This window comes from Actinoallomurus purpureus, from assembly GCF_024055795.1.
Lineage (GTDB): Bacteria > Actinomycetota > Actinomycetes > Streptosporangiales > Streptosporangiaceae > Actinoallomurus > Actinoallomurus purpureus.
Map to the genome: position 1 here is coordinate 1 of NZ_JAMXMY010000017.1, position 114,228 is coordinate 114,228.

General features: G+C 71.4%; 105 protein-coding genes and 2 pseudogenes (1 of these 107 only partly in view). 50 read left to right on the plus strand and 57 right to left on the minus strand.

The genetic code is table 11. The features are described from left to right. The first annotated feature begins 173 nt into the window (after positions 1-173). From NE236_RS27845 to NE236_RS27880, 8 genes are all read left to right on the plus strand, one after another. The gene (locus tag NE236_RS27845) at positions 174-1,085 is read left to right on the plus strand and encodes an alpha/beta hydrolase (protein ID WP_252845125.1); all 912 of its coding nucleotides are present in this window, start codon (positions 174-176) and stop codon (positions 1,083-1,085) included. Then, positions 1,075-2,412 carry an acyltransferase family protein gene (locus NE236_RS27850; protein WP_252845126.1) on the plus strand — a complete coding sequence of 446 codons (1,338 nt, stop codon included), beginning with the start codon at positions 1,075-1,077 and terminating at the stop codon, positions 2,410-2,412. The genes NE236_RS27845 and NE236_RS27850 overlap by 11 nt, the downstream gene beginning before the upstream one ends. Before the next feature lie 37 nt (positions 2,413-2,449). After that, positions 2,450-3,679, plus strand: coding sequence for a PucR family transcriptional regulator (locus tag NE236_RS27855; RefSeq protein ID WP_372494448.1), 1,230 nt, complete (start codon positions 2,450-2,452; stop codon positions 3,677-3,679). Positions 3,680-3,779: 100 nt separating this feature from the next. Next, positions 3,780-4,715: an ACP S-malonyltransferase gene (locus NE236_RS27860; RefSeq protein ID WP_252845127.1), complete on the plus strand. Its 936-nt coding sequence runs from the start codon at positions 3,780-3,782 to the stop codon at positions 4,713-4,715. Continuing rightward, positions 4,712-5,677: a beta-ketoacyl-ACP synthase III gene (locus NE236_RS27865; protein ID WP_252845128.1), complete on the plus strand. Its 966-nt coding sequence runs from the start codon at positions 4,712-4,714 to the stop codon at positions 5,675-5,677. Before NE236_RS27860 ends, NE236_RS27865 begins: the two co-directional genes overlap by 4 nt. Positions 5,678-5,745: 68 nt before the next feature. Further along, positions 5,746-6,000 carry an acyl carrier protein gene (locus tag NE236_RS27870; protein WP_252845129.1) on the plus strand — a complete coding sequence of 85 codons (255 nt, stop codon included), beginning with the start codon at positions 5,746-5,748 and terminating at the stop codon, positions 5,998-6,000. Between the two features lie 29 nt (positions 6,001-6,029). Further along, a complete protein-coding gene (fabF, locus tag NE236_RS27875; protein ID WP_252845130.1) occupies positions 6,030-7,283 on the plus strand; it encodes a beta-ketoacyl-ACP synthase II in 1,254 nt (417 codons plus the stop codon). Beyond that, positions 7,280-8,719: an acyl-CoA carboxylase subunit beta gene (locus NE236_RS27880; protein ID WP_252845131.1), complete on the plus strand. Its 1,440-nt coding sequence runs from the start codon at positions 7,280-7,282 to the stop codon at positions 8,717-8,719. The genes fabF and NE236_RS27880 overlap by 4 nt, the downstream gene beginning before the upstream one ends. Positions 8,720-8,945: 226 nt before the next feature. Here NE236_RS27880 and NE236_RS27885 read toward each other — a convergent pair whose 3' ends face one another. Then, positions 8,946-9,440: a DUF3145 domain-containing protein gene (locus tag NE236_RS27885; protein ID WP_252845132.1), complete on the minus strand. Its 495-nt coding sequence runs from the start codon at positions 9,438-9,440 to the stop codon at positions 8,946-8,948. Between the two features lie 224 nt (positions 9,441-9,664). Between NE236_RS27885 and NE236_RS27890 the strand changes: the two genes are divergently transcribed. After that, positions 9,665-10,024: an FxLYD domain-containing protein gene (locus tag NE236_RS27890; RefSeq protein WP_252845133.1), complete on the plus strand. Its 360-nt coding sequence runs from the start codon at positions 9,665-9,667 to the stop codon at positions 10,022-10,024. On the opposite strand, the gene lnt is transcribed toward NE236_RS27890, so the two are convergent. Next, positions 9,984-11,492 carry an apolipoprotein N-acyltransferase gene (lnt, locus tag NE236_RS27895; protein ID WP_252845134.1) on the minus strand — a complete coding sequence of 503 codons (1,509 nt, stop codon included), beginning with the start codon at positions 11,490-11,492 and terminating at the stop codon, positions 9,984-9,986. The genes NE236_RS27890 and lnt overlap by 41 nt on opposite strands. 125 nt (positions 11,493-11,617) lie before the next feature. On the opposite strand from lnt, the gene NE236_RS27900 reads away from it, so the two are divergent. The 6 genes from NE236_RS27900 to NE236_RS27925 all read left to right on the plus strand — a co-directional run bounded on the left by NE236_RS27900 (position 11,618) and on the right by NE236_RS27925 (position 17,029). Next, entirely contained in the window at positions 11,618-12,781 is a 1,164-nt protein-coding gene (locus NE236_RS27900; RefSeq protein ID WP_252845135.1) for a S8 family peptidase, read from the plus strand. Positions 12,782-12,900: 119 nt separating this feature from the next. Next, positions 12,901-13,431: an RNA polymerase sigma factor gene (locus NE236_RS27905; RefSeq protein ID WP_252845136.1), complete on the plus strand. Its 531-nt coding sequence runs from the start codon at positions 12,901-12,903 to the stop codon at positions 13,429-13,431. Next, a complete protein-coding gene (locus tag NE236_RS27910; RefSeq protein ID WP_252845137.1) occupies positions 13,428-13,844 on the plus strand; it encodes a hypothetical protein in 417 nt (138 codons plus the stop codon). The genes NE236_RS27905 and NE236_RS27910 overlap by 4 nt, the downstream gene beginning before the upstream one ends. Beyond that, complete coding sequence (locus NE236_RS27915) at positions 13,837-16,332, plus strand: CHAT domain-containing protein (RefSeq protein WP_252845138.1); 2,496 nt, start codon at positions 13,837-13,839, stop codon at positions 16,330-16,332. The genes NE236_RS27910 and NE236_RS27915 overlap by 8 nt, the downstream gene beginning before the upstream one ends. 128 nt (positions 16,333-16,460) lie before the next feature. After that, on the plus strand, positions 16,461-16,667 hold the full coding sequence (locus NE236_RS27920) for a hypothetical protein (protein WP_252845139.1): 207 nt from the start codon (positions 16,461-16,463) through the stop codon (positions 16,665-16,667). Continuing rightward, positions 16,664-17,029 carry a DUF2203 domain-containing protein gene (locus NE236_RS27925; protein ID WP_252845140.1) on the plus strand — a complete coding sequence of 122 codons (366 nt, stop codon included), beginning with the start codon at positions 16,664-16,666 and terminating at the stop codon, positions 17,027-17,029. Before NE236_RS27920 ends, NE236_RS27925 begins: the two co-directional genes overlap by 4 nt. A 119-nt stretch (positions 17,030-17,148) precedes the next feature. Here the strand turns inward: NE236_RS27925 and NE236_RS27930 are convergent, their stop codons facing one another. From NE236_RS27930 to NE236_RS27945, 4 genes are all read right to left on the minus strand, one after another. Continuing rightward, complete coding sequence (locus NE236_RS27930) at positions 17,149-17,982, minus strand: sulfurtransferase (RefSeq protein ID WP_252845141.1); 834 nt, start codon at positions 17,980-17,982, stop codon at positions 17,149-17,151. 50 nt (positions 17,983-18,032) lie between these two features. Continuing rightward, complete coding sequence (locus NE236_RS27935) at positions 18,033-19,205, minus strand: alkaline phosphatase family protein (RefSeq protein ID WP_252845142.1); 1,173 nt, start codon at positions 19,203-19,205, stop codon at positions 18,033-18,035. Then, positions 19,202-19,792, minus strand: coding sequence for a DUF5998 family protein (locus tag NE236_RS27940; RefSeq protein ID WP_252845143.1), 591 nt, complete (start codon positions 19,790-19,792; stop codon positions 19,202-19,204). The genes NE236_RS27935 and NE236_RS27940 overlap by 4 nt, the downstream gene beginning before the upstream one ends. A 370-nt stretch (positions 19,793-20,162) precedes the next feature. After that, the gene (locus NE236_RS27945; RefSeq protein ID WP_252845144.1) at positions 20,163-22,868 is read right to left on the minus strand and encodes a bifunctional acetate--CoA ligase family protein/GNAT family N-acetyltransferase; all 2,706 of its coding nucleotides are present in this window, start codon (positions 22,866-22,868) and stop codon (positions 20,163-20,165) included. A 141-nt stretch (positions 22,869-23,009) separates the two neighbouring features. Between NE236_RS27945 and NE236_RS27950 the strand changes: the two genes are divergently transcribed. Further along, positions 23,010-23,903: a carbohydrate kinase family protein gene (locus NE236_RS27950; RefSeq protein ID WP_252845145.1), complete on the plus strand. Its 894-nt coding sequence runs from the start codon at positions 23,010-23,012 to the stop codon at positions 23,901-23,903. A 133-nt stretch (positions 23,904-24,036) separates the two neighbouring features. After that, a complete protein-coding gene (locus tag NE236_RS27955) occupies positions 24,037-26,196 on the plus strand; it encodes a RecQ family ATP-dependent DNA helicase (RefSeq protein ID WP_252845146.1) in 2,160 nt (719 codons plus the stop codon). 45 nt (positions 26,197-26,241) lie between these two features. On the opposite strand, the gene NE236_RS27960 is transcribed toward NE236_RS27955, so the two are convergent. Beyond that, entirely contained in the window at positions 26,242-26,460 is a 219-nt protein-coding gene (locus NE236_RS27960) for a hypothetical protein (protein ID WP_252845148.1), read from the minus strand. A gap of 279 nt (positions 26,461-26,739) precedes the next feature. Continuing rightward, positions 26,740-27,947, minus strand: a pseudogene (locus NE236_RS27965) (RNA-guided endonuclease InsQ/TnpB family protein). Positions 27,948-28,278: 331 nt separating this feature from the next. On the opposite strand from NE236_RS27965, the gene NE236_RS27970 reads away from it, so the two are divergent. After that, positions 28,279-28,833, plus strand: coding sequence for a hypothetical protein (locus tag NE236_RS27970; RefSeq protein ID WP_252845149.1), 555 nt, complete (start codon positions 28,279-28,281; stop codon positions 28,831-28,833). A 141-nt stretch (positions 28,834-28,974) separates the two neighbouring features. Here the strand turns inward: NE236_RS27970 and NE236_RS27975 are convergent, their stop codons facing one another. The 3 genes from NE236_RS27975 to NE236_RS27985 form a co-directional block, all read right to left on the minus strand. Next, complete coding sequence (locus tag NE236_RS27975; RefSeq protein ID WP_252845150.1) at positions 28,975-29,304, minus strand: ArsR/SmtB family transcription factor; 330 nt, start codon at positions 29,302-29,304, stop codon at positions 28,975-28,977. Positions 29,305-29,438: 134 nt separating this feature from the next. Next, complete coding sequence (locus NE236_RS27980) at positions 29,439-31,373, minus strand: alpha-hydroxy-acid oxidizing protein (RefSeq protein WP_252845332.1); 1,935 nt, start codon at positions 31,371-31,373, stop codon at positions 29,439-29,441. Positions 31,374-31,633: 260 nt separating this feature from the next. After that, positions 31,634-31,909, minus strand: a complete 276-nt coding sequence (locus NE236_RS27985) for a winged helix DNA-binding protein (protein ID WP_252845151.1) — start codon at positions 31,907-31,909, stop codon at positions 31,634-31,636. Positions 31,910-32,264: 355 nt separating this feature from the next. Between NE236_RS27985 and NE236_RS27990 the strand changes: the two genes are divergently transcribed. Next, positions 32,265-34,787, plus strand: a complete 2,523-nt coding sequence (locus NE236_RS27990) for a DNA gyrase/topoisomerase IV subunit A (protein ID WP_252845152.1) — start codon at positions 32,265-32,267, stop codon at positions 34,785-34,787. Between the two features lie 86 nt (positions 34,788-34,873). Here the strand turns inward: NE236_RS27990 and NE236_RS27995 are convergent, their stop codons facing one another. The 8 genes from NE236_RS27995 to NE236_RS28030 all read right to left on the minus strand — a co-directional run bounded on the left by NE236_RS27995 (position 34,874) and on the right by NE236_RS28030 (position 40,993). Beyond that, positions 34,874-36,286, minus strand: a complete 1,413-nt coding sequence (locus NE236_RS27995; RefSeq protein WP_252845153.1) for an MFS transporter — start codon at positions 36,284-36,286, stop codon at positions 34,874-34,876. 66 nt (positions 36,287-36,352) lie between these two features. Further along, entirely contained in the window at positions 36,353-36,928 is a 576-nt protein-coding gene (locus NE236_RS28000) for a TetR/AcrR family transcriptional regulator (protein ID WP_252845154.1), read from the minus strand. Positions 36,929-36,959: 31 nt separating this feature from the next. Then, positions 36,960-37,475 carry a GNAT family N-acetyltransferase gene (locus tag NE236_RS28005; RefSeq protein WP_252845155.1) on the minus strand — a complete coding sequence of 172 codons (516 nt, stop codon included), beginning with the start codon at positions 37,473-37,475 and terminating at the stop codon, positions 36,960-36,962. A 267-nt stretch (positions 37,476-37,742) separates the two neighbouring features. Beyond that, positions 37,743-38,099 carry a hypothetical protein gene (locus tag NE236_RS28010; RefSeq protein ID WP_252845156.1) on the minus strand — a complete coding sequence of 119 codons (357 nt, stop codon included), beginning with the start codon at positions 38,097-38,099 and terminating at the stop codon, positions 37,743-37,745. 153 nt (positions 38,100-38,252) lie between these two features. Further along, on the minus strand, positions 38,253-38,909 hold the full coding sequence (locus NE236_RS28015; protein ID WP_252845157.1) for a response regulator transcription factor: 657 nt from the start codon (positions 38,907-38,909) through the stop codon (positions 38,253-38,255). After that, complete coding sequence (locus tag NE236_RS28020; RefSeq protein ID WP_252845158.1) at positions 38,906-40,069, minus strand: sensor histidine kinase; 1,164 nt, start codon at positions 40,067-40,069, stop codon at positions 38,906-38,908. The genes NE236_RS28015 and NE236_RS28020 overlap by 4 nt, the downstream gene beginning before the upstream one ends. Continuing rightward, entirely contained in the window at positions 40,066-40,542 is a 477-nt protein-coding gene (locus tag NE236_RS28025; protein WP_252845159.1) for a hypothetical protein, read from the minus strand. The genes NE236_RS28020 and NE236_RS28025 overlap by 4 nt, the downstream gene beginning before the upstream one ends. Before the next feature lie 205 nt (positions 40,543-40,747). Beyond that, a complete protein-coding gene (locus tag NE236_RS28030) occupies positions 40,748-40,993 on the minus strand; it encodes an ATP-binding protein (protein WP_252845160.1) in 246 nt (81 codons plus the stop codon). A 633-nt stretch (positions 40,994-41,626) separates the two neighbouring features. On the opposite strand from NE236_RS28030, the gene NE236_RS28035 reads away from it, so the two are divergent. Both NE236_RS28035 and NE236_RS28040 read left to right on the plus strand, forming a co-directional pair. Further along, a complete protein-coding gene (locus NE236_RS28035; protein WP_252845161.1) occupies positions 41,627-41,878 on the plus strand; it encodes a hypothetical protein in 252 nt (83 codons plus the stop codon). 301 nt (positions 41,879-42,179) lie between these two features. Beyond that, positions 42,180-42,584, plus strand: a complete 405-nt coding sequence (locus NE236_RS28040) for a hypothetical protein (protein WP_252845164.1) — start codon at positions 42,180-42,182, stop codon at positions 42,582-42,584. A 57-nt stretch (positions 42,585-42,641) separates the two neighbouring features. Here the strand turns inward: NE236_RS28040 and NE236_RS28045 are convergent, their stop codons facing one another. From NE236_RS28045 to NE236_RS28065, 5 genes are all read right to left on the minus strand, one after another. Beyond that, on the minus strand, positions 42,642-43,358 hold the full coding sequence (locus NE236_RS28045; protein ID WP_252845165.1) for a Type 1 glutamine amidotransferase-like domain-containing protein: 717 nt from the start codon (positions 43,356-43,358) through the stop codon (positions 42,642-42,644). Between the two features lie 210 nt (positions 43,359-43,568). Beyond that, positions 43,569-45,878, minus strand: coding sequence for an MMPL family transporter (locus tag NE236_RS28050; protein ID WP_252845166.1), 2,310 nt, complete (start codon positions 45,876-45,878; stop codon positions 43,569-43,571). 117 nt (positions 45,879-45,995) lie between these two features. Next, positions 45,996-46,265 (minus strand): hypothetical protein, encoded by a 270-nt coding sequence (locus NE236_RS28055; RefSeq protein WP_252845167.1) that lies wholly within the window; start codon positions 46,263-46,265, stop codon positions 45,996-45,998. Then, positions 46,262-46,630: an ArsR/SmtB family transcription factor gene (locus NE236_RS28060; RefSeq protein ID WP_252845168.1), complete on the minus strand. Its 369-nt coding sequence runs from the start codon at positions 46,628-46,630 to the stop codon at positions 46,262-46,264. The genes NE236_RS28055 and NE236_RS28060 overlap by 4 nt, the downstream gene beginning before the upstream one ends. A 181-nt stretch (positions 46,631-46,811) precedes the next feature. Next, positions 46,812-48,905, minus strand: a complete 2,094-nt coding sequence (locus NE236_RS28065; protein WP_252845169.1) for a DNA gyrase/topoisomerase IV subunit B — start codon at positions 48,903-48,905, stop codon at positions 46,812-46,814. Between the two features lie 186 nt (positions 48,906-49,091). Here NE236_RS28065 and NE236_RS28070 point away from each other — a divergent pair, with 186 nt between their 5' ends. The 4 genes from NE236_RS28070 (at position 49,092) to NE236_RS28085 (ending at position 52,253) form a co-directional block, all read left to right on the plus strand. Further along, positions 49,092-49,994: an ABC transporter ATP-binding protein gene (locus tag NE236_RS28070; RefSeq protein WP_252845170.1), complete on the plus strand. Its 903-nt coding sequence runs from the start codon at positions 49,092-49,094 to the stop codon at positions 49,992-49,994. Beyond that, positions 49,991-51,055 carry an ABC transporter permease gene (locus tag NE236_RS28075; RefSeq protein WP_252845171.1) on the plus strand — a complete coding sequence of 355 codons (1,065 nt, stop codon included), beginning with the start codon at positions 49,991-49,993 and terminating at the stop codon, positions 51,053-51,055. The genes NE236_RS28070 and NE236_RS28075 overlap by 4 nt, the downstream gene beginning before the upstream one ends. 132 nt (positions 51,056-51,187) lie before the next feature. Continuing rightward, on the plus strand, positions 51,188-51,418 hold the full coding sequence (locus NE236_RS28080) for a DUF7455 domain-containing protein (RefSeq protein ID WP_252845172.1): 231 nt from the start codon (positions 51,188-51,190) through the stop codon (positions 51,416-51,418). 112 nt (positions 51,419-51,530) lie between these two features. Further along, complete coding sequence (locus tag NE236_RS28085) at positions 51,531-52,253, plus strand: YaaA family protein (RefSeq protein ID WP_252845173.1); 723 nt, start codon at positions 51,531-51,533, stop codon at positions 52,251-52,253. A gap of 67 nt (positions 52,254-52,320) precedes the next feature. Here the strand turns inward: NE236_RS28085 and NE236_RS28090 are convergent, their stop codons facing one another. The 3 genes from NE236_RS28090 to NE236_RS28100 form a co-directional block, all read right to left on the minus strand. Beyond that, entirely contained in the window at positions 52,321-53,958 is a 1,638-nt protein-coding gene (locus NE236_RS28090) for an RNA polymerase sigma factor (protein ID WP_252845174.1), read from the minus strand. A gap of 198 nt (positions 53,959-54,156) precedes the next feature. Continuing rightward, positions 54,157-56,214 (minus strand): SpoIIE family protein phosphatase, encoded by a 2,058-nt coding sequence (locus NE236_RS28095; RefSeq protein ID WP_252845175.1) that lies wholly within the window; start codon positions 56,212-56,214, stop codon positions 54,157-54,159. A 397-nt stretch (positions 56,215-56,611) separates the two neighbouring features. Continuing rightward, positions 56,612-57,184: an HhH-GPD-type base excision DNA repair protein gene (locus NE236_RS28100; protein ID WP_252845177.1), complete on the minus strand. Its 573-nt coding sequence runs from the start codon at positions 57,182-57,184 to the stop codon at positions 56,612-56,614. Between the two features lie 166 nt (positions 57,185-57,350). On the opposite strand from NE236_RS28100, the gene NE236_RS28105 reads away from it, so the two are divergent. From NE236_RS28105 to NE236_RS28145, 9 genes are all read left to right on the plus strand, one after another. Beyond that, positions 57,351-58,037 (plus strand): molybdopterin-dependent oxidoreductase, encoded by a 687-nt coding sequence (locus tag NE236_RS28105; protein WP_252845178.1) that lies wholly within the window; start codon positions 57,351-57,353, stop codon positions 58,035-58,037. Next, a complete protein-coding gene (locus NE236_RS28110) occupies positions 58,004-58,783 on the plus strand; it encodes a cytochrome b/b6 domain-containing protein (RefSeq protein ID WP_252845179.1) in 780 nt (259 codons plus the stop codon). Before NE236_RS28105 ends, NE236_RS28110 begins: the two co-directional genes overlap by 34 nt. 81 nt (positions 58,784-58,864) lie before the next feature. Further along, positions 58,865-59,116 (plus strand): hypothetical protein, encoded by a 252-nt coding sequence (locus tag NE236_RS28115; protein ID WP_252845180.1) that lies wholly within the window; start codon positions 58,865-58,867, stop codon positions 59,114-59,116. 238 nt (positions 59,117-59,354) lie between these two features. Beyond that, on the plus strand, positions 59,355-60,854 hold the full coding sequence (locus NE236_RS28120) for a hypothetical protein (RefSeq protein ID WP_252845181.1): 1,500 nt from the start codon (positions 59,355-59,357) through the stop codon (positions 60,852-60,854). Positions 60,855-61,009: 155 nt separating this feature from the next. Continuing rightward, on the plus strand, positions 61,010-61,795 hold the full coding sequence (locus NE236_RS28125; RefSeq protein ID WP_252845182.1) for a TetR/AcrR family transcriptional regulator: 786 nt from the start codon (positions 61,010-61,012) through the stop codon (positions 61,793-61,795). A gap of 67 nt (positions 61,796-61,862) precedes the next feature. Next, positions 61,863-62,648, plus strand: a complete 786-nt coding sequence (locus NE236_RS28130; RefSeq protein WP_252845183.1) for a putative hydro-lyase — start codon at positions 61,863-61,865, stop codon at positions 62,646-62,648. After that, entirely contained in the window at positions 62,645-63,388 is a 744-nt protein-coding gene (locus NE236_RS28135) for a LamB/YcsF family protein (RefSeq protein WP_252845184.1), read from the plus strand. The genes NE236_RS28130 and NE236_RS28135 overlap by 4 nt, the downstream gene beginning before the upstream one ends. Further along, the gene (gene pxpB, locus NE236_RS28140; RefSeq protein ID WP_252845185.1) at positions 63,385-64,263 is read left to right on the plus strand and encodes a 5-oxoprolinase subunit PxpB; all 879 of its coding nucleotides are present in this window, start codon (positions 63,385-63,387) and stop codon (positions 64,261-64,263) included. The genes NE236_RS28135 and pxpB overlap by 4 nt, the downstream gene beginning before the upstream one ends. A gap of 112 nt (positions 64,264-64,375) precedes the next feature. After that, positions 64,376-65,221 (plus strand): 5-oxoprolinase subunit C family protein, encoded by an 846-nt coding sequence (locus tag NE236_RS28145; RefSeq protein WP_252845186.1) that lies wholly within the window; start codon positions 64,376-64,378, stop codon positions 65,219-65,221. A gap of 110 nt (positions 65,222-65,331) precedes the next feature. On the opposite strand, the gene NE236_RS28150 is transcribed toward NE236_RS28145, so the two are convergent. From NE236_RS28150 to NE236_RS28170, 5 genes are all read right to left on the minus strand, one after another. Then, positions 65,332-67,068 (minus strand): FtsX-like permease family protein, encoded by a 1,737-nt coding sequence (locus NE236_RS28150; RefSeq protein WP_252845187.1) that lies wholly within the window; start codon positions 67,066-67,068, stop codon positions 65,332-65,334. After that, positions 67,068-67,793: an ABC transporter ATP-binding protein gene (locus NE236_RS28155; RefSeq protein ID WP_252845189.1), complete on the minus strand. Its 726-nt coding sequence runs from the start codon at positions 67,791-67,793 to the stop codon at positions 67,068-67,070. The genes NE236_RS28150 and NE236_RS28155 overlap by 1 nt, the downstream gene beginning before the upstream one ends. 2 nt (positions 67,794-67,795) lie before the next feature. Further along, positions 67,796-68,302 (minus strand): PadR family transcriptional regulator, encoded by a 507-nt coding sequence (locus NE236_RS28160; RefSeq protein WP_252845190.1) that lies wholly within the window; start codon positions 68,300-68,302, stop codon positions 67,796-67,798. 104 nt (positions 68,303-68,406) lie between these two features. Continuing rightward, positions 68,407-69,258, minus strand: a complete 852-nt coding sequence (locus NE236_RS28165; protein ID WP_252845191.1) for an EamA family transporter — start codon at positions 69,256-69,258, stop codon at positions 68,407-68,409. A 175-nt stretch (positions 69,259-69,433) separates the two neighbouring features. Further along, complete coding sequence (locus NE236_RS28170) at positions 69,434-70,165, minus strand: hypothetical protein (RefSeq protein ID WP_252845192.1); 732 nt, start codon at positions 70,163-70,165, stop codon at positions 69,434-69,436. A gap of 218 nt (positions 70,166-70,383) precedes the next feature. Here NE236_RS28170 and NE236_RS28175 point away from each other — a divergent pair, with 218 nt between their 5' ends. After that, positions 70,384-72,264 (plus strand): N-6 DNA methylase, encoded by a 1,881-nt coding sequence (locus NE236_RS28175; protein WP_252845193.1) that lies wholly within the window; start codon positions 70,384-70,386, stop codon positions 72,262-72,264. 45 nt (positions 72,265-72,309) lie between these two features. After that, positions 72,310-73,908 carry a serine/threonine-protein kinase gene (locus NE236_RS28180; protein WP_252845194.1) on the plus strand — a complete coding sequence of 533 codons (1,599 nt, stop codon included), beginning with the start codon at positions 72,310-72,312 and terminating at the stop codon, positions 73,906-73,908. 79 nt (positions 73,909-73,987) lie between these two features. Here the strand turns inward: NE236_RS28180 and NE236_RS28185 are convergent, their stop codons facing one another. Beyond that, positions 73,988-74,467, minus strand: a complete 480-nt coding sequence (locus NE236_RS28185; RefSeq protein WP_252845195.1) for a hypothetical protein — start codon at positions 74,465-74,467, stop codon at positions 73,988-73,990. A 24-nt stretch (positions 74,468-74,491) separates the two neighbouring features. Here NE236_RS28185 and NE236_RS28190 point away from each other — a divergent pair, with 24 nt between their 5' ends. Next, positions 74,492-74,653, plus strand: coding sequence for a hypothetical protein (locus tag NE236_RS28190; protein ID WP_252845196.1), 162 nt, complete (start codon positions 74,492-74,494; stop codon positions 74,651-74,653). Positions 74,654-74,712: 59 nt separating this feature from the next. Here the strand turns inward: NE236_RS28190 and NE236_RS28195 are convergent, their stop codons facing one another. After that, the gene (locus tag NE236_RS28195) at positions 74,713-75,096 is read right to left on the minus strand and encodes a hypothetical protein (RefSeq protein WP_252845197.1); all 384 of its coding nucleotides are present in this window, start codon (positions 75,094-75,096) and stop codon (positions 74,713-74,715) included. A 481-nt stretch (positions 75,097-75,577) separates the two neighbouring features. Between NE236_RS28195 and NE236_RS28200 the strand changes: the two genes are divergently transcribed. Further along, entirely contained in the window at positions 75,578-75,793 is a 216-nt protein-coding gene (locus tag NE236_RS28200; protein ID WP_252845198.1) for a hypothetical protein, read from the plus strand. A 96-nt stretch (positions 75,794-75,889) separates the two neighbouring features. After that, a complete protein-coding gene (locus NE236_RS28205; protein WP_252845199.1) occupies positions 75,890-77,077 on the plus strand; it encodes a low temperature requirement protein A in 1,188 nt (395 codons plus the stop codon). Between the two features lie 6 nt (positions 77,078-77,083). On the opposite strand, the gene NE236_RS28210 is transcribed toward NE236_RS28205, so the two are convergent. From NE236_RS28210 to NE236_RS28230, 5 genes are all read right to left on the minus strand, one after another. Next, positions 77,084-78,043, minus strand: a complete 960-nt coding sequence (locus tag NE236_RS28210) for an alpha/beta fold hydrolase (RefSeq protein WP_252845200.1) — start codon at positions 78,041-78,043, stop codon at positions 77,084-77,086. Between the two features lie 384 nt (positions 78,044-78,427). Continuing rightward, positions 78,428-80,656 (minus strand): AAA family ATPase, encoded by a 2,229-nt coding sequence (locus NE236_RS28215; RefSeq protein WP_372494449.1) that lies wholly within the window; start codon positions 80,654-80,656, stop codon positions 78,428-78,430. Positions 80,657-80,958: 302 nt separating this feature from the next. Continuing rightward, on the minus strand, positions 80,959-81,591 hold the full coding sequence (locus tag NE236_RS28220; protein ID WP_252845203.1) for an HhH-GDP family DNA glycosylase: 633 nt from the start codon (positions 81,589-81,591) through the stop codon (positions 80,959-80,961). Between the two features lie 27 nt (positions 81,592-81,618). Beyond that, on the minus strand, positions 81,619-82,317 hold the full coding sequence (locus tag NE236_RS28225; protein WP_252845204.1) for a sugar isomerase domain-containing protein: 699 nt from the start codon (positions 82,315-82,317) through the stop codon (positions 81,619-81,621). 80 nt (positions 82,318-82,397) lie between these two features. After that, positions 82,398-82,814: a hypothetical protein gene (locus NE236_RS28230; RefSeq protein WP_252845205.1), complete on the minus strand. Its 417-nt coding sequence runs from the start codon at positions 82,812-82,814 to the stop codon at positions 82,398-82,400. A gap of 384 nt (positions 82,815-83,198) precedes the next feature. On the opposite strand from NE236_RS28230, the gene NE236_RS28235 reads away from it, so the two are divergent. Further along, positions 83,199-84,437, plus strand: a complete 1,239-nt coding sequence (locus tag NE236_RS28235; RefSeq protein WP_252845207.1) for a sensor histidine kinase — start codon at positions 83,199-83,201, stop codon at positions 84,435-84,437. Then, positions 84,434-85,039 (plus strand): response regulator transcription factor, encoded by a 606-nt coding sequence (locus tag NE236_RS28240; RefSeq protein WP_252845208.1) that lies wholly within the window; start codon positions 84,434-84,436, stop codon positions 85,037-85,039. Before NE236_RS28235 ends, NE236_RS28240 begins: the two co-directional genes overlap by 4 nt. Before the next feature lie 162 nt (positions 85,040-85,201). On the opposite strand, the gene rnhB is transcribed toward NE236_RS28240, so the two are convergent. The 7 genes and pseudogenes from rnhB to NE236_RS28275 form a co-directional block, all read right to left on the minus strand. Continuing rightward, positions 85,202-85,960, minus strand: coding sequence for a ribonuclease HII (gene rnhB, locus NE236_RS28245; protein WP_252845209.1), 759 nt, complete (start codon positions 85,958-85,960; stop codon positions 85,202-85,204). A gap of 41 nt (positions 85,961-86,001) precedes the next feature. Continuing rightward, positions 86,002-87,537, minus strand: coding sequence for a polyamine aminopropyltransferase (locus NE236_RS28250; protein ID WP_252845210.1), 1,536 nt, complete (start codon positions 87,535-87,537; stop codon positions 86,002-86,004). Then, positions 87,537-87,962, minus strand: coding sequence for a DUF350 domain-containing protein (locus NE236_RS28255; protein ID WP_252845212.1), 426 nt, complete (start codon positions 87,960-87,962; stop codon positions 87,537-87,539). The genes NE236_RS28250 and NE236_RS28255 overlap by 1 nt, the downstream gene beginning before the upstream one ends. A gap of 10 nt (positions 87,963-87,972) precedes the next feature. Then, on the minus strand, positions 87,973-88,389 hold the full coding sequence (locus NE236_RS28260; RefSeq protein WP_252845214.1) for a DUF4247 domain-containing protein: 417 nt from the start codon (positions 88,387-88,389) through the stop codon (positions 87,973-87,975). Beyond that, positions 88,386-88,880, minus strand: a complete 495-nt coding sequence (locus NE236_RS28265) for a DUF2617 family protein (RefSeq protein WP_252845216.1) — start codon at positions 88,878-88,880, stop codon at positions 88,386-88,388. Before NE236_RS28265 ends, NE236_RS28260 begins: the two co-directional genes overlap by 4 nt. A 3-nt stretch (positions 88,881-88,883) precedes the next feature. Next, positions 88,884-89,498, minus strand: a complete 615-nt coding sequence (locus NE236_RS28270) for a DUF4178 domain-containing protein (protein WP_252845217.1) — start codon at positions 89,496-89,498, stop codon at positions 88,884-88,886. Positions 89,499-90,014: 516 nt separating this feature from the next. Further along, positions 90,015-91,215, minus strand: a pseudogene (locus NE236_RS28275) (RNA-guided endonuclease InsQ/TnpB family protein); the annotation flags it as partial. Between the two features lie 155 nt (positions 91,216-91,370). Here NE236_RS28275 and NE236_RS28280 point away from each other — a divergent pair. Next, positions 91,371-92,303: a DoxX family protein gene (locus NE236_RS28280; RefSeq protein ID WP_252845218.1), complete on the plus strand. Its 933-nt coding sequence runs from the start codon at positions 91,371-91,373 to the stop codon at positions 92,301-92,303. Positions 92,304-92,412: 109 nt separating this feature from the next. On the opposite strand, the gene pgi is transcribed toward NE236_RS28280, so the two are convergent. Both pgi and lplAB read right to left on the minus strand, forming a co-directional pair. Further along, the gene (gene pgi / locus NE236_RS28285) at positions 92,413-94,056 is read right to left on the minus strand and encodes a glucose-6-phosphate isomerase (protein WP_252845219.1); all 1,644 of its coding nucleotides are present in this window, start codon (positions 94,054-94,056) and stop codon (positions 92,413-92,415) included. 106 nt (positions 94,057-94,162) lie between these two features. Next, complete coding sequence (gene lplAB, locus NE236_RS28290; RefSeq protein WP_252845221.1) at positions 94,163-95,212, minus strand: lipoate-protein ligase LplAB; 1,050 nt, start codon at positions 95,210-95,212, stop codon at positions 94,163-94,165. A 190-nt stretch (positions 95,213-95,402) separates the two neighbouring features. On the opposite strand from lplAB, the gene NE236_RS28295 reads away from it, so the two are divergent. The 5 genes from NE236_RS28295 to NE236_RS28315 all read left to right on the plus strand — a co-directional run bounded on the left by NE236_RS28295 (position 95,403) and on the right by NE236_RS28315 (position 99,754). Then, positions 95,403-95,891: a MarR family winged helix-turn-helix transcriptional regulator gene (locus tag NE236_RS28295; protein WP_252845222.1), complete on the plus strand. Its 489-nt coding sequence runs from the start codon at positions 95,403-95,405 to the stop codon at positions 95,889-95,891. A 75-nt stretch (positions 95,892-95,966) separates the two neighbouring features. Next, complete coding sequence (locus NE236_RS28300; RefSeq protein ID WP_252845223.1) at positions 95,967-97,445, plus strand: DHA2 family efflux MFS transporter permease subunit; 1,479 nt, start codon at positions 95,967-95,969, stop codon at positions 97,443-97,445. 18 nt (positions 97,446-97,463) lie between these two features. Beyond that, entirely contained in the window at positions 97,464-97,952 is a 489-nt protein-coding gene (locus NE236_RS28305) for a PPOX class F420-dependent oxidoreductase (RefSeq protein WP_252845224.1), read from the plus strand. 209 nt (positions 97,953-98,161) lie between these two features. After that, on the plus strand, positions 98,162-99,055 hold the full coding sequence (locus NE236_RS28310) for an esterase/lipase family protein (RefSeq protein ID WP_252845225.1): 894 nt from the start codon (positions 98,162-98,164) through the stop codon (positions 99,053-99,055). 357 nt (positions 99,056-99,412) lie between these two features. Next, positions 99,413-99,754 (plus strand): ArsR/SmtB family transcription factor, encoded by a 342-nt coding sequence (locus tag NE236_RS28315; protein ID WP_252845226.1) that lies wholly within the window; start codon positions 99,413-99,415, stop codon positions 99,752-99,754. 142 nt (positions 99,755-99,896) lie between these two features. Here the strand turns inward: NE236_RS28315 and NE236_RS28320 are convergent, their stop codons facing one another. Beyond that, entirely contained in the window at positions 99,897-100,355 is a 459-nt protein-coding gene (locus tag NE236_RS28320) for a MarR family winged helix-turn-helix transcriptional regulator (RefSeq protein WP_252845227.1), read from the minus strand. Between the two features lie 107 nt (positions 100,356-100,462). Here NE236_RS28320 and NE236_RS28325 point away from each other — a divergent pair, with 107 nt between their 5' ends. Then, positions 100,463-101,434, plus strand: coding sequence for a quinone oxidoreductase family protein (locus tag NE236_RS28325; protein ID WP_252845228.1), 972 nt, complete (start codon positions 100,463-100,465; stop codon positions 101,432-101,434). Between the two features lie 83 nt (positions 101,435-101,517). Here the strand turns inward: NE236_RS28325 and NE236_RS28330 are convergent, their stop codons facing one another. Continuing rightward, entirely contained in the window at positions 101,518-102,468 is a 951-nt protein-coding gene (locus NE236_RS28330) for a helix-turn-helix domain-containing protein (RefSeq protein WP_252845229.1), read from the minus strand. Positions 102,469-102,557: 89 nt separating this feature from the next. Further along, positions 102,558-103,109, minus strand: a complete 552-nt coding sequence (locus NE236_RS28335; protein ID WP_252845230.1) for a TetR/AcrR family transcriptional regulator — start codon at positions 103,107-103,109, stop codon at positions 102,558-102,560. A 94-nt stretch (positions 103,110-103,203) separates the two neighbouring features. On the opposite strand from NE236_RS28335, the gene NE236_RS28340 reads away from it, so the two are divergent. Beyond that, entirely contained in the window at positions 103,204-103,944 is a 741-nt protein-coding gene (locus NE236_RS28340) for an SDR family oxidoreductase (RefSeq protein ID WP_252845231.1), read from the plus strand. Positions 103,945-104,305: 361 nt separating this feature from the next. Here NE236_RS28340 and NE236_RS28345 read toward each other — a convergent pair whose 3' ends face one another. The 3 genes from NE236_RS28345 to nrdR form a co-directional block, all read right to left on the minus strand. Continuing rightward, the gene (locus tag NE236_RS28345; RefSeq protein ID WP_252845232.1) at positions 104,306-104,869 is read right to left on the minus strand and encodes a hypothetical protein; all 564 of its coding nucleotides are present in this window, start codon (positions 104,867-104,869) and stop codon (positions 104,306-104,308) included. A 289-nt stretch (positions 104,870-105,158) separates the two neighbouring features. Beyond that, a complete protein-coding gene (locus NE236_RS28350) occupies positions 105,159-107,978 on the minus strand; it encodes a vitamin B12-dependent ribonucleotide reductase (RefSeq protein ID WP_252845233.1) in 2,820 nt (939 codons plus the stop codon). Positions 107,979-108,052: 74 nt separating this feature from the next. Next, positions 108,053-108,517 (minus strand): transcriptional regulator NrdR, encoded by a 465-nt coding sequence (nrdR, locus tag NE236_RS28355; protein WP_252845234.1) that lies wholly within the window; start codon positions 108,515-108,517, stop codon positions 108,053-108,055. Between the two features lie 801 nt (positions 108,518-109,318). Between nrdR and lexA the strand changes: the two genes are divergently transcribed. Continuing rightward, positions 109,319-110,017, plus strand: a complete 699-nt coding sequence (lexA, locus tag NE236_RS28360; RefSeq protein ID WP_252845235.1) for a transcriptional repressor LexA — start codon at positions 109,319-109,321, stop codon at positions 110,015-110,017. A gap of 46 nt (positions 110,018-110,063) precedes the next feature. Here lexA and leuS read toward each other — a convergent pair whose 3' ends face one another. From leuS to NE236_RS28375, 3 genes are all read right to left on the minus strand, one after another. Continuing rightward, positions 110,064-112,529: a leucine--tRNA ligase gene (gene leuS, locus NE236_RS28365; protein ID WP_252845236.1), complete on the minus strand. Its 2,466-nt coding sequence runs from the start codon at positions 112,527-112,529 to the stop codon at positions 110,064-110,066. Between the two features lie 305 nt (positions 112,530-112,834). After that, on the minus strand, positions 112,835-114,082 hold the full coding sequence (locus NE236_RS28370) for a cytochrome P450 (protein WP_252845237.1): 1,248 nt from the start codon (positions 114,080-114,082) through the stop codon (positions 112,835-112,837). A 78-nt stretch (positions 114,083-114,160) separates the two neighbouring features. Then, positions 114,161-114,228, minus strand: partial view of an alpha/beta fold hydrolase gene (locus NE236_RS28375; RefSeq protein WP_252845238.1) — the end only. The gene runs 802 nt beyond the window's last position; only the last 68 of its 870 coding nucleotides appear in the window; the start codon falls outside the window, past its right edge; it ends in the stop codon at positions 114,161-114,163.

The following is a 114,228-nucleotide window of genomic DNA, read 5'->3' on the forward strand; positions in this document are numbered from 1 at the left end:
CCCCCCCACCCCCCCCCACGGCGGGGACGACGGGCTTCCGTGTACGCGGCTACGGGTGGTGTCACCCGACCCCTACCGGAGACGTACGCGTAAGTGCGGTCGGTGGGGGGACGCGGGTGACAACCGTCGGTTCGTAGCTTCCTGATCACTTGCTGATCAGGAAGGACGCCCCCGTGAACAAGCGCCGGGCAACACTCGCCACCCTCGCCATCGGCGGCATCGTGATCGCGACCGGTGGGGCCGGCGGGCGCCCCGTCGTGTCACCGCCCGAACAGCCGCTCCCTGTACTGACAGGCCGGGCCCTCATCGCCCGGTACGCCGCCGACCGGTCCGCGATCGAGACGTCCGCGCGCCGCGACCCCCGGCTGGCCCCGCTGGCCTCGCCCGGCCGTACGTTCCTGGGGTTCGATCCGCATGGCCGGGCCGTCGAGGTCGTCGGCGACCTGGCCACCGCCCGGCGGGTGGCGATCCTGGTTCCGGGAGCGGACACCACGCTGCGGAGCTTCGACTCCCGTGGGTCCGCCTCGCCCGGCGGCGGGGCGCGGGCCGTGCTGGCCGAGGCCCGGCGGATCGACCCGCGCGCCCGGCTCGCGGTGATCGCCTGGCTGGGCTACGCGACTCCGGCCACGGTGAGCCTCGACATCGCGACCACCGGCCACGCCGACCAGGGCGCCCGCGCCCTGCGGCCGCTGGTGAACGCGCTGGCCGCCCACGGTGTCGCGGTGAGCCTGCTGTGCCACAGCTACGGCTCGGTCGTGTGCGGGCGGGCCGCTCCCCACGTGAACGCGACGGACATCGCCGTGTTCGGCAGCCCCGGGATGGCCGTCTCGTCCGCGGCGGCGCTGCGCACCCCGGCGAGGCTGTGGGCGGGCCGCGCCTCCGGCGACTGGACGGCGTACGTGCCCAAGGTGCGGGTGCTCGGCTTCGGCTTCGGCGCGGATCCGACGGGCCGCGGCTTCGGCGCCCGGGTGTTCGCGGCCGGGGACGGCGGCCACGGCGACTATCTCCGGCCGGGCGGGATCGCGCTGCGCAACCTGGCGCTGATCGCCCTCGGGCGCGGAGCGGAGGTGTCCCGTGACCGCTGACCCCGTGCTCCGCCCGCCCATGACCGCCGACCCCGTGGCCCGCCCGCCCATGACCGCCGGCCCTGTGCTCCGCCCGCCCGTGACCGCTGACCCCGTGCTCCGCCCGCCCTCGCCGTCCCGGCCGGGAGCGTCGGACGAGCGCCCCACGCATGAGCGCCCTGTGCACGAGCGCCCCGCGCGCGAACGCCCTCTGCGCGAACGCCCTCCGTACGAGTGGCGCGGAACGCTCCGCACCCTCGCGAGGCGCGTCGACGCGGCCACCCCGGAGCACCGCGACCGGGCCGTGGACGCCCTGCGGGCGTTCGCGATCCTGGGAGTCGTCCTCGGGCACTGGCTGGTCACCGCACTGGTCCCCGCCGGGTCGGGGGACGGCGGCCGGGCGACCTGGAACGTGCGCAGCCCCCTGTCCTTCATGCCGTGGCTGGCCCCGGTGTCCTGGGTGCTGCAGACGCTCGCACTGTTCTTCTTCGTCGGCGGCTACTCGGCGGCAAGGAGCCTGCGCCGCCCCGCGAACGTCGGCGGGTGGGTCCGTGCCCGCATGGTGCGGCTGTGCCGCCCGGCGGCGGTGCTGGTGGCCGCCTGGGCGCCGATCACGCTCGTCCTGATGGCGGCCGGCGTGGACCCGATGCCGCTGGTCCGTCTCATGCTGAGCCCGCTGTGGTTCCTGTGCGTCTTCGCCGGGCTCACCGCGCTGACGCCGCTGCTCGCCCGCTGCGGACCGTACGCGGCGGCGGTGGCGGCCGCGCTGGTGGCCTGCGTCGATCTCGTCAGGTTCGGCCTGGACGGTCCCGCGTGGGTCGGCTGGCTCAACGTGCCGGCCGCGTGGGCGGTGCCGTACCTGCTCGGCATCGCCTGGGCGAAGGGCCGGCTCGGCTCCCGGCGTACGGCCCTGGCCCTCCTTGTCGGCGGGGCGGCGGCCGCCATCGTCCTCGTGGCGTTCGCCGGATATCCGGCGACCATGGTCGGCCTGCCGGGCGCACGGGTGTCCAACCTGAGCCCGCCGACGACGGTCGCGGTGGCGTTCGGCCTCGCGCAGGTCGGGGCGGCGCTGCTCCTGCGCGACCGGCTGGCGCGCTGGATGCGGCGGCCCTTCGCCTGGGCGCCCGTCGCGCTGGCGAACCTGTCGGCGATGACGGTGTTCTGCTGGCACCAGACGGCGTTCATGCTGGTGACGGTGGCGACCCGGCCCTTCGGTCGGCTGCCCGGACTGCACGACGTCCCCGACCACTGGAGCTGGATCCCGGCCCGGATGGCGTGGCTGCCGGCGTTCGCCCTCGTGCTGGCCGGATGCCGGGCGGCGTTCCGGAGGTTCGAACGGAACAGGTGACAGGCGCGGGGTCGGGGGTTCCCGCGACGGCGGTGACATGGGCACGGAGCCAGTGGCACCGGCGCGGCGAACAGGTGGGAGGCTGTTGGGCGTGAAGAAAGAGCTCGACATCCGCGAACAGACCACTGAGCGGCTCGAACACGCGATGGGGGCCCTGGGCACCGCCGCGACCGCCAGCATGGAGGAGCGCCTGCCGTGGTTCCGCGCGATGTCGGCCGAGTACCGCTCCTGGGTCGGCCTGGTCGCCCAGGCGGGCATCGCCGGGTTCGTCGAGTGGTTCAAGCACGAGGAGAAGATCCGGCCGGCGATCGCCGGTGAGGTGTTCGGCACGGCGCCGCGCGAGCTGATGCGCGCGGTGCGCCTTCAGCAGACGGTCGAGATCGTCCGGGTGGTCATCGACGTCGTCGAGGCGCAGGTGAACGAGCTCGCCGCGCCCGGCGGCGAGACGCAGCTGCGCGAGGCCATCCTGCGCTACACGCGTGAGGTCGCCTTCGGCGCGGCCCAGGTGTACGCGCGGGCGGCGGAGACCCGTGGCGCGTGGGACGCCCGATTGGAGGCGCTCATCGTCGACGCGCTGCTGCGCGGCGAGGTCGACGAGTCGCTGCACTCGTGGGCCGCCGCGCTCGGCTGGGCGTCGACGTCGGTGGCCGTCCTGGCGGGAAACACGCCGGAGGACGAGCCCGAGGCCATCATCGACGACATCCGCATCGCGTCCCGGCGGGCGCGCGTGGACGTGCTCGCCGGGGTGCAGGGCAGCCGCCTCATCGTCATCGTCGGCGGCGTCGAGGACGATCCCCTGACTGCGGCCAAGCCCTTCACCTCGAAGTTCGGCCCGGGCGCGGTGGTGATCGGGCCGCGCGTCGAGGACCTGTACTCCGCGACCATGTCGGCGCGGGCGGCGCTGGCGGGCCTGCGGGCCGTCGCCGCCTGGCCGGACGCGCCGCGGCCGGTGCTGGCCGGTGACCTGCTCGCCGAGCGCGCCCTCGACGGCGATCCGGACGCGCGGGCGTTCCTCGTCGAGGAGGTGTACGAGCCACTGCAAGCCGCCGGGGCCCCGCTACTCGACACGCTGACGACCTATCTGGAGCAGGGCTCGTCACTGGAGGCCACCGCGCGGCTGTTGTTCGTGCACCCCAACACGGTGCGGTACCGCCTGCGCCGGGTCACCGAGCTGACCGGATACGTCCCCGCCGACGGCCGGGCCGCCTTCACTCTGCGCATCGCCCTGGTGCTAGGCCGCTTCGCCGCGCGCCCTGCCTCGTTGTGACGGGGCGGCACCACTTGTAGGACTCTCACAAGGCTCGCCGCCGGAACTTCGTACCTCACCGCATGAACATGGCGGAGTCCTACAGTGCATGGTTGAGTGCGTGCTCGTCATCGCCGCGCCCGGGCAGGGCGCCCAGACCCCGGGATTCCTGAACGCCTGGCTCGAACTGCCGGGCGTCGCCGACCGTCTCGCGTGGTGGTCCGCCGTCACCGGGCTCGACCTGGTCCGCTACGGCACGACCGCCGACGCCGATGAGATCCGCGACACCGCCGTCGCGCAGCCTCTCCTGGTCGGCGCCGCCCTCGCGGCCTACGAGGTGCTGGGCGCGTCGCCGGACGTGACGGCCGGGCACAGCGTGGGCGAGCTCGCCGCCGCCGCGATCGCCGGTGTCATCTCCCCCGAGTCCGCCATGGTGCTCGTACGGGAACGCGGCCGGGCGATGGCCGAGGCCGCCGCCGTCACCGAGACCGGCATGACCGCCGTGCTCGGCGGCGACGCCGAGGAGGTCCTCGCGGCGATCGAGAAGCACGGCCTCACCCCGGCCAACTCCAACGGCGCCGGCCAGGTGGTCGCGGCCGGCACGAAGGAGCAGCTGGCCGCGTTCGCGGACGCGCCGCCCGCAGGCGCGCGGCTGCGGCCGCTGTCGGTGGCCGGGGCGTTCCACACCGTTCACATGGCCCCCGCGGTCGACACGCTGCGGCGGATCACCCCCGGTATGCCGGTGGCGGACCCCGTCACCCGGCTGCTCTCCAACCGCGACGGCGCGGTCGTGGATCACGGCCCCGACTTCGTCGCCCGCCTCGTCGAGCAGGTCAGCGCACCGGTGCGCTGGGACTCCTGCATGGCCACGATGGCGGACCTCGGCGTCACGGCGATCATCGAACTGCCCCCCGCGGGCACCCTCGTCGGCCTCGCCCGGCGCGCGCTGCCCGGCGTCCAGCTGGTCGCGCTGAAGACCCCCGGCGACCTCGACAAGGCGCGCGCCCTCATCGAGCAGGAGACGCGCGCCGGCGACGACACATTGGAGAACGCGTGACGTCCTTCCAGCTTCCCACCGGCGCCCCCGGGGCGCGCATCCTCGCGTTCGGTCACTATCAGCCGTCGAACGTCGTCACCAATGACGACCTCGCCAAGACCGTCGAGACCAACGACGAGTGGATCCAGAGCCGCGTCGGCATCAAGCAGCGCCGCATCGCGGGGCCGGAGGAGTCGGTCGTCGACATGGCCGTCCAGGCGGGCGGCAAGGCCCTCGCGGCCAGCGGCCTGTCCCCGGAGGACATCGACCTGGTCATCGTCGCCACCTGCACCCAGGAGGCGCAGATCCCGAACGCCTCGGCGAGCGTGGCCGACCGGCTCGGCATCGTCGCGCCCGGGGCGTACGACGTCAACGCGGCGTGCGCCGGCTTCTGCTACGCGCTGTCCAGCGCCGCCGACGCGGTCCGCGCCGGCTCGGCCCGCAACGTCCTGGTCGTCGGCTCGGAGAAGCTCTCGCAGTGGGTCGACTGGACCGACCGTTCCACCTGCATCATCTTCGCCGACGGTGCCGGCGCCGCCGTGGTGAGCGGTTCCGATGACGCCGCCATCGGCCCCGTGGTCTGGGGCAGCGCGGGGAACCAGGCCGACCGGATCTTCATCAAGGACCGCACGGGCTTCCTGTACCAGGAGGGGCAGGCCGTCTTCCGGTGGGCCACGACGGCCCTGCACCCCATCGCCAAGGAGGCGTGCGAACGCGCCGGCGTCGCGCCGTCCGACCTCGCCGCCTTCATCCCGCACCAGGCCAACCTGCGCATCGTCGAGGCGATCGCCCGTAAGCTCAAGGCCGAGAACGCCATCGTCGCCGACGACATCGTGAACGCCGGCAACACGTCGGCCGCCTCGATCCCCCTCGCGCTGTCCCGCATGATCGAGCGCGGCGACGTGCCCTCCGGCGCGCCCGCCCTGCTGATCGGCTTCGGCGCCGGCATGACCTACGCCGCCCAGGTGGTCCGGATCCCGTAGGCCGCCGCGGCCCGTTGAACCTCCCCCGAAGAACAGATGTCGCACACAAGGAAATGGAGAAATACCTAATGGCGCTTTCCGAGCAGGAGATCCTCAAGGGCCTCGGCGAGATCATCGAAGAGATCGCGGGTGTCGAGCCGTCCGAGGTGACCCCGGACAAGTCGTTCGTCGACGACCTGGACATCGACTCGCTGTCGATGGTCGAGATCGCCGTCGCCGCCCAGGACAAGTTCGGCGTCGAGATCCCCGACGACGAGCTGAAGAACCTCAAGACGGTCAAGGACGTCATCGTCTACGTGCAGAGCAAGGATGTCTCTGCCTGAAGTCGAGCAGCAAGGGAGAGCGTGACCATATGAGTACCTCCGTCGTCGTGACCGGACTCGGCGCTACTACGCCTCTCGGCGGCGACGTGGCATCGACCTGGTCCGCTCTGCTGGCGGGCCGGTCCGGCGTGAAGCGGCTCGCCGCCGAGTGGGCGGAGAGCCTTCCGGTGAGGATCGCGGCTCCGATCGCGGTGGAGCCCTCGGAGGTCCTGCCGAGGCACCGGCTGCGCCGGCTGGACCGCTGCCAGCAGTTCGCCCTCATCGCCGCGCACGAGGCCTGGCGCGACGCCGGCTTCGCGTTCGGCGACGAGGCGGGCTTCACCGTCGACAGCGACCGGGTCGGCGCCGTCGTCTCGTCCGGGATCGGCGGGATCATCACGACCCTCGACAACTACGACATTTTGAACGAGAAGGGCTGGCAGCGGGTCTCCCCGTTCGCCGTCCCGATGCTGATGCCGAACGGCGCCGCCGGGATCATCAGCATCGAGTTCGGCGCGCGGGCGGGCGCGCACGCGGTGGCGAGCGCCTGCGCCTCCAGCGCGGAGGCCATCGGCTACGGCATCGACATGATCCGGGCCGGGCGGGCCGACATCGTCATCGCGGGCGGCACCGAGGCCGCGATCCACCGTCTGAACCTCGCCGCGTTCGGTTCGATGCGCGCCATGTCGACGCGCAACGACGACCCCGACCACGCCTCGCGCCCGTACGACAAGGCGCGGGACGGCTTCGTGCTCGGTGAGGGCTCCGGGATCGTCATCCTGGAGTCGGAGGAGCACGCGCGGGCGCGCGGCGCCCGCATCTACGGCGTCGCCGCCGGCGTAGGCTACTCCGCCGACGCGGTGGACATCGTCTCCAACGACCCGGACGGCATGGCGAAGGCCATGCGCCGGGCCCTGGCCGACGCGGGCCTGGAGCCGTCGGACATCGTGCACATCAACGCGCACGGCACCTCGACCCCGGTCGGTGACACCGGTGAGATCAAGGCGATCAAACTGGCGCTCGGCGAGGCGGCCGGTCAGATCGCCATCACCAGCACCAAGTCGATGACCGGGCACCTGCTCGGCGGCACGGGCGCGGTGGAGTCGATCGCCACCATCCTCGCCCTGCGCGAGAGCCTGGTCCCGCCGACCATCAACATCGAAGAACTCGACGACGAGGTCGACCTGGACATCGTCCGGGACGAGCCCCGGAAGCTGCCCGGCGGTCCCGCCGCCGCCCTGAACAACTCGTTCGGATTCGGCGGCCACAACGTGACCGTCGCCCTGAGGAGGCATGAGTCGTGACCGTTGTCGATAGCAGGTCGGCCACCCGCGCGCCCGAAGCCCCCGAACCCGCCGGGCCCGACCCGCGCGACCCGCGGGTACGGCTGGAGGCGCTGTTCGACGAGGGGTCGCTGCGGCTCCTCACCGAGGAGGACACCAGCGGCGCCCTGGCGGGCGTCGGCCGGGTCGAGGGCATGCCGGTCGTGGCGTTCGCCAGCGACCCGCGCGTCCAGGGCGGCGCGATGGGCGCGGTCGGCTGCGAGGCCATCGTCCACGCCTACGACCACGCGGTACGGGAGCGGCTGCCGATCATCGGCCTGTGGCACTCCGGCGGGGCGCGCCTCGCCGAGGGCGTCGAGTCGCTGCACGGGGTCGGGCGCATCTTCGCGGCCATGACCAAGGCGTCCGGCGTGGTGCCGCAGATCTCGGTCGTGCTCGGTGCCGCCGCCGGCGGGGCCGCGTACGGCCCGGCGCTGACCGACATCGTGATCCTGTCCGAGGGCGGCCGCATCTTCGTGACCGGCCCGGACGTCGTTCGTTCGGTCACCGGCGAGGACGTCGACATGGCGGCGCTCGGCGGCCCCGAGCCGCACAGCAAGCGCAGCGGCGTCGTGCACGTGGTGGCCAAGGACGACACCGAGGCCCTGGTGAAGGCGAGGCGGGTCGCGACCCTCCTCGGCCACCAGGGGCGGATGCGGCCGGAGGAGGTCGAGGAGATCGACCTCGGCGGCATCCTGCCCGACAACCCCCGCCGCGCGTACGATGTGCACCCGATCATCAACAGGCTGCTCGACGACCCGGCGGAGGCCATCGAGCTGCACCCCAAGTGGGCGCCGAACATCACCACGACGCTCGGCCGCCTCGGCGGCCGCACCGTCGGCGTCATCGCCAACAACCCGATGCGCCTCGGCGGCTGCCTGGACTCGACCTCGGCCGAGAAGGCCGCCCGGTTCGTGCGCATGTGCGACGCGTTCGGGGTGCCCCTGGTCGTCATCGTGGACGTCCCCGGCTACCTGCCGGGCGTCGGCCAGGAGCACGACGGCGTCGTCCGGCGTGGCGCGAAGCTACTGCACGCGTTCGCCGAGGCGGTCGTGCCGCGCGTGACGCTCGTGACCCGCAAGTCGTACGGCGGCGCGTACATCGCGATGAACTCCCGGGCGCTGGGCGCCACGCGCGTGTTCGCGTGGCCGACGGCCCAGATCGCCGTGATGGGCGCGGTCGCCGCCGTGCGCATCCTGCACCGCCGCAAGCTGGCCGCCGTCCCGGAGGAGGAGCGGCACGCGCTGGAGGAGCAGCTCGCCGCCGAGCACGAGAAGATCGCCGGTGGCGTGCAGCGCGCGCAGGACCTCGGCGTCATCGACGAGATCATCGAGCCGGCCAAGACCCGGCGCGCGATCGCGCAGGCCATCGCCGAGGCGACCCCCGCCCGGGGCGCCCACGGCAACATCCCCCTGTAGCGCCGAAGACCCGAGCGCCCCGTCCAGGATCACCTGGGCGGGGCGTTCGTCATCTGCGCACGGCGTGACCTCGGCGGTTCGATCAGGAGCGGCGCGTCCTTTACATCGCCGAAGTGTCAAGGACGCTTTCCATGTCGTTGGTTCCGCCTGGGCGGTGCACGTGCAGCGACCGAGGGGGAGAGCCCTTTCGTTCCAGGGCTTCCCGTGAGGTGAAAAGATTCTCGCCTCAGCCCGCGGCGTGCAGCCAGCGGACCGGCGCGCCGTCGCCGGCCCGGCGGAAGGGCTCGAGCTCGTCGTCCCAGGGCTTGCCTAGGAGGCGGTCGACCTCGTGCTCGAACGCGGCCTTGCCGGCGAGCGCGTTGGCCATGGCGGCGCGGAGGCGGTCCTCGGGCACGTGGATGTCGCCGTTGGCGCCGATCACCGCGGTGAACACGCCCAGGGACGGCGTGAAGCTGTAGCGGACGCCGTCGCAGCCGGGACTCGCGTCCTCGGTCGCTTCAAAGCGCAGCAACCGCCACTCGCGCAGCGCGGAGACGATGCCGGCGGCCACGCCCGGCTGGCCCTCCCAGCACAGCTCTGCGCGCATGGTGCCAGGCGCCGCGGGTTGATCACTCCACGGCAGTGACACGGGCACGCCAAGGACACCTGCGGCGGCCCACTCAATGTGCGGGCACAGCGCAGGCGGCGCTGAGTGGACGTAGAAAACGCCACGTGCGGACACCGGACCTCCTGGGAACGTTGCGAGGTTCGTCTTCCCCTACGTCCTCGGCGCTCCAGGTAGATGACCGCTTGGTTATTGTGCCGCATCATCACCTGTCACACCAGCCCGAATCCGGGCCGTCGATGCGCCTCGCGCGTTCCCTACTCGTTGGTAGGCTCTTCGATCGGGCGTGATCAACAGCCGCCAACCCTTCGTTCGGTGATGACAGTCGAGGAGAGTCCCGCATGCGCAGAGCCCTGATCCTGGCCGCGATCGCAGGGCTCATCACCGGATGCGGCGGGCAGCACGGCGGCTCCCCCGCCGGACCGCCCGAAAAGGACGTCCGTCTCACCTCATGCGTACTGAGCCGAAAGTTGCACGCCGGGCTCGTCCACGGTGTGATCATGAACACGACGGGCCGTACGGCGGGTTACGTCGTCCAGATCGACATCATCGACGGCGGCGGCAACCCCGTCGACACCGCGATGCACGCCGAGACGGAGGTCGCGCCGGGCGCCAAGGTCGGGTTCACGGCCAGCGGCGTTCAGACCTACGGCGGGCGGATCAGCTGCCGCGTCGCGTCCGTGCAGCGCAGCACCCGCTGACGAGCACGACGCCGAAGGCCAGCCAGGGCACGTAGTCGCCGAACCGGTCATAGGGCGTACGGCCCGCGGCGGGCGCGACCTCGGCCAGTACCGACCCCCGCCGCCACGTGTCGAACCAGGCCAGCCGGCGTCCCTTCGCGTCGAAGGCGGCCGACACCCCGGTCAACGCGGCCTGCACGACCGGACGCCCGGTCTCGGCCGCGCGCACGGCGCCGAGCGACGCGTGCTGCGGCGGCGCCCAACTGTCCTGGAAGGACGAGGTCGCCGACTCGTACACGATCAGCCGGGCACCGCGCCGTACGACCGCACGGCTCTGGTCGGGGAACGCCGACTCGAAGCAGATCAGCGGCCCGAAGGTCACGGCGTCCGGCCCGCCGCCGGCCCGCATCAGCACGATGCCCGTGCCGGGGACGCGGTCCTCCGCGGCCGCCGCGCTGATGCGGGCGACCCATCCCAGCTCCCGGCGCAGCGGGATGTACTCCCCGAACGGGACGAGCAGGTTCTTGACGTACCGGGCCCGGACACCGTCCGGGCCGATCAGCACCGCGGTCTTGGAGATGCGCCCGGACGCGTCGCGCGCGTCCTCGTTCACGAGCAGGGGGCCGTGAGCGCGGGCCAGCGCGGTCAGCCGGCCGACAAGGTCGGGCCGCCGGTCGAGGTCGAAGCCGACGCTGCTCTCGCCCCAGACCACCAGGTCGACGGCCGGAAGCGCGGCGGTGATCCGCTCGTTCTCGGAGAACCGGTGATCCGGGCCGTCGACGACGCCCGGCTGGACGAGGGCGATCCGCATCGGCCGGCCGGCGGCCTCGGAGGACGGCGCGTACACCACCGGGCCGGACAGGCCGATGAGCGCCGCCAGGACCGCGGCGGTCACCGAGCGGGTGACGAGGATCATGGCGACGGCGGTGTTCACCGCCAGCAGGGCGAAGGTCACCAGCCACACGCCACCGAGCGACGCCAGGCTCAGCACCGCCGGGTGCCGCCACTGCGTGGCGCCGTACAGCGCCCACGGGCCGCCGAGGGCGTGCCAGGAGCGCACCCACTCGCCCACCAGCCACACGCTCGGTACGACGACGAGGGCCGCCGCGAGCCGGCCCGGCCGCAGCAGCGCCCAGGCGGCGTATCCCCAGGCCGCCCAGAGCGCGCCGGCGGCCACCACGAGCAGGGGCAGCGCGGGGCCGAGGTCGGGGAGCAGCCAGTAGAGCGCGGCGGCGAGGAACCCGGTGCCGAACCACCAGCCGCGCACGGCCGCCTCCCGGCCGGTCGCGGCGGCCCGTACGACCAGCAGGCCGGGCACGAGCGCCACCCAGGCGAACCAGTCGAGCCCCGCGCGGGGGAACGCCAGGACCGGCAGCACCCCGGCGGCCAGGGCGGCGAGCCGGAGCCGGCCGCGCATCCCCCTCGAGGCGGGCGCGGCCTCGTCCGGCAGGGGACCGCCCGGACCGGTGAACTCCGCCGCCGTTCTCATCACTCCAGGGTGACCTCGGGGTGACCGGACGGCAAGGACCCGTCGCCCGGCCGGGCCGCCGGGTGAAACGACCGGCCATCCGGTGACGATATGTGATCGCACGGATACGCGGAGAAGGTGGCGCGATGACCGATCAGGACGCCCGGCTCGAACGGCTCCTCGCCCGCCACCACGACGCGACCCTGGTCGAGCCGCTCCCCGGCCGCCCGGCGCTCGTGCGCCGCGACCAGATCCTGGTCGCCGACCACGACGTGCCGGCGGTCGAGGACGCCGTGCGCCGCTGGTACGACGCGCGGCACGACGGACCGGGGGTCGCCCGCGTAATGCTCCGCGCCGCCGCGAGGGTGGACGTGTGCGAGCTGTCCGCACAGCTGGCCGGTGGCGCGCCGCACCGGCGCCTGGCCGTCGCGCCGAACCACCTCGTCCACGGTCAGCCGATGTGGTGGAGCGGGCCGGCGGGAGCACCCCGCGCCGCCCCGGCGTTCGGGCCGCCCGCGGCCGACGCCGCGGCCGGCCGCCCGGTGACGGTCGCCGTCCTCGACACCGGCCTGTCGCCGCACCCCTGGTATTCGTCGGCCGCCTGGTACGCCGAGCAGCGCGACGAGGTCACCGAGATCCTGGACGCCGACCTCGACTACGCGCTCGACGCGCAGGCCGGTCACGGCACCTTCGTCGCGGGGGTGCTGCTACGCCACGCCCCGTCCGCGCGCATCCGCGCGAAGCGCGTGATCGGCGGCGACGGTGTCGGCGACGAACTCGGCGTCCTGCACGCCCTGGCCTGGCTGGCCGCGTGGGGCCGGGCCGACATTGTCAACCTGTCCTTCGGCTGCCACACCTACGACGACCGCCCCTCTCCCCTCGTGGCCCGCGCCATCGCCGCCCTCGCCCGCCGTACGGTCGTCGTCGCGTGCGCGGGCAACCACGCGAGCGACCGGCCGTTCTGGCCGGCCGCCCTCAAGCACGTGATCGCGGTGGCCGCGCTGGACGGAGACGAACGCGCGGCGTTCTCCGACTACGGCTGGTGGGTGGACGCCTGCGCGCCCGGAGTCGACGTCCACAGCTGCTTCGTCCGCTTCGACGGCCCCCGGCCCGGCGTCCACGGGATCGACCCCGACGACTTCACCGGCTACGCGCTGTGGAGCGGAACATCCTTCGCGGCACCCGCCGTGGCAGGCACGATCGCCGGCCTCGCCGCCGCCGAGGACCTGCCCGCCACGGTCGCCGCCGACCGGGTACTCGACCCGGCGGGCCGCCGCACGCACCCCGATCTCGGCGTAGTGATCGGCTGAGGACGCCGACGTTCGCGCGACGCCTACCCCGGCTGGCGGCGTTACTGGACACCGGCGGCGCCACCCCGGCAATCAACCGATTGTAATGTCTCGACTACTTTCCGCTAATATCCCGGCGCGTGGAATGGAACGAGACCGGCGACCTGGTGCGGAAGGCGCGCGCGGGCGATCCGGCGGCCTGGCGGGAGCTCGTCGATCGCTACTCGCGGCTGCTGTGCGCGATCGCGCGATCGTACGGGCTGAGCGGCGCGGACGTCGATGACGTCGTGCAGACGACGTGGCTGCGGCTGGTCGAGCGGCTGCCCCGGCTGCGCGACCCGGCGCGCGCGGGCGCCTGGCTCGCCGTCACCGCCCGGAGGGAGAGCCTGGCCACGTTGCGGCGGCGAGGCCGCGAACGACCCCTCACCGGCCACGCGCCGTCGGTCACCGGTCCCCACCACGTGGTGTTCGGACGTGACCTCGCCGGTTCGGTGACGGCCGCCCTCGACGCCGTGCCGCCCCGCTGCCGCGCCCTGCTGGAGCTGTCCATCGCCTCCCCCCGGCTCAGCTACGTGGAGATCTCGACGGCGCTCGGCGTCCCGCTGGGCAGCGTCGGCCCGACCCGTGCCCGCTGCCTGACCCACCTGCGTCGCCGGCTCGGTGTCACATGAACGACGACGAGCTGATCGAGGGCCTGCGCAGGGCGTTCCCGCCGGTTCCGGACCACCTGGTCGGCCTCGGGCTGGCGGCGTTCGACTGGCTGGCCCCCGACGCGACGCTGGCCACGCTCGCGTACGACGCCGGCGAGACCCCGGCAGGGGTGCGCGGCGGCGAGCCCAGGTCGCTGACGTTCGCCGGGCCCGGCGTGCACGTCGAGATCGAGATCTGCGGCAGGGAGATCGTCGGGCAGCTGACGCCCCCGGCGGACGCGGAGGTGATCCTGCGCTCCCCCCACGGCGAGCGCGGGACCCGCACCGACGTGTCCGGCGCCTTCATCCTGCCCGAGGTCCCGGCCGGCCTGGTCAGCCTCCTGTTCCGGCCGGCCGATGGCACGTCCGTGGTGACGAGCTGGATCCATGTCTGACCTCCCGGCGCTGGCGGCCGTCGATCCGCGCGGCGTGTACACCACCGCCTCGGCGCTGCGCGACACCGGCGACCTCGAACAGCGCGTGCTGGCGCTGCGCGCCCTCGGCCTGGCGGGCAAGGAGCTGGGCCGGCTCGCCGAGGGCATCGCGCATCTGCGCGAGGCGCTCCGGGTCGCCGAGTCCGCGGGGCTGCGCTACGCCGCCGCCCAGGTGCGGATGAACCTCGTCGGCCTGCTGGCCACCGGCGGGGACATCGAGGGCGCGCTGACCGCCGCCGACGCCGCCGCGCCGGTGCTGACCGGAGCCGACGCCGATCGGCTGCTCGCCAACCGGGCGTACCTCCTCGCCCGCAGCGGCCACATCGGGGAGGTCGCCCGCCTCGCCCGGAGCTGCACCGATCCGGAGATCCTCGTCGGCCTGCGCATCAACACCGGCCTCGCGAAGGCGTACGCCGGGCGGCTCGGGCGAGGCGAGGCCGAGCTGCGCACCGCGCTCGCCGTCGCCGAACGGGCGGGCCTGCGGCACCAGGCGGCGATGGTCCGCCACAACCTCGCGTTCGTCGCCATGCGGCGCGGCGACCTGGCCCGCGCGCTCGCGCTGTACGACGACGTCGAGCCGGAGCTGGCAGGCGCGGACGAGCGTCTCTGCCAGCTGCGCCTCGACCGGGCGGAGGCGCTCATCGCCGCCCGGCTGCCCGGAGAGGCCCGCGCCCTGCTGACGGACACGCTCGGCCGGCTGACGGCCGGGGGCTACCGCTGCGACACCGCGGACGCGCTGCTCCTCCTGGCGCACGCCGAGCTGGCCGACGGCGATCCCCGCGCCGCGGTGGCGACCGCCCGGCGGGCCCAGGCCGAGTTCGCGGACCGCACCGGTTTCGCCCTGCTGGCCGAACAGGTCGGCCTGCGGGCGCGGTGGGCGGACGGCGATCGTTCGGCGGCGCTCCTGGCGTCCGCCGAGCAGGCCGCCGAACGGCTCGCGCGCCATGACTGGGTCTCCGCCGCGGCCGACGCGCGGACGCTGGCGGGCCTGGTCGCCCTCGCGCGCGGCGACCGGGAACGCGCCGAACGCCTCCTCGACCGGGTCGGCGGCGAGACCGTGAGCGCCCGGGTCGCGGGGCTGCACGCCACCGCGCTGCTGCGGCTCGCGCGCGGCGACCGGCCCGGCGCGGCCGCCGCTGTGCGCGCCGGGCTGCGGGCCGTGGACGATCACGCCGCCGCCCTCGGCGCCGTCGAGCTGCGCGGACGTGCGGCGGGCTGGGCGTCGGAGCTGGCCGAGCTCGGGCTGCGGCTGGCGACCGGTCCCCGCGCCCTCCTCCTGGCCGCCGAACGCGCCCGCGCGATCGCCGACCGCCCGCCCGCCGTACGGCCGCCCCGCGACCGTCGGCTCGGCGGGCTGCTGGCCGAGCTGCGCCGTGTCAGCGCAGAGGTCCCTGACCGCCCGGAGCTCCTGGCCGCCCAGGCCCGGCTGGAGGACGCCGTGCGAGCCCGGTGCCGCCGGCTGTCGGCCAGCCGCGACGCGGTCCCCGGGGGGGGTTGGCTCGTCCCTGCCCTCGCCGAGACGCTGGGTGAGCGGATGCTCGTGGAGTTCATCCGCGTGGGCGGGGATCTCGTGGCGGTGACCCTCGCGAACGGGCGCTGCCGCCGCCTGCCACTGGGTCCGTACGCCCCGGTCCGGGACGACATCCGGCTGCTGCGCTTCGCCGTCTCACGGCTGGCTCGCGACCCCGACGGCGCGGCGGCCCGTTCCTCCCTGGCGACGACTGCTGATCGCCTCGGCTCTCGGCTTCTCGCGCCACTGATCGTCGGCGACAGACCCGTCGTGCTCGCCCCCGTGGACGCGCTGCACGGCCTGCCGTGGCCCGCGCTGCCATCGCTGGCGAGCCGCCCGTTGACCGTCGTGCCATCCGCCGCCGGCTGGCTGCGGGCCATGCGGACGCCCTCGCCCGGCGGGCACGTGGCACTGATCGCCGGTCCGGATCTCGCGCACGCAGAGGACGAGATCGCGGCTGTACGCGCGCGGCATCCGGATGCGCGGATCCTCACCGGGGCGGCCGCGACCGCCGAAGCGGCCCGGTCCGCCCTCGACGGTGCCTCGGTCGCCCATGTCGCCGCGCACGGAGTGTTCCGTTCGGGAAACGCCCTGTTCTCCCGCCTCCGCCTGGCCGATGGGCCGCTGTTCGCGTACGACCTGGAGCACTTGGAGCGGTCACCGCGCCTGCTGGTGCTGTCCGCGTGCGACGCGGGCCGTGCGGAGATCTACGAGGGCGAGGCGGTCATCGGCATGGTCACGGCCGCCCTCGGCTTCGGCACCCCCACAGTGGTCGCCGCCGTCACCCCGGTCGGCGACGCCGCCGCCCGCGACCTGATGACCGGCTTCCACGAGCACCTGGCCGCTGGCGCCACCCCTGCCGAGGCCCTCGCCTCCGCTCCGAGAGCCGTTTCGGCCCTCGGCTTCGTCTGCTTCGGCGCCGGCCACGACCGAGCATGATCTACCGATCACCTATGCGGCAGGACCGCCGCCCGCCGCGTTGACTTTGGGAGTTCCGCCGTTCGCCGAGGCGCGGGATGGGCGATAATGCCGAACTTGACGAGGGCGGGGGCGGCGCTCAGACTGCAGTGGCTCTCTCGGCGCGGCGCCTGGGGGCCGCCGCGCTCCGGCGCGTCGGCCTGTCCCCCGAGGACGTGCTGAACGTCCCGCACCGGGGCGTCGGCCACGTCACTCGTTTCGAGGTCCGTACGTCCTTCCTCGACCGTTACCCCGTACGGCCGGCGGCCGAAGATCCCTACCGCGGACCGGTCGCGCGGGTAGCGTACGACCCGTGACCGACCGCATCTTCACGCTCGGCGAGGCGCGAACGCTGCTTTCCGAGGTGCGCGCGCACATCGATGCGATCGTCGCCGCCCGCGCCGATCTCGCCGAGCTGGCCTTCGACCTGCGGTCGGGTCGGTCGTCGCCGCTGGGCGGCACGCCGGAGCTGAAGGCGTACGAGGCGCGCATCGACGAGGCGATCGGGTGGTTCACCATCCAGGGCATCGAGGTGAAGGGCGTCACGCCGGTGCTCGTCGACGTCCCCGCCTTCCTGCGCGGGCAGTCCATCCGCCTGTGCCTGCTGGAGACCGAGTCGGCGCTCACGTGGTACCACCGCACCGACCTCGGCTTCGCCGGACGCCGCCGCCTGCCGTAGGCCGGGCGTCCGATCGGCCCGGTACGCCCGGCGCCTCACGGCCGCCGGGCGGACGGTCCCCGGCCCACTCGACGCCGGGATTCCGCGGGAACGCCGCGCGGAACCCCGGGTCGGACACCCTAGGTCAGGCCCGGGTCGCCGGTCTCGACGGGGCGGGTGCCGTCGGCGACCCAGCCGGACCAGGAGCCGACGTACAGGGCCGCCGGCACGCCCGCGACGGTGAGCGCGAGGATCTCGTGGGCGGCCGTCACGCCGGAGCCGCAGTAGGCGCCGACGTCGGCGGCGTCGGTGGCGCCCAGCTCGGCGAACCGCTCGCGGAGCAGGCCGGCGGGCAGGAACCGCCCGTCGACCCCGACGTTGCCGGTCGTCGGCGCGCTGACGGCGCCGGGGATGTGCCCGGCGACCGGATCGACGGGCTCCACCTCACCGCGGTACCGCTCGGGCGCGCGGGCGTCGAGCAGCACGCCCGCCTTGGCGAGGGCCGCGGCGCCGTCCGCGTCGAGCGCCGGCAGCCCGCCCGGCCGGGCCGTGAAGTCACCGGGGGTCACCTTCGGCGACTCGGTCGTCACCGGCCGGCCGGCCTCCACCCAGGCGTGGTAGCCGCCGTCGAGGACCCGGACCCGCTGGTGCCCGAAATAGCGGAGGGTCCACCAGGCGCGGGCCGCGGAGGTGGAGTCCGCGTCGTCGTAGACCACGACGAGACCGTCGTCGCGCACTCCCGCCCGCCGCATCGCGTCCTGGAAGGCCCGCCGCTCCGGGAGCGGGTGCCGGCCGTGCGGGCCGGGCGGCCCCGCGAGGTCGCGATCGAGGTCGGTGAAGACCGCGCCCGGCAGGTGGCCTCGCCGGTACGCCTCGATGCCGGGTGGACCGCCAAGACGCCAGCGGACGTCGAGCAGGACGACGTCACCGCGGAGTTCTCGGACGAGTGACTGGACGTCGATGAGAGGATGCACGCCGCCAGTCTGACCGTTAATCCGCCCGTCTGCGAGAGGCCGCTCGGCGTTCATCGGGCCTCCCCCGGGGACAGCAGGGGGACGAGCTGCTCGGCGGCGACGAGCGACCCGTGCATGCCGACGAGCGTGGACTCGATCGGCTCCGCCCGGGTCGCCACGATGGCGACGTCGGCGTACGGGACGGCGACGACGTCGCCGATGCGCGGGGCCAGGGACGCCGCGACCGGTCCGAACAGGCCGTCGGCGATCGCCTCCTCGCGGGTCAGCACCCACGCCTGCCCCTCGAGACGCTCGCGCCAGGCGGCGAGCACGTCGCCGGCGGCCCCGGGCTCGGCGTACACGTGCCGGGCCCGCGCCTCGCCGCCCAGCAGCGCCACGCCCGCCCGCATGTCGGGCTCGGCGTCCACGTCGATCCGGCCGGCCGGATCGGTCATGCCGTGGTCCGCGGTGATGTACAGGGCCGCGTCCGGCGGCATGACCTCGGCCAGCCGCCGAGCCAGCAGGTCGACGAAGGTCAGGTGATGCCGCCATGCCGCCGAACGGGAGCCGTGGACGTGGCCGGTGGCGTCGAGGTCGCCGTGGTACACGGTGACGAAGGCGCGCTCGCCCTCGCGGACGGCGTGCTCGGCGTGGGCGACGAGCGGGCCGAGGGCGTCCGCGGGGAGGTACCGCGCGCCGCGGTAGACCGCGCGGGTCAGCCCGCTGTTCTCGAAGGCCCGCGCCGAGACGTGCGCCGTCGACACGCCCGCCGCGACGGCCCGGTCGAAGATCGTGGTCGCGGGCTGCCAGGTCAGCGGGTCGATCCCGTCGCTCCAGCGAAGGCAGTTGAGCAGCCGCCCCTCCCCCGGGACGGCGACCTGGTACCCGAACATGCCGTGGCCGCCCGGCGGACGTCCGGTGCCGAGCGAGGCGAGGCTGGTCGCGGTCGTCGCGGGGAACCCGGCGGTCAGCGGTCGGCCTGCCAGCGAGGAGAGGAACGGCGCGGCGCCGGCGTGCGCGCGCAGCAGCTCCCAGCCGAGGCCGTCGATCAGGAGGAGGCAGGCGCGCGGCAGGGAGGGCAGGCCGAGGACGTTCGCCTCACCCGGCACCCCGAGCGCGGCGAGGACGGACGGCCCCAGCTCGGCCAGCGACTCCCGGCCGTACGCCGGAACGGCCAGCGACTCCCGGCCGTGCGCCGGGCCGGCACGAGATTCCCGGCCGTGCGCCGGGAGGGCATGGCTCATCGGCCCTGCTGGGACGTGACCTCCGACAGCGCCTGCGCGAACAGGAGGACCTGCTCGACGGCGTCGGCGCCGTCCGCCGCCTCACTCACCCGGAGCGACAGGTCGTCGGCCGTGAGCGTGCCGGTGTAGCCGTGGTCGGCCTCACAGGACTCGTCGCCGCAGGAGGCCGGCTCCAGATCGACGTGGGCGATCACACCCCAGCCGATGGTGAGCATCACCTCGGTCGGCGGCACGCCGGGGACGTACGACGCGGGCTCGGGTACGACGCGCGTCACCGCCACCGACTGCACCCGGCCCAGGCGCACCGCCTCCGTCGTCGTGGAGGCGTGCGGATGCGGAACCGACTCGGTCGGCGGGTGCTCGTCGGTGTGGCAGACGAGCAGGCGCGTCGGCGACAGCACCAGGACGGTGACGTGCCGCCGGACCTCCATCGCCGGGTCGAACGTCGCCTCGTGATGGACGACGTAGGAGATGATGGTCTCGTTGCCCAGAAGCGACTCGACCGCATCCGCGACGAGCGCCGGGTAGTAGCCGCTCCGCTCGATCGCGGTGCGCAGCTCCTGAGCCATCGCTCGGGTTTCCCTCATGGCTCCCATCCTGCACTGCCCGGGCGTCACACGCACACCCACGGGTAGAGATGGGGGCATGACCCGCCCGCCCGTCCCTCCGCCAAAGCCCGAACCGCCCACGCCACAGCCGGAACCGCCCACGCCACAGCCGCCGGTCCCGGCTCCGGAGCCACCGCCGCAGCCGCCCTCTCCCCGGCCGGTCCCCGAACCCGACCCCAGCCCGATCCCGCCGATGCCGGATCCGGCGCCTCCGCCGCGACCCGTCGATCTCGGCGGCCGCAGTACCGGCGGCGCCGCCCAGGGCTCGGTGACGTCGGGGAGGACCGCCGACCGGCGCGCCGGCTGAGCCGAGAGGCCGTACGCGGCCGGTCGCGGCCCGGCTCTCGGGTCAGGACCGCCTGAGCCGCCGTACGTGGTCGATGCGCGGTCCCGGCTGTCCGGCCGGCCACAGCCGCGCGTTCCGCACGACGGCACCAGAGGCACGGGCGACGACCTCGAGGTCCAGCCGCGCGACCTCCGGCAGGTCGTCGGACAGGCGGGACGCCCGCAGCAGCAGACGCTCCAGGGCCGCGACGTCGACGGGTTCGGCCCCCCGGTGCCCCAGGAGCAGCGGCGCCGCCCGGATGGCGCGGACCAACGCGGCCGCCTCCACGTCCGTGAGGGGCGCGAGCCGGTACGCGCGGTCGTCCAGCAGTTCGGCGGTCAGGTCCGCCAGGCCGAAGGACACGATGGCCCCGAAGGACGGGTCCTCCGCCGTGCTGATCCGCGTGACGATCCCTCCGCCCTCCGCCTTCTCGGCGTCGCCGGCCAGTTCGATGCCGTAGCAGGCGAGCAGTGCGGCGGTCTGTTCCGGGCCGGACTCGCGCCGGTCCGCAGGGTCGGAGGTCGGGCCGGCCTCCGGCGCGAAGGTCGGTGCGCCGGCCGGCCGGGTGGCGAGGAGTTCCTCGACCAGCGCGCGGGCACGGGACCGGTCGATGCCGGGCAGCTCGGGAACCCGGCCCGGCGCGCGCCGACGCCGCTCGGCGTACCGGACGGCGTACGCCAGGGCCCGGACGGCATCCTCGGGCGCGGGATAGGAGGGGACGCTGCCGTGCAGCAGCCCGTGCTCGCCGAGGTACGTCGCGATGACCGGTTTGCCCGCGCCCTCCGCCTGCCGGACGATCGCGGCGGCCACCTCCGGATCGATGCCGCCCATCACGGGCGGCGCGAACACCGTGACCACCGCGTCGGCCTCGTCGTCGTCCAAGGCCTCGGCGAGCGCGGACTCGAAGTCGGCCGGACCGGCGGCGGGTCCGAGGTCCACGGGCGTCAGCGGGTCGAGGCCCGCCGCGGTCGCCGCGTCCTGGACCAGCAGCCCGATGGAGTCGGAGTTGCCGACGATCGCCACGCGGCGGCCGGTCGGCAGGGGCTGGTACGCCAGGATCTGCGCGACGTCGAACAGCTCGCCGAGCGAGTCGACGCGTACGACTCCGGCCTGCGCGAACAGCGCGCTGACCGCGTGATCGGGCAGGGACAGCGCCCGCGCGGCGTGGCCGAGCGGCACCCCCTGGGTCGTGCGCCCGCTCTTGACCGCGACGATCGGCTTGACGCGGCTGATCCGCCGCGCCAGGCGGGTGAACTTGCGCGGGTTCCCGATCGACTCGAGGTAGAGAAGGATCACCTCGGTGGCGGGGTCCTCCTCCCAGTACTGCATGAGGTCGTTGCCGGACACGTCGGCGCGGTTGCCGGCCGACACGAAGGTCGACAGGCCCAGCCCGCGGTCGGCGGCCCAGCGCAGGATCGTGATGCCCAGGGCGCCGGACTGGGAGAAGAACCCGACCGGCCCGCGACCCGGCAGGGTCGGGGCGAGCGTGGCGTTGAGCCGCACGCCGGGGTCGCTGTTGGCGATGCCCAGGCAGTTGGGGCCGACGACGCGCATGCCGTTCGCGCGCGCGAGCCGTACGAGCTCCTCCTGGCGGGCGCGGCCCTCGGGACCGGCCTCCCCGAATCCGGAGGAGACGACGACCAGCCCGTGCACGCCCTTGGCCGCACACTGCGCCACGACCTCGTTCACGTGCTCGCCGGGCACCGCGACGACGGCCAGGTCGACAGGGTCGGGCACCGCGGACACCGTCGGGTAGGCGCGGACGCCCCCCACCGCCGGCGCCGTCGGGTGCACCGGGAAGACCGGTCCGGTGAAGTCGCCGCCGAGGAGGTTGCGCAGGACGGTCTGGCCGACGCTGCCCGCCTCGCGGCTCGCGCCGATCACCGCGACCGATCCGGGGAACAGCAGCCGCTCGATCGACCGGGACTCCGCGCGGTGCTCGCGGGCCGCCATGACCTCGCGCGACGTCTCGGTGGGCCGCAGGTCGAGGGTGAGACGGATCACACCCTCCTCGAAACGCTGCTGGGCCTCGTAGCCGGCCGCCCGGAACACCGTGGTCATCCGGCGGTTCTCCGGGAGGACGTCCGCGATGAACCGCCGGATGCCGCGTTCGCGGGCCGCCGCCGCGATGTGCTCCAGCAGCACCGTCCCGAGGCTGCGGCCCTGCTGGGCGTCCTCGACGAGAAAGGCCACCTCGGCGGTGTCCGCGGACTCGGCCGTGGACTCCGTACCCGCCGCGCGCGAGGCGTCGGTGCCGGACGCTGCCGATCCGCCGGACGCTGCCGATCCGCCGGACACCTCTGGGCCGCCGGACGCCGTAGGACCGCCGGACACCTCTGGGCCAGAGGACACCTCTGGGCCATCGGGCATCTCTGGGCCGCCGGGCACCGCAGCGCCGCCGGGCGCGGCGGCGCCTTGGCCGGCGGACACGGTCCAGGGCACGACGGGCCCGCGGCCGGCGCGGTCGTAGCGGACCACCGCCACCATCGCGTCCCCGATGGTGGCGATGAGGGCCACGCGGTCGACGTAGTCGACGGTGGTGAAGTGCTCGATCTCCCGGTCCGTCAGCCGGGGGCGTGGCGAGAAGAAACGGTAGTAGATAGATTCGGGTGAGAGCCTGGCGTAGAACTCGCGCAGCAGCTCGGCGTCACCGGCCCTGATCGGGCGCAGGTGCGCCGTCCCGCCGTCGGCGAGGACGACGTCGGCCTCCCAGTGGTCGGGGTACGGCACACGTCGAGACTATGGGAGATCCCGAATTCACGCCGGTTCGGGACCCACCCGGGTACCGGGAGCTGTTAGGTTTTCTCCGGGTCACGCAGGCAGGCCGCCGTTCGTGGGGTGGCAGCCGCAGGGAACAGGGTGGGTGACGTCATGACGCGCGTGGTCGTTGTCGGCGATCTGATGACCGATGCCGTCGCGCGAGCCGCGTTCCCGCTTGCCAAAGGCGGAGACACGCCGGCCAACGTGTCGATGCACGGCGGCGGCTCGGGAGCCAACGTCGCGGCCTGGCTGGCCGTCGAGGGCGTCGAGTCCGCGTTCATCGGACGCCGTGGTGCCGACATCGCGGGCCGCAACCGGGACATGGAGCTCATGGGCTACGGCGTGGACGCCCGGCTCGTGATGGACCCGGAGCGTCCCACCGGCACATGCGTGGTCATGGTGACCCACAAGGGTGACCGGACGATGCTGTCCGACCCGGGGGCCAACGCCGCGCTGCTCCCCGAGGATATCCCGCAGGACCTCTTCGGTCCCGGCGCCCATCTGCACCTGTCCGGCTACTCCCTGCTCAACGAGGGGTCCCGGCAGGCGGCCCTGCGCGCGATGAACCTCGCGCAGCAGGCGCAGATGTCCATCACCGTGGACGGCGGCGCCAACTCCCACCTCAAGCGGGCCGGCGCGGAGCCGTTCCTGGAGTGGACCCAGGGCGCGGGGCTGCTGTTCGTCAACACCTCCCAGGCCGAGGTCCTGACCGGCCGCGACAACCCGGAGCAGGCGGCCAAGGTGCTCACCGCCTGGTACTCCCAGGTCGTCGTCAAGATGGAGGACGAGGGCGCCCTGTGGTTCAGCAACGGCCGCGGCGACCCCGTCCGGGTGCCGGCCGAGCCGGTCGAGGAGATCGCCGACGGCACGGGTGCCGGTGACGCCTTCATCGCCGGGTTCCTGCCGGGCTGGCTCGACGGCAAGCCGCCCGCCGAGGCCCTCGCGAACGGATGCCGCCTCGCCTCCCTCGCGATCAGCCATCTCGGCGCCCGCCCCATCCTCTGACGCGTCCGTCGCCGAGACCCACGCCGGCGATCGGCCTGCCCGGCTGCACGCCTGCCGGGTGAAACCGTTCGTGAGTTGATGGTCACACTGAGTGAAGTGGCAGATTGTCCTCGCCATCGGGTTGCATGGGGGCATGGACGATCTGGAGCTCCGCACTGAAGCCGATGCCATCCTCGCGGAGCTCGTCGGTGACCCAGGAGGTTCGGCACGGCTGCGGGAGGATCAGTGGCAGGCGGTGGCGGCTCTGGTGGAGGAGCGCCGGCGTGCCCTGGTGGTTCAGCGCACCGGTTGGGGCAAGTCGGCGGTGTACTTCGTTGCCACCGCTCTGCTGCGCCGACGTGGCTCGGGCCCCACGGTGATCGTCTCGCCGCTGCTGGCACTGATGCGCAACCAGGTCGAGTCGGCGGCGCGGGCCGGTATCCGGGCGCGCACCATCAACTCGGCCAACCCGGAAGAGTGGGACACCATCTACGAGGAGGTCGAGCGCGGTGAGACCGACGTTCTCCTCGTAAGTCCGGAACGTCTCAATTCTGTTGATTTTCGCGACCAGATGCTGCCCAAGCTTGCGGCCACGACCGGTCTGCTGGTGGTCGACGAGGCGCACTGTATTTCCGACTGGGGCCACGACTTCCGCCCCGACTACCGCCGGCTGCGGGCGATGCTCGCCGAGCTTGCCCCCGGCGTGCCGGTACTGGCCACCACCGCGACCGCGAACGCGCGGGTCACGGCAGATGTGGCCGAGCAGTTGGGTACCGGCGTCGGCGAGGCCCTGGTGCTGCGTGGCCCGCTGGAGAGGGAAAGCCTGCGGCTGGGTGTCGTCCAGCTGCCGGACGCCGCGCACCGCATGGCCTGGCTCGCCGAGCACCTGGACGAGTTGCCGGGCTCCGGGATCATCTACACCCTCACCGTCGCCGCAGCCGAGGAGGCCACCGCATTCCTACGGCAGCGCGGCTTCCGGGTGGCCTCCTATACGGGGCGTACGGAGAACGCCGACCGGCTGCAGGCCGAGGTCGACCTGCAGGAGAACCGGGTCAAGGCGCTGGTCGCGACCTCGGCGCTCGGCATGGGCTTCGACAAGCCGGACTTGGGCTTCGTGGTCCATCTCGGCTCGCCGTCCTCGCCGATCGCCTACTACCAGCAGGTGGGACGTGCGGGGCGCGGCGTGGCCCACGCCGATGTGCTGCTGCTGCCGGGCAAGGAGGACGAGGCCATCTGGCGCTATTTCGCCGATACCGCCTTCCCGCCCGAGCCGCAGGTTCGACAGACCCTCTCGGCCCTTGCGGGTGCGGGACGGCCGCTGTCCGTACCGGCCCTGGAGGCGGTGGTGGATCTTCGGCGGAGCCGGCTGGAAACGATGCTGAAGGTGCTGGATGTCGACGGCGCGGTAAAGCGAGTGAAGGGCGGCTGGACGGCCACGGGAGCCGACTGGGTGTACGAGGCAGAGCGCTATGCATGGGTGGCGCGGCAGCGGGCGGCCGAGCAGCAGGCCATGCGCGATTACGTGAGCGCGTCCCAGTGCCGAATGGAGTTCCTGCGCCAGCAGCTGGACGACGAGGGGGCGACCCCATGCGGCCGTTGCGACAACTGCGCGGGAGTCTGGGTCGATTCCTCTGTTTCGGCGGAAACGTTGACGGGGGCGGCAAAGGAACTGGATCGCCCGGGAGTGGAGATTGAGCCACGCCGGATGTGGCCGACGGGAATGCCCGCCCTGGGCATCGACCTCAAGGGGCGTATCCCGGACAAAGAGCAGTGCTCCACTGGGCGTGCCCTGGGGCGGCTCTCGGACATCGGCTGGGGCAACCGGCTGCGCCCGCTGCTGGCTGAGAACGCGCCCGATGGGTCGGTCCCCGACGATGTCCTGCGGGCCGCGGTGGCGGTCCTCGCCGATTGGGCGCGCTCTCCGGGGGGCTGGGCGTCGAATGTCCCGGATGCCGCTGCCCGACCGGTAGGAGTCGTCGCTGTTCCGGCCCTGACCCGCCCGCAACTGGTCGGTTCCCTCGCTCAGGGCATTGCGACCATCGGCCGCCTCCCCTTTCTGGGCACCCTGACTTACACCGGGCCGAGCGGCGCGCACGCGGCACGGCGCAGCAACTCCGCACAACGCCTCAGGGCGCTGTCCGGCACCTTCACCGTCTCTGGGGAGCTCGCTGGTGCCCTGGCCCGCTCTCCCGGCCCCGTCCTGCTCGTGGACGACTACACCGACTCCGGCTGGACCCTCGCAGTCGCTGCCCGCCTGCTCCGCCAGGCAGGCAGCGAACGGGTTCTTCCGTTGGTCCTCGCTGCGGCAGGTTGAACAGCCGTCGCGGCCAACGGACGGATGGAGAGCCCGGGCTCGTTGTCAGGGCAGCGCATCCTCCGTCGCCAGGGCCAACGCCCCCGCGATGAACGCCGCATACGCCCAGCGGGTGCGTCCGCGCCGCGCCAATTCCGCACTCAGACCTGCGAAGCCGAGGCCCATGCCGTACACCACGGTCCAACCACCCGCCTGAGCACCACCCTTGAAGCGCCACACAAGCTCGTACAGGCTGAGCAACGCCAGCACCACCGCAGCAGCCATACGCACACCGCGCGTCCGCCGTGCCTGCCGGGACCGGTCCCGCACAAGGCCCGCATCCGACTGACTCTGGAAATGCGCCCTCAGCTCGTCCGCCCCTGGCCGGACCGTATCGCCCTCGCCGCCTCGCTGCGTCGGCTGTCCCCTGTCGCCCATCGCCATGACGAGCGAGCGTAGCGCCTGTCGCACGGTCCCGAGCAGCAGCGGCCGATTACATACTTTGACTTCCTCCCCCTTCTGAAGAAAGGGGGATTCCCATCGGCCTTGTGGCCGATCCGGCCTTTAGGCCGGGCGCCTCACGGCGCGGGTTTCCTGTTTCAGCGCCGACTGCGGAAGGGAGGACCCTTGCCGTCTGACACCAGCTCCACAGGCATCACCGGGGTTGTGCCCGGCTACGGCTCGACCAGCCGCAACGATGTTCTCGGCCGCGTTGATGTCCCGGTCATGCCGGGTGCGGCAGCCCGGACACGTCCAGTGCCGGGTGGAAAGGCTCAGCTTGGCGAGCAGGTGCCCGCAGTTCGAGCAGGTCTTGGAGGAGGGGTACCAGCGGTCGATGACCACGAGGGTGCGCCCGGCGCGTTCGGCCTTGTACTCCAACTGCCGGCGGAACTCCCCCCACCCCGCATCGGAGATCACCCGCGCCAGCCTGCGGTTCTTCACCATGTTGGCGACCGCGAGGTCTTCGATGACGATGGTGTCGGCCCGGCGGATCAGGTTGGTGCTGGTGCGGTGCAGGAAGTCGGCGCGGGCGTTACGGACCTTACGGTGGGCGCGGGCGACCTTCGCCTTGGCCTTACGCCGGTTCATGCTCCCACGCTGGCAGCGGGCCATCCGCCGCTGATAGCGGGCCAGGTTACGGGCCTTGCGCTCCAGATGCCGGGGGTTGGCGACGCGCTCCCCGTCGGAGGTGACCGCAAGTCCTTGATCCCCAGATCGATGCCGATGGCGTGCCCGGCCTCATCGATGGGGTCGGGCACTTGGGTGTCGATGGCGAACGTGACGTACCAGCGGCCGTCCGGATCCCGGGAGATGACGACCATGGTGGGGTTGAGCGTGGAGACCTCGACGTCGTCGAAGGACCACACGAACCTCAGCGGGGTGGCGGTCTTGGCCATGGACAACTCGCCGTTCTTCATGCGGAACGCCGAGCGGGTGTAGTGCGCGGTCTGCCGGGAGTTGCGGTTCTTGAACCGCGGGTACTTCGCGCGGCCGGCGAAGAAGTTCGCGAACGCCGCGTGCTGATGCCTCAGCGCCTGCTGCAACGGAACCGACGACACCTCCGACAAGAACGCCAGGTCCTCGGTCTTCTTCCACCCGGTCAAAGCGGCGTCGGTCTGCCGGTAGGAGGTCTTTTCGCCCCGCTGGTGGTACGCGGCGTGGCGTTCGGCGAGGGTCTTGTTCCACACCAGGCGCACACACCCGAACGTACGGCTGAACACCGCCGCCTGTTCGGGGTCCGGGTAGGCCCGGCACTTGTACGCCGTCCGCATGACCAACACCTTACAACTGTCGCGCTCCCATGTAAGTCGAATGACCGAACGTCGGCGGACTCCGTTCTCAGGCCGTCCCGGCTACGCCGGGCCGCTCCTGACCGAGTCCGGAATCCTCCCCGGCCTGAAGGCCGGGGCATCCTCCGGAGGACTAGGTGAAGCGCCTTTCCGGCTTGTCCGCGATCCGGCAAGCCCACCGATCGCGCGGAGGCTTTCGCTAGGCTCACGCACCATGTTGCCGCCGAGTACGCCCTCCCCCGCACCGAATGCCGCGGTCATACGTACCGGCCGCCGCAGCGCCATGACCGGGCTCCCCTGCTCCATTCTTCTCATGGCGATCGGTGCCTTCGGCATCTTCGGCGTCGTCCTGGTCGCTACCGGGAACCAGAAGGGAGAGTCCACCGCCAGAGGATTCGCGGGACTCGGGTTCATGGTGGCCCTCGGCGTTCTCGGCGTCATCGTCTTCATCGGTGTCTGGACGAACCGCCGCACCAGGATTCTCATCGACACAACAGGGCTGTGGCTCGAGAAGGGAAACCTTCGGAACGTCATCCCCTGGCACACCCTGGCCGGCGTCGGCCTCTGCTGGAGCGAGTTCGGGCGCAACCAGAAGGTCTACTCCCTGGAGCTGTACCCCACCGGCCCCATCGACCGGGACGACCCGGTCCTGTGGGCCCTGGTCCGCGACGAGGAGCCGTTCCACCCCGCCCTTCCCCGCCTGCGTTACCGTCTCCCCCTCAGTGCCGCCAACCAGCGGCCGGTTGTCGCAGCCGTCCAGCAGTACGTCCCGCAGATCTGGCTCGGCGAGTCCCAGCGCGCCGCGGGCCACATCGGCCGTCCCGACGTCAAGGGACACCGGCAGCGCACTCGGGGCCGTACGACGTGAACGACCCCGCATCGGCGCGGCCCTGGCACCCAGCCGGGGCCGCACCGAGCAGAAAGAATCGATCCGGTGGGACCGGTCGACCGCGCACCCGACCACCCGGCCACCCGGCCACCCGGCCACCCGGCCACCCGGCCACCCGGTTCAGCCGACCTCGGTGAGCTCCGAGTGGAGGACGGCGTCCAGGAGGCCGGGGAAACGCCGGTCAAGGTCGTCACGGCGGAGCGTGAGCAGGCGGCGGGCGCCCTGGACGCGCGAGTGGGTGATGCCCGCCTCGCGCAGGATGCGCAGGTGGTGCGACATGGTGGACTTGCTGACCTCCAGCCCCGCGTCGTGCTGGATCTGCCCACACGCCGACTCGCCGGCGCGGGCCAGCGTCCGGACGGTCGCCAGCCGCGCCGGATCGGCCAGGGCCGCGAGCACCTTCGGGAGGGTCAATTCCTCGACGGGGGGATGGAAGACCTCTTCGCTCACGGACCGAGCATATTTCACGGTGTAGTGAGTTCGACCGTCGTCGTACTCACCGGCCGGCCAGAGCATCGTCACAGCCGGCCCATGACCGGCCCGCCGCACGGTCCCCATCCGGGCGCGGATGCGCTCACGGGGTGCTACGCCTGCTCGTGCAGGGAGTCCGAGGACAGGGCGGCGATCGCGTCGTGGCCGGACAGCCGGAGCGTGAGTTCGAGTTCGGCGAGCAGGCAGCGGAGCACGTGCCGGACGCCCGCCTCGCCGTCGAGCGCCAGGCCGTACACGTAGGGGCGGCCCAGCAGGACCGCCTTCGCGCCCAGCGCCAGGGCCTTGACGACGTCGGCGCCGGTCCGTACACCGCTGTCGAACAGCACCTCGATCTGGTCGCCGACCGCGTGCGCGATGATCGGCAGCGCGTCGAGCGAGGCCACCGCGCCGTCCACCTGGCGCCCGCCGTGGTTGGACACGACGATCCCGTCCATGCCGGCGTCCACCGCGTGGCGGGCGTCATCGGTCGCCTGAACGCCCTTGAGGGCGATCGGCCCGTCCCAGTGCTCACGCAGGAACGCCAGGTCCTCCCAGGTCAGGCCGGGGTTCCCGAAGACACCGGCCCAGTGGAGGATCGGATCGTCCCCGGCCTTGGCGGTGAACACCGGATCGGCGAGGTAGTTCTGGATCCCAATGCCGCGCAGGAACGGCAGGTAGGCGTTGTCGAGGTCGCCGGGCCGCCAGGCCAGCGTGAACGTGTCGAGTGTGACGACCAGGGCGGTGTAGCCCGCCGCCCGCGCCCGCTCCAGGAAGCTGACCGCCAGGTCGCGGTCGCCCGGCCAGTACAGCTGGTACCAGCGGGAGCCCGCCGCCTCGGCCACCTCCTCGAGGGTGTGCGACGCGGCCGTGCTCAGGACCATGGGCAGCCCGAGGGCCCGCGCCGCCCGCGCCACCGCGAGCTCCCCCTCCGGGTGCACGATCCGGAGCACGCCGACCGGTCCGAGGACGACCGGGGCGGGAAGTTCCGTGCCGAGCACCTGCGTGGTCAGGTCGCCCCCGGTGACGCCGCGCAGCATGCGCGGGACGATCCGCCGGCGCCGGAACGCCTCGCGGTTGGCGACCGCGGTGTCCCCGGTGCCCGCCGAACCGGCGACGTAGTCGTACGCCTCGCGCGGCAGCTTCTCGCGGGCGAGCGCCTCCAGGCGGGTCAGGTCGGTCGGCAGCGAGGGCAGGACGTCGTTCAGACCGCCCAGGTAGATCTCGAACTGGAAGTCGGCGTACATGCGGGCGCTCCTTTGGTGGTGATGGTGCCGCCCGGCCTTCCGCTGCCGGGCCCGGAACTTCCGCCACCGCCTTGACCCGACCTGCCCCGGCTTCGGGGCCCGGACGGCCATCGTCCGGCGGCGACGTTTGGTGTCTTTGAGGTGCAGGTGGCTCTCGGCGCGAATCGCCCGCCCCGACACCACCAAGCCTTCCCCATCCGGTCCGGCCACCGCGAACGGATGAATCACCCCCGGATCGACCCCCGCCACCCGGTCCGGGTCGGGTTCAGTGCCGGGTGCATAGGTGGTGACGGGGACTTCGGCGGTCACCTCGACGAACAACCGGCCGCCCTCGTTCAGCAGGGTGACCGACCGTACCTGTTCCACCGGGTAGGGAACCTCCCGGTCCAGCCGCACCCACAACGGCACGCACCCACGACTGACCGGAAGCCGTATCCGCCGGTCCTCCAGGGTGAACGTGCCGTGGTAGTACCGCACCGGCATCAACCGGCGTTTGCGGCGCGGGAACCGGGCCGAGGCATCCCCGTTCTTGCGACGCTTGGCGGCGGCGAACCAGGCATCGCTGTACCGGCGCAGCACCGACCGCGCCCCCTTGGTGTCCAGCTCACCGAACGTGCCCGGACCCGCCGCCGACAACTCCTGGCACAACGCCTGATACGAAGCCACGGCCCACAGACCACGCTGCCGCCGCCACCGGTTTACATCCAGCACACACGCCCACACATCCCCAGCCGCGACCAGCAGCCCGAAACACCGCTCCCGCTGCGCGGGCGTGACGCGCAGGCCGACCCGGGCGGTACGCATCACCACCTTGGCAGCATCCGGATCACTACGTCGAGGCACGAGGCGATTACAGCAGGTGCCTACGACAAGACAGAGACGATCGCCGAGATCGCACCCCGATCACCCAGATCCGATGATCGACCGATTACACGAACAACGATTCTGGACACGGCATTAGCCAAGCGGGGCAGGCGCCGCCTCGGCCGCCGAAGAGATCGAGGAGAGCTGCGCCGCTGGCCGGAGGCCCGCAGCGTCGTCTGGGCGCGCGTGCGCCCAGGCCGTCACGCCGCCTGTCCGCCGGTGGCCAGAGTCGGCCGTTCCTCCTGGTCTCGCGCACTCGAGGCATCGCCCTCGTCGGCGCCGTCCCGGTCCACCGCCTCGTGGAACCGGTGCAGCGCGGCGGTCAGAACCGCGCGGTCGGACGGGCTCAGCCGGCCGGGGATCCGCGCCAGCTCATCGCGCCGCCACCGCATGACCTGGTCGACCAGTCGCCGGCCGGCGGGCGTGAGCGCCAGCGTGACGATGCTGCGGCTGCGTGGATCGTGGCCGCGCACCACTGCCGCTCGCCTCCAGACGGTCGGCGAGCCGGGTCACCGAGGCGTTCATTCCGAGCTCGCGCGACGCTCAACGAAGGGGAGGTGCCGAGATCGGCGAACACGACGAGCACCCGGAACTGCGGGAGGGAGACCCGCCCTTCTAGCAGCTCCAGGCTGCGAAGGGTCACGCCGACCAGGCCCTTCGTGGCGGTCTGGAACGCGTCGATCTCCTCGTTCAGCAGCGTGTCCGTTTTGTCCCCCATGACCGAAGGTATTGCATACGACAAGACTTGTCGTTGCCAAGCGTCAGGCCGAGACATGCCGAATGAGGCGGAGAGCGACCAAAGATGTCACCGGAACCCGCGACAATGGCTGCATGGCACGACGCGGTTCGCAGACCCCTCCCCCGCCGGACTTCGAAGAGAACATCGTCGACGTCGACGTCTCCGAGGAGATGCGGGGCAGCTACCTGGAGTACGCCTACTCGGTCATCTACCAGCGGGCGCTTCCCGACGCGCGCGACGGGCTCAAGCCCGTGCAGCGCCGCATCCTCTACTCGATGAACGAGATGGGCCTGCGGCCCGACCGCGGACACGTCAAGTGCGCCCGCGTCGTCGGCGAGGTGATGGGCAAGCTCCACCCGCACGGTGACAGCGCCATCTACGACGCGCTGGTCCGCCTCGCGCAGCCGTGGGCGATGCGGATGCGGCTCGTCGACGGGCACGGCAACTTCGGCTCGCTCGGCGGCGACGACTCCCCCGCCGCGATGCGGTACACCGAGGCCCGCATGGCCCGCGAGGCCATGCTGATGGTGGAGACCATCGACGAGGAGACCGTCGACTTCCGGCCCAACTACGACGGCCAGGAGACCGAGCCGGAGGTGCTCCCCGCGGCCTTCCCGAACCTCCTGGTCAACGGCGCCTCCGGCATCGCGGTCGGCATGGCGACCAACATGGCGCCGCACAACCTCACCGAGGTGATCACCGCCGCCCGCCACCTGATCGACAACCCCGAGGCGTCGCTCGACGAGCTCATGCGCTTCGTGCCCGGGCCCGACCTGCCCACCGGCGGCAAGATCGTCGGTCTGGAGGGCATCCGCGACGCGTACGCGACCGGGCGCGGCACGTTCCGCACCCGTGCCACCGCGCACATCGACCAGGTCACGCCGCGCCGCAAGGGCATCATCGTGACCGAGCTGCCGTACGCCGTCGGCCCCGAGCGCGTCGTCGCCAAGATCAAGGACCTGGTCAACGCGAAGAAGCTGGCCGGCATCGCGGACCTGAAGGACCTCACCGACCGGCAGCAGGGCCTGCGCCTCGTCATCGAGATCAAGAACGGTTTCCACCCGGAGCGGGTGCTGGAGGAGCTCTACCGGCTCACGCCGATGGAGGAGACCTTCGGCATCAACAACGTCGCGCTGGTCGACGGCCAGCCGCGCACCCTGGGCCTGCGCGACCTGCTCCAGGTGTACGTCGACCACCGCATCGAGGTCGTGCGCCGCCGCAGCATGTTCCGCCGCACCAAGCGGCAGGACCGCCTGCACCTCGTCGACGGCCTGGTCATCGCGCTGCTCAACATCGACGAGGTCATCCAGGTCATCCGGGCCAGCGACGACTCCGCCGCCGCCAAGGCGGGGCTGATGGAGGTCTTCGAGCTGTCGGAGATCCAGTCGCAGTACATCCTCGACACGCCGCTGCGCCGCCTCACCAAGTACGACCGGCTCGAGCTGGAGAAGGAGAAGAAGCAGCTCACCAAGGAGATCGCCCAGCTCACCGCGATCCTCGAGTCCGAGACGAAGCTGCGCAAGATGGTCTCCGACGAGCTCGCCGAGATCGCCAAGACGTACGGCACGCCGCGCCGCACCGTGCTGCTGGAGTCCTCCGGCGAGACCAAGACCGCCGCGGTGCCGCTGGAGGTCGCCGACGACCCGTGCTTCGTACTGATGTCCTCCACCGGCCTCCTCGCCCGGACGATGTCCGCCGAGCCGCTGCCCGCGGACGGTCCCCGGGCGGCGCACGACGTGGTCGTCTCGGCGGTCGCCGCGACCGCACGCGGCCAGCTCGGCGCGGTGACCAACATCGGTCGCCTGATCCGGGTGGACGTCATCGACATCCCCGCCATACCGCCGACGGCGTCGCCTCCGTCGCTGGCCGGCGGCGCGCCGGTGAGCGAGTTCGTCGAACTGGGCTCCGGCGAGACGGTCGTCGGGCTGGCCTCGCTCGACGCCGGCGGCGGCCTGACCCTCGGCACCGAGCAGGGCGTCGTGAAACGCGTCGCCCCCGACTACCCGAAGAACGCCGACGAGTTCGAGGTGATCGGCCTCAAGGACGGCGACCAGGTCGTCCGCGCGATCCAGCTCGACTCCGAGGACCGCGACCTGGTCTTCGCCACCAGCGACGCGCAGGTGCTGCGGTTCCCCGCCTCGTCCGTACGCCCGCAGGGCCGCGCCGCCGGCGGCATGGCGGGCATCCGCCTCGGCCCGGACGCCAAGGTCATCTGGTTCGGGGCCCTCGACGGCTCCCTGGAGTCCGTGGTGGTCACCATCGCGGGCAGCTCGACCGCGCTGCCCGGCACCCAGACCGGTGCGATCAAGATCTCCGACTACGCCGACTTCCCGGCGAAGGGCCGCGCGACCGGCGGCGTCCGGGCGCACCGGTTCCTCAAGGGCGAGGACGCGCTGCTGTTCGCGTGGGCCGGCCCGGTCCCGGCCAAGGCGGCGGGGATGACCGGCAAGACGATCGACCTGCCCGCCGAGCTGGGCCGCCGCGACGGATCCGGCGAGAAACTGGCCACGCCGATCGCCGCGATCGGCGGCCCGGTCACCCTCGGCGCCCCGGGCACGGCCGACCAGGCCGGAGACGCCACCGCCCCCGAGGCGGAGCAGCCTCCGGAGGAGTAGACCCGAGACGGACGGGCCGCCCGCACGGCGGGCGGCCCACCGTGGGAGCGGCCTGTCATGAGTGCGCGTGAGCAGGCGAAGAGACGTCAGGAGACCAGTGCTTCGGGCTTGTCCCTGCTCGGCCGGCGCTGCGCGACCACGGCTCTGGCCAGCCGTACCGTCAGCACCATCATCGTGAGCACCAGGGCCAATGCGATCCATGCGGCCACCTCCGCGGCCGTCGCGTACCCATCACGGTCGAGCACCGCGAAATAGATCCCGCCCACGACGGCGACACCGGTCACGCCGGCGAACTGCTGGATGGTGGAGAGCGTGCCCGAGGCGACGCCGGCCCGCTCGGGGGCGATCCCGGCCATCGGCGCGCCGACCAGGGACGGCAGGATCAGGCCGTTACCGACGCCCATCAGGCCCATCGCGGTGAGCAGCCACGGGACGGCGACGCGGTGCCCTTCGGCCTGCAACCCGACCGCGACCAGCAGCACGCTCAACCCAGTGATCGCCGCGCCCGCGGTCATGACCCGCAGACCGTACTTGACGATCAGACGCTTGCCCGCCAGCGACGTGACGATGGCCAGCACCGCCGTGGGGGTGAAGATGAGCCCCGCCCCGAGTGCGCTGTACCCGAAACCGGTCTGCAGGGTGAGGCTGATCACGAAGGTGTAGCTGGAGAAGAAGGCCATGAACGCGGCGTTGATGGCCATACCGATGGTGAACACCTTCCGGTGGAACAGTGTCAGGTCGAGCAGCGGCTGACCACCGCGGGCAGCCAGGCGGCGCTCCCACATCACGGCTGCCCAGAACGCGGGCACGGAGGACACCAGGAGCGCCCAGATCCACACCGGCCAGCCTTCCTCCCGGCCGAGGACCAAGGGCACGAGGGCCAGCGCCAGCGATCCAGAGACACCCAAGGCTCCGATCCCGTCCAGGGCCGGGCGGCCGTTGGCGGTGGTGCGCGGCAGCAGGGCGGGGGCGAGGGCAAAGACGATCAGGCCGACGGGCAGGTTGATGAAGAAGATCGCCCGCCAGCCGAGGCCGAGGACGTCGGCGCCGAGCAGCAGGCCGCCCAGCAGTTGGCCGCACACGCCGCTGAGTCCGCCGGTGACGCCGAACCACGCCAGCGCGCGTGGCCGTTGCTCCCCAGGGATGACGGTGGTGATGAGGGCGAGTACCTGCGGCACCATGGCGGCGGCCGTCAGTCCCTGCAACATACGGGCGAGCACGAGTTGGACCGGGCTTTGCGCCAGCCCGCACAGCACGGAGGCCAGGGTGAAGGCCGCCACACCCGTCACGAACATCCTCCGTCGGCCGAGAAGGTCGCCCAGACGGCCCCCGAGGACGAGCCCGGCGGCGTAGCTGAAGACGTAGCCGCCGACGACCAGTTCCAGTGCCGCCGCCCCGGCACCGAGGTCGGACTGGATGGCGGGAAGGGCGACGTTGACCACGTTGCCGTCGAAGCCGTACATGAAGAAGGCCGCCAGGATGACGGGCAGCAGGGGCATGGAATCCTCCGTTTTTGATAGATCAGTCAAAAACTTGGGCGCGCGAAGACGCTTTCCCGCCAACACTCAGGCGCGCAGGTCGGCGACCACCGCGTCGACGGTCTCGTGCAGCGACTGGGGGTTGTAGCCGGCCTTGGCCTGCACGAGCAGACCGTGGAAGGCACTCATCACCTGGCGAGCGAGCAGGCGGGCCGGCCGGTCGGCCCGGACCTCACCCTGGGCCCTGCCGTCCTCGATCGCCTCCACCAGCGCCGCTTCGAGCTGAGTGAAGCACTGGCGGGCCAGCGCCGACAGCTCGGGTTCCGCACCGGCCAGTTCAGTGACGGTATTGACCGCGAGGCAGCCGCGGCGGTCGGCCACCGTCCGATCCACGCCACTGAGCATGAGCCACCGAATGCGCTCCAGCGGCGGCCGGTCGGCCTGAATCGCGTTCTGCCCGGCCGCGCCCTTGTCCCGGTAACGGCGCAGCGCCAGCTCGAACAGGCGCCGCTTGCTGCCGAAGGCGTTGTAGAGGCTGCCGCGGAGCATCCCGGTCTCGTTGATCAGATCATCGGTCGAGGTCGCGGTGTACCCCTTGGCCCAGAACGTCTCCATCGCCGCCTCGACGGCCGCGTCGGCATCGAACTTCCTCGGACGTGCCATGCCGGCAGGTTGTCAGTTTTTGATGGATCTGTCAAAAATCACGCAGAGGGCGCAGCATGCAGACCCGCGGCCAGCGGTCCAGGCCGAGGGCGGCCTCCCGCCGGCGGATGGCTCGCAGGCCAGGGGTGAGCTCGGCGTCCGTCAGCGTCCGGAATCCGCACCGCAGGTAGTACGGGGCGTTCCACGGCACGTGTTCGAAGGTCGCCAGAGTGAGCGCGGACGCCCCTTCGCCCCCGGCCTGGGCGGCCACGTGGTCGAGGAGTGACCGGCCGATCCGCCGACGCGCGCTGTTCGGATGCACCGACACCTGCTCCACGTGCACCCCGGCGTCGATGCGCGCGGCGATGAGGTAGGCGACCGGCCGATCGGCCGCGTCCACCGCCGCCCACGCCATCCCGGCTTGTTGGTAGTGGGCGAGCTCGCCGAGCGGAAGCGGCTCGTCCCCCGCGATCTCCGGCATGTCGACGTCGCGGAACCACCGTCCGGCGGCCACCTCGATGTCCTGGAGGATCGGGAGGTCACCGGCTTCCACCGCACGGATGCGCATCCGGTCATCTTCCCCGCCCTGCCAGCGACGGGCATCCGCATTTCCGTACGAGGCCGGCGGTGACCGGCATCCCTGCCGCCCGCGCGGCGGGCGCCGGAACCGTCAGTGCCGTGGCGAGGCGTTCGCGGCGCGCCGCTGAATCCGGGCGGCCTTGCGGACGTGACGAGCCAACTCCCCGGCCGAGCCGACCATGAAAGGCTCCCGGTCCCGGCCACGCGTGACGGCCCAGACCCGCAGCACTCGGCGTCGCTCGCGCGGCGCTGCGGGTCAGCGGCGCAGCGAGCGGCCGCCGTCCCGCTGGGCGGGGATCTTGGGCGGTCGTACGGTCTCGGCGATGGCCGTGAGCAGGTCGGCCGGGCCGCCGGCGGCCTCCTCGTAGTGCCAGAAGCGCACGATGCGCTCCGCGATCTCGTTCAGCCGGAACTCGTCGCCCGAGAAGCACCCGGCTGCGGCGAGACGGGTGATGACGGCCACGTCGTCCGGGAGATCGGCGGCGTACGCCGCCGCGTCGAGAAGGGCGACCGCGCTCCGCGCGTTGCGCCCGTCATCGCGTGCGTCGGCTCGGTTGAGTCGCCACCAGGCGTGACGACGCAGGCATTCAGCGATCATGTGGGACTTCCGCATGCGGCCTCCTTGGAAAGGCATTCACTCCGGCCAATGGCGCACAGTAGTCGACAAGGGACCCACTGTCACCGTTGATGTCCGGCCGAAGCCCGAAACACACCGACCTCTTGCATTCGGATGAGCCCCCATTGCCGCTCAGGTCCCAATACCGCGTCATCCAGGTGAGACGAGACCCTTGCGATAGGCGTACGTGACGGCCTGCGCCCGGTCGCGCACCCCGGTCTTGGCGAAGAGGTTGTTGATGTGCGTCTTCACGGTCGCCTCGCTGATGAACAGCTCCCGGGCGATCTCCGCGTTCGACTTCCCCTCGGCGATCAGCACCAGGACCTCGGCCTCCCGCTGGGTGAGCCCGTCCGGCAGATCCCCCTTGCGGCGGCGCTGCGGTTGCCCGCCCGCGGCGAGCGCGTCGACGAGCCGTCGCTGGACGGACGGGTCCAGCTGAGCCGCCCCGTCACGGACGGCCTCGATGGCCCGCGCGATCTCGTCCGCACCGGCGTCCTTCGTCAGGTACCCGCGCGCGCCCGCCTGGAGGGCGGCGAACACCGACTCGTCGTCGCTGTACGTCGTCAGCACGACGATCTGCACGGCCGGATGCGCGGCCTTGATCCGCCGGGTGGCCTCGACGCCGTCCACGCGCGGCATGCGCAGGTCCATGAGCACGACCTCCGGCTCGTGCTCGCCGACCAGGCGCACCGCCTCCTCGCCGTCGGCCGCCGACCCGACCACGTCGATGCCGGGCAACAGCCCGAGCAGCAGGACGAGGCCGTCACGCACCACCGTCTGGTCGTCCACCACCAGCACGCGCGTCACAGCGGCACTCTGAGCAGCACTCGGTACCCCTCCTCCTGCGGACCCGCCTCCAACGCGCCGCCGATCAGCTCCGCACGCTCGCGCATCCCGACCAGACCGTAGCCGCCACCGGTCACCGCCAGCGGACCGGGTCCCCCACCGCCCGTGTCGCGGACCTCCAGCTCGCACCAGTGGTCGAGATAACGCAGGTCGACCGCCACGTCGGCTCCCGGCGCGTGCTTACGCGCGTTGGTCAGCGCCTCCTGCGCCGTACGGATGACCGCCAGGCCGGCCTTCGGTTCCAGCTCGCGGGGCTCTCCGGTGACGGTCACGTCGCAGCGGACGTCCGCGACCGACCGATGCTCGTCGGCGAGCTCCCGGATCACCTCGTCGGTCGGCGGGATGTCCCCGCGCAGCGTGGCCAACGCCCGGCGGGTCTCCTCCAGGCCGCTCCGTGCCAGGCCCCGCGCGCGTTCCACTCGGTCGAGGGCCTCGTCGGTCCTGCCGTTCGCGATCAGCAGTCGGGCGCCTTCGAGGTGCACCAGCTGCGCGGACAGGGAGTGGGCGAGGATGTCATGGATCTCCCGGGCGATGTGCGCGCGCTCGGCCAGCACGAGATTCTCCTGCTCGGCCCGCCGCGTCGCCTCCCGGGCCCTGCTGGCGCGCACCCCGGCGAACACGCCGACCAGGCCGACGATCGCCCACAGGTCTCCCAGCGGGCGGCCCTGCAGCTCCGTACCGAACCCGATGCCGAAGCCCGCGATGACCGCCGTCGGCAACGCCCGGCGGGTCGGGTAGTACTCCGCGGCGAACCCGGACACCGCGAAGAGCAGGGCGCTGGCCGGCCTGTCCGGCGCGCCGAGGTAGAGCAGGACGCCGATGACCGCGTCGGCCGCGAAGAACAGGTGCTCGTACGGCCACCTGAGCCGATGCGCGACGATCCCCAGAACGAGACCGGCGACCGCGAGACACACCCCGACGGTGTACACGAGGTCTGTACGGTCCAGCCCGAGGCCCGGCCGGCCGGTGCCGTGCAGCATCGCGTAGCAGAACCACACGAGCCCGCCCGCGAGCGCACCGATCCGGATGACCAGCCGCTCCGGGCTGTCCGTCCCGTTGACGACGGCACGCAGCCGGCACAGCAGGCGAAGCTCGCCGCGGAGAAGGGGGACTCGGGTCACAGCTGAACGCTAACCGGCGCCGGAAGCGTACGGGCCCGCCAGGCGAGCATGAGGTTCTGGGTGAGCATCCAGGCGGCCACGGACAGCACGATCGCTCCCGTTCCGGACGTGACCCCGGCCGCGTACCCCAAGCCCGCGCCCCCGCCCCGCACGGCGATCGAAGCGAGAAAGACGCCGAAGGTCGCCCACGTTCCACGGCTCCAGACGGACCCGTCGCGCTCCCGCCAGACCCGCATCGTGGCCCCGAGCCCGCAGCCGAGCGCGAGCGCGGCGACGATCTCCCCCGCCAGCAGGACCGCGCCGAGCACCGGGTGATGGGGATCGATCACGTGGCCCCGGGTCAACCCGATGACGGCGATGATGCCGGGAAGGAGGTACGGCCTGTCCGCCGCGACCCGCCGTGCCGAGAACCGGCGGACGATGACGAAGACGATGACGGCGGCGACCAGCAGGCCGTTGAGGAGATCGTGCATGACCTCGACGGTAGGGATCCGCCGCCCCCTGCGGATCGGAGCCGGGTTGGATCCCGGCCCCCTCCACCCCCGGGTGGAGCTCTCTCCGACCCCTCGACCCTCGCCGAATCGCTTCGCGCGAAGGATGATCCCTGACCGTGACCAGGTACCCGGAGCGAGTGCCCAGCCGGGTTGATGACCGTCGACATGTGTTCGGCCGGGTGCGTTACCGATGGGCGGGTGGCTGCGGGCGCGTGGTCGGACGGCTAGTGATCGCGGGCATGTGACGGGCGAGCTCCACGGGCAGGTCGATCTCGGCCCACACGACCTTGCCGCCGATCGGGGAGTCGGATGGGTAGTAGTCCCATGCCTTGGCCAAGGCGGTGACCAGGAGCAGCCCTCGCCCGTTCTCTCCGAGGTCACCCGCGTCGACGAGAACGGGCGGGTGGGGATCGGCGTCCCAGACCTCCACGAACAGGCTGCGGCGGATGAGCCGAAGCCGAAGGACGATGGTGACCGGTTCAGGGCCTGTGGTCCGGCGACAAGCCGAGGGAGAGAGACGGTGGCCTTCAGGCTGTTGGTTACGAGCTCGCTCGTGATCAGCTCGGTCGTGCCGGGCAGGTCGTAGCCGGTCGGCTCGTCCAGCCGCCAGTTGTGCAGCTCGTCGCGGACGAACGCGCGAGCGGCGCTAACGGCGGTGGGCTCCGCGGCGAGCCGCAGGTCACCCGAGACACGCTCGGGTCGGGGACGAAATGGTGGCATCCGACTGTGACGTCGTCCTGGTGCACGTTCCCCAGCGAGGAATCACGGTGCCGGTATCACGAAGACAGCTGTTGGCCGCTTTGGGCATCGGAGCCCTCGGCGGAACCATGTTCGGCTGCCTGCAGCAGGCCACCACTGGCCTGGCCCCCGACGAGGAATTCCTGGCCGAGCTCACCCGAGCCCTGGGCGGGTTCAAGGCCGCCGGGCGAACCCTGCCGCCGGCTCGGCTGATCGACCCATCTGACGGGGCATGTAGCCGTCATCGATGCGGTCCGCCGCCGTGCGCCCGTTGGCCCGCGAGATCACAATCTTGCAGACTCGCTGCGCCGAATCACTGAGCTGGATGGCCGAGGAGAGCGGAGACCTCAGCGCGGCACTGTATTGGACCGACCGGGTTCAGCAGTGGTTCTCGGTCGCCCGCTGGCAGGCGATGGCCTCCTATACGCACGTACGCCGCTCCATGCTGGCGATCAGCGCCTGTTCAGCGACCGGCCTAGCCGCCGCCGAACAGGCGCTGCTCGCGCTCAACACCCCCGGCACCCCACTGCGGATCTGTGGCCTTGCCGCCAAGCAGGCAGCGTCTCTGATTGGCTAAGCGATCCCGAGGAATCCTCGGGAATCGTCCCGGCTGGATGCCGGGTATATGCCAATCGCCTTCGTGCCCTGGTGTCGGCAGGCAGAGCCGCCGACCCGCGTGGCACGTCCCTCCGGACGCTATCGGTCCAGCCTGCACAGCTATCGGACCGAGGAGGGCGCCCCGCGTCGCCTGGGCACGGGGCATGCTGATGACAGAACGATACCACTAGATTACCAAGAGCGACCAAGGAAAGGAGTGATCCTATGGATACGCTCTCGCGCGGCGCCCGGACGCCAGCAAGCGGGCGTTGGAGAAAACGGTGGACTTCTTCGACCGTGCCGCCCGGAATGGTGAGGAGGACGGGCCGGTGGTCGGCCAGTACAGTGTCAACGACCCTGACCTGCTCGCCATCTACGAGGCCACCTGCCAGGTCTATCTCGGCGGTGGAGACGCAATCGAGGCGCTCGTCCCACGGATGAAGGGCATCGGCAACGGATCCCCGCGTACCCGCATCATCACCCGGGCCAAACTCGCCCATGCCTATGCCAACGCAGGCGAGCCCGCCCTCGCCTGTGGCCTGATCCTCGACGTCGTCGACGAAGCCACCACGGTCGACTCCCAGACCACCCGCAGCGAGTTGCACCGCGTCCTGCCCGCGCTCGCCCGCTGGCCCGCACGCGACGACGCGAACGAGGTCCGCCACCGCCTCGGCGTCCTGGGCTGAACACGGGGCTGCGACCTGGGTCGAGCCACAGCGGATGATCGTCAAGGCCACCGTGCCCTAACGCAGCCGTCGCGGCTCGAGCGCTGTCTCGCTCACCGTGCCGTCTGCGTTTCGCTCGACCCGGTAGGCACCGGCGCCGGCCCGGTCGGTGATTGTCTCGACCAGTTCCGTGCCGCGGTAGTACAACCCTGCACCTATGTCGGTGGCATACCCGGGCGCGGGCACCACGCCGTCTCCGATCAGAGTGTGGAATGACGTCCGGCGGTGGGCGTAGTGGACAGCGTTGGAGAAGGGCAGGAAGCCCAGCCCGTCAGCAGGGGCGACCTTCGGCCCGAAGGAGTCCGTGGTGCCCGCGGCATGCCAGCACAACGAGCCGGCCGACTCGCCGGCCAGCACGACCCCCGCTTGCCAGCACTCCCGCAGGATCTCGCTGAGGCCGTGCGCCCGCCAGACCGCGATGAGGTTCACCAGGCTGCCTCGATCCACCCAGATCACGTCCTGGGCCGATAGGTGCTCGGCGATGTCGTCGACGTTGGGCATGTCGAACAGGGCCAGGTGCGAAGCCCGTACGTCGGTGTCGGCCAAGGCCCCGTAGAAGCCGCTGACGCTGGCAGGCTGGTCACCGCCCGCCGTGGCGATGAAACACACCCGCGGCCGCTGCGGCTTCCCCGCCAACTCGAAGGCGAAGTCGAAGATCGGACCCGGCCTCCAGCGCCGACTGCCTCGATGGAACCCCATCGTTGTGGCAAGGATCGTCGGTACGCCAGCTGCCATGCGCTCGATCGTTTCACAGACTCACAGAACCGGCCCGAAGTCCCGGATCGTCGCCCCCGCACTCATGACCCGCTCTTTTCAGGCTTCGGACGCCGCACCGGATCTGAAGCTGGGATCGGCCGCGTGCATGGGTGAGACGGCCTGCCCCACCTCGCCCAGGGCTGGGCAGGCCGTATCCGCTCCCGGCACATCGTCGTGTGTGATGCGGACTCAGATCGGACCGTGGTGGCGCGGCTCCGCGGATCCCGGGAGCCATCGGAGCCATCGTGGAAGCGTCCAGCTCCGGGGGCCGAGCAGGGCGATGGCGGCGGGCAGGAGCACTCCACGGACGATCGTGGCGTCGATGATGATGGCCACCGCCATGCCGACGCCCATCATCTTGTACTCGATGGCGGTCAGGGTGACGAACACGCTGAACACCGCCGTCATGATCACAGCGGCGCTGGTGACGACTCCCGCGCTGCCGGCGATACCGCCGACGACCGCGTCACGGACGTCCGCTCCGGCGCTCCAGCGCTCGCGGATCCGGCTGAGGATGAAGATGTGGTAGTCCATGCTCAGCCCGAACAGGATCACGAACATGAACATGGGCAGCCAGTCGACCACCCCGCCGTACGAGCGGAAACCGAGCAGCGAGCCCAGGTGACCATCCTGGAACACCCAGGTGAGCACTCCGTACGCCGCGCCGATCGACAGCAGGTTCAACGCGACGGAGATGACCGGGACGGCCAGGGAACGGAACGACGCGACGAGCAGGACGAACGCCAGGATCAGCACGAAGGCGAAGACGATCGGCGTGCGGGAGTCGAGCTGCTCGGCGAAGTCGTGGGCGACGGCGGTCTTCCCGGCGACCGCGTAGTCGATGCCGTCCACTCGGCCGAGCGTCGCGGGCAGGATCCGGTCGCGCAACGTCTCCAGCGCCCGGTTCGCCGCGTCGTTCGTACGGAAGTCCGCCAGCGGCACCCGCACGACCAGGGTGTGGTCGACCGTCACCGCTGAGATGGGTTCGCCGAGCGTGCGGTCACCGGCGGCGACGCGCCCGTGCAGGTCCTCGATCGCCTGGCGCACGGCCGGGCCGTCCACCGTGCCGCCCCCCTTCGCCCAGATCACCACCCGGGCCGGCGCGGGCGTGCCCGGGAACGCTTCTTGCATGCGGAGCGCGGCGTCCACGACCGGAACGCTGCGCGGCAGGCTGTCGGTGGTCGCCGCGTCCTGCAGCCGCATCCCGAAGGCGGGCAGCGCCAGCACGACCAAGGCCAGTGTCGCCGCTCCGCCCCACAGCAGCGGCCGCCGTACGACCGCGCGGGCCACCAGTGACCAGGTCCGCGACTCCGTGGCGGTGGTCCGGCGGCGGCCGAGCCACGGGACGCGGGCCTTGTCCACCCAGCGGCCCAGCAGGGCCAGCAGGGCGGGCAGGACCGTGACCGACCCGACCATGGCCAGGCCGACCACGAGGACCGATCCGACCGTGAGCCCGCGGAAGTTGTCCAGCCCGGTGAACAGCAGCCCGCTGAGGCAGAGCATCACGGTCAGCCCCGAGACGACCACGACCCGTCCCGAGGTGCGCGCGGCGATCTTCAGCGCCTCGACGACGCCGCGTCCGGCGGCGCGTTCCTCCCGCTCACGACGCAGGTAGAAGAGGGAGTAGTCGATCCCCACCGCCATACCGATCAGCAGGACCATCGACGACGTCGCGCTGTTCACCGGGACCCAGTGCGCGATCACCTGCAGGAAGCCGAACGTACCGACCACAGTGGTCACCGCCAGCAGCAGCGGGATGCCCATCGCGATCAGCGAGCCGAACACCACGAGCAGGATGAGCACGGTGAGCGGCAACGAGACGAACTCAGCGCTCTTGAAGTCGTCCTTGATGCCCTGGTCCACGGCGAGCGACAGGCTGTGGTCCCCCGCCTGCGCCAGCCTGACCTGCGGATGGCGGGCCTGTACCGACCGCACGGCCCGTACGGCGGCGTCGTAGTGGGCGCGCAGGTCGTGGTCCACCGCGATCTGGAACGTGACGAGACCGGAGCGGCCGTCTCTCGACACCAGTCGGTTCGCGTTCCCGCCCGCCGTCTCGCCTCGCGCCCGCGATCCGTCGCCGGTCTCCTCCAACGGGGATCGGACCTCGGTCACCGCGCCCGACATGCGGCGCAAGGTCGCCGCGAGATCGCGCGTGGCGTTCCCCAGCTCGGCACTGTCGGCGAACCGCTCCCCGCCCGGCGTACGGGACTGGATGAGCACGTTCTCCAGGCTCGGCACGTACCCCTGCTGGGCGGACAGCACTCGATCGACACGGCCTGACTCGCCGGGGTCCGTGCTGTTCATCGTCTTCCCCGGCATCAGCGCGCTCGACAGGACGGCGACGATGACGAGAACGAACCAGCCGCTGATCGCGAGGGCGCGGTGCCGGACCGACCAGCCCGCGATCCGCTCGACCAGGGCACCCCGGGGCGGCCCGGTCGCCGCCGACGGATCGGCCGGTCCGGGGCGCCCGCGGGTCGATTTGCCAGTAGGCAGCATGAACTGCTGTCCTTTCAGTGAAGGAGCGTTCCTGTGAGAACTCGCCCCGAGGGGCGAGGTGGTGCTTCTTCGTCACCTGGGCCGTCGAGTTGCCGCTCGGCGGCCCAGGGCCTGCCGTCACTCGACCGTCTGAAGGATCCGTTCGAGTGACTCCATGCGGGACTGCATCTCCGTGAGGCGCCCGTTGAGTTCTGTCAGCAACTGCTCGGTGCTCTGCTGGGTGGCGACGGCCTCTTCGGCGATTTTTCGGTACTCCTGCTCCCGGACCACCAGCACCTTGGCCCGCCGGGTGCCGGCGAGCTGCCGGATCGAAACCGTGATCACACTCGTGGCCAGGGTGAACATGCCGAAGGCTCCGACGGCCTCCGCCAAGCCGTGTCCGCTCATTCTCGAGATCCCTTCGTTTCGCCGCCCGGACCGTCGCCCGGCGTGCTCAGTGTTCGTTCCGCGGCTTCGATGACCTCAGGTGTCAACTCGATCGCGAACGGGTTCACCTCATAGAACTTCATTGCCTTGCCGTCCTCCGAGACTTCGAGCCGCGCTGAGACGAGGCCGGCCGACTCCAGTTTCCGCAGGTGCACCTGGAGCAGTGGCCGGCTGATGCCCAGCACGCGGGCCAGTTCGCTGACGTACGCGCGTTCGCGCGCCAGCGCCGCGACCACCCTCATCCGATGCGGATTGGCCAGCGTCGCCAGCACCCGCACCAGCTCGTCACCGTTCGGAACGGAGCCGCTCATCGCGATGTCCCGCACATGCAAAGAAATGTTAGCAGGTGCCATAGGAAGTTGGCATGGCAAAGTGGTCCACGGCGAGCACTGCGCTCTGTCGGCAGCGTTGGCCAAGGATCATGGAGCGTCCGCGCGGCACGAAAACGGCCTGTCCCCCCGATTCGGGAGGACAGGCCGTACGTTGGTCCGGCTGAGCGCCGTGATGTCAGACGTCGATGCGGGAGTCGTCCAGCTCGGCGGCGCCGGCGGCGATGAACTGGCGGCGCGGAGCGACCTCCGAACCCATCAGCAGGCTGAAGATGTTCTCCGCTTCCTGGGCGTCCTCGATGCGGATGCGGCGCAGCATCCGGTAACGCGGGTCCATCGTCGTCTCGGCGAGCTGGTCGGCGTCCATCTCACCCAGACCCTTGTAGCGCTGGATCGGCTCCTTCCACCGGACGTTGCGCCGCTCCAGCTCGACGAGCTTCTTGCGCAGCTCCGCGTCGGAGTAGGTGTAGATGTGCTTGTCCTGCCCCTTCCGGGGCTTGACGAGCTCGATCCGGTGAAGCGGAGGAACGGCGGAGAAGACCCGCCCGGCCTCGAGCATCGGCCGCATGTAGCGGTGCAGGAGCGTGAGCAGCAGGGTCCGGATGTGAGCGCCGTCCACGTCGGCGTCGGCCATCAAGATCACGCGGCCGTAGCGCGCGGAGTCGACGTCGAAGGTGCGGCCGGAGCCGGCGCCGAGGACCTGGATGATGGACGCGCATTCGGCGTTCTTGAGCGTGTCGGCGACGGACGCCTTCTGCACGTTGAGGATCTTGCCGCGGATCGGCAGCAGTGCCTGGAACTCGGAGTCGCGCGCGAGCTTTGCGGTGCCGAGCGCCGAGTCGCCCTCGACGATGAACAGCTCGCTGCGGTCGTCGGAGGTGCGGCAGTCGACCAGCTTGGCGGGGAGCGCGGAGTTCTCCAGGGCGCTCTTGCGGCGCTGGTTCTCCCGCTGCGTGCGGGCGGCGATGCGCGCCTTGGACGCGGCGACGATCTTCTCGAGCACGGCGCGCATCTGCTGCTTCTCGCCGCGCTTGGGACTCTCGAACGCCTCCTTCAGCTCCCGGGAGACGACCTGGGAGACGATCCGGGTGGCGGCCGAGGTGCCCAGGACCTCCTTGGTCTGGCCCTCGAACTGCGGCTCCGGCAGGCGCACGGTGACGACGGCGGTGAGACCTTCGAGGATGTCGTCCTTGACGACCGGGTCGTCGCCGTTCTTCAGCAGCTTGGTGGCGCGAAGCTGATCGTTGATCACCTTGATGAGGGCACGGTCGAAACCGGTGACGTGCGTGCCGTGCTTGGGCGTGGCGATCACGTTGACGAACGACCGGGTGATCGTTTCGTAGCCGGTGCCCCACCGCACGGCGACGTCGACGTCGATGTCGCGCTCGACGTCGGTCGGGGTCAGGTGCCCCTGCTCGTCGAGGACCGGGACGGTCTCGGTGAAGTGCCCCCGGCCCTGGATCCGCAGCACGTCGCAGACCGGCGGGTCGCTCGCCAGGTGGTCGCAGAACTCGCTGATGCCGCCGTCGAACCGGAACTCGTGCTCGACGGGCTCCTCGCCCCGCTCGTCGCGGACGGCGATGGTGAGGCCGGGGACGAGGAAGGCCGTCTGCCGCATGCGGTCGATGACGGTCTCGCCGGCGATCTCGGCGTCCTTGAGGAAGATCTGACGGTCGGGCCAGAAGCGCACGCGGTTGCCGGTGATGCCCTTGGCCACGCGCTTGGTCTGGTGCAGCCCCCGCTGCTTCGCCGGCTTCTTGGTGAACTTGGCGCCCGGCCCGTCGTCGGCGAAGTCGCCGGGGAGGCCGCGCTTGAAGCTCATCGCGTGCGTGTGGCCGTCGCGGTCGACCTCGACGTCGAGCCGGGCGGACAGGGCGTTGACGACGGAGGCGCCCACGCCGTGCAGACCACCCGACGCGGTGTAGGAGATGCCGCCGAACTTGCCGCCCGCGTGCAGCCGGGTCATGACCAGCTCGACGCCGGTCAGGCCGGTCTTCGGCTCGACGTCGACCGGGATGCCGCGGCCGTCGTCGCGGACCTCCATCGAGCCGTCGGTGTACAAGAACACGTCGATGCGGGAACAGTGGCCGCCGAGCGCCTCATCGACGGAGTTGTCGATGATCTCCCACAGGCAGTGCATGAGGCCGCGGCTGTCGGTCGACCCGATGTACATCCCGGGCCGCTTGCGGACGGCCTCAAGACCTTCGAGCACCGACAGGTGCCGCGCGGTGTATCCGTGTGAGTCCTCAGCGGTGATGGTGGCGGCGGTCAACGGCTGTGCTCCTCGGGGGTAGGGCGTGCGGGCAGCAGGCTACCCGCCGGGACCGACACTACGCGGACCGGCGCGCCGTCCGGTACGTCCTCCACCTCCGGGAGGAGATGCCGCAGAACGGTCTCAGACGGCGGAATCCACCAGAGGGAGGGTGTTCGGCGATCAAAGCGTCCCTATGGTTCAGCCATGCCCAACACGATTGTCGCCACGGATCTGCGGAAGCGCTACGGCGACGTGAAAGCCGTCGACGGAGTGACGCTCGCCGTCGAGGAGGGGGAGTTCTTCGGCATCCTCGGGCCGAACGGTGCGGGGAAGACGACGACTCTCGAGATCATCGAGGGGTTGCGGCAGGCGGACGGCGGCGAGGTCACGGTGCTCGGCCGGTCGCCGTGGCCGCGCGATCCCGCACTGCTGCCCAGGATCGGGGTACAGCTTCAAGCCTCCTCCTTCTTCGAACGGCTGACCGCGCGGGAGCAGCTGCGGACGTTCGGTTCGCTGTACGGGGTGCCGGAACGCAAGGCCGACGCGATGCTGGAGACGGTCGGCCTGACGGAGAAGGCCGACACTCCGGTGGAGAAGCTGTCCGGCGGACAGGCGCAGCGGCTGTCGATCGCCTGCGCGCTGGTGCACGAGCCGGAGCTGGTCTTCCTCGACGAGCCGACGGCGGCACTGGACCCCCAGGCGCGCCGCAACCTGTGGGACGTCCTGCGGGCGATCAACACGGAGGGCCGCACGATCGTTCTCACGACGCACTACATGGACGAGGCCGAGACGTTGTGCGACCGGGTGGCGATCATCGATCGGGGGCGGATCCTGCGGAGCGGTCCGCCCGCCGCGCTGGTTCGTGGTCTGGACGCCGCGACGCGGATCAGCGTCGTCAGCGGCGTGCTCGGCGTCGACGAGGCGCGTGCGCTGCCGGGCGCGGACGACGTGACCGACGACGGGGTCTCCCTCGTCATCGCCACCCGCGACCCCTCCTCCGTCGTCGCCGCGCTGGCCGGCCGCGGTGCGCTCGACGGCGTCCAGATCAAGGGCGCCACCCTCGAAGACGTCTTCCTCAACCTCACCGGGCGGGAGTACCGGATATGACGAGTTTCCGGAGCCTGGCGCGGGCCATGTTCCTCGGGTTCCGCCGGGACCGGGGCGCGCTGTTCTTCACGATCGCCCTCCCCCTGCTGTTCCTGCTGATCATCGGCGGGGTGTTCGCCCGGCAGTCGACCCCGAAGTCGAAGGTGCTGGAGATCGGGTCGGTGCCGGTCGTGGACCAGATGCCGGCGGAGATGCGGGCGGGGGTCGACAAGTCCCTCAAGTTCACCAGGATCTCCGACCGGAACGCGGCGGTAGAGAAAGTACGGAAGGGCGACTATTCGGCGGCGATCGAGCAGAGCGGCGATCGGGTGGTCGTCCATTTCTCGGCGGCCGACCAGGTCAAGGCGGGCACCGCCCAGGGCCAGATCGAGGGCCTGGTGCAGGCCGCCAACCAGGCGTCGTCCGGCAAGCCGCCGAAGTACCGCCTGGAGGGGCAGCAGGTCGAGGACAAGTCGCTCAAGCCGATCCAGTACATCACCCCCGGCCTACTCGGATGGGCGCTCGCCTCGGCCGGCATGTTCGGCGCGTCCACCACGCTCGTGACATGGCGGACAAAGGGTCTCCTTCGTCGGTTGCGCCTGTCGCCGGTGCCCATCCGGAGCGTGTTCGCCGCGCGGGTCGTCGTCAGCCTCGGGGTCGCGATGGTGCAGACGGCGCTGTTCATCGGGGTGGCGACGCTACCGATGTTCGGACTCGAGCTCGCGCACTACTGGTGGATGGCGATCCCGATGGTGCTGTGCGGCGTGCTGGCCTTCCTCGCCATCGGCATGCTGATCGGGGCATGGGCGAAGACCCAGGAGGCGGCGCAGGGGGTCACCCAGATCGTCGTGCTGCCGATGGCCTTCCTCGGTGGATCGTTCTTCAACATCGACGACGCGCCCCCGTGGCTGCGGGTCGTGTCGGAGATCTTCCCGTTGCGCCATCTCAACAACGGGATGCTCAAGGTCCTCGTACGCGGTGAGGGACCGGCGTCGGTCCTGCCACAGATGGGCGTTCTACTGGGTTTCGCGCTTGTGGCCACTCTCATCGCGGTTCGTGTGTTCCGCTGGGAACAAATCTAACAATCCGTGCCTCGGTGACCTTTGTCACCTGAGGGCCTATTCCGCTCTCGGCGTACACAGAACCCGCATGGGAACGCCCGCGTCAGGTTAGATGTTGTCCTAAGCGACCGACCCCGAGACGAGGAAGGCGACGTGACTGGAGCTCTTGCCCCAACAAAGCCGCTGACGGCCGTGGACCGCTGCGACCGCTGCGGTGCTCAGGCCTACGTCCGCGCGGTCCTCGCGGGCGGCGGAGAGTTGCTGTTCTGTGCCCACCATGGTCGTAAGTACGGCGAGCCGCTGCGTGCGACGGGCGCGGAAATTCACGACGAAACCGACCGGCTGCTTGAGACCCCTGCATCCCCTACGGAGGACGACCGGTAGGCCAGGCCAGCCGACCCGATAATCCATGAGACGGCGGCCACCCATCCAGGGTGGCCGCCGTCTCGCGTTGCATGATCCGCCGTCCGAGGGCACCGGGTGGCGAAGGAGGACGATGCTGATCCTGCTCCCCCCGTCGGAGGGCAAGGCCTGCGACGGCGATGGGCCGCCGCTGGACCTGACGGCGCTGAGCCTCCCCGCGCTGACCGCCACCCGCGAGCGGGTGCTCGGCGCTCTGGAGGCCCTCTCCTCCGGCCCGGTGGAGAACGCCCGGCGCGTCCTCGGCCTGTCCGCCGGGCAGATCGCGGCGATCGAGCGGAATCGGGAGATGCGCGCCGTGCCGACCCTGCCGGCCTCACGGCTCTACACCGGCGTGTTGTACGACAACCTGGGCCTGGCCACCCTGGACCCGGAGCGCGCCACCCGCTCCGTCCTGATCTTCTCGGCGCTGTGGGGCACGCTGCGGCCCGGCGACCGTGTTCCGCCGTACCGGCTGTCGATGGGCGTGAAACTGCCTCCCCTGGGCCCTCTGGCGGCCGCGTGGCGTCCCGTCCTCGCCGCCGCCCTGCCGGCGGACGGCCTCCTGATCGACATGCGCTCTGCGCCGTACGCCGCCGCCTGGAAGGCCCCGACGATCCGGGTGCGGGTGTTCCGCGAGCACCAGGGGCGGCGTTCGGTGGTCAGTCACATGGCGAAGGCGACGCGCGGGGCGCTGGCCCGTGCCCTGCTGGCGAACGGCGCCGATCCGGCCACCCCGGAGGAACTTCTCAAGACCGTGCTGGACCTGGGGTACACGGCCGAGCTGAACGGCACGAACCTCGACGTGGTCACCGGGTGATCACGTCGAGGCGATGACGAAGGGCCCGGACCGGCCGTGCCGGTCCGGGCCCTTCGCCGAGCCGCCGTCAGTCGAGGTAGTCGCGCAGCACCTGCGACCGGGACGGGTGACGCAGCTTCGACATGGTCTTCGACTCGATCTGGCGGATCCGCTCGCGGGTCACGCCGTAGACCTTCCCGATCTCGTCGAGAGTCTTCGGCTGCCCGTCGGTCAGTCCGAACCGCATCGAGACCACGCCGGCCTCCCGCTCGCTCAGCGTGTCGAGCACCGAGTGCAACTGCTCCTGCAGCAGCGTGAAGCTGACCGCGTCGGCGGGCACGATCGCCTCGGAGTCCTCGATCAGGTCACCGAACTCGCTGTCGCCGTCCTCGCCGAGCGGGGTGTGCAGCGAGATCGGCTCACGACCGTACTTCTGGACCTCGACGACCTTCTCGGGCGTCATGTCCAGCTCCTTGGCCAGCTCCTCCGGGGTCGGCTCGCGGCCGAGGTCCTGGAGCATCTGACGCTGCACGCGGGCCAGCTTGTTGATGACCTCCACCATGTGGACCGGGATGCGGATCGTCCGCGCCTGGTCGGCCATGGCACGGGTGATCGCCTGCCGGATCCACCACGTGGCGTAGGTCGAGAACTTGTAACCCTTGGTGTAGTCGAACTTCTCCACCGCGCGGATCAGACCGAGGTTGCCCTCCTGGATGAGGTCCAGGAACAGCATCCCGCGCCCGGTGTACCGCTTGGCGAGCGAGACGACGAGCCGGAGGTTGGCCTCGAGCAGGTGGTTCTTGGCCCGGCGGCCGTCCTCGGCGATCCACTCCAGGTCCTCGAGCACCTGGAACTCCAGGATGTGCCGCTCGAGGGCGAGCTTCTCCTCCGCGAACAGGCCGGCCTCGATCCGCTTGGCGAGCTCGACCTCCTGCTCGGCGTTGAGCAGCGGAACCTTGCCGATCTGCTTGAGGTAGTCCTTCACCGGGTCGGCGGTGGCACCGGCCGCGGCGATCTGCTGAGCCGGGGCGTCCTCGTCGTCGTCTCCGATGACGAAGGAGTCGTCTTCCTTGGGCTTCTTCTCGGCCACCACCACGGCGGGGGCCTCCTCGACCTCCGCCTCGGCCTCGACGGCGACTTCGGTTTCGGCGTCGTCTCCTGTCTCCAGGTCGGCGGCGACCTCCACCTCCTCGAGGTCGGTGAGGTCCGCGTCCTCGAGGTCGGTGACCTCGAGATCGGCGTCGGCTGCCTCGTCGGTGCCCTCGGGGTTCTTCGCCGCGTCCTTGGCCGCCTTCTTCACGACCGGCGGCTCGGCGGTCTTCTTCTTGGGCGCTGCCTTCTTGGGCTTGACCGCGGTCTTCTTGGCGCGGGCGGGCCGCACCGGCGCGTCGACCTCGTCGTCGACGACGGCGGTCACCGTGTCCTGATCTTTGGCGGCGGCGGTGGTCGTCTTGGGCTTCTTGGTCGCGGGCGTCGCACGCTTGCTGCTGTTGCGCGCGCGCTTAGGCGCCGCGGAGTCGGCAGCGCTCACCATGACGGTCACACCCTCCTTGCTAAGACTCCGCAAGATGCTCGAGGCCTTCGACACGGGAATGTCGGCCTCCTCGAACGCACGGCGCACGTCATCGGCCTCGAGGTAGCCCTGGGAACGCCCACGCTCGATCAATTGCCTGACAACGTGCTCGTGCAGCTCGGACGGCTTGGAGGTCGAACTCGCAGGCGACACAAACACCTCTCGAACGAAACGTGTGGCTATGTTTACCCAGTGCTCTGTCGGGCGCCGGCCCTGCAGGCCCTATGCGCTGAGCAGCGTACCCCTGCCTCACAGTCGGTTTAGCAGTCTGGCACGCCTGCCTATTCCGCGCGGCGGAGTCCTGCCCGGTGACACCCACCTTAGAGGGCACTGAGCGGTCCTTCGTACGTGCTACGCCGTTCTCGGCGGAACATGTAGGGCAAGTACTGTCACGTCATCATCATGGTCGTACCCGGCCAGCATCCGGTCGACCAAGAAGTCCACGAGTATCTCAGGATCTGCAAGCACCTCCGATGGGGCGGCGGCGGCGATCGAGACGATCTCGTCGAGACCGGCATCGAGCCCCCGTCTACGGTTCTCCACCAGTCCATCGGAGTAGAAGACCACAGTGTTGCCGGATGGGACCGAAAAAATTGTCTCTTCTCGCTCGGAGGGCCAACCGAGCGGGGTTCCCGCCTCCGCTGTGCTGACCCGCGGAGGGGCGTCCGGGAAGATCCGAAGCGGCGGCAGATGGCCGGCGTTGCTGATCATGCCTTCGCCGGTCGCGGGGTCGATGACGGCGTACGCGAGGGTGGTGATCTGCTCCCAGCCCTCCGTCGCAGCGAACAGCCGGTCGAGGCCGGTGATCACGGCCGCCGGGCGCGGGTCGTTCAGCGCGAGGGCGCGCAGCGCGTTGCGCACCCGGCCCATGCCCGCCGCGGCCTTGACGCCCTTGCCCATGACGTCGCCGATCGCGATCGCCACCCGGCCGTCCTGCAGCGGGAAGGCGTCGTACCAGTCGCCGCCGACCTGCACGTGCCGCGTCGCCGGGTGGTAACGAGCGGCCAGGCGCATCTGCGGCAGCTGCGGGAGGCGGTCCGGCAGCAGGCTGCGCTGCAGCGCCTCGGCGGTCTTGTGCTCCCGCTCGAACAGGGTCGCCCGCTCGACGGCGAGCGCGCACTGACCGGCCAGGGCCTCGAGGAAGACCCGCTCCTCCTCTGTGATCTCCCGCGGCCGGGTGAAGGAGAAACGCAGCGCGCCGAGGGCGCGCCCGGCGGCCAGCAGCGGCAGGCCGACCCACGCGCGCTCGTCGGTGCGCCGGACGAAATCGGCGATCTCGTCGCCCTTGAGCTGCAGCCGCAGGCTGACGGGGTTCTCGGCGAGGAACGGGCGCCGCTCGCGGACCGCGACGGACATCACGCTGGGGCCGTCGATCCCGATCTCCTCCCGGGCGGGGCCGGGAAGCTCCGGGATGCCGCCGGGCGTGATCATGCGCAGGCGGAGCTTGTCGTCCTCGAGGAGTGCGACGGCCGACCTGTCGGCGCCGATCGCCGACCGGCCGACCTCCGTGATGACCGAGACCACCTGGTTGACGGTCAGCGCCTCGGCCAGCATGGACGTCGCCTGCTGGAGCCGCGCGGTGCGCAGCGCGGCGGCCGACAGCTGCTCGGTGAGCCGGCCGCGCATCTCCTCGGCCTCACGCTTGCCGGTGACGTCGGTGTTCGCGCCGACCCACTCGACGATCTCGCCGTCGCGGCGGATCGGCACCGCGCGCACGTCGTAGTTGCGGTAACCGCCCGCGCGGGTGCGGATGCGGTAGGTGGACTCGAAGATCCGGTCGTTCGCCACGCAGGCTCGCCAGGCCTCCTCGATGTGCTGGTGGTCCTCCGTGTGCACGGCGCCCAGCCAGCCCTCGGTGGCGTACTCCTCGTGGGTCTGGCCGGTGATCGCCCGCCACTCGGGCGCGTCGTCGACGACCTCACCCGCGGGCGTGGTCACCCACACGACCTGGGAACTGGCCTCCACCAGGGAGCGGTAGCGCTCCTCCTTGCGGCGGATCGACCGCTCGGCCAGGACACGGTCGGTGACGTCCACGGCGACCAGCACGACGCCGGACACCTCACCCTCCGCCGTGTGGGAGGGGAACCAGGAGTGGGCCCAGTGGCGGTCGCCGAGGGCCAGGTCGACGTCCAGGACCGGGCGGTCCTCGTCGAGGACCTTCCGGGCCGACGCCTCGATGACGCCGCCGATCTCCCCGGAGATGGCCTCGGCGGGCCGTCTGCCCTCCAGGTCGGCGACGCTCACGCCGTGGATGCGCGCCAGCATCTCGTTGGCGCGCTTGAAGCGCAGCTCGTTGTCGAAGAGCGCGAACCCGATCGGAGCCTCCCGAAGCAACGTGGCGAACAGCGCCGAGTCCGACGCGTCGAGACCAGAGATCCGGGGGTGCGGTACAGACGTCTCGGTGCTCACCGTCGACACCTCCGTCGCGCGCTCGGCCCTACTGCGAGGCATTTCCGCATCACTATGGGTGAATGGGAGCAGGCTAGCGCTCCCGCCTCCATCACAACACCGCTCGGAGTCAGGTTTTCATCATCTCGGTGCTTCGGCGCCGACGGAAGTCCCGTTCGGCATCGTTATTCCGGCGACCGCGCAGGGCGCACCTCCGGTCACCCTCCGGTCACACGGCACGAGGCCGCGTATCCGGCGGGAAGCATGATGATAGGGGCCGATCGTCACCCGGCGGGCGACATCCCCGATCTCGGCGAGTCCCGTGTCGCCGGCGCGGCGCGGTGATCGGTTCGCAGCGGGTACTTCGGGTGACGCGCCGTCTCCGCGCCGCATTTCTCGCTCTGACGAGCTCCGTAAATCAGCTCCGCGCCTTGGCCGCGGCCTTCATCTCCTGCTTGTAGGCGCGGACCCGGCCAAGAGACTCCTCGTCGACGATGTCCGCGACTGAGCGGTACGCGCCCTCGTCGCCGTAGTGGCCGGCCGCCTCGCGCCAGCCCTCCGGGCGCACGCCGAGCCGCTTGCCGAGCAGCGCGACGAAGATCCGGGCCTTCTGGTCGCCGAAGCCGGGCAGGGCGCCGACCCTCTCCAGGAGCTCCCCGCCGGTCGCCGCCTCCGTCCAGACCCGCTCGGCCGCCCCGTCGTACCGCTCCAGCACGGTGCCGCCGAGAGCCTGCACACGGGCCGCCATCGCCTTGGGGTACCTGTGCAAGGCGGGGCGCTCGCTGAAGACGGCCACGAGCGCGTCAGGGTCGTACCGGGCCAGTTCCTCGGCGTCGGGGTCTCGGCCGATCCGGCGCGCGAGTTCGTACGGTGCCGCGAACGCGCGCTCGAGGGGCACCTGCTGGTCGAGCAGCATCGCCATCAGCAGGGCCAGCGGGCTGCGGTTCAGCAGTGCGTTGGCCTCGGGATCGATGGGCAGCGAGATCGTCATGGTGTCCTCCCGGAGCGTTCGGCTCTCATCCTGCACCCTCCGGGCCCCGCCGGTCACGCGGGGTCACCATCGGCGCTCCGTGGCCGCCGGCCCGCGAATGTGACGGTTCGCTGACGTGCCGCCCGGCGCCGTTCCGGAACGACGCCCGCGATGGTCGAATAGGAACATGACCGGCGAAGAAACACCTGTCGGGCGGCGTATCGTCCTCGGCATGCTCGGCCTCGGTGCCGTGGGCGTCGCGATCGGCGCGCGCGTCCAGAGCGGCGTGAACCGTGCCGTCGGACCGGTCGGCTCCCGGGTATCGGGCCTGATCCCGGCGGCCGGCGGATTCCGCTTCTACTCCGTGGTCGACTCGGTCAAGCGCGTCGAACCGGCGGACTATCGCCTCACCGTCGGCGGACTGGTGGAACACCCGCGTTCCTTCCGTTTCGCCGACCTGCAGGCGCTGCCGCAGACCCGGATGACCGACACCTTCCACTGTGTCACCGGCTGGACGGTGCCGAACGTCGCCTGGGCCGGAGTGGCCCTGCCCGACCTCCTGGAGGTGGTCGGCGTACGGCCGGGGGCCAAGGGCGTGCGGTTCACCTCGTTCGACCGCGCGTACACCGAGACGCTCACCCTGGAACAGGCGCGCCGCCGTGACGTGATCGTCGCGACCAGCATGCTGGGCGGCCCGGTGAGCCACGATCACGGCGGGCCGGTGCGGATGTACGTCGCCCCGATGTACGGCTACAAGTCGACCAAGTGGCTCGGCGGGATCGACCTGGTGGACACGGTCAAGCCGGGGTACTGGGAGACGCGCGGCTACGACGTGGACGCGTGGATCGGCCGCTCCAACGGGTTCGCGTCGTGATCCGGTTCGTCCGCGCCGTGCGCGGCGTGCACCACGCGACGGCCGTCCTCATGCTCGTCTGCCTCGTCACGGCGGCCATGCTGTACGTGCCGGCGCTGGCCGAGGCGGTCGGCCGGCGCCACCTCATCCGGATGATCCACATACTCGCCGGGTTCGGGCTGCCGGTCCCCGCGCTGCTCGGGTGGGCGTCGCGGGCGTTCCGGGGCGACGTCCGCCGGCTCAACCGGTTCTCCCCCGCCGACTGGGGGTGGCTGCGGGGCCGCGACCGGCGGGCGACCGTCGGCGGCCGCGGGATCCACCCGGTCGGCAAGTTCAACGCCGGTCAGAAGCTCAACGCGGCTTTCGTCGCGGGCGCGATCCTCGTCATGCTCGGCACCGGGTCCATCCTCACGTTCCCCCACCCGTGGCCGGACACCTTCCGCACCGGGGCGACCTTCGTCCACGACTGGCTGACCCTGGCGATCTTCGTGGTGATCCTCGGTCACCTCTGGTACGCCCTCCGGGACCCGGGAGCGCTGTCCGGGATGTTCCTCGGTCGTGTCACGCCCGAATGGGCGGCCCGTCATCATCCGGCCTGGCTCGACGAGACCCGGACGTCGGAGGCGGCGGCCGAGACGCCCGAAACAGAGAGCCCTGCCCACTCCCGCCCACTTTCGACCAGGAATTTCGTCCACCCCGGTGAGCCCACCGACCCCGGCGGGAACACTGAGGAGGGCAAGGACGACCTGTCCCCCCGGAGGTCTTGACACTTCTTCGGGGGAGGATCGAGATTGGGCGCTGAGCGGGACGCAGGTGGACTGAGATCGTCTGGTGCGAGAGGTGTCCGCATGACCTCCACGCAGTTGGTCCAGCAGGCCGACGTACGAGATCCGGTGGTCGGGCGGCTCCTTCGGGAGTTCCCCTCGATCGCCCGCGACGCCGTGGAGCGCTGCGTCTGCGACGTGCGGCTGCGCGCCCGGCATCTGGGGGTCGACCTGACGCCGAGGCTCGTCGAGGCGGTCGCGCGCGAGCATCTGATGTCGATGATCAAGTCGGAACCACCGTCGGGACGCCGACCCGAACCCCTGTCGGGCGAGTAGGGTGAGTGGCCGGACACTGGACCACTAATCCCTCGCGTACCCGTCACGGGCGCGCATCGGGACGTACTCCGAAAAGGTAGACCGTGAGCGACCTGCGCGAGGTGGGCCTGCGCGCCCCCGCGGACGCCGCTTCCCGAGCGTGTCCCGCGAATCCGGCAATCAGGCGAGGTCGATCGGTGCGCGAGCCCGTCGGCGGGCCTCTCCGTACCATCGGCGCGTCCTTCCGCGGGGAGGCCGCATGACACGGCGTTCCGCCCCGCCGCCGGACGCCGTGTTCGCCGAGATGCTCCGCGCCGCCCGCGAGCTCCTGGCCGTACGCAGCCCGCTCGACGCCGAGCTCATCGTCAGCGAGATGCTCGGCACCTGGTGGGGGAAACGGCTCGCGCACGACGACGTCGAGAAGGTCATCGGGGAGGCGCTGGTCGACCACGCCGCCATGGCAGGCACACCGGCGGCGCTGGCCCTCCTCACCGGCATCGCCGGCCTGGGCACGGCGCGCCAGGCCGCCAAGGCCGAGCGGGCCGCGCTGCCGCTCATGCGGGCCGGGGTCGCCCGCCCGGGCTGGGCCGACCGTGTCGGCGTGGTCGTCTCCGAGGAGTGCCACGTCTCCCGTGACGTCTACGAGGACCAGGACTCCATCGTCTGCATCTACACCTACGGCGGCGAGGAGCGCCACGCGCTGGTCGTGGTGATCGACCACAACGAGCGCGGCATGGTGACCGACGCGTGGGTGTCCTCGCAGGTGGACAAGCTGCTCGGCTACTGCCGCAAGGAGGCCGAGGAGAACCCCCTGATGCGATTCGAGCCGATCCCCGCGGCGCAGGCCCGCGCGCGGCTGGAGAGGGCGCTCGCCGTCACGGACGACACCGAGGACCCGCCGGTCAAGGAGACCTTCGGCAACTACCACGCGTTCGTACGGGCCCGGGTGCGCGCGCTGCCGCCCGGCGGCCACTCCACCGTCCCGCCCGTCTACGGCCACGACCGCCGGGCCACGATGGCGGCGCAGTTCCTCGCCTCCGACGAGGCCGAGGAGCTGTCGGACCGGTCCGCGGCGAGCCGCTGCGTCGACCGCATCATCGACTACGGCTGCGACCACGACTTCGGCCGCCCGCTCCGGGTCAGCCCGATCAAGTGCGAGACGTTCCTGCTGCACTGGCTGCCGCGCAAGGTGATGCTGTCGCCGGAGGAGCAGGAGGCGATGCCGCACGTGCTCGCGGCCTGGGTACGGTGGGCGAGCAAGCGGACCGGGCTGCCCGAGGAGGGCGTCCGCCAGACCCTCGACAAGGTCTGGGACATCACCGGCAAGTTCGCCAAGGCGTACCGCGACCCGACCACGTTCGGGCTCGACCGGGAGCTCGTCGGGCGACTGCTGCCGGACGGCGACCTGGAGGCCCTCGCCCGGCGGGCGTTCGCGTTCCCGTTCCTGACGGGCGGGAACGCCGACATCGACCTGTACCGCCTCGACCCGTCCGTCGACGAGGACCGGCGCCGGCTGCTGGAGTTCGAGCACCCGGACGCCGACCCGGCGCACATCGAGGCCCATCTCCGGCTCGCCGCCCGCATCTGGGACGGTGACCCGCCGCAGCTGTGGACGGTGGCCGAGCGCCTGCTCGACCGGGGACACGATCGTCACTCCATCCTGCACCGGTTCATGGCGATCCTCCGCGAGACCGACGGGGATCCCCGGGCGCTTCGCGCCGCGCTGCTGGCGTTGCGCGACGCCCCCGACCTCTCCTGAGGGCCCGCTCCGGCCGCTAGGCTTGACTGGTACACCTGTACCAGTTCTGGAGAGGTCATGGACCGGGCCACACCCACACCGCCCCGCGGGCGTGCGAAGGGCGCGGCGGGCGAGCCGGACGGGCCGGACACCGGCCGGACGGAGAGGGGCGTCCGGTGCGACCCGGGCGGCGCCTGAAGACGCTCGGCGGGCGTGCAGGCGACCCGGTCGCCGGGCCCGGGGCGGGCCGGCCGGAGCCGGCGCAGGCGCGCGGACGGCAACGCAAGGAGGCGCTGCTCGACGCCGCCGTCGACCTCCTCGAGACGGGTGGGTTCACCCAGGTGACCCACCGGGCCGTGGCCGACCGGGCCGCACTGCCCCTGGCCGCGACCACGTACTACTTCCGCTCCCTTGAGGACCTGCTGGCGCAGGCGTTCGCCCGGCTCGTCGAACGCGACGTGGCGGCGATGCGGGGACGGGTGCGGCCTGTCGCCGACCCCGAGCCGGTCGCGGTCGCCGACGCCGTCGTCAGCGCCCTGGCCCCCGGGGACGAAGCGGAGCGGAGCCGCCAGCTGGCCTTGTGGGAGCTGTACTTCCAGGTCGGCCGCGAGCCCGCGCTCCGGTCGTTCGCGCGGGCCTGGACCGACGGCTGCCACAAGATCGTCGCCGAAGTGCTCGAGAAGTGCGGCCACCCGCACTCCCCGGTGGACGTCGACATCCTCGTCGCCACGATCGAGGGGATGATCGCCCGGGATCTGGTCGAGGCGCGGCCGGGTGCGATCCAGACGATGGTGGACACGGTCGCGCGGCTGCTGCCCGCCTTGCGGGTGATGGCCTCGCGGGAGTCCGCGTCACGGGAGCCCGCGTCACCCGAGTCCGCGTCACCGGGGTCCGCGTCACCGGGGTCCGCGTCACCGGGGTCCGCGTCGCGGCCGGTTCCGGTCGAGAGTTCCCGCCCCTGAGGGGAGACATGGGCGGCGGACGCGCTCCAAACGGCGTCCAGCGGGCATGAACCTTGCCATGACGACCATGGATCGACCCGCGATCCTCACCCCCTCCCAGGCCCGTGAGGTGTTCCGGACCGGTGAGACACCGGTGACCACGAGCGGCTGGTGCCGCGGTTACGTCCAGGCGAACCTCCTCGCCGTCCCCCGCGACCTGGCCTTCGAGGCGCTGCTGTTCGCGGTGCGCAACCCCGCGGCCTGCCCGATCCTGGAGGTCACCGATCCCGGCGACCCGTACGCCCGCGAGGTGGCAGCCGCCGATCTGCGCACCGACCTGCCCGCCTACCGCGTCTACCAGGACGGCGCGCTCGTCGCCGAGGCGCCCGACGCCACGGAGTACTGGCGGGACGACCTCGTCGCCTTCCTGATCGGGTGCAGCTTCACGTTCGAGACGGCGCTCGCGACCGCGGGCGTGCCCTTGCGCCATATCGAGCAGGGCCGGAACGTCCCCATGTACGTCACGTCGCGGCAGTGCCGCCCGGCCGGGCGGCTGTCCGGCCCGCTGGTGGTGTCGATGCGCCCCATCCCCGCCGACCTGGTCGACGTCGCGATCGAGGTGACCGCGCGCTATCCGGCGATGCACGGCGCCCCGGTGCACGTCGGCGACCCCGCCGAGCTCGGAATCGCGTCGCTCGCGGTCCCGCAGTTCGGGGACGCGGTCGCGTTCGAGCCGGGGGACGTGCCGGTCTTCTGGGCGTGCGGCGTCACCCCGCAGGCGGTGGTGATGGCGAGTGCCCCGCCGTTCGCCATCACGCACGCGCCGGGCAGGATGCTGATCACCGATCGTTCGGATGAGAGTGTGGCAGGGTGATCGACCTCAATGCCGACCTGGGCGAGGGATTCGGGCCGTGGCGGCTCGGCGACGACCTGGCCCTCATGTCCGTCATCACCAGCGCGAACGTCGCCTGCGGTTTCCACGCCGGAGATCCGCTGATCCTCCGACGCACGTGCGCGGCGGCCGTCGAGCGCGATGTGGTGATCGGCGCCCAGGTCTCCTACCGGGATCTGGCCGGATTCGGCCGCCGGGAGATGGACGTCGCCCCGGAGGAGCTGACCGCGGAGGTGCTCTACCAGATCGCCGCGCTCGACGGCATCGCCCGCGCCGAGGGCGGCCGGGTGCGCTACGTCAAGCCGCACGGCGCGCTGTACAACCGGATCGTGCGCGACCCGGTCCAGGCCGGGGCGGTGGCCTCCGCCATCGCCGCGTACGACCCGTCGCTGCCGGTGCTGACCCTTCCCGGCTCCGCCCTGCACCAGGTGACGGACCTGACGATCGTCCACGAGGCCTTCGCCGACCGTGCCTACACCCCGGCGGGCGCTCTGGTCTCCCGGCGGGAGCCGGGCGCGGTGATCCACGACGTCGAACGGGTGACGCGACGGGCGTTGCGGATGGCCGTCGACGGCGTGGTCGAGGCGGTCGACGGCACCGAGGTGCGCCTCGACGCCCGGTCGATCTGCCTGCACGGCGACACGCCGGGCGCGGTGGAGCTGGCCCGCTCGGTACGGGAGGCCCTGGAGAAGGCGGGTGTGAGCGTGGAGCCGTTCGCTTGAGCGCCGGCGGCGGGATCGAGGGCGCGGACCGCGCCGGCGGCGATGTGGCGGCCGATCCGGGGGCGGGCGACGGGGTCGAGGGGGCCCGCGGTGCCGAGAGCGGCCAGGGCGGCTTCGCGAACGCACCGAAGCCGGACGACGGGGTCGAAGAGCCAATCGGAGCCGAGAGCGGGCGCGGCGGCGTCGTGAACGCCCCGGAGGCGGGCGAGGAGATCGCGAAGCGCGGTGGAGCCGGGAGCGGGCGTGTCGGCGGCGTCGGGGAGGTCCGGCGAGCGGGCGACGCCGCGCTCCTGATCGAGACGGACGCGCCGCACCGGCTGCACACGGCGGTGCGGGGGCTCGCCCGGCCGGAGATCGTGGACGTCATCCCCGGCGAGCGCACGGTCCTGGTGACGACGCGCCCCGGAACCGACCTGGCCCGGCTCGACGGGCTGCTGCGGGACCTGCCGCTGCCCGAGGCGACGGAGGCGGGCGGGGAGCCGCTGCGGATCCCGGTCGTGTACGACGGGCCGGACCTGGAGGAGGTCGCCTCGCTCACCGGCCTGTCCGCGGACGAGGTCGTCGAACGCCACGCCGCCGCCGACTACGTCGTGGCCTACCTCGGCTTCTCCCCCGGCTTCGGCTACCTCACCGGCCTCGACGAGGCACTGCACGTCCCCCGGCGCGAATCCCCGCGCACCGCCGTCCCGGCCGGCTCGGTGGCGATCGCCGGGCCGTACACCGCCGTCTACCCCGCGCGCTCCCCTGGCGGCTGGCGGCTCCTCGGCCGTACGACACTGCGGCTGTGGGACGCCGACCGCGACCCGCCGTCACTCCTGAGACCCGGCACCCGGATCCGCTTCGAACCCGAGACCACCTCCTCGGGGGCGGCATGAACGAGCAGGTCGAGGTGGTCCGGCAGCGGGACGCCGACCGCGACCCGCCGTCGCTCCTGAGACCCGGCACCCGCGTCCGCTTCGAACCCGAAGCCGCCTCCCCGGGGGCGGCATGAACGGGCAGCTCGAGGTGGTCCGGCCCGGGCCGCTGGCCACGGTCCAGGACCTCGGGCGGCCCGGCCACGCCCACCTCGGGGTGCCGCACTCCGGCGCGGCGGACCCCGGCAGCCTGCGGCTGGCCAACCGCCTGGTCGGCAACCCCGAGAACGCCGCCGGGCTGGAGCTCACCTTCGGCGGCGCGGCCCTGCGGTTCCACGCCGCGGCCTGGATCGCGGTGACCGGCGCGCCGCTTCCCATACGGCCTGGCGCGATGAACGCGCCCTGTCACGTCCCGGCGGGCGCCGTCATCGAGTTCGGCACGCCGCCCGGCGGCGTCCGCACGTACGTCGCGATCCGGGGCGGTCTCGACGTCCCGCCCGTCCTGGGCAGCCGGTCGGCCGACCTCCTGTCGGGCCTCGGTCCCGCCCCCCTCGCGCCCGGCGACCGCCTCCCGATCGGCGCCGCCTCAGGCCCGATCACGGTGGACGTCGCCCCCGGCTACGAGCCGGAGGAGGCGCCCGTGCTGCGGATCATCCCCGGGCCGCGCGCGGACTGGTTCGAGAACCTGGAGCCGCTCGTCCGAGGGACGTACGAGGTCAGCTCGCGGAGCAACCGGATCGGGGTGCGGCTGGAGGGTCCGCCGCTGGTCCGGCGGCGCGAGGGCGAGCTGCCGAGCGAGGGGATGGTGACCGGAGCGCTGCAGGTGCCCCCGAACGGCCTGCCCATCATCTTCCTCGCCGATCACCCGACGACCGGCGGCTATCCGGTCGCGGCCGTCGTGGCGACCGGCGATCTGAGCCGCGCCGGGCAGCTCCGCCCGGGGCAGCGCGTCCGGTTCCGTCTCGTCACCCGTTCATGACCCCCACGTCGTGGCGAGGGGCCCTGGTCAGGCGCAAGGCTTGATCATCGAGAATGCTGACACTCCTGACGCCTGGGAACCTCGATGATCAGGCGGCTGACGCGAATCGCTCACTCGGCGCGCAGGACCTCGGCGACCGGGCGCCGGCCGGCCATCCGGACCGGAAGGGCGGTGAGCAGCGCGACGGCCACGAGGGTCCCCGGAATGACGGCGGGGAGCCACGCGTACGGGATCGCGCCGCCGCCCGACGCTCCGCCGGCCGCCCGCGCGCCGGCGTATACCGCCAGGCCGAGGGGGATGGCGAGGGTTCCGGCCAGGGCGGCGGGGAACAGCTGTGCCGCCGACAGCCCGGCGGTCACCTGGCCGGGGGTCGCTCCGAGGGCGCGAGCCAGCGCGGTCGGCCGCCGGGAATCGAGCGACGTCGCCCAGGCGATCAGCACGGCGTTGACCGCCGCGAGGGCCAGCAGCGCGAAGGTGATGACGAACACGACGTGGTCGACCTGCTCGGTCACCGGGTTGGGGGCGCCGGGAACGAACATGATCCCCGTGGTCCGGGCGTCTTTACGGGTGATGTCGCCGTTCAGGGCGATCGCCGAGACGACCATCGCGCCGGTGATCGCGAGGCTGACCAGGGCGAGCACGGCCCGGCGCGGGCGGCGGACCGCGAGCCGCACCCCCAGCAGGAGGGGCACGGGGAGCCGGGCCGACAGCGCGACCAGCCTGGGTGATCGCCGTGGCGCCCTCGCGGGACCGGCCAGGGCCCGTACGGTGCTGGTCCGGGCCCCGCGGACCGCGGGGACCAGGGTCGCCGCGCCGGTCACGGCGAGGGCCACGGCGACCACGATGACGGCCGATCCGGGGGTCAGGTCGGGTCGGCCGGTCGCCAGCAGTCCGGTGCTCGGCCGGGCCAGCGCAGGGGCCGCCGCCCAGCCGGCGAAGAGTCCGACCGCCGCCGCGGCCAGTGCCACCAGCAGGTGCTCGGCGAGCAGGACGACGGCGACCAGCCGGGGTGTCGCGCCGACCGCCTTGAGCAGTCCCACGCGCCGTATCTGGTCCGCCAGGCGCCCGCCGACCAGCACCGCCACGCAGGCGACGGCCAGCAGGGCGAGCGCCCAGGTGCCGGTGAGCAGGGCCTGGTTCACCAGGTGCAGTTCGGCGGTGGCGTACGCCCCCATGTCCTGCCAGGAGCGGACGTTCCGGTGCGCGGCGGCGAAGGCGGGCGCGGTGGACGGGTCGGCGAGCCGGATCGGCATCACGTGGGAGGTCACCGGCCTGCCGAGCAGCCTCAGGTCGGCCCTGGTCGTCCAGACCAGGCCGGGGGTCGACGAGGGATAGGGCACCCGGGCGGCGGTGATGGCGACGCCCGCGACGCGGAGACGGCGACCGGCGATGGTGATCTCGTCGCCCGGCCGTGCCTTCAGCGCGTGCGCGAAGGCACGTTCGACGACGACCCCGCCACGGCGCACCCAGCCGCCCGCCGTGACCACCGGTCGGTCGACGGGACCGGTGGCGGTGTCACGTCCCTGCACCACCGCCGCGACGCGGACGTCCCGGACGCGCAGGTCCGTGACAGAGACGGTGGGGTACGGCCCGGCCGTCCCGGTGACGCCCGGCGCGTTCGCCAGGGCGGTCAGGTCGGCGGAGCGGGCCGAGGTGGCCACCGCGTCGGGAGCCGCCGTCGCGGCGCGCGTGCGGTCCCAGGGCCGGTCGGCCGCCCCGCCCACCGTCAGGCCGACGGTGAGCGTCGTCGTGGTCGCCGCGATCGCGATCAGCAACAGCAGCGCCTCGGTGCGCCTGCGGCGCAGGTCGCGCAGTGCCAGGCGGATCACTGCCGTGAGCACGCCCATCAGCCCTCCAGCCCGGCGAACGCCCCGAGACCGCCGCCCGCGCCGGCCAGGTTCGTCTGGCCGACGAGCGCACCGTCCCGCATGGTGATCACGCGGTCCGCCGTCGCCGCCACACGGGATTCGTGCGTGACGAGCAGCAGGGTCTGCCCGTCGGCCCGCAACGCGGCGAACAGCCGCAGCACCTCGGTGGTCGCGGCGCTGTCGAGATTGCCGGTGGGCTCGTCGGCCAGCACGACGTACGGCCGGCCGACCAGGGCACGGGCGACCGCGACCCGCTGGCGCTGCCCGCCGGACAGTGCCGCCGGGAGGTGCGCGGCCCGGTCGGCCAGCCCGACCCGCTCCAGCAGTTCGACGGCACGCCGCCGCGCCACGCGGGGACCGGCCCCGGCGAGCAGCGCGGGCAGTTCGACGTTCTCCAGGGCGGTGAGCTCGTCGACGAGCTGGAAGGCCTGGAAGACGAACCCGATCGCCTGCCGCCGGAGCCGGGCGAGCTCGGTCTCCGACATCCGGTCGATCCGCCGGTCGGCCAGCCGCAGTTCACCGCCGGTGGGCCGTTCGAGCCCGCCGAGCAGGTGCAGCAGCGTCGACTTGCCGCAGCCGCTCGGTCCCACGATGGCGACGGTCTCACCGGCCTCCACGTCGAGATCGACGTGGTCGACCGCGCGGACGAGCCCCGTTCCCCTGCCGTACTCCTTGCGCAGCCCACAAGCTCGCAATATCGCCATGGTCAGCCCTTTCGGTCCCAGTGCCGGGCGCAGGCGTCGAGCCAGCGCAGGTCGGCCTCCAGCCGCAGGGTGATGCCCTCGATGAGCAGCGCCGCCGCCGAGCCGTCCGGCTCGATGAGGGCGGCACGCTGGACGTCGGCCAGCCGGCGTAGCAGCTCCCGGCGCTGGGCCTCCACGAGATCCACCGGGTCGGCCAGCCGGGCCGCCGCGGCGGCGACGAGCTTCAGGTGGAACTCGCTCGGTTTTCCCCAGGTCAGGTCCGCGAGCCAGGCGTCGACGCGCCGTCGGCCGTCGGCCGTCAGCGCGTACACCTTCCGGTCCGGCCGGTGGGCCTGGCCGACGTGCTCGGCCGTGACCAGCCCGGCCTTCTCCAGCCGGGTGAGGGTGACGTAGACCTGCCCGGCATTGAGCGCGTCCCCCATCGGGCCGAGCGCCTCCTGGAGCCGGGCCCGCAGCTCATAGCCGTGGGAGGGCTCCTTGGCCAGCAGCGCCAGTACGACGTCCTGCACGAGTGATCACCTCTAACGGTTAGCCATATAGATAACGGATAGCTATTAAGGCGTCAACCGACTCGGCCGGATCCGGGAGACGCGGCGCGGCCGACGGCCGCGTCTCAGTGCAGGTTGATCAGGGCGACTCCCGTGACGACGACGCCCGCGGCCGCCAGCCTCGGCAGCCCCATGCGCTCGTGGAAGAAGACGACGCCGATGATCGCACCAGTGATCACACCAGTCTCGCGGAGGGCCGCCACCGCGGCCAGCGCACCGCGCGTCTGCGCCCACACCACGATCCCGTACCCCAGCACGGAGATCAGCCCACCCGGCAGCCCGCTCCTCCACTGGGCCCGCGCGGCCGGCCACACCGAGCGGCCGCGCGCCACGGCCACCCACGCGACGACGACGGGCCCCATGCCGAAGAAGAGCCAGCCGCTGTAGCCGACGGCCGTGCCGGCGTGCCGTACGCCCACGCCGTCGACCAGGGTGTAACCGGCGATCGAGACGCCCGTCAGCACCGCCGCGCCGATGGCGCGCCCCTGCCGGCGCGACACGCCCCCGGCGAACGCCAGCGCGCCCAGGCCACCGCAGATCGCCGCCACCCCGGCGAGCTGGGTCGTGCTGAGATGCTCGCCGAGGGCGGTGGCGGCGACGAACGCGACGATGAGCGGGCCGGTGCCGCGCGCCAGCGGGTAGACCTGGTTGAAGTCGCCGAGCTCGTACGAGCGCGCGAGCAGCCAGGTGTAGACGGCGTGCAGCGCGATCGATACCGCGATCCACGGCCAGGAGGCGCGGGCGGGCGCGGCGGCCAGGCACAGCATCAGCAGACCCGCGCCGCCCTGCGCGGCCCCGATCAGCGCGAACCCGGCGTATCGGTCGGTCGCCGCCTTGGCGAGGGCGTTCCACGTGGCGTGGAGGACCCCGGCGAAGATCACGGCGAGGGCGGGCACGAGGGGAAAGGTATGACTCACCCATCCACCTCACCGGACCGCCGTGATCTTGTGAAGAGCCGGGTTCGCGCCGCCGTCCTCCAGAGGTGGTCCAGGCCGGTCGGCCGGGCTCGTCCGGAAACGGCCCATGCCCGGTCGGCCGGAAGCGGCTCGCGTCCGGTCGGCCGGGCCTCTCCGGAGGCCGTCCCCCGTTCGGTCAGCCGGCCGCCTTGACCTTCTTCGCCACCCGCTCGGTCATGGCGACCGCCTTCGCGCCCTTGTCCGCGTGGCTGGAGCTGTAGAGCGTGGTCACGATCGCGTTCCCGACCCTGACCGCCGCCAGGGTCGTGCCGCCCTCCCAGGTGGAGGACGTCTGGACGGCCTTGACGCCCTCGTCGCCGGCGCCGGGAAGCGTGGCGCTCTTCACCTTGACCTTGGCCACCCCGCCATCCGCATTGTCGGTGAACGCCGCGCAGTGGGCGAACACCTTCCGCAGCTTCGCGATCACCTGCCGGGCGTCGTCGCCGTGGTAGGTGTCGATCTCCTGGGCGATCTCCTCGGTGTGCGCGGCGTTGGCGTAGTCGTTCTGCGCGAAGGTGGCGCCGCCGATGCCCGTGACGCGGATCCAGGAGGTCTGGCCGAGCGCGCCGCAGACCTTCTTGGCCGGGACGGGGGCGTCGGAGCGGGACGCGACGGCCTCGCCGCTGTCGCGGGTGCCGTCCTCGGAGACCCGGAACCCCTTGGGCATCGCGCCGGCGGGGAGCAGGAGTCCCTTGAGGGCGGACCCCTTCAGTATCGCGGGCGCGGCGGAGGCGGACGGCGTCTTGGAACCGGTGGCCGAGTCGTGCGCCGCACCGCCGCCGCCTCCACAGCCGCCGACGGCCAGAACGGCGGCGGAGGCCGTGGCGAGGACGGCGCCGGTCCGGATACGGGCAGAGGGGATCTTCATCTCCGGTCTCCAAGGCTGAAAGTAGTTGATCATGCTCACCGAGAACTCGCTGGTTCCGGCGCCCGCCAAGGAAAGCACATGTGAATTCGATTAACAACTGTGACGGGTGTGGTCGACTGTGCGATCACTTCGCTGTAACGTGGCGGCGCAACAGCCGGGGCGCCGGGTCGTGTTCAGGACCGTGAGGGGGACGACGGACCGTGCAGGACGAGGCAACTGTGAGCGCGGCGGACATCGCCCGGCTGGCCGGCGTCGGCCGGGCCGCCGTCAGCAACTGGCGCCGTCGGCACCCCGACTTCCCCCAGCCCGTCGGAGGCACCCCCACCAGCCCCGTCTTCGCGCTCGCCGACGTCGAGGCATGGCTCCGGGACCAGCACAAACTCCAAGAGCTGCCGCTGGAGGAGCGAATCTGGCAACGGCTGCGGGCCGAGGCGCGCGACGACCTGCGCGTCGCCGAGGTGGTGGCGGACGCCGGCGAGCTGCTCCTGGAGCACCACGCTGCCGGCACCCTGCGACCCGGGCGACCGCCCGGCCCGCTGAGCGCCGAGACGGCCCGGGCGGTCGCCGAACTCGCCGACGCGCAGAGCGCCATCCGGGCGTTCGAGTTCCTCTTCACCCGCTACCGGGAAACACAGATCCGCCGCGCCTCCACCACGCCCCCGGAGGTCACCGGGCTGATGGCAGCGCTCGCCGGCGACGCCCGGACCGTCCTGGACCCGGCCTGCGGCACCGGCGACCTCCTCCTCGCCGCGATCGACGGCGGCGATGCCCCGCGCCGCCTCCTCGGCCAGGACGCCGACCGGGACGTCACCCGGCTGGCCACCGTCCGGCTCGCCCTGCTCGGCGGGGACCCGAGCATCCGGGACGGTGACTCGTTGCGCCGCGACGCGTTCCCCGGAGCCCTGGCCGACGCGGTGCTGTGCGATCCCCCCTTCCACGAGCGCGCGTGGGGCCATGACGAGCTCACCACCGACCCGCGCTGGGAGTACGGCCTGCCCCCGCGCCTGGAGCCGGAGCTGGCGTGGGTGCAGCACGCGCTCGCCCACCTCGCGCCCGGCGGGCGGGCGGTCGTCCTGATGCCCGCCGTCGCGGCCGGGCGCCGCTCGGGCCGGCGCGTCCGGGCACAACTGCTCCGCAAGGGCGCGCTGCGCGCCGTGGCGGGACTGTCCGCGACCCACCACCTGTGGGTGCTGCGGCGGCCCGAGATCGCCCCGCCGGCGACCGTCCTGATGATCGACAGCGCCGATCCGGAGACGGTCGTCACCACGTGGCGGCGGCACGCGGACGACCCCGACCACGACGAGCCGGGCGTCAGCAGGGCCGTCCCCGTCATCGACCTCCTCGACGAGGAGGTCGACCTGACGCCGTCCCGCCACATCTCCGCCGCCCGGTCCGAGCGCACCGCCGAACGCTTCACCGACACCCACGACCGGCTGGCCACGACGCTGGAGAAGGCCGGCGGCCTCGTACCGGCCCTGCCCCCGGCGGCCGCGCGGCGGGAGGCCCGGTCGGTTCCGCTGTCCGAACTCGCCCGGATCGGACACCTGGTGATCCACCACGCGCCGATGCGCGGGGACACCGAGGACGGCGGCGACGGCGGCCCGCCCCTGCTCACCGCCGAGGACCTCGTCGAGGGCCGCCCCCCGACGGGCAAAGCCGCCCGCGGCGACAACCGCTGGATCCCCATCGAGACCGGCGACGTCCTGGTCGCCGTGGTCGCCCGGAGTTTCGTGGTCCGGGTCGCCGAGGCCGACGGGCCCCTGCTCGGCCCGCAGCTGTGCCTGCTCCGCGTCGACCCCCGGCACCTCGACCCGTACTTCGTCGCCGGGGTGCTGCGCAGCTCGGCCAACGCCCGCGCGTCGATCGTCCAGTCGACGGGGACCATCGGCCGCGCCGACATCCGGCGCGCGCAGGTGCCTCGCCTCCCGCTGGAGGACCAGCGCGGGTACGGCGCCGCGTTCCGCCGCATGACGGAGTTCGAATCGGCCCTGCGGAACACCGTCGCCATGGGCACCGAGCTGGCGCAGCTCCTGGCCGACGGAGTGGCCGAGGGCACCCTCGCCCCTCCGGACGGCCCCCTCCCCCGGCCCGCCCGGTGACGTCACCGTAGGGTTCGGCGTCGAACGGTCATGTCAGGGGGGAACGTGGGACGGTCCATGGTGCTGGCCGATCGCTACGAACTGCTGAGCCCACTGGGCCGCGGCGGCATGGGACAGGTGTGGGAGGGCGAGGACCGGCAGCTGGAACGCCGGGTCGCGATCAAGCTCCTGACCGAGGACACTCTGGCCGGCCACTCCCGGCCAGACGAACTCGCCCGCAGGTTCGCCCGTGAGGCGGCCGTCACGGCCGGGCTACGGCACCCCGGCGTTCCGGCCGTCCACGACGCGGGCACCTACGACGGCGGGCTGTTCCTCGTCCTGGAGCTCATCACGGGCCGTACCCTCGGCGACCTCATAGCCGAGGAGGGGCCGCTCCCGCTCCCGTGGGCCGCCGGGATCGCCGCGCAGGTCGCGGCGGTGCTCGCCGCCGCCCACGAGCGCGGGTTCATCCACCGCGACATCAAGCCACAGAACGTCATGATCACCGGCGACGGCGCCGTCAAGGTACTCGACTTCGGTGTGGCGGCCCTGACCGACCAGGCCACGATCTCCCGGCTCACCCGGACCGGCCAGCCGATCGGCACCCCCGCGTACATGGCGCCCGAGCAGCTGCGCGGCCTGCCGGCCACCCCGCGCACCGACCTGTACGCGCTCGGGTGCCTCCTGTACGAGATGCTCGCCGGCGATCCGGTCTTCGACGCCGGCTCTCCCGCCGAGCTCATGCACCGGCAGCTCGAACAGTCCCCCGCCCCGCTGCGCCGCGACGACCTGCCCGCCGCGATCGACGCCCTCATCGGGCTGCTCCTTGAGAAGGACCCGGCGCGGCGGCCCGCGACCGCCCGGGAGACCTATGACCGCCTGCTGCCGCACGTCGTGCCGCCGGGACCGCTCGGCGAGATCGACGCCCGCGGCCGGGCGGGCGGGACGCACCTGTACTCCCGCGTCCTGGTACGGCTGTCCGGCGCGGACGCTCCCCGTCCGGCACCGGATCCCCACGTCGCATCGCCGACCCGGGCCGCGGCCGGCCCGCATGCGGCACCCGGTCCGCTCCCCGCCATCGGCTCTCCAGAGGCGGCGGGCCGAGGGAACGCCGTGCCGGTCTCGCACGGCGGATCGCTCGCGTTCGGTCGGCGGGACGGGCTCGGCCGGCCCGTTCCGGCGGAGGGCCCGATCACGGTCGGCGGCCCGGGGTCGGCGAGCGGACCGTTGGAGCCGGGAGGTCTCGGCTGGAAGGTGCGGCACAGCCTCTGGACGCTGCCGACGCTGCTGTTCGGCATGGGCACGTGGCTGTCGTTCGGCTACCTCGCGGTCCGGCACAGGCGGCCCTCGTGGCTCGCCACGGCCGCCGTCTATCTCGTGCTGGCCGTCCTCGCCTTCGTCCTGGTCGGCAGCGGTCCCGACAACGACACCGACACGGCCCAGACGACGGTGGGCATGGTGCTGGGACTGCTCCTGTGGCCCGCCGGGATCATCCACGCCCTCTGGGTCAACGCGACGACGCACCTGCGCCTGCTCGAACCTGCCAGAAGCCCCTTGTCGGTCGGTCGTGCCGGACATCCGGCCGGCCATCCGCAGCGAGTCGTCGACGGTGTCGAAGCCGCGCGGCAGCATGATGCTCTCGTACGCGGCGACCGCGTCGAATGAGTGACGATCAGAAGCCCCGGGCGGGAACGACGACGGGCCCCGCGCAGGAACGCGCGCGCCCGTGGCGGATCGGGGAAGGTCAGCACTTGGTCCCGGGGTCGCGGGTCAGGCTGACCGTGTAGCTGTAGCCCTTGTAGTGGATCGTGTGCTGCGACCAGCAGCGGGCGCCGGTTCCGTCCACAGTCGCCGTACCATTCCTCTTTACCGCGCGCAACGTGTGCAGCTTGCTGTCCTTCATTGCGCGCATGCGCAGCTTCACCTCGGCCCAGCAGTCCTTCGGGCTGTTGTGAAGCTGGGTGTTGCTGACCATGTAGGTCCAGTGACGGGGACCGGTGGCGCTGCCGATGTTGCGGTGCCAGGCAATGGCCTTGCAGGGGCCCAGCCAGAACTCCGCGTCGTAGTTCTTGTTGGTGAACAGCAGCTTCTTCTTGGGCGGCGTGGCCGCGACGCCCACATCGGTCGAGGCCGAGGCGGGCATCGCCAGGGAAGCGGCGGCGAAGGCGGTCACGGCCACGGTGGCCAGCGACAGCGTTCCGAACCGGGACATGGTCGAGCGCATCGTCATACCTCCAGGGATCGCCGGATGGTCGAGGCACCAATCAAGATCATCAGCGCCGCCCCGGCCCGGGGGAACCCAAGATCAACAAGGTTCACCACCCGGCCGCCCATCAGCCACCACCCCGTCGCCACGACGTCCGCCACCGGTCCGGGCCGGTCACGGTCGGCGACACACGGCACGACCTGAGCCCTACGCGGTCAGTCGCCTTCGCCGTGACCGGCTGGGGCCTGTTTCGAAGCCAAGCATCAAGCGTCCCTGCTGAACGGAAGTCCACGCCCGAATGCTCGCTCAATGGCGATGCGGGTAAGCCAGCCAAGACCGGCAGTGAAAAGCGGCGGCCATACGATCGGCCCGAAGCTGTAGCCGATCAGCACCACGAGCGGGATCCACACGCGGTGTACCGCTTGGTAGAGCAGCGTGGGCGGACGGACCACGGCGAGCCGCGCCAGGTCGGGCAGCGCGAAGAACACCAGCGCGGCTGCCGTGGTCGGCAGGCCGTACTTGGCGCTCTCGAAAACCGCGAACGCGGCCAAGAACAGCGCGAATGCCCCCCAGTAAATCTTTCGAAGCCGACCGCCGACCTCTGGAGCGCGCTGCGACACGCCGTCGCGCGTCTGTTCTGTTGCCACACGCACAGCGTAGGCCGGAGATCGGACAGCGCGCCGTCGCGCGGATTTCGAAACAGGCCGTAGCCGGCGAGGCCCTCGACGGTTGCCGGCGCCGAGGGGTCGCCGCGGTTCAAGTGCCTAGGCGGACGCCCGCCGATGCACTCGGTGCAGCAGCGGCGGCGTGCGGAATGCTCGGCGACCGCACCGCGTAATAGGGACCGAAGCCACAGACCGGCGCTCCCCCGCGCCCGTTCGCCGAGCAATCGGCCGGGCAACCCGGCACCGATCACGAGAGGCCGGTCGAGCGCAGCCCCGCTCTCGTTGAGTTCGGGATTCTCGCCCTTTCCGAGCGGCGCGGAACGGCGATTCTCCCGAAGTCAACGAGAGTCAGGCGGGCTGCGGCCCTGGGACTCGTGTGGTGCGGTCGCGGCGGGGACCAGATGACCAGACGCTTTCCGTTGGCTTGATCGTTTGGACGGGGCGGCCACTGAACTCCCCGGCCATGCCGGATGAGACCGACGCGCTGGTGGAATTTCACCGCGGTGCGGCGATGCTCGACGAGGACCGGTTCGACGCGGCCGTGGAGGTGTTGCGCGCGTCGGCCGAGGGCGGCGACGCGGACACGACTTCGATCTTGAGACGGTTGCTGTGCCTCGACGCGCATTGCCGGCGTGGCCGGCCCTGTTCGATCCGTTCGCGTCCGTCTGGGTCGCGGTGAGGAGGCGAGACGGGTACGTGGCGGCCGCCACGGCGTACGAGCTTCATGATCGTCTCGCCGCCTTAGGACAGTCCGCGCTGACGTAGTCTTCGAGCGGTGAACCATGGGACCTCAATGGGGCTGCTGCGCTCCCGCCGCGACGGGACACGCGTCACGTTCTTCGAGCTGTTCTTCGACCTGGTCTTCGTCTTCGCGGTGACGCAGCTGTCCCACCGGCTGCTGAAGGATCTCACCGTGAGCGGCGCCGGCGAGACGCTGGTGCTGCTGCTGGCGGTCTGGTGGGCGTGGATGTACACGTGCTGGACGACCAACTGGTTGAATCCCGACCATCCCGCCGTCCGGATGGTGCTGACCGGGACCATGCTCGCCGGTCTGTTGATGGCGGCCGCGATCCCCCGGGCGTTCGAGGGCCGTGGCCTCTGGTTCGCCGTCGCCTACGTCGCCGCCCAGGCCGGCCGGACGGCGTTCGTGACCATCATGACCCGGCACGATGAGCTCGGCCCGAACTTCCTGCGGATCCTGGCCTGGAAGATGACCACGGGCGTGCTCTGGATCGCCGGCGGCTTCGCCGACCATCCGGCCCGGCTCCTGTTGTGGCTGCTGGCGCTGGCCCTGGAGTACGCCGCGCCCTGGCACGGCTACACGTACCCGGGGCTGGGCCGTTCGCGGACGACGGACTGGGTGATCGACGGCGCGCACATGGCGGAGCGGTGCCAGTTGTTCCTGATCATCGCCCTGGGCGAGTCGCTACTCGTCACGGGCGCCACGTTCAGCGACCTGAGCGGCGTGGAGGCGGCCGCGGGCGCGGCCTTCGCGGTCGCCTTCCTCGGGGCCGTCGCGATGTGGTGGATCTACTTCGACCGGAGCGCGGAGGCCGCCGCGGCGCAGGTCGCGGCCTCGCCCGATCCGGGCCGCCTGGGCCGGTCCGCCTACACCTTCATCCACCTGCCGATGGTCGCGGGGATCATCGTCAGCGCCGTCGCCGACGAACTGGTCGTCGCCCACCCGCACGGGCACGTCACGGGCGGTACGGCGGCGGTGGTGCTCGGCGGTCCGGCGCTGTTCGTCGCGGGGCACGCGCTGTTCAAGCGGGCGGTGTGGGGCCGCTTCACGACCGCCCGCCTGCTGGCGCTGGCGGCGCTCGCGCTCCTCGCACCGGTCTCTCCCCTGTTCGACCCGCTGATGCTGGCCTTCGTGGCCCTGCTGGTCATGGCGGCGCTGGCCGGCTGGGACGTGCGCGCCACGCGGGCGAGCACCGTCGCGGTCGAGGACACCATCGCCTGACGGGGCTCAGGCGCCGCTGGACACGTGCGGTGCGGCGACCGAGGGGCGGGTCCTGTCCCTCGCCCGGCCCGCCCGCAGCAGCCGCCGCCATCGCGCCGGGTCGTGCAACGCGGGCTCGGTGGTCTCCAGGAACCGTTCGACCGTGGTGACGAAACGGTCGGGATCGTCATGGTGCGGGAAGTGGCCGGACCGTCCGAAGATCTCCAGCGTGCTGCCGGGCATCGCGGCGTGCGCGATCGTCGCGTGGCGCACCGGGATGACGCGGTCCTCCCGTCCCCAGATGATGAGGATGGGCATGCCCTCGGCGAGATAACAGCGGTCCAGCATGGTGATGACCTGGCCGCGCACGTCGACTCCGGCCCGGAGCGTCCGCAGGAACGCCTGACGCGCCGTCTTGGAGCGCAGCCGCCGGTAGCGCCGGAGCACGTGGTCGAAGTCGGCTCCGAGGAACAGGCCGCCGGTGAGGCGCAACGCCGGGGCCACGAGCCGTACGGCCGTACGCGCGGGCACGGACGTCGCCAGCGACAGCCCGATCTCGGCCCCCGGCGCCGCCGCCGCGCGCAGCAGCGGATGGACCTCACGGCCGATGCCGCCGCCGGCGACGAGCACGAGCCGTTCGCAGCGCTCGGGGAACTGGTAGGCGAATTGCATCGCGATGCCGCCGCCGAGCGAATGGCCGACCACGGACACCCGGTCGACGTCGAGGACGCTCAGCAGGTCGCGCATCCCGCAGGCGTACGCGGCGATGGCGTAGTCGGCGCGCGGCTTGGCCGACTCGCCGTGGCCGAGCAGGTCGGGCGCGATGACGGTGTGGCGCTCGGCCAGGCGCGGGATGACGTCGAGCCACGTGCCGGAGTCGTCACCGATGCCGTGGATGAGGAGCAGCGGGGGCCCGCTGCCCACCATGCGGAAGGCCCGCCAGTATCCGTGGATGTCACGGAAGCGGATGAGAGATCCAGGACTCACACCTGCTCACCACCCGAGGTCGGTTCCTCGCATCGTCCGGCGGGCGCGTTACGCGGCGGCTACCGCGCTGTTAGCCCCCCGTAACGCCTTCCTGGGACACCGGGCCGGCCGCGGGCGGCGTCTTGATCCCGTCGAGGATGGCCAGAGCGTCGCGCCGGGCACGGCCCCGCACTGGGCCGGATCCCGCGCCGGGCACGGCCCCGCACTGGGCCGGATCCCGCACTGGGCCGGATCCCGCACTGGGCCGGATCCCGCACTGGGCCGGATCCCGCGACGTTCCTGGGCGCCCACGGTTCGGCAGGCCGATCCGAGGCTGCGGCGGCAGTTCCTCGATCCGACCGCCGGCGTCTCCACGAGGGGCACCTTAGAGTCCGGCACCGACGGTCAGTGGCGGCGGGCCAGGTCGGTGTAGGCGGCCCGGACGTCCTCGGTCGTCAGGGTGGTCAGGTCGGCGGTGGTGGCGTCCGCGCCGAGCGCGGCGACGCGCAGGTCCCGGAAGCCGCAGGCCTTCTCATGCAGCGAGCGCACGAACCGGCCGTTACCGAGCTCATCGATCCGGCCGAGGCCGCAGACGCGCTGGAAGATACCCGCCAGGTCGTCGAGCGCCCCCTCCTCCCAGGTGTCGCCGGCCCGTACGGCGAGCGCGAGCGCGATCTCCAGCAGCTCGTCGGGCCCGTACGAGGGGAACGCCACGCGCTCGGAGAAGCGCGACGCCAAGCCGGGGTTGGAGCGCAGGAACCGGTCCATGTCCTCGTCGTAGCCGGCCAGGATGATCACCAGGCGCTCGCGGTCGTCCTCCGCGCGCTTGAGGAGGGTCTGCACGGCTTCGGAGCCGAACGCGTCGCCGCCGGAGTAGCCGGAGTTGACGAGGGAGTACGCCTCGTCGACGAACAGCACCCCACCGAGCGCGGAGTCGATCACCTTGTTGGTCTTGATCGCCGTCGCCCCGAGGTGCTCGCCGACGAGGTCCGCGCGCTGGGCCTCGACGACCTCGGGCCGGGCCAGCAGGCCGAGCGCGGCGAACACCCGGCCGAGGATGCGGGCGACCGTGGTCTTGCCGGTGCCCGGCGGCCCGGCGAACACGAAGTGCCGCATCGGCGGATGGGTGGGCAGTCCCTGCTCCTCGCGCAGCTGCGCGACCTGCAGCTGCGCGGCGATCGCGCGGACCTGCCGCTTCACCGGCTCCAGGCCGATCATCCCGTCCAGGTCGGCGAGCGCCTCCTCCAGCGTGGGCGTCTCGGCGTAGCCGCGGTAGCGCTCGGTGAGCTCCGCGAACGCGATCTCGACGTCGACCGCGTGGATCGTGACGAGCTCTTCCGGAGCGGGGTCGGCGCGGGCGTGGACGATCCGGACATCGCGGGCGCGGGCCGCGGACTCGATCAGCGAACGCACGAAACGCCCGTTGCCCAGCTCGTCGATGACACCGCGCCGGGAGACCTCCTCGAACTTGGAGCGCAGGCAGGAACCGGTGTCGGGGCCGAGGCGGTCGCCGCGCAGGCCGGTGTGGTAGTCGGCGATCCGCAGCAGCTCGGCCGGCGCGTAGGCGGGGAACTTCACGCGCGTGCCGAACCGGGACGCCAGGCCGGGGTTGGAAGCGAGGAAGCCCTCCATCTCCTCCTCGTAGCCGGCCAGGATGATCACGAGGTTGTCGCGGTCGTCCTCGGCGCGCTTGAGGAGCGTCTGGACGGCCTCGCCACCGAAGCGGTCGGGCTGCCCGTCCCCCGCGTTGACCAGGGAATACGCCTCGTCGACGAACAGGACTCCGCCGAGCGCGCGGTCGACGACCTCGTTGGTCTTGATCGCGGTGGCGCCGAGGTACTCCCCCACCAGGTCGGCGCGCTGTACCTCGACGACCTGTGGAGTCGGCAGCAGTCCGAAGGCGTAGAAGATCCGCGCGACGGCGCGGGCGACCGTCGTCTTGCCGGTTCCGGACGGCCCGACGAACACGAAGTGCCGCATCGGCTTCTCGGTGGGGAAGCCGGCCGCGGCGCGCATCCGGGCGGCCTCGATCGAGGCCGCGATCGACCGGACCTGCCGCTTCACCGGCTCCAGGCCGATCATGGCCGCCAGCTCGGCGAACGCATCGTCGACCGAGACATCGGGGACGTCCTCGACGGCTCGGCCCTGGTCCGGCGCGGTGTACTCGCCCTCCTCCGGGTAGTCCTCCTGGGCCCAGCCGGTGTCGTACGCCTCGGCGGAGACGATGCGGCGCGCCTGCCACCACCGGTAGGCGAGGACGGCCGACGCCGCGGCCCAGGCGGGCGCGGCGTTCAGCCGGGGTACCGGATGGGCAAGCGCGGCGGCCACGATCCCGGCCAGCCCGAGAGAGACCACCGCGGTGCGCCACGGCGCGTACGCGTTGATGCGGTGTGCGAGGACGGCGACCGGAAGCGCCAGCGCCGCGAGGAAGACGGCCTCGTGGCCGCCGGCCGGATAGAGGCGGCTGAGCGGGATCGCGGCCGCCAGCCAGCAGGCGACGACGAACGCCGTCGCCATTCCGCTCGGTGAGCGCAGGGTGAAGTCGACGACGAGCAGCAGCGTGGCCACGAACACGACGGTGGTGAGCAGCGGCAGGCTCGTGACGATCGCGACGGCCGCCGACCCCACGATCATCAGCAGAAACGTCAGTCTCCGCAAACCCGGCTGAATCTGGAAATAGTGCCAGCGGGCGCGTTCGAACAGATCACGCGCCACCGGAGGGCGCGATCGGGATCTGCCGAACGGTCGCATCGCTCTCCCTCATGCCTGAGCACGTGTATAGCGCAGCTTGGGCATCGAATGGCAGGACCCATTGCGTGGCGCGTCCCTATCAAGACCGTTATCGGACAGTGGCGGTGCCCATGACACGCCTTCCCCGGCCAAGGACGACCGGCCGGCCGGGCGGCGGACCCCGGCCGGGGTCGGTGCGTGCGTCACTATCCCTTCGCCACCTGATCGGCGAGCTTCTTGTCCTTGGCGACGCGGACCAGTGCGGCCGCCAGCTGCGCCAGGTCCCGCTCCTTGACCAGGTCGGCCAGGCGCTTGGCATCGGTCGGCAGGCCGACGCGCTCGGCGCCCTTCAACGTCAGGTCGTCGAAGTACGGGCGCAGCCACGGCCATACCCCCTGCGCCTCGCGGCAGAAGATGTCGGCCCCCACCGGCCCGATGCCGGGGAACTCCTCCAGCAGCTCCTTCGCCCGGCCGACGTCGCGCTCGGCCTTCAGCGGCAGCCTGCGCAGATCGCCCTCGTACTGGTCGAGGACGAGGTCGGCCATGTCCCCGAGATGGCTGGAGGTGCTCTCGTCGTAGCGGACGTAGTGCGCCCGGCCGAGCGCGTCGACCCGCTGCTGCCAGGTCAGTTTCGCCATGCCGCGCGCCGTTCCGCCGCCCGCCTCGAACAGTTCCCGCGCCGCGGCGACCGCGATGTCGGCGCTGATCCGGGTGCTCAGCAGATTGGCGAGAACGAGGAGCTTGAACAGCGCGGCCGGCTGGTCCTTCAGGGGAATCCCGGCCTCTTCGGCGAAGGTCCGCCCGGCCTCCGACAGCAACGCCTTGACCGTCTTGTCCATGACGCCACCTCCAAGTAGGTCAGGTCCTTACCCCATAACCGACGTTCTTAGCACGGGCACCCGTTCCGAGTAGCGAGCCAGGAGTTCGGCATTGCGCTCATCTCCCCCCGGCACGTTGGCGCTCGCCCACAACGGGAGGTCGGCCCGTCCTGACATCCGGGCGAGGAGGAGATTCCACAGGTAGACGGAGGACAGCGACGACAGCGCCGCCGTGCGCGGGGCGTCGACGGGATGGGAGACATCACCGGGCGGCGCCAGGGTGTCGAGCACCAGATCCGCGACCTCGCCGAGCTTCACCCCCGCCCGGGCCGGAGCGATCTCCATCGAGGGGCCGGACACCACCGCGACGACCGGCAGGCCGTACGACCTGGCCGCCGTCGCGAGCTCCACCGGATAGGGGTTGGCGCCGCTGTTGGAGAAGATCACCACCAGGTCCCCCGCCCGGGGCGCGGCGGCCTCGAGGACCGGGCCGCCCAGGCCGGAGCGTCGCTCGGCCTCCGTCGCGGGCCAGGCCCCGTGAAGCGGGGAGATCTCCGGCCGGTACAGTGGGTACACGCACGCCAGCCCCCCCGCGCGGAAGAAGCCCTCGAGGACCATCCCCAGCGAATGGCCGGATCCGCCGAGATAGAGCAGGCCGTCGTTGACGACCGTGTCGAGGACCAGGCCGCAGGCGCGTTCCAGCGCCTCGGCGTTGTGCCGTTCGACCCGGTCGAGGTGATCGCGCATCCAGTTCACAGGACGGGTCTACCAGCTTTCCCGGCCGGCGTTCCAGACGCGGATCCCGATCTTCCTGTTCGGGGGCTCCGTCAGAGGAGGAGGTCGCCGCGGATCGTACCGGCGTCCGAGCGCCCCGCCTGGACCCGGAAACAGGTGCCCTTCTTCACCTTCTTGTCGAAGGTGTAGTAGTACATTCCGGCCTTCAGGTCCCGCCAGCCGGTGAGCGACTTCTTCGCCCCGCAGGTGACGAGCCGCACACCGACGGAATGCTGGACCCGATGCTTATACGTCAGTTCGACCTTCACCTTCCCCGCGCGGCGCGTGATGAACTTCGCCGTGGCGTACTTGGTGTCCTTACTCTCCGTCTTCTCCCAGAAATGGGTTTCGATCTCGTACGAGCAGCGGCTCGCCTTGCAGGCGGGTTTGGCGGCGGCGACGGCCGGGGACGCGGCGAACGCGACGGTCGCGACGCTCGCCACCGCGACGAAGGTGAATTTTCGGTGCATAATTGATTAAGCCCTTCTGAATGGACGGCACGGACCGTTGAGCCCGCGCGATATCGGCTCGATGCGCGGTCGACTATCGCGGTGACAGCACGGAATACGGAAGAGCCTCTGGACCTAATTCACGCGGAGCCCCGTGGGTCTTTCGGCCCAATCCGCGGAAAAGGCGGTCGCGCCACCGATGCGGCGCGGGTGCGCCGGCCGCCCGCCCGTCCCTGGCACCGGGTTTCGATCACCTGGGTGCCCACCGGGACATTCGTCCCTGCGCGTACCGGGATCGACGGATCTGCGCGGCCGGTCGGCCCCGCCCTAGAGTGTCGCCTGGCGATATCGGGGCCGGGGGCGTGCGGGGCCGCGCGGCGAAGTGCGAGGACGAACGAGGCGGGCGTGAAAAGGCTGGTCAGGGCCGGACGGGATCCGGCGGAACGCGAAGCGGCCGGGTCGGGCGGCACGGCGACAGAGGACCGGACGGACACCACCGGCACGGCGACGCAGGACCGCACGGACACCACCGGCCAGATCGACGACGGTCCGGGGCCGTTCGGGATCTACCCGTGGCTCCTGATCGGGTACGACGCGTTCTCCGACGTGCTGAACGGGCGGGCCCGCCCGGTATGGGCGTCCGGCTCCCTTCTGGCGATCTACGCCCTGCTGCTCTGCACCGCCATCTGGTACGGATTCCGCCGAGGTCAGGGTGATCGGTGGGCGACCGTCCTGCTCGCGGCGGCCGGGGTGGACGCCTTCACCCTGGTCGGCTGGTTCGGGCACGGCATGAGTGCGCTCATGCCGACGCTCGCCCTGGGCTGCGGGGTCGTCATCCAGTGGGGCCGGCGTCCCTGGCCGGTGCTGGTGATCGCGCCGCTGTCCGTCGCCGCGGGACTGCTGGCCTGGGTGCGGGGCGCGTCGGCCGGGGACGCCATCGGCGCGTGGTACGGCACCCTGATCTCCGGCTTCATCATCGCCACGATGCTGCGGCTGTTCGGCGCGGTCAAGGAGCTGCGCGAGACCCGCGAGGAGCTGGCCAGGACGGCCGTCTCCGAAGAACGTCTGCGGTTCGCCCGCGACCTGCACGACCTGCTCGGGCACACACTGTCGGTCATGGTCGTCAAGGCGCAGGCGGTGCGCAAGCTCGCCGCCCGCGACGCCGGTCTCACCGCCGAGCAGGCGGCCGACATCGAGGAGATCGGCCGGGACGCGCTCCGGCAGGTGCGCCTCGCGGTGACCGGCTACCGCGGCCGTGGTCTCGACGCCGAGATCGACGGCGCCCGCACCGCCCTGCGGGACGCCGGGATCACCGTGCTGGTCCGCAAGGAGGGCACCCCGCTGCCGGAGGAGACGGACGCGCTGCTCGGCTGGGCGGTACGCGAGGGCGTGACCAACGTCATCCGGCACAGCGGCGCGGGCACCTGCGAGATCTCGGTCGTCCGGCGCGCCGGCGCGGCCGTGCTGTCCGTCCGTGACGACGGGCGCGGAGCGCCGGCGCCCTCCGGGACGTCCCCGGGCAACGGCCTGCGCGGGCTCGTCGAGCGGATCGGCGTCGCGGAGGGCCGCCTCGAGGCCGGCCCGGCCGACGGCGGTGGTTACCTGCTCACCGTCACACTGCCCCTGAAGGAGACCGTTTCTTGATCAAGGTGCTGCTCGCGGAGGACCAGGGCATGATGCGGGGTGCGCTGGCCCTCCTCCTGAATCTGGAGGACGACTTCGAGGTCGTCGGCCAGGTCTCCGCCGGCGACCAGATCGTCCCGGCGGCACTCGAGCTGCGGCCCGACGTGGCCGTGCTCGACATCGAGATGCCGGGGCGCAGCGGCCTCGACGCCGCCGCCGACCTGCACGCCCGGCTGCCGAACTGCAAGATCCTCATCGTCACGACGTTCGGCCGGCCCGGCTACCTGCGGCGCGCGATGGAGGCGGGCGCGAGCGGCTTCCTGGTCAAGGACGGCCCGGTCGAGGATCTGTCGTCGGCGATCCGGCGGGTCCTCGCGGGCGAACGCGTGGTCGACCCGGAGCTGGCCACCGCGGCGCTGAGCGCCGGCCCCAGCCCGCTGACCCCCCGCGAATGCGACGTGTTGTCGGCCGCCGCGGACGGGTCCACCATCGCCGACATCGCCGGACGCCTGCACCTGTCCGAGAGCACGGTCCGCAACTACCTGTCCGCGGCGATCGGCAAGACCGGCGCCCGCAACCGGATCGAGGCCGTACGGGCGGCCCGCCACAACGGCTGGCTGTGACGGGGCCCCGCGTGGGAGCCGCACGAGCCGCCCGCCACAGCGGTCGGCTGTGACGGGATCTCGCACCTGAGCCGTACGGCCGCCCGCCACAACGACCGACGGTGACGAAACCTCGCACCTGAGCCGTACCCGGCGCCGGCAACGACGGCCGACGGTGACGGGTCAGATCAGGGACAGCTGTCCCTCGATGTCCGGGCGGTGCTTCTTCAGGTGCCGCCACTGGGGAAGGTCGTCCAGGTAAGACCATGACAGCCGGTGGTGCGGCGTCGGCCCGAGCCGGCGCAGCGCCTCCTGGTGGACCGGTGAGGGGTAGCCGGCGTTGGCGGCGAAGCCGTACTCCTCGTACCCGAGTCCGGCCATCAGCGTGTCGCGGTGCACCTTGGCGAGGACGGAGGCGGCCGCCACCGTCACCGACCGCAGGTCGGCCTTGATCTCGGTGCGCACCGGCCACGAACGGCCCCCGCCGCCGAGGTAGTCGTGCTTGCCGTCGAGGATGATCGCGTCAGGGCGGTCCGGAAGCGCCTCCAGGGCCCGTACGGCCGCGCGCCGCAGCGCCTCGGTCATCCCGGCCTCGTCGATCTCCTCGGGGCTCGCCGCGCCGATGGCGTACGCCGGCAGCCAGCCGTGGAGCTCCTCCGCGATCCGCCCGCGACGGCGGGCGCTGAGCATCTTGGAGTCGGTGAGCCCGGCGGGGGGCGCGGTCAGGTCCGTGACCGCCGCGCAGACGACGACCGGTCCGGCCCAGGCGCCCCGGCCGACCTCGTCGACCCCGGCGACGTGCGAGGCCCCGGCGTCGATCAGCCGCCGCTCCAGCGAGTAGTCGGGGCCCGTGGAGTGGTCGGGGCCCGTCCCGCCCGGCCCAGCGGCCTCCCGGGGTTCGCCGGTGAACGCGCCATCGTCGATCGTGCCCTCGTCGTGCATGGGGGCCATCATGGCACCGCCGGGCGGATGCGGCGCGTACGTCAGTAGTCGCGCCAGCCTTCGTCCTCGTACCGCACCAGCCGGGGCTCCATCAGCGTGTTGATCTGCACGTCGTCCCGGTGCAGGTCCTTGGCGAAGGTCCCGGCGGCCTGCAGCGTCGCGTCGTCGAGGAACCGCAGCGGCGGGACCTGCGGCGACAGCGCCAGGCTCGGGGGCGTCCCGGGGGCGGCCAGCACGAACCCCCAGTCGCCGAAGCTGGGCACGTCCACGTGGTACGGACGGGTCGCGAAGCCGGCCGCCCCGATGGTCTTGGCCACGCACCAGAACGACTTGGCGGCGAAGTACGGCGAGGTGGACTGCACGACCATCCGCCCACCGGGGGCCAGAACGCGTTTGACCATCCCGTAGAACTCGACGGAGTAGAGCTTGGCGGTGGCCACCGCGTCCGGGTCGGGCATGTCGACGATGATCGCGTCGAACCGGTCCGTGGTGCGCCGCAGCCAGGAGAAGGCGTCGGCGTTGACCGCGCGCACCCGCGGGTCCGCGAAGGAATGCCGGTTGAGCGCGGTGAGGTACCCGTCGGTGCTCGCCAGCCTGATCATCGCCGGGTCGAGCTCGACGAGAGTGGCCGACCGGACGTCCCTGTAGCGCAGCACCTCCCGCAGCGCGAGGCCGTCGCCGCCGCCGAGGATCAGCACCCGGCCGTGCGGCCCGGCCATCACCGGATGCACGAGCGACTCGTGGTACCGGTACTCGTCGACGGAGGAGAACTGCAGGTCGCCGTTCAGAAAGAGGCGCAGATCGGGCCGGCCCGACAGCGCCACCTTCCGCGTCATCACGATCTCCTGGTACGGCGTCCGCTCCGACACGACGATGGGATCGCGGTAGAGCGCCTGCCGCGCGCTCACCTCGAACCGGTCGGCGACGGCGTAGGTCGCGGCGAGGACCGCCAGTACGAGCAGCATCGCGCCGCACAGCAGCGTCCGCGCCAGGCGACCCACCTCCCGCCGGAACAGCCACAGCACGACGGCGGTGCCCGCGACGACGTTGACCGCCCCGACCAGGAGCGCCCCCTTGATCTGCCCGAACACCGGCAGCAGGACGAACGGGAACGCCAGCCCGCCGACCAGCGCGCCGACGTAGTCGGCGGCGGACAGTTCGGCGACCGCGCTGCCGGGGTCCTGCCGCCTGATCCGCTGTAGCAGCGTCATCAGCAGCGGGATCTCGGCGCCGATGAGCGCGCCGAGGGCGAACGCCACCGCGATCAGCGCGGGAACGTACAGGTCGAGCCAGGCGAACGCCGCGTACAGCCCGAGCACCGACAGGCCGCCGAGCAGCGCGAGCAGGGCCTCGACCACGGCGAACGCCTCGACGGCCCGCCGCCGCAACGGCTTGGTGGCCAGCGCCCCGACGCCCATCGCGAAGACCATGTCCGACAGCACGATGGACGCCTGGGTGACCGAGTCGCCCACGAGGTAGCTGCCGAGCGCGACCAGCGCGAGCTCGTACACCAGTCCGCAGGCGGCGCAGACGAACACCGCCGCGAACACCAGTGCGCGGGCGGCCCGTACGGGCATCAGGACACCGCGCCGCAGATGACCCCGGAGACGGCCAGGTCGGCGGCGGCGACCACCCAGCCGGCCGGGTGCACGCTGGAACCGTCCACGAGGATCGCGCCGAGGCGGCCCGGGGTGACCAGGTCCAGCAGGTAGAAGGCGAGCACCGTCAGCAGCACGCCCAGCACCCCGAAGATCGCCGTGTCGGCCAACCCGGCGCCCAGGGCGTCGTCGCTGGTGGCGATCGCTACGGTCACGATCGCGCCCATCCCGAGCAGCCGCACCGACAGCAGCAGCGCGGCGCCGCGGTTGCGCTCCTCCCAGATCTGGCGGCCGAGCCGTCCCGGGGTGGTCATCTCCACGGCCAGGTAGCTCAGCGCCATCAGTCCGATGCCGACCAGGCCGTAGGCCACGGTGGCGCCGATCTCGCGCAGGACGTCATGCATCAGGTGCTCCTCACTTGCCCGATCCCGACCCGCCGCCGCGGAACGACGCTCCGCCGCGCCGGTCCCAGCCGTTGCTTCCCGGACGATGCCAGTACCGGCCGACGTGGGAGGAGTAGCGGTTGTAGCCTGCGGAAGGGCTGTCGACGGTGATGTCGGTCCCGCCGCCGCCCGGCAGCACCCCGACCACCCACGAGCGGTACTGCAGGTAGGTGCCGGCGCTGTCGGCGATCCGGTCGACGGGGCGGAACTTACGGGTGATCTCGGCGGCGACCCGGGACGGCGGTTTCGCCGAGTGGTACCGGTGGTAGCCGACGGTGGTGTAACGCTTGGCGATCCACTTCTGCGGCGACGTCGAGAAGTGACCGACCGCGAAGATCGTTCCGACGATGGCGACCAGCACGCCCCCGGCGATCGCGGCATACTTCATCGGGGGCTCACGAGCCGGCTGCGCGTCATCACGATCTCCTTGGTCTGCGGGTAGGCGTGCCAGGTCCGCCACGCGACGCCACCCGGTTCGGGCTCCACGGCGAGCGCGGTGACGGCGTACGGGGAGCCGGGGAAGGTCCCGGTCAGGGCGTCGTCACGGCCGGACAGGCGGGCGGACAGCGCCTCGACCGCCCGCGCGAACGCCGCGTCACCGTCGTGCGCCACGACGTCGGCCGTGAACTCGTACGACCAGGACGGCAGGGCGTGGCTCACGCGTCCGGGCAGCGGGCCGCCGCCGGCCAGGCAGGCCACCGTCTCGCTCACCGGCCCGGCCAGGACCTGATGGGAGGCGCCGAGCAGCCGGAGCTCCAGCGACAGGCCGGCGCGCTCGACCGGGAGGACGGCCAGCGCGTCCTGCGGCGCCAGCCCCAGCGCGAACGACAGCGTGTGCGCCCCGGTGTCGGCGTACGGGACGTCGAGGTCGGCGAGCATCCCTCAGCCGCCCGGGTAGATGGTCAGGGCGCCGGCGGGCACGGAGTCGCCGGCGCTCATCTCCCAGGCGCCGCCGTCGTAGCGTTCGAACGACAGGTACCGGCCGCCGGGCCGCTCGAAGTCGACGTACTCGACGCGGCCGGAGGCGCCGAGGCCGGTGGTGCCCTCGGTGGTGTAGGTGGCCGTGCCGTGCTCGTCCCGGCGGTACTCCACGCCGTCCAGCGTGAGGGTCCGCCCGTCCGGTCGCAGCCCGGCGTCACGCCCGGTCCACCAGACGACCTGCAGGTCGGGGTCCTCCTCGACCGAGAGCCAGACCTTGACGCCGTCGGCCCCGTCACCGTCGAGGAGGTGCTCGCTCCAGGTGAAGCCGCCCTCGCGCAGCCGGACCGACCCGCGTACGAAGTAGCGTGCGCCGAGATAGTCGATCATGTCCCCGGCCTTGAGCGTCCGAGGGTCGCCCCCGGCCTGATCCTCCGGGCCGAAGGGGTCGCGCGGCACCGGAACCGGCGCCGGCCGCGCGTCACCGCCGCGCCGACCCACCACAATGATCAACACCACGATCACGGCGATCAGCGCGAGCAAGATCAACGCCAGGAGAACGAGGACCGCCGCGTTCATCAGATACCCCCGAGAAGATCGCCGCCATTAGGCGGGGGAGGAACCGGGCCCCTGCGGAGTGGGCAAGAACCGTAAACCCACCTCAACGGATTCCCGCAACTCTCCGCATGCGATCCGTGACCACTGGTAGCCTTACTTGCGTCCGGCGGGCGAGAAACAAGTCCGCCGGGCCTACCGCCGGGCTGGCGGGAAGTCACGTCTGTGGAGCCTGTGTAAGACCGATGGACGGCACTCCGTCCTTCGCCGGTGATCCGGGTCGGCAACGGGCGATGAAGCAGAAAGCTCAACCCGCGAGGGTTGAATCCCCTGCTTCGGCTAGAGGGAGATGCCAAGACGAAACCTTCCCACTGGTAACAGCTGTCACATCATTCGAAAACGACAGCAAGCTGTCAAACCGTGACGGGACGGAGGAGCGCTCACCTTCCCGTAGCTCACGATCAAGCAGCGGGTCGCGGAACCCAGTGGACGGCGATTCTGCCTGGAAGCATCATCGCGGGTTGGCTTCCTCCCCTCAGGGACGAGGGGGATCCCTACGTTTTCCGCCATCGGGCTTCCTGTTTCACTGCCGACGCCTCGTCCGGGAGGGATCCTGCCCGAGGTCTTACGCCGGTTCCACAGCCTGACACCGCCAGCCCGCAGCCAGAATGTTCTTCGCCGCGTTCACGTCGCGGTCATGGGTGATACCGCACGCGCACGTCCACTCCCGGACGTTCAGCGGCATCGCCGGTTGCAGGACACCACAGGCCGAGCACAGCTTGGACGAGGGGAACCAGCGGTCCACCGCGATCACCTGCCGCCTGTGCCAGGCGGCTTTGCACTCCAGCATGTCGCGGAACTCGCGCCATGCGGCATCCGAGATCGCCCGGGACAGGCTGCGGTTCTTCAACATGTTCCGGACGGCAAGGTCCTCGATCACGATCGTTTGGTTTTCACGAACGAGCCGAGTCGTCAGCTTGTGCAACAAGTCCCGGCGCCGGTCGGCGATCCGGGCGTGGATACGGGCCACCTTCCGACGTGCCTTAGCCCGGTTGGCGCCATCGCCGGAGGCTTTGCGGGACAGTTCCCGCTGCGCCCGGGCCAGGCGCTTGCGGTCTTTACGCTCGTGGCGAGGGTTGGTGATCTTCTCACCGGTGGACAGGGTGAGCAGGTAATCCAAGCCCGCATCCACGCCGACCGCGACATCCGTCGCCGGCAGCGGATCTGCACCGGGGTCTTCCACCAGCAACGAGACGAACCAGCGACCCGCCGCGTCCTGGGAGACGGTCACGGTCGAGGGCTCCGCATCATCCGGCAATGGCCTCGACCAGACGATGGCCAGCGGCTCGGTCATCTTCGCGAGAGTGAGCCAGCCGTCACGGAATCGGAACCCGCTGCGGGTGTACTCGGCGGATGCGCGCGACTTCCTCTTCGCTTTGAACCGCGGGTATCCCGCCCGCTTGGCGAAGAAGTTGCTGAACGCCGTCTGCAGGTGCCGCAGTGCCTGCTGCAGCGGCACACAGGACACCTCATTCAGGAAGGCCAGTTCCTCGGTCTTCTTCCAGGCCGTCAGCAACGCGGAGGTGGCGTTGTAGTCGATCCGTTCGCCCCGGGCGGACCAGGCCTCGGTACGGGCGGTCAGCGCCAAGTTGTAGACCTTCCGTACACACCCGAACGTCCGAGCTAGCTCTGCGGCCTGCTCGGACGTCGGGTAGAAGCGGTACTTGAACGCCCGCTTCACACGGATGGTCGGCACGACGCGCACGCTAACGGTAGCCAGCGGGCGGACGAGATCAAACGACCAATCATCCCAGCAATTCGTCTTCGCCTGATCTACCCTGCAATACTCCGATTCCTTCCCACCTTGAGATGGTGGGGTCCCCTCAGAGGTATTTGATGAAGACGTCGCCCGAGGACATGAACGCGTTCTGGACGGACGACCGCCAACAGGAGCGGCCCGCGCCACGCGGCCGGCCCGTGTACGACGTCGTCGCGCTGCTCGCCCGCTGTGGCGTCGGCGTGGTGTTCCTGGCCCACGGCTGGCAGAAGATCCAGGTCGGCGTGAACGCGACCGGCCACAACTTCGACGCGATGGGCGTGCCCGCGCCGACGGCGGCGGCCGTCTACTCGACCTTCGTCGAGCTGCTCGGGGGGACGGCTCTCATCCTCGGCGTCGGACTGCCGGTGGCGGGCACGCTGCTCTTCCTGGACATGGCGGGGGCCTTCGTGTTCGTCCACGCCGAGCACGGGGTCTTCCTCGTCGACAAGGGCACACCCCGGAACGGCTTCGAGCTGGTCCTCGTGCTCGGACTGGTCTCCCTGCTGTTCGCGGCGGGCGGCGGCGGGCGGCTCACCCTGGACCACCGCCTGTTCGGCTGGGGCGGGCCCGGCCGCCCTCCCAGACGCCGCCGGTCACGCTCCGGCGAGACCCCGGCGCCCTTGGCGCCCGGCGCCTCCGCAGAGCCGGGCGGCCTGGACGCTGACGCTTCGACCTCCCCCGGCGGGCGAGGCGCCGACGGCAGCCTGGACACCTCGGCCACTCGCGACCGGCGAGGCACCCGCCGAAAATCGGCCACCTCGCCCTCCCCGGGCGCGCCGGACGCCGCAGCCGCGCCGGACGCGGTGGGCGCGCCGGACCCCTCCGGCGCCCCCCAGGAGCCTGACGGCGGCACGCCGGCCGGACGACCGAAGCGCGGCACGATGGGCACGTCCCACGACGTACGCGTCGCCGGGCCCAAGCCGGAACAGGAGCCACCGGCCGAGGGCACGCCTCCGAAGGGCACATCCCGAGCGAGGCCACGCAAGGGACCGTCCGCGAAGAGCTCCTGACCCGGCCGTCGTGTTCTGCGTCGTTCATTGAGGCGAGGGATCTTCTCGCCTCAATGAACGACGCGGAGTGAGACACCGCCCCGGGCTGCCGCGGAGGCTGCCGAACCGGTCAGCGGCCCCGGAGCCCGCGGTAGCGCTCGACGAGGGCGGCCGTCGAGCCGTCCAGGTCCCCGGTGTCCGCCGTGGCGGCCGTCAGCTGGGGCTCCAGCCGCTTGGCGAGCGCCTTGCCGAGCTCCACACCCCACTGGTCGAAGGAGTCGATGTCCCAGATCGCGCCCTGGACGAACACCTTGTGCTCGTAAAGCGCGATCAGCTGACCGAGCACCGACGGGGTCAGCGAGTCGGCCAGGATCGTCGTCGTCGGGCGGTTGCCGGGGAAGGTGCGGTGCGGCACCTGCTCGGCGGGCACGCCCTCCGCCGCGACCTCCTCGGCCGTCTTGCCGAACGCCAGCGCCTGTCCCTGCGCGAACAGGTTCGCGATCAGCAGGTCGTGCTGGTCGGCGAGCTCTCCCAGCTCCTCCACCGGGCGGGCGAATCCGATCAGGTCCGCCGGGATGAGCTTGGTGCCCTGGTGCAGCAGCTGGTAGTAGGCGTGCTGGCCGTTCGTGCCGGGCGTGCCCCACACGACCGGGCCGGTCTCCCAGCTCACCGGCTCGCCCTGGCGGTCCACCGACTTGCCGTTGGACTCCATGTCGAGCTGCTGCAGGTAGTCGGTGAACCGGGACAGGTAGTGGCTGTAGGGCAGCACCGCGTGGGTCTGCGCGCCGTGGAAGTCGTCGTACCAGATGCCGAGCAGCCCCAGCAGGAGCGGCACGTTGCTCTCCGGCGGAGCCGTGCGGAAGTGCTCGTCGATCAGGTGGAAGCCGTCCAGGAACTCGCGGTACCGCTCCGGCCCCACGGCGATCATCAGGGACAGGCCGATGGCCGAGTCGACGGAGTACCGGCCGCCCACCCAGTCCCAGAACTCGAACATGTTGGCGGTGTCGATGCCGAACTTGGCCACCTGCTCGGCGTTGGTGGACACCGCGACGAAGTGGCGCGCCACCGCCGACTCGTCGCCGAGCTCCGACAGCAGCCAGCGCCGCGCCGAGGTGGCGTTCGTGATCGTCTCGACCGTCGTGAACGTCTTGGAGGAGACGATGAACAGCGTCTCGGCCGGGTCGAGGTCGCGGATGTTCTCGTGCAGGTCGGCGCCGTCGACGTTCGACACGTACCGGAACTGACGCGACCGGTCGGTGAACGGCTTCAGCGCCTCGCACGCCATCTTCGGGCCCAGGTCGGAGCCGCCGATGCCGATGTTGACGACCGTACGGATCGGCCTGCCCGTGTGGCCCTTCCACTCCCCGGACCGGACCCGCTCGGCGAAGGCGGCCATCTTGTCCAGCACCGCGTGCACCGCGGGGACGACGTCCTCGCCGTCCACCTCGACGCGCGCGGTGCGCGGGGCGCGCAGCGCGGTGTGCAGCACCGCACGGCCCTCGGTCACGTTGATCTTCTCCCCGGCGAACATGGCGTCGCGCAGGTCCGCGATCCTCCGGGCCTCCGCGAGGTCACGCAGCAGCCGAAGCGTCTCATCGGTGATCAGATGCCGTGAGTAGTCGATGTAGAGGTCGCCGACCTCCAACGCGTAGCGGCGGCCCCGGTCCGGGTCGGACGCGAACAGCTCGCGCAGCGGCGGCTCGCCCAGCTCCCGGTGGTGTTGTCGCAGCGCCCGCCACTGTTCCGTCTGATCCAGCCGAGCACGGTCGGACATCTTGCCTCCCCTTGATCAGATCCAGCCGAGCACTCTCTCCGGGTGCCCTCTCCACGACCATCCAACCGAAGCGCGAGCGGGCCCGTCTCACGGACCCCCGGACCGGTCAGGGCACGCGCGCCGTCCACTCGACCGTGCCGAACTTCTCGGCCACCCTCTTGTCCGCCGCCCGCAGCTCGCCGGCCGTGAGCCGGTCCTCCGTCAGCCCGTACCGGCCGCCGAAGTGGGCGATCATACGGTCGATGATCTCCGACCGGGGCAGTCCGGTCTGGCGCCGCAACGGGTCCACGCGCTTCTTCGCGCTGGCGATGCCCTTGTCCGACAACTTCTCCCGGCCAATCCGCAGCACCTGCAGCATCTTGTCCGCGTCGATGTCGTACGACATGGTCACGTGGTGCAGCACCGCGCCTCCGCTCACCCGCTTCTGCGCGGCACCGGCGATCTTCCCCTGGTCGGAGGTGATGTCGTTGAGGGGCTGGTACCACGCCCTGATGCCGAGCTCGCCCAGCGCGCCGAGCACCCAGTCGTCGAGGAAGGCGTAGCTGTCGGCGAAGGTCATGCCCTGGACGAGAGCGTCGGGGACGTACAGGGAGTAGGTGATCGTGTTGCCGGGCTCGACGAACATCGCCCCGCCGCCGCTGATCCTGCGGACCACGGTCACGCCGTGCCGGCGCGCGGCGTCGGCGTCCACCTCGTTGCGCAGCGACTGGAAGCTGCCGATCACCACGGCGGGTGCCGCCCACTCCCAGACCCGTAGCGTCGGCGGACGGCGCCCGGCCGCCACCTCCTCGGTGAGCACCTCGTCGAGGGCCATGTGCAGCGCCGGGTCCTGCGGCTCCTCGTGGATGAGCCGCCAGTCGTAGTCACGCCAGTCGCTCGCGTCCGTCAGCGCGCGGCGTACCGCGATCCCGACGGCCTCCGTGGAGAATCCGAACATCGTGGTGCCCGCCGGCAGCCGCGCGTCGATCCGGGCGGCGATGTCCCGCGCCTCCAGGTGGGCGGGCAGCCCGTCCAGGGTGGCGTCGATGGAGTCCAGGGCCTCGTCCGGTTCGAGGAAGAAGTCGCCACTGACCTGGGTGCTCCGCAGTCGGCCGTCATCGACGTCGAAGTCGACGACCACGAGCTTGCCGCCCGGCACCTTGTACTCACCATGCATCCTGGCCTACCTGCCTGTCCCGACCGGTGCTGCCGGAACCGCGCCCGGCGCGCGGCCCCGGTGCTCCTCAACCCCGCCGGCCCGGCGCGGATTCCTGCTCGCCCGCCGTGATCGCGTGATCCGGACGGACGGCGATTTATGGACGGCAGTAGATAATCTACAACTTTACCTATTTGCTAGATTGGCGCCCATGACGACCAGCGCACCTTCCCGTACCGTCCCGGACCTGTCGTACCTGCTCACCCACACCGCCCACGTGCTGACCACCCGAATGAGCGCCGCCTTCGAAGAGATCGGCATCACGCCGCGGGCGTACTGCGTCCTGTTCCACGCGATCGAAGAGGAACGCACCCAGATCCAGCTGGCCGAGATCTCCGACCTCGACAAGACGACGATGGTCGTGACCATGGACGAACTGGAGAAGGCCGGCCTCGCGGAGCGCCGGCCGTCGAGCCGGGACCGGCGCGCGCGGATCATCTCGGTCACCGAGGCGGGGAGAAGGATCGTCGCCGAAGGCACGCGCATCGCCGACCGGGTGCACCGCGAGGCCCTGGAGGCGCTCCCCGAAGCAGAGCGCGACGTGCTGGTCGGCGCGCTGACCCGGCTGGCCGAAGGGCACCTGGCGACCCCGGTGGAGTGCGACCGGCCGGTCCGGCGGGCACGCCAGTCCCGAAAGTAAGTCCGTTCAAGATGGTCTACAACAAAACAATCTGCTAGCGTCTCTCTCGGTTGCCCACGAACCGGGAGACACCCCATGACCTCACCCCACGCTCCATCCCCCGTCCGCTCGCGTACGGCCGCGCTGGTGGCCCTGTGCGCCGGAACGCTGATGATCATTCTTGACGGCAGCATCGTGACGGTCGCGCTGCCGGCCATCCAGCGGGACCTGCGGTTCTCCCCCGCGAACCTCACCTGGACCGTCAACGCCTACATGATCGCCTTCGGCGGTCTCCTACTCTTGGCCGGACGGCTCGGCGACCTGGTCGGCCGCAAGCGCGTGTTCGTCGCCGGACTGGCGCTGTTCACCGTGGCGTCGCTGCTGTGCGGTGTCGCCACCGGCCAGGAGATGCTGATCGCCGCGCGGTTCATCCAGGGCGTCGGCGGTGCGCTGACCTCCGCCGTGAGCCTCGGGATGATCGTCACGTTGTTCCCCGAGCCGCGCGAGCGCGGCACGGCGATCGGCGCGTTCAGCTTCGTCGGGGCCGCGGGCGCATCGCTCGGCCAGGTCCTCGGCGGCGTCCTCACCGAGGCGATCAACTGGCACTGGATCTTCTTCATCAACGCGCCGATCGGCCTGGCGACGATCCTCCTGGCGATCCGGGTCCTGCCCGCCGACCGCGGGCTCGGGTTCGGCGCGGGTGCGGACGGGATCGGCGCCCTGCTGGTCACCACCGGGTTGATGCTCACGGTCTACACGATCGTCCAGACGAACCGCCACGGCTGGACCTCGCCGTACACGCTGGGCCTCGGCGGGCTCTCGGTGGCCCTTCTCGCCGCCTTCGTCCTGCGGCAGGCCACCGCCACCGCCCCCCTGCTGCCCCTGCGGATGTTCCGGTCGCGGAAGGTCTCGGGAGCCAACCTCATTCAGGTCCTGATGGTCTCCGCCCTCTTCGGGTTCCAGATCCTCATCGCCCTGTACCTGCAGAACGTGGGAGGGTACGGCGCGCTGGGCACCGGCCTGGCCCTGCTGCCGGCGGCCGGGACGATCGCGGCGGTCTCGCTCCTGCTCTCGGCGCGGTCGATCGCGCGGTTCGGTGAGCGGGCCGTGCTCCTGACGGGCCTGGCGCTGCTGACCGTGGGCCTCGCGCTGCTGACCCGGCTGCCCGTTCATGCCGGCTACGTCGTGGACCTGCTGCCGACGATGCTGCTGGCGGGCGGGTTCGGCCTGGCGATCTCGGCGGTGACCGCCCTCGGCATGTCGGGCGCGCGCCCGGACGACGCTGGCGTGGCCTCCGGGCTGTTCAGCACGGCCCAGCAGGTCGGCGGCGCGCTCGGCGTCGCGGTGCTGTCCACTCTGGCGACCGCGCGCACCAGCGGGCTGGCGGCCCATGGACACGATCGGGCGTCCGCGCTGACCGGCGGATTCCACCTGGCGTTCGGCATCGGCGCCGGCCTGCTCGCCGTCGCCTTCATCCTCGCCCTCACCGTCCTACGGCAGCCGCGCCGCACGACGGCCGCGCCGACCGGCACCGAGAGCACGGGCGGCATCCCCGCCGCGGCCCCCACTCGCTGAAAGCCAGGAGCACGAATCATGAGCCACACCGACGACGCCCCAGGATCGGGCCCCGCCCCCGTCGCGCTGTCCGACGACGCCCTCGTCCGATTCCTCGCCGATCACAATTTCGGGGCGCTGGCCACGAACAAGAGCAACGGTCACCCCCACCTCTCGACCGTTCTGTACGCCTGGGACGGCCGGGAGCGCATCGCCCGGGTCAGCACGACCGCCGATCGGCTGAAGGTGCGCCACCTGCGCAAGGATCCGCGGAGCGCCCTGTACGTGAGCAGCGGGGACCACTGGTCCTTCGCCGTGGCCGAGGGCACCGCGGAGCTCTCCCCGATCACGGCCACACCCGGGGACCCGACGGGGCTGGAACTGCTCGCCATGGTGCCGCCCTTCGAGAGCCCCGACGAGCGGGCCGCCTTCCTGACGCAGATGGTGGCCGACCAGCGGCTGGTGATCCGGCTGCGCGTCGACCGTCTCTACGGAACCGCCTTGGACATTCCCTCCGGCGGCCGGTGACAGGGGCGGCCTGACCGCGGCGGAGAGCGCGTGTGGGGGCGCCGGAACGTTCCGGCGCCCCGCCGCATACTCACCGGTATTCGTTATTTCTCCGTTATTCGTCGCGCTCTGGCCAGCTAGTTAACCCAGAGGTAACTTCCCTCATAAGTGACCAGTTACGTGAGCTGGTTCACATCGACACTCCCCCCTCCACGCCTCCGGGAGGAACCGTGCCCCCAGGCCCCCGCACCCTCCGCACCCTCTGTGCCACCGCCGCCGCAGCGCTCTCCACCGCCCTTCTCGCCGTCCTCACCGCCCCCGCGAGCGCGACCACCCCCGTCGACGCGGCCAAGGCGCTCGCCGCCCCCGGCGTCCCCGGCGCGAACGACTGGTCGTGCCGGCCGACCACCGCCCATCCCCGCCCGGTGGTGCTCGTCCACGGCACGTTCGCCAACGGCAGCGTCAACTGGATCACCGACGCACCGGCTCTCGCCGCACGCGGCTACTGCGTCTTCGCCCTCACCTACGGCCAGGTGCCCGGTGTCCCCGTCCTTCGCGCCGTCGCCCCGGTGGCGGAGTCGGCGGCCCAGCTGGCGACCTTCGTCACCGGCGTCCTCGCCGCCACGAACGCCGACCAGGTCGACGTCGTCGGACACTCGCAGGGCGGCATGATGCCGCGCTACTACCTGCGATTCCTCGGCGGGGCGGCCCAGGTACACGCCCTCGTCGGACTTGCCCCCTCCAACCACGGGACCACGCTCGACGGTCTCGCCGCCCTCGCCGCGTCCTTCCCCGGCGCGATCGACCTCCTCAATGCCGGCTGCCCGGCCTGCGGCGACCAGATCGTCGGATCGGACCTGCTGACCAGGCTGAACGCCGGCGGCGACACGGTCCCGGGCGTCTCCTACACCGTGATCTCCACCAAGTACGACGAGGTCGTCACTCCGTACGGCACGCAGTTCCTCAGCGGCTCCGGCGTCCGCAACGTCACCCTTCAGGACCTCTGCCCGGCCGATCTGTCCGAGCACGCCGCGATGGCCTTCGACCCGGTCGTCCTGCACGAAGTCGAGAACGCACTCGACCCCGCCCACGCGACCACGACCACCTGCGCGTCCCACGGCTGAGCCGTTCCCGCCGTCCGGGGGCGGTCACCCGCTCCCGGACGGCGGGCCGTACGCGCGAAGTGACAGCGCGGGACCTCCCGTCCGGGCGACCCGGAGGACAAGGGCCAGCAGCGTCAGGCCGGCACCGACTCCCACCCGGAAACGGCCGCCGCCACGCGGCGTTCCCCCGCGGCGCTTCCGTGCGCAAGGCTCGGTGAAGGCACCCGACACACCGGAGAAATCCGGCATTCCGGCGTCCGTACCCTCTTTCTCCGAGCATCCCGTTCGCGCAGGTGCCGCCTGGGGGTTCGTTTGGGCAGGTCGCATCGAAATACCGCGAAACGTCGGGATTGGCCCCTATACTCGCCTCGACGACTTATGACGACACACGCCACATCCTCCCAAGACGCCTCCGCGCAGCTGGTCGACGTGTTCAAGGCGCTCGCCAACCCTGTACGGCTCCAGGTGCTCCAGTGGTTGCGCGACCCCGAGCACCATTTCCCGGTGGAGGAGGGGATCGCGGACCCCCACGAGGTCGGCGTGTGCGTAAGCCACATTCAGGCCAAGACCGGGCTCGCCCAGTCGACCGTCTCCGCCTACATGGCCTCGCTGGAGCGTGCCGGACTCGTCCGCTCCACTCGTATCGGGAAGTGGACGCACTACCGGCGCGACGAGGAGCGCATCGCCCAGCTCGTCGACGCGCTCGGACGCTCGCTCTAGAGCCGCGTCAAAGCTCTCAGGCTCGCCGTCGCCGCGCGCGCGGGAAACTCCGCACCCGGCCGATCGACCATGCCGCGATGGCGGCGGCCGGCGGGTGGCGCCCCGGCGCCCTGAACCGCCGCCGCCATGGCACCGAGCGTGCTCAGCGGACCCGCAGGATCCGGGTGGCCAGAGCGGCCAGGGTGCCCTGTTCGGTCTTCGTGAGTCCGGCCGTCAGCGTGGTGATGCGGTCGCGTATCCGGCGTTCGCCGTCGCTGGTGAGCCGGCGGCCCTGGGAGGTCAGGGTGACCAGGACGGCGCGGCGGTCGCGGGGTGAGGGAACGCGCCGCACCAGGTCACGCCGCTCGGCACGGGTGACCAGCCCGGTCACGCTGGACTTGTCCAGGCCGAGGTGGCCTGCGAGCTGGAGCATTTCGGCGTCCCGGTCGCGCAGGATGCCCAGCAGCCGGATCTGTGTGATCGACAGATCGTGGTCGGCGGCGACCTGCGCCAGGACCGCCTGGATGTGGAAGGACAGCTGGACGAGGCCGTCGACGACGTCCAGCCCGTCGTCTGCTGTGGAGCCTTCGCCGACGGCCGGAGGCGGCGGTTGCGCGGTCATGCCACTCAGTCTAGTTGACATGGTTGGTGCCACAAACTAATTTGGTTTGTGACACCAACCATTCCGGTTGTCCCTCACCGGGTTTCCGCTTCCGATTGGAGCCTGCCATGGGCCGTACCACGCATGCCGCCGTCGTCCGTTCCTTCGACGCACCGCCCCGCCATGAGGCCATCCCGCTCCCGGAGCCCTCGGGCGAGCACGATGTGGTGGTCGACGTGCTGGCCGCGGGCCTGCATCCGCGGGTCCGGTCGACGGCCGACGGGTCGCATTACACGTCCGAGGGGGTCCTGCCGTTGGTCCCCGGCATCGACGGCGTCGGCCGCACCCCGGAGGGGGACCTGCTGTACTTCGTGCTCCCCGACACCGCGTTCGGGTCGATGGCCGAGCAGACGGTGATCGACCGGCGGCGCGCATTCGCCCTGCCGGCCGGGACCGACCCGATCGCGGTCGCGGCCGCGATGAACCCGGGCATGTCCTCCTGGGTGGCGCTGCACCGCCGCATCGACCTCCAGCCGGGACAGGACGTACTGGTGCTCGGCGCCACCGGTAACGCCGGGCAGCTCGCGGTGCAGATCGCCCGCCACCTGGGCGCCGGCCGCGTCATCGGCGCGGGCCGCGACGCCGAACGCCTGAAGCTGGTCACCGGCCTCGGCGCCGATGAGGTCGTGTCCCTGGACGGCGAAGACGCCGACATCGCCCACCGGATCAGCACGGCCGCAGCCGACGTCGACGTCGTCATCGACTATCTGTGGGGCCACCCGGCCGAGCAGGCGATGCTCGCCCTGGCCAAGGCCCGCACCGACCGCGCCAAGCCCCTGACCTGGATCCAGATCGGCTCCGTCGCCGGCGCCGACATCAGCCTGCCCTCGTCTCTGCTCCGGGCCGCGAATCTCCAGATCATGGGCAGCGGACAGGGATCGGTCACCACCGCCGCGATCCTCGCCGAACTCCCCGCCCTGGCAGCCCAGATCTCCAGCGGCACCCTCACCGTCGACCCGCTACCGATGCCGCTGGCCCAGGTCGAGCAGGCCTGGACCACACCCACCATCCCCGGCCAGCGCCTCGTCCTCACCACTTGAGGCCGTCTGCATCTCGCCGGACAGCAGGGCGTTCGACCTGCCGCCTTCGATCGGTGAGCGCTCGCTGTACGGGCGCAGCTCACTCATTCGGAGGGTGCGGCACTCCCCCGGGATGCCAGCCGATCACCGAGGTCCGCGCGCAGAGCGGCGATCAGCCACTCGAAGCCGGGAACGGCCGGCGACTGCGGCCGGCGGCCGTTGATGATCGCCAGTAGCTGCCAGTACCGCTCCACCCGAGCGTCGACGAACGTCTCGAGCTGTTCGAGCATCCGTGCACGGTGTTCGGCCGGGATGTCCGGCGCGACGATGCGATCCAGAACGGCCTTTCCCTGGGTCGAGTCAGGTGCGATCCCCTCCGCCAGAGCCCGTCCCGCGTTCTCGACGACCGCGTGGTAGCCGGGGCCGAACTCCAGCTCATCGGCTCCTCCACCGGCGACGGCCATGGCACGAACTCGCTTGCAAAAGTCCTCGTCCGCGACGAGCTCCCCGAGTTCGATCCACGCGTCGACCTGTTCCGGGGCCGGGTCATCGGGCAGCTCTGCGGGCATCTTGCGCATGCTCTGTGCGATGCCCATCGCGGGTGCGTCGGGTTCGATGCCCTCGACGACGCTCTGGACGAAATCGTCGATGATCTGCTGCCGTTCCTGGGCCGACAGCCGGGCCAGCTTGTGCATCAGTAGCGTCTCCTTGATCGTGCTTCCGCGCTTGGCGACCGTGCTGAGCACTGCGCGGCGTAGCCGCAGGGTCCGGATCTCCGCGTCCAGAGCGGCGACCTCCGCGGCCGCCACCTCCGAGAGCGTGGCGGCCCGCGCCAGGACCGCCTGCACCACGTCCAGTCTGAGTCCCAGGTCCCGCAGAGTCCGGACAAGATCGAGTCGGGCCATCGCTTCGGTGTCATAGAGGCGATATCCCCCGGCGGATCGACCGACGGGAGACACCAGCCCGGCGTCCGACCAGAACCGGATCGTCCGCGTCGGCACCCCGCACCGATCCGCCAACCGCCCGATCGTGAACAGCTCCGCGCTCGTGCTCATGAAGACGACTGTGCACCTTCCAGCCGCTGGAACCTCAAGCCGACGGCTCCCGAAGATGCGGTGGCGGGGGACCGTACGTTCGGGATCGGCTATTCGCGACGGCGTAGTCCGTCGAGGACGATGTGGAGCAGGTGCCGGGCTCTGGCGTCCCACTCGGCCTCCTCGAGGCGGGTCAGGTAGCCGATGAGGAGGATGACGTCACGGGCGTCGACGTCGGAGCGGATGGTCCCGTCGGCCTTGCCGGCGTCGAGGAGTGTGGTCAGCGCGTCACCGATCGGGCCGAGGCTGTGCGCGGAGAGGTCCCGCCACACCCCCACTTCGACGGCGGCGAACACTCCACGCTTGACCTGCGCGTAGTCGGCCACCCGGTCGAACCACCGAGCCAGCGCGGTGAGCGGCTCGTGCTCGGCGAGCAGCGCGGGCGCCGCCGCCACGAGCGCGTCTACGTCCTCCCGATAGACCTCGGCGAGCAGATCCTCACGGGTCGGAAAGTGGCGGTACAGGGTGCCCTGGCCGACCCCTGCCTGCTTGGCGATCGCGTTGAGCTTGATCTCGTCTGCGTTCGCGATGACCGCTCGCGCGGCCCGGATGATCCGTGCGCGATTGTCGGCCGCGTCGGCCCGGCGGCGGGTTGAGTCCATCGTTCCTCTGCTCGACGGTTGGCTAAGCGGACATGTGTCCGCTAGCGTGAGAACAAAGCGGACACATGTCCACTTTACGTTGGAGGAGCTCCCTATGACAGCCATCAGCGGCAAGGTCGTCGCCATCACCGGAGCGAGCAGTGGCATCGGCGAGGCCACGGCGCGCCTGCTCGCCGAGCGCGGCGCGGCCGTCGTCCTCGGCGCGCGCCGGACTCAGCGCCTCGACGAGATCGCCCAGGACATCTGCGGCCACGGTGGACGTGCCATCACCTGCGCCACGGACGTCGCTCGGCACGAGGACCTCGAACGACTCGTCGGCCGGGCCGTCGCGGAGTTCGGCCGGCTCGACGTGCTGGTGAGCAACGCCGGCATCAGCAAGATCGGGCCTGTAACCGACCTCGACGTCGACGGCTGGTCGGCGATGATCGATGTCAACCTCCGCGGGGTGCTCCACGGCATCGCCGCCGCGCTGCCGGTCTTCCGCCGACAGGGCCACGGCCACCTGGTGACCACGGTGTCGACGTCCGGCCTGAAGATCGTCCCTACGCAGGCCGTCTACGCCGCGACCAAGAACGCCGTTCGTACTCTCCTGGAAGGACTGCGGCAGGAGTCGACCGACGGCGTGCTGCGGACGACAGCGGTGTCGCCGGGCGTCGTCCGTACCGAACTCGCCGACTCGATCGACAACGCCGATGTCCGCGAGCAGATCCGCCGCACCATGGACGAGTTCGCCATCGCCCCCGAAGCCGTCGCCCGCGCCATCGCCTTCGCCATCGAACAGCCCCACGACGTCGAAATCGGCGACATCACCATCCGCCCGACCGTCCAAAGCTAGTGTTGCGTCAACTAACGTTGGCCTCGTAATCGGGCTTCGGCGACGACCGCTCCGGGCGGTTCAGAGCGCGGTCTAGCTGTGGGGGTCTGTTCTGTCGTAGGCACCTGCTGTAATCACTTCGTGCCTCGACGTGTTGATCCGGATGCTCCCCGGGTGGTGCTGCGCACCGCCCGGGTCGGCCTGCGTGTGACGGCCGGCCAGCGGCGGCGGTGTTTCGGGCTGCTGGCCTCAGCCGGTGACGTGTGGGCGTGCGTGCTGGATATGAATCGGTGGCGGCGCCAGCGCGGCCTGCCGGCCGTGGTGGCGTATCAGGACCGACGCCGCCGCTATTCGGCGGGCGCGGTATTCCAAAGCCCCGGGCTCAGGACGGTTCCTCTGTGCCGGGGAGATCCGCGTCGCGCTCGATGGCCCTGCCATGACCGTCGAGGGCCACGGCATCGAACCGCCACGGCTGCGCCTCCGAGGGCCAGGGCAGGAGATCCAGGAAGTAGCCGTTGGATTGCACGGCGACCTCGTGGCTGTGGCCGTCCTCGAAGTCGAGACGAACCGCCACCGCTCCGGGCCTGTAGATGTGCCCGGCCACGAACCAGCGGCCGCGGCGCAGCGTCTCCTCGATCACGATGAGCATGGGGAGCACGCCGGGCGGCCGGAATTCGGCGCTGTCGCCTTGGGTACTCCCCTTCTCGTCTCCGCCGTCGGCCGGGAGCTGGCGTAGGTAGATGAAAGTCCCGCCGGCCTCGTTGGGAGCTTCCCACCATTCGATGACGTCTCCGGTGGGTGTCCGAAGTCGTGCCATCATGGCCGCCTGGTCGATGATGACCCGGAACATCGGCGAGGTGCGATCGAGCGCGTCCTGAACGAGCTCATCGCGGAATTTGCGGACGACGCCGGCGGGAATCCGGTCTGCGGGTTCTGACGTGGTCATGACGTCGAGCCTGGCGCCACCCCGTCGCCGACAACATCGGGAAGATCCCTGGTGCGACCCTGAAATCATCGACGAACCCCGCACCGCCCGTGGAGGGAAAGTGGGGAACCAACGCGAGCCGCTTCCCCATCTGACAGGCTTCCAACGCTGAGGTCCGGCGTCTACCGCAAGCTCGGATCGGCTGCGCCGAAGGCGACAGCCGAGTCACCGAAGCACCAAGCGGGGGAGCCGACGTCTCGTCGACTCCCCCGCTCTGACCTGCTATTTCACGCCTTAATGGCGCCCAGAATCAGCTGCAGCCGCTGGTGGAGCCGCAGCCCTCGCAGACGTAGCAGCTGCCGGCCGGGCGCATCTTCGTGCCGCAGGTCATGCACAGCGGCGCGTCGGCCGTACGGCCCTGATGGCTCTCGATCAGCTCGGTCGAGGAGTGCGCCGCCGCGGGCGGCTCGGGCTCCTTGACCTTCGGCTGCTCGACCGGCACCGACTGGGCCAGCGACTCGCGGTCGACGTCCTCCTCGGCGTGCAGCGTCGCCGGGTCCTGTCCCGCCGCCTGGGCCGTCCGTTCCTCGGCCGAGAAGATCCCCAGCTCGGCGCGCGTCTCGTACGACAGGTGGTCCAGGGCCAGGCGACGGAAGATGTAGTCCATCATCGAGGTCGCCATCCGGATGTCCGGGTCATCCGTCATGCCCGCCGGCTCGAAGCGCATGTTGGTGAACTTCTCCACCCAGGTCTCCAGCGGCACGCCGTACTGGAGGCTGATGGAGATCGCCATCGAGAAGGCGTCCATGACGCCCGCCAGGGTGGAGCCCTGCTTGCCGAGCTTGAGGAAGACCTCGCCGAGCCCGTTGTCGGGGTAGCTGGAGGCCGTCATGTAGCCCTCGGCACCACCGACGGAGAACCGGGTCACGGTCGCGGACCGCTGCTTGGGCAGGCGGGTACGGACCGGGCCGCGCTCGACCACCGGGGCCGGCGCCTCCACGACCTTCTCCTCGGTCTTCCTCTTGGACGCCGACAGCGGCTGGCCGACCTTGCAGTTGTCGCGGTAGATCGCGAGCGCCTTCAGGCCGAGCTTCCAGCCCTCGAAGTAGATCTTCTCGACGTCCTCGACGGCGGCCTGCTCCGGCATGTTCACGGTCTTGGAGATCGCGCCGGACAGGAACGGCTGCACCGCGGCCATCATCCGCACGTGGCCCATCGGGCTGATGGCCCGCTCGCCCATCGCGCAGTCGAAGACCTCGTAGTGCTCGGCGCGCAGGCCGGGCGCGTCGACGACGTGGCCGTGCTCGGCGATGTACTCGACGACCGCCTCGATCTGCTCCTGCTGGTAGCCGAGCTTCTTGAGGGCGCGGGGCACGGTGTTGTTGACGATCTGCATCGAGCCGCCGCCGACCAGCTTCTTGTACTTGACCAGCGCCAGGTCGGGCTCGATGCCCGTCGTGTCGCAGTCCATCATGAGGCCGATCGTGCCGGTCGGCGCCAGCAGGGAGGCCTGGGCGTTGCGGTAGCCGTTCTTCTCGCCGAGCTTGAGGCACTGCTGCCACTGCCTCGTGGCCTCGATGTGGACGGCCTTGTCCACCTCGTCGAGCGTGCGGATCTCGTCGTTGGCGACGGCGTGCTTGCTCATGACGCGCTTGTGCGCCTCGGCGTTGCGGGCGTAGCCCTCGTACGTGCCGACCGCGCCGGCCAGCTCGGCGGAGCGGCGGTAGGCCACGCCGGTCATCAGCGAGGTGATGGCCGCCGCGAGCGTGCGCCCGCCCTCGGAGTCGTACGCGTGGCCGGTCGCCATCAGCAGCGCGCCCAGGTTGGCGTAGCCGATGCCGAGCTGGCGGTACGCCCGCGTCGTCTCGCCGATCTTCTCGGTCGGGAAGTCCGCGAACGTGATGGAGATGTCCATCGCGGTGATGACCAGCTCGCTGAGCTTGACGAACCGCTCGACGTCGATGGTGTTGTCGTCGTTCAGGAACTTCAGCAGGTTGATGCTGGCCAGGTTGCAGGACGAGTTGTCCAGGCTCATGTACTCCGAGCACGGGTTGCTGGCCGTGATGCGCCCCGTCTCGGGGTTGGTGTGCCAGTCGTTGATCGTGTCGTCGTACTGGATGCCGGGGTCCGCGCACGCCCAGGCCGCCTGGGCGAGCTTGCGGAAGAGGTCCTTGGCGTCGACCTGCTGGATGGGCTCGCCGGTGCGGCGGGAACGCAGGCCGAAGGAGCCTCCCGACTCGACCGCCCGCATGAAGTCGTCCGAGACGCGGACGGAGTTGTTGGCGTTCTGGTACTGGACGCTGACGATGTCCTTGCCGCCGAGGTCCATGTCGAAGCCGGCGTCGCGGAGGGCTCGGATCTTGTCCTCTTCACGCGCCTTGGTCTCGATGAACTCCTCGACGTCCGGGTGGTCGACGTCGAGGACGACCATCTTCGCCGCACGGCGGGTGGCACCACCGGACTTGATCGTCCCGGCGGAGGCGTCGGCGCCGCGCATGAAGGACACCGGTCCGCTGGCGGTGCCGCCGGAGGACAACAGCTCCTTGCTGGAGCGAATGCGCGAGAGGTTCACCCCCGAGCCGGAGCCGCCCTTGAAGATGACGCCCTCTTCCTTGTACCAGTCCAGGATCGACTCCATCGTGTCGTCCACGGACAGGATGAAGCACGCGCTGACCTGCTGCGGGGAGGCCGTGCCGACGTTGAACCAGACCGGCGAGTTGAAGCTGAACACCTGGTTGACCAGGGCGTGCTTCAGCTCGTGGTCGAAGATCTCGGCGTCCTCCTCGGAGGAGAAGTAGCCGTTCTCGCGGCCCGTCTCGGTGTAGACGCCGACGACCCGGTCGACCAGCTGCTTGAGACTCCACTCGCGCTGCGGGGTGCCCACCGCGCCACGGAAGTACTTCGACGTGACGATGTTGACCGCGTTGACCGACCAGCTGTCGGGGAACTCGACGCCTTTCTGCTCGAAGTTCACCGACCCGTCACGCCAGTTGGTCATGACGACGTCGCGCCGCTCCCACCGGACGTCGTCATACGGGTGGACGCCCGGCCGCGTGAAGATCCGCTCCATCTTCACGCCCTTGCGGCCCGTCTTGCCCCGTCGGGCTGAGCCGCTCACCGTCTCCGTCATGACATCCCCCTTCTCGGGCACACCAGGCCCACCTCCAGGATTACCCGTACAGCCCGCCGCGCCGGGCGCCGCCCCTAGGACCGGGCGTCGCCGCCGAACGCCGCGCGCAGTGATTCGATTTCCTTGGCGAAGTCGTCGAGCGTCTCGAACCCCCGGTAGACGGAGGCGAATCGCAGGTACGCGACCTCGTCGAGCTCACGGAGCGGGCCGAGGATCGCCAGCCCGATCTGGTGCGAGGGAATCTCGGCGTTCCCGGTCGCCCGGATCGCCTCCTCGACCCTCTGCCCGAGCATGGCCAGGGCGTCCTCGTTGACGGGACGGCCCTGACACGCCCGGCGCACTCCGGCGATGATCTTCTCCCGGGAGAATGGCTCGGTGACGCCGCTACGCTTGGCGACCATCATGAGCACCGTCTCCTGGGTGGTGAAGCGACGACCGCACTCCGGGCACGAGCGACGGCGCCGAATCGCGGCTCCGTCCTCGGCCGTCCGGCTGTCGATGACCCTGCTGTCGGTGTGGCGGCAGAACGGGCAATGCATGCCTCCGGACTCCTCCCCCTGACAGCGGGTCACGCGCCTTCTGCGCGAACCTCACCTTGTAACCACAACTTATAGTGAACTACATCCATGTAACTACTAGATGTTGTGGTCCAACCGTAGAGCCCGACCGGGTCCATCGCAACCCACGCGGGACACCCGGCGGGAAGACGCCGCTCACGTGGCGATCCGCCGCCGTTCACCGGCGTGTCGCACCCTCCACCGGCCGCCGCGATCCACCGAATCGGCGCGGGACACCCTAGATCACCTGCGTAAACGCCACTGGCGGCCGCAACGGTGAAGTGGATCACATCGCGCGGGCACCCTGCGCGAGTCATGCCCCCAGGGGACCCCCAGCCTGCCATGGCCCTCCGGGCGACAGGTCGGCGGCCACCCCCTTCGCACCCCCCTACGGCGGACACCGGCCACCCTGTTCGCGCCCCACGAGAACCACCCCCTCCACGCCCCGCGACGACGGATGCCGACGCCCGCGAGGACGGATGCCGCCCACACCCCATTCACACCCCCACGAGGACCGCCCCCTCCACGCCCCGCGAGGACGGATGGCGGCTGTTCCGCATCGGCCGGCGAGGGGCGCGCCAATGGCCCCGCCCTTCACGGATCCGGTCGCGGGAATTATCATCGAACGTATGTGCGAACTAAAGGTCACATAGCCCGGACCGTAATATTCCACATTTTTCGAACACCTGTTTGATCATTTCCCGTCGAAGCGATAACGTCCCTCTGGGAGCGAAATACCGGCGGCGGCGGCCCGTCACCGGGCAGACATCCATCGGAGACACCATGAGCAAGGTTTCGGAAATGCCGGACGGCCCACACGACGAGAGCGGGCTCACCACCCGCCAGCGCAAGGTGCTGGAAGTCATCAGGGACTCGGTCCAGCGGCGCGGCTATCCCCCGTCGATGCGCGAGATCGGCGAGGCGGTCGGGCTGACCAGCACCTCGAGCGTGTCCCACCAGCTGCGCACCCTGCAGCGCAAGGGCTTCCTGCTGCGCGACCCCAACCGGCCGCGCGCCGTCGTCGTCCGCATGCCCGGATCCGCCGGAGTCCCCGCCGAGCCCGACGAGTCGTACGACGCCGCCAACGGCCAGACCTCGACGCGTCCCGCTCCCGCGTACGTCCCGCTCGTCGGGCGCATCGCGGCGGGCGGTCCGATCCTCGCCGAAGAGGCGGTCGAGGACGTCTTCGCGCTCCCGAGGCAGCTCGTCGGCGAGGGCACGCACTTCCTGCTCAACGTCACCGGTGACTCGATGATCGAGGCCGCCATCGCCGACGGCGACTGGGTCGTCGTGCGCCAGCAGCCCGTCGCGGAGAACGGCGACATCGTGGCCGCGATGATCGACGGCGAGGCCACCGTCAAGACGCTCAAGCGCCGCGACGACAAGGTCTGGCTGATGCCGCACAACCCGGCGTACGACCCGATCCCCGGCGACGACGCCACCATCCTCGGACGCGTGGTCGCGGTCCTGCGCAAGATGTGATCCGACCCGGGTCGGCGTTTCGCACCGACCCGGGTGGCTCCGCCCGTCAGGCGGGCACGATGTTCACGATCTTCGGAGCGCGGACGATGACCTTGCGCACGCCCTGGTCGCCCAGCGCCGCCCGGACCTTCTCCGAGTCCAGGGCCAGTCGCTCCAGGTCGGCCCCGGCGATGTCCGGGGACACCTCCAGGCGGTCGCGGACCTTGCCCGCCACCTGCACCACGCAGGTGACCGACTCCTGGACCAGCAGCGAGGGCTCGGCCGTCGGCCAGCCCGCCTTGGCCGCCGGGGCGACGCCGCCCAGCCGCTCCCACATCTCCTCGGCGGTGTACGGCGCGATCAGCGACAGCAGGACCGTCAGGGTCTCGGCCGCCTCCCGCACCGCCGGGTCTGCGGCGCCCGCACCCGTGTCGATGGCCTTGCGCGCGGCGGAGGTCAGCTCCATCATGCGCGCGATCACCACGTTGTAGCGGTGCGCCTCGACCAGCCGGGTGACCTCGTCGATCGTCCGGTGCGTGACCTTGCGCAGCTCGATGTCGCCCGTGGCGGGATCGGCACCCGGCACGGACGTCACGTCGGCGGCCACGCGGAAGGCCCGCGCCAGGAACTTCACCGACCCCGACGGGGACATGTCGGCCCAGTCGATGTCGTCCTCCGGAGGCCCGGAGAAGAGCATCGTCAGGCGCACGGCGTCGACGCCGTACTCGGCGATCTGCTCCCCCAGGTCGACCAGGTTGCCCGTGGACTTCGACATGGCCGAGCCGTTCAGGATGACCTGGCCCTGGTTGACCAGCCGCTTGAACGGCTCGGTGAAGTCGACCATCCCCATGTCATACAGCACCTTGGTGAAGAACCGCGCGTACAGCAGGTGCAGGATGGCGTGCTCGACACCGCCGGTGTACTGGTCGGCCGGCATCCACCGGCGCACCTTCTCGGCGTCGAACGGCCCGTCGGCGTAGCCCGGCGAGCAGTAGCGCAGGAAGTACCACGAGGAGTCGACGAAGGTGTCCATCGTGTCGGTGTCCCGCGTGGCCGGGCCGCCACACTTGGGGCACGCGACGTTGACCCAGTCGGCGGCGGCCGCCAGCGGCGACACGCCCTTCGGGGCCAGGTCGGCACCGCGCAGGTCGTCCGGCAGGCGCACCGGCAGCTGGTCGTCCGGGACCGGAACCTCGCCGCACGCGTCGCAGTGGATGATCGGGATCGGCGTGCCCCAGAACCGCTGCCGGGAGATCAGCCAGTCGCGCAGCCGGTAGTTGACGGCGGCCTTGCCCAGGCCCTTCTCCTCCAGGACCTCGACGATCCGCGGGATGGCGGAGGACTTGGCCAGGCCGTTCAGCGGCCCGGAGTTGACCAGCTCGCCCTCGCCGGGGGTGGCGACCCCGGTCTCGGCCGGGTCCGGCTGCCCGGTCTGCACGACGACGCGGACCGGCAGGGCGAACTTGCGGGCGAAGTCCAGGTCGCGCTGGTCGTGGGCGGGCACCGCCATGATCGCGCCGTGGCCGTACTCCGCCAGCACGTAGTCGGACGCCCACACGGGGATGCGCTCGCCGTTCACCGGGTTGACGGCGTGGCGGCCCAGGAAGACGCCGGTCTTCTCCCGGTCGGCGGACAGCCGCTCGATCTCCGACTCCCTGCGCACCGCGTCGCGGTAGGCCTCGAACTCCGCGCGCTGCTCCGGCGCGCAGATCTCATCGGCCAGCGGGGCGTCGGCGGCGACGACGAAGAAGGTCGCGCCGTACAGGGTGTCCGGCCGGGTGGTGTAGACGGTGATCGGATCGTCGCGCCCCTCGATCTGGAAGGCGACGTCGGCGCCCTCCGAGCGGCCGATCCAGTTGCGCTGCATCAGCAGCACCCGCTCGGGCCACTCCAGGCCCTTCATGTCGGCCAGCAGCCGGTCGGCGTACTCAGTGATCTTGAAGTACCACTGCGTCAGGACGCGCTTCTCGACGACGGCGCCACACCGCTCGCAATGGCCGTCCTTCACCTGCTCGTTGGCCAGCACCGTCTGGTCCTGCGGGCACCAGTTGACCTGCCCGCCCTTGCGGTAGGCCAGGCCGCGCTCGTAGAAGCGCAGGAACAGCCATTGGTTCCAGCGGTAGTACTCCGGGTCGGAGGTGTGCAGCCGGCGCGACCAGTCGAAGGCGATCGCGTAACGCTTGAACGACTCCGCCTGGGTGTCGATGTTGGTGTACGTCCAGTCGGCGGGGTGAGAATTGCGCTTGATCGCGGCGTTCTCGGCCGGCAGACCGAAGGAATCCCAGCCGATCGGGTGCAGGACGTTATAGCCCTTCTGGAACCAGTAGCGGGCGATGACATCGCCGATCGCGAACGCCTCGGCGTGACCCATGTGAAGATCGCCGGAGGGATACGGGAACATGTCCAGCGCGTACTTGCGAGGCCGCTCATCACCGGGGTCCTCGCTCGCGGCGAAGGGCTTCAGTTCCTCCCACCGGGACTGCCACTTGTCCTGGATCGTCCGTGGGTCGTAGTTCTCGTCGGCGCCTGTCATGGGTTCCTCGTCTGATTCGCACGGCTTCGGCTGGCGGATGACCGTGCCCCTTGCATGAGAACGCCCCTCGCGCAGGAGGGGCTGCCGCGTCGACGCCTCGGGTCAACGCGGCCGGCTGAGGAGCAGCCGAGATCGCATACCTCAAGACTATCGCAGAGGCAAGAACGCCGGGCGACGAAGCCGTTCGCCCGACCCGCGCCGACGCCCCTCGGGCCGATCGGCCGCCGTCCGCGACGCGCGCACGGCGGCGTCCGAGGCGGTGTGGCGGGGAGGCCGGTTCGCCGCTCCCCGAGGCCTCCTCCATGTCAGACGGTGTACGGCAGGCGCTTGATGCCGTTGATGAAGTTGGACAGCAGGCGGTCGGGTTCGCCGGTGGCGCGGATGCCCGGAGCCCGGCGGAACAGCTCACGGAACATCACCGTGATCTCCCGCCGGGCCAGGTGCGCGCCGAGGCAGAAGTGCGGGCCCGGGCCGCCGAAGCCGACGTGCGGGTTGGGATCCCGGGTGATGTCGAAGACCTCCGGGTCGGTGAAGACGGTCTCGTCCCGGTTGGCCGCCCAGTAGTAGAGGAGCAGCTTGTCACCGGCCGTGAACTCGTGGCCGTTGATCTCGGTGTCGCGGGTCGCGGTGCGCCGCATCCAGATGACCGGCGAGGCGTACCGCACGATCTCCTCGACCGCGCCGGGGATGTACCGCTCGAAGTCCGACGCGAGCAGCTCTCGCTGCCCGGGGTTCTCGCTGAGCAGGTGCAGGCCGGGGGCGATGGCGTTGCGCGTGGTCTCGTTGCCGGCGACGACCAGGAGGATGAAGAACGAGCCGAGCTCCTGGTCGGTGAGTGACTCGCCGTCGATGTTGGCGTTGACGAGGGCGGAGGTGAGGTCGCCGGTCGGGTCGTCGCGGCGCCGCCGGCCGAGCTCCTCGACGAGGTCCTTCAGGGTCTGTCCCGCGTCAAGGAGCTGCAACGCGACCTGGTCGGGCTCGTCGGGGACGAACTCGGTGTCGGCGCCCGCGAGGATGATGTTGGAGTTGTCGAAGACGGTCTTGTAGTGGCTCTCGTCGATGCCCATCAGGTCACAGATGATCTTCAGGGGGAGCCGGGCGGCCACATCGGTGACGAAGTCGCCGCCGCCCTTGGCCAGGACCTCCTCGACGACCTGCTCGGCGACGGCCTGCACCTGGTCCTCGAACCGCTGGATCATCCGCGGCGAGAAGGCCCGCGAGACGATCCGGCGGATCTTGGCATGGCGCGGGTCGTCCATACTGATCATTGAGCCGAAATACTCGCCGAGGTCGGCCGGCATGTCGGTGATGTTGATCGCGCCCTGCCCGGAGCAGAAGTCGGCCGGCCGGCGCGACGCCTCCACGACGTCCGCGTGCGTGACCAGCGCGTAGTAGCCGGGCCCCGCGGGCACGAAGGACAGCTCCGGCTCCCGGAAGAAGGCCGGCCGGGGCAGCCACCGCAACGTACGGAACGCCGCGTGACGCTCGTCGAGCGGGCGCGCCCAGAAGTCCCAGTCGGTCAGATCGATCCCGTCGGGCCGGGTCTTGTCCACGCCGCTCCTCCTCATTAGAACGCGATTCTGCTCCATTCTGCCAAAGTGACCACTTACGCGGGGTGGGATCCGTATGTGTCAGTTCGCGGCGAGCCACTCAAGGACCAGCCGGCCGACCTCCGCCGGCCGCTCCAGCTGCACGAAAT

What these genes read in the sequence shown, in the direction of transcription:
- NE236_RS27855 (WP_372494448.1), top strand. Translation starts at nt 2,450, where the DNA reads ATGGGCACGGAGCCAGTGGCACCGGCGCGGCGAACAGGTGGGAGGCTG.
- NE236_RS27870 (WP_252845129.1), top strand. Translation starts at nt 5,746, where the DNA reads ATGGCGCTTTCCGAGCAGGAGATCCTCAAGGGCCTCGGCGAGATCATC.
- fabF (WP_252845130.1), top strand. Translation starts at nt 6,030, where the DNA reads ATGAGTACCTCCGTCGTCGTGACCGGACTCGGCGCTACTACGCCTCTC.
- NE236_RS27890 (WP_252845133.1), top strand. Translation starts at nt 9,665, where the DNA reads ATGCGCAGAGCCCTGATCCTGGCCGCGATCGCAGGGCTCATCACCGGA.
- lnt (WP_252845134.1), bottom strand. Translation starts at nt 11,492, where the DNA reads ATGAGAACGGCGGCGGAGTTCACCGGTCCGGGCGGTCCCCTGCCGGAC.
- NE236_RS27900 (WP_252845135.1), top strand. Translation starts at nt 11,618, where the DNA reads ATGACCGATCAGGACGCCCGGCTCGAACGGCTCCTCGCCCGCCACCAC.
- NE236_RS27910 (WP_252845137.1), top strand. Translation starts at nt 13,428, where the DNA reads ATGAACGACGACGAGCTGATCGAGGGCCTGCGCAGGGCGTTCCCGCCG.
- NE236_RS27915 (WP_252845138.1), top strand. Translation starts at nt 13,837, where the DNA reads ATGTCTGACCTCCCGGCGCTGGCGGCCGTCGATCCGCGCGGCGTGTAC.
- NE236_RS27935 (WP_252845142.1), bottom strand. Translation starts at nt 19,205, where the DNA reads ATGAGCCATGCCCTCCCGGCGCACGGCCGGGAATCTCGTGCCGGCCCG.
- NE236_RS27940 (WP_252845143.1), bottom strand. Translation starts at nt 19,792, where the DNA reads ATGAGGGAAACCCGAGCGATGGCTCAGGAGCTGCGCACCGCGATCGAG.
- NE236_RS27950 (WP_252845145.1), top strand. Translation starts at nt 23,010, where the DNA reads ATGACGCGCGTGGTCGTTGTCGGCGATCTGATGACCGATGCCGTCGCG.
- NE236_RS27955 (WP_252845146.1), top strand. Translation starts at nt 24,037, where the DNA reads ATGGACGATCTGGAGCTCCGCACTGAAGCCGATGCCATCCTCGCGGAG.
- NE236_RS27960 (WP_252845148.1), bottom strand. Translation starts at nt 26,460, where the DNA reads ATGGCTGCTGCGGTGGTGCTGGCGTTGCTCAGCCTGTACGAGCTTGTG.
- NE236_RS27970 (WP_252845149.1), top strand. Translation starts at nt 28,279, where the DNA reads ATGGCGATCGGTGCCTTCGGCATCTTCGGCGTCGTCCTGGTCGCTACC.
- NE236_RS27980 (WP_252845332.1), bottom strand. Translation starts at nt 31,373, where the DNA reads ATGCGTACCGCCCGGGTCGGCCTGCGCGTCACGCCCGCGCAGCGGGAG.
- NE236_RS27990 (WP_252845152.1), top strand. Translation starts at nt 32,265, where the DNA reads ATGGCACGACGCGGTTCGCAGACCCCTCCCCCGCCGGACTTCGAAGAG.
- NE236_RS27995 (WP_252845153.1), bottom strand. Translation starts at nt 36,286, where the DNA reads ATGCCCCTGCTGCCCGTCATCCTGGCGGCCTTCTTCATGTACGGCTTC.
- NE236_RS28000 (WP_252845154.1), bottom strand. Translation starts at nt 36,928, where the DNA reads ATGGCACGTCCGAGGAAGTTCGATGCCGACGCGGCCGTCGAGGCGGCG.
- NE236_RS28005 (WP_252845155.1), bottom strand. Translation starts at nt 37,475, where the DNA reads ATGCGCATCCGTGCGGTGGAAGCCGGTGACCTCCCGATCCTCCAGGAC.
- NE236_RS28010 (WP_252845156.1), bottom strand. Translation starts at nt 38,099, where the DNA reads ATGCGGAAGTCCCACATGATCGCTGAATGCCTGCGTCGTCACGCCTGG.
- NE236_RS28025 (WP_252845159.1), bottom strand. Translation starts at nt 40,542, where the DNA reads ATGCACGATCTCCTCAACGGCCTGCTGGTCGCCGCCGTCATCGTCTTC.
- NE236_RS28035 (WP_252845161.1), top strand. Translation starts at nt 41,627, where the DNA reads ATGGCCGAGGAGAGCGGAGACCTCAGCGCGGCACTGTATTGGACCGAC.
- NE236_RS28045 (WP_252845165.1), bottom strand. Translation starts at nt 43,358, where the DNA reads ATGGCAGCTGGCGTACCGACGATCCTTGCCACAACGATGGGGTTCCAT.
- NE236_RS28050 (WP_252845166.1), bottom strand. Translation starts at nt 45,878, where the DNA reads ATGCTGCCTACTGGCAAATCGACCCGCGGGCGCCCCGGACCGGCCGAT.
- NE236_RS28055 (WP_252845167.1), bottom strand. Translation starts at nt 46,265, where the DNA reads ATGAGCGGACACGGCTTGGCGGAGGCCGTCGGAGCCTTCGGCATGTTC.
- NE236_RS28070 (WP_252845170.1), top strand. Translation starts at nt 49,092, where the DNA reads ATGCCCAACACGATTGTCGCCACGGATCTGCGGAAGCGCTACGGCGAC.
- NE236_RS28075 (WP_252845171.1), top strand. Translation starts at nt 49,991, where the DNA reads ATGACGAGTTTCCGGAGCCTGGCGCGGGCCATGTTCCTCGGGTTCCGC.
- NE236_RS28085 (WP_252845173.1), top strand. Translation starts at nt 51,531, where the DNA reads ATGCTGATCCTGCTCCCCCCGTCGGAGGGCAAGGCCTGCGACGGCGAT.
- NE236_RS28100 (WP_252845177.1), bottom strand. Translation starts at nt 57,184, where the DNA reads ATGACGATCTCGCTGCCCATCGATCCCGAGGCCAACGCACTGCTGAAC.
- NE236_RS28105 (WP_252845178.1), top strand. Translation starts at nt 57,351, where the DNA reads ATGACCGGCGAAGAAACACCTGTCGGGCGGCGTATCGTCCTCGGCATG.
- NE236_RS28115 (WP_252845180.1), top strand. Translation starts at nt 58,865, where the DNA reads ATGACCTCCACGCAGTTGGTCCAGCAGGCCGACGTACGAGATCCGGTG.
- NE236_RS28120 (WP_252845181.1), top strand. Translation starts at nt 59,355, where the DNA reads ATGACACGGCGTTCCGCCCCGCCGCCGGACGCCGTGTTCGCCGAGATG.
- NE236_RS28130 (WP_252845183.1), top strand. Translation starts at nt 61,863, where the DNA reads ATGGATCGACCCGCGATCCTCACCCCCTCCCAGGCCCGTGAGGTGTTC.
- NE236_RS28145 (WP_252845186.1), top strand. Translation starts at nt 64,376, where the DNA reads ATGAACGGGCAGCTCGAGGTGGTCCGGCCCGGGCCGCTGGCCACGGTC.
- NE236_RS28150 (WP_252845187.1), bottom strand. Translation starts at nt 67,068, where the DNA reads ATGGGCGTGCTCACGGCAGTGATCCGCCTGGCACTGCGCGACCTGCGC.
- NE236_RS28155 (WP_252845189.1), bottom strand. Translation starts at nt 67,793, where the DNA reads ATGGCGATATTGCGAGCTTGTGGGCTGCGCAAGGAGTACGGCAGGGGA.
- NE236_RS28170 (WP_252845192.1), bottom strand. Translation starts at nt 70,165, where the DNA reads ATGAAGATCCCCTCTGCCCGTATCCGGACCGGCGCCGTCCTCGCCACG.
- NE236_RS28185 (WP_252845195.1), bottom strand. Translation starts at nt 74,467, where the DNA reads ATGCGCTCGACCATGTCCCGGTTCGGAACGCTGTCGCTGGCCACCGTG.
- NE236_RS28190 (WP_252845196.1), top strand. Translation starts at nt 74,492, where the DNA reads ATGGTCGAGGCACCAATCAAGATCATCAGCGCCGCCCCGGCCCGGGGG.
- NE236_RS28200 (WP_252845198.1), top strand. Translation starts at nt 75,578, where the DNA reads ATGCCGGATGAGACCGACGCGCTGGTGGAATTTCACCGCGGTGCGGCG.
- NE236_RS28215 (WP_372494449.1), bottom strand. Translation starts at nt 80,656, where the DNA reads ATGATCGTGGGGTCGGCGGCCGTCGCGATCGTCACGAGCCTGCCGCTG.
- NE236_RS28220 (WP_252845203.1), bottom strand. Translation starts at nt 81,591, where the DNA reads ATGGACAAGACGGTCAAGGCGTTGCTGTCGGAGGCCGGGCGGACCTTC.
- NE236_RS28225 (WP_252845204.1), bottom strand. Translation starts at nt 82,317, where the DNA reads ATGCGCGATCACCTCGACCGGGTCGAACGGCACAACGCCGAGGCGCTG.
- NE236_RS28230 (WP_252845205.1), bottom strand. Translation starts at nt 82,814, where the DNA reads ATGCACCGAAAATTCACCTTCGTCGCGGTGGCGAGCGTCGCGACCGTC.
- rnhB (WP_252845209.1), bottom strand. Translation starts at nt 85,960, where the DNA reads ATGCACGACGAGGGCACGATCGACGATGGCGCGTTCACCGGCGAACCC.
- NE236_RS28250 (WP_252845210.1), bottom strand. Translation starts at nt 87,537, where the DNA reads ATGCCCGTACGGGCCGCCCGCGCACTGGTGTTCGCGGCGGTGTTCGTC.
- NE236_RS28255 (WP_252845212.1), bottom strand. Translation starts at nt 87,962, where the DNA reads ATGCATGACGTCCTGCGCGAGATCGGCGCCACCGTGGCCTACGGCCTG.
- NE236_RS28260 (WP_252845214.1), bottom strand. Translation starts at nt 88,389, where the DNA reads ATGAAGTATGCCGCGATCGCCGGGGGCGTGCTGGTCGCCATCGTCGGA.
- NE236_RS28265 (WP_252845216.1), bottom strand. Translation starts at nt 88,880, where the DNA reads ATGCTCGCCGACCTCGACGTCCCGTACGCCGACACCGGGGCGCACACG.
- NE236_RS28270 (WP_252845217.1), bottom strand. Translation starts at nt 89,498, where the DNA reads ATGAACGCGGCGGTCCTCGTTCTCCTGGCGTTGATCTTGCTCGCGCTG.
- NE236_RS28280 (WP_252845218.1), top strand. Translation starts at nt 91,371, where the DNA reads ATGAAGACGTCGCCCGAGGACATGAACGCGTTCTGGACGGACGACCGC.
- pgi (WP_252845219.1), bottom strand. Translation starts at nt 94,056, where the DNA reads ATGTCCGACCGTGCTCGGCTGGATCAGACGGAACAGTGGCGGGCGCTG.
- lplAB (WP_252845221.1), bottom strand. Translation starts at nt 95,212, where the DNA reads ATGCATGGTGAGTACAAGGTGCCGGGCGGCAAGCTCGTGGTCGTCGAC.
- NE236_RS28295 (WP_252845222.1), top strand. Translation starts at nt 95,403, where the DNA reads ATGACGACCAGCGCACCTTCCCGTACCGTCCCGGACCTGTCGTACCTG.
- NE236_RS28300 (WP_252845223.1), top strand. Translation starts at nt 95,967, where the DNA reads ATGACCTCACCCCACGCTCCATCCCCCGTCCGCTCGCGTACGGCCGCG.
- NE236_RS28305 (WP_252845224.1), top strand. Translation starts at nt 97,464, where the DNA reads ATGAGCCACACCGACGACGCCCCAGGATCGGGCCCCGCCCCCGTCGCG.
- NE236_RS28315 (WP_252845226.1), top strand. Translation starts at nt 99,413, where the DNA reads ATGACGACACACGCCACATCCTCCCAAGACGCCTCCGCGCAGCTGGTC.
- NE236_RS28320 (WP_252845227.1), bottom strand. Translation starts at nt 100,355, where the DNA reads ATGACCGCGCAACCGCCGCCTCCGGCCGTCGGCGAAGGCTCCACAGCA.
- NE236_RS28325 (WP_252845228.1), top strand. Translation starts at nt 100,463, where the DNA reads ATGGGCCGTACCACGCATGCCGCCGTCGTCCGTTCCTTCGACGCACCG.
- NE236_RS28330 (WP_252845229.1), bottom strand. Translation starts at nt 102,468, where the DNA reads ATGAGCACGAGCGCGGAGCTGTTCACGATCGGGCGGTTGGCGGATCGG.
- NE236_RS28335 (WP_252845230.1), bottom strand. Translation starts at nt 103,109, where the DNA reads ATGGACTCAACCCGCCGCCGGGCCGACGCGGCCGACAATCGCGCACGG.
- NE236_RS28340 (WP_252845231.1), top strand. Translation starts at nt 103,204, where the DNA reads ATGACAGCCATCAGCGGCAAGGTCGTCGCCATCACCGGAGCGAGCAGT.
- NE236_RS28345 (WP_252845232.1), bottom strand. Translation starts at nt 104,869, where the DNA reads ATGACCACGTCAGAACCCGCAGACCGGATTCCCGCCGGCGTCGTCCGC.
- NE236_RS28350 (WP_252845233.1), bottom strand. Translation starts at nt 107,978, where the DNA reads ATGACGGAGACGGTGAGCGGCTCAGCCCGACGGGGCAAGACGGGCCGC.
- nrdR (WP_252845234.1), bottom strand. Translation starts at nt 108,517, where the DNA reads ATGCATTGCCCGTTCTGCCGCCACACCGACAGCAGGGTCATCGACAGC.
- lexA (WP_252845235.1), top strand. Translation starts at nt 109,319, where the DNA reads ATGAGCAAGGTTTCGGAAATGCCGGACGGCCCACACGACGAGAGCGGG.
- leuS (WP_252845236.1), bottom strand. Translation starts at nt 112,529, where the DNA reads ATGACAGGCGCCGACGAGAACTACGACCCACGGACGATCCAGGACAAG.